Annotated in this window: 116 protein-coding genes and 6 pseudogenes (1 of these 122 cut by a window edge); 10 read left to right on the forward strand and 112 right to left on the reverse strand. The window is 28.2% G+C overall.

Annotation, left to right across the window (positions count from 1 at the left end; translation table 11 throughout):
• From HMPREF9709_RS04180 to HMPREF9709_RS04290, 27 genes and pseudogenes are all read right to left on the reverse strand, one after another.
• Window positions 1-1,901 (reverse strand): Cna B-type domain-containing protein (locus HMPREF9709_RS04180; RefSeq protein ID WP_005398195.1); only part of this gene is annotated, 1,901 nt, incomplete at its 3' end.
• Window positions 1,902-1,989: 88 nt separating this feature from the next.
• Window positions 1,990-2,193 (reverse strand): preprotein translocase subunit SecG, encoded by a 204-nt coding sequence (gene secG / locus HMPREF9709_RS04185; RefSeq protein WP_005398198.1) that lies wholly within the window; start codon window positions 2,191-2,193, stop codon window positions 1,990-1,992.
• A gap of 138 nt (window positions 2,194-2,331) precedes the next feature.
• Window positions 2,332-2,487: pseudogene (locus HMPREF9709_RS10340) on the reverse strand (CD1107 family mobile element protein); the annotation flags it as partial.
• 216 nt (window positions 2,488-2,703) lie between these two features.
• Window positions 2,704-2,853, reverse strand: a complete 150-nt coding sequence (locus HMPREF9709_RS10345) for a hypothetical protein (protein ID WP_005398202.1) — start codon at window positions 2,851-2,853, stop codon at window positions 2,704-2,706.
• Window positions 2,850-2,962, reverse strand: a pseudogene (locus HMPREF9709_RS10415) (replication initiator protein A); the annotation flags it as partial. The pseudogene HMPREF9709_RS10415 and the gene HMPREF9709_RS10345, both read right to left, overlap by 4 nt.
• A gap of 60 nt (window positions 2,963-3,022) precedes the next feature.
• The gene (locus HMPREF9709_RS10420) at window positions 3,023-3,139 is read right to left on the reverse strand and encodes a CD1845 family protein (RefSeq protein WP_425357311.1); all 117 of its coding nucleotides are present in this window, start codon (window positions 3,137-3,139) and stop codon (window positions 3,023-3,025) included.
• A gap of 226 nt (window positions 3,140-3,365) precedes the next feature.
• Window positions 3,366-3,824: pseudogene (gene metG, locus HMPREF9709_RS04195) on the reverse strand (methionine--tRNA ligase subunit beta); the annotation flags it as partial.
• Between the two features lie 144 nt (window positions 3,825-3,968).
• Complete coding sequence (locus tag HMPREF9709_RS04200; RefSeq protein ID WP_005398205.1) at window positions 3,969-5,204, reverse strand: tyrosine-type recombinase/integrase; 1,236 nt, start codon at window positions 5,202-5,204, stop codon at window positions 3,969-3,971.
• A gap of 79 nt (window positions 5,205-5,283) precedes the next feature.
• Window positions 5,284-5,493 carry an excisionase gene (locus HMPREF9709_RS04205; RefSeq protein WP_005398206.1) on the reverse strand — a complete coding sequence of 70 codons (210 nt, stop codon included), beginning with the start codon at window positions 5,491-5,493 and terminating at the stop codon, window positions 5,284-5,286.
• A gap of 674 nt (window positions 5,494-6,167) precedes the next feature.
• Complete coding sequence (locus HMPREF9709_RS04210) at window positions 6,168-6,905, reverse strand: phage replisome organizer N-terminal domain-containing protein (protein ID WP_005398207.1); 738 nt, start codon at window positions 6,903-6,905, stop codon at window positions 6,168-6,170.
• Between the two features lie 83 nt (window positions 6,906-6,988).
• Window positions 6,989-7,600: a class I SAM-dependent methyltransferase gene (locus HMPREF9709_RS04215; protein ID WP_005398208.1), complete on the reverse strand. Its 612-nt coding sequence runs from the start codon at window positions 7,598-7,600 to the stop codon at window positions 6,989-6,991.
• Window positions 7,601-7,802: 202 nt separating this feature from the next.
• Window positions 7,803-8,330, reverse strand: coding sequence for a PcfB family protein (locus tag HMPREF9709_RS04220; protein WP_005398209.1), 528 nt, complete (start codon window positions 8,328-8,330; stop codon window positions 7,803-7,805).
• A 183-nt stretch (window positions 8,331-8,513) separates the two neighbouring features.
• Complete coding sequence (locus HMPREF9709_RS10060) at window positions 8,514-8,687, reverse strand: hypothetical protein (protein ID WP_005398210.1); 174 nt, start codon at window positions 8,685-8,687, stop codon at window positions 8,514-8,516.
• Window positions 8,688-8,760: 73 nt separating this feature from the next.
• Complete coding sequence (mobQ, locus tag HMPREF9709_RS04230; protein ID WP_005398218.1) at window positions 8,761-10,401, reverse strand: MobQ family relaxase; 1,641 nt, start codon at window positions 10,399-10,401, stop codon at window positions 8,761-8,763.
• A gap of 313 nt (window positions 10,402-10,714) precedes the next feature.
• Window positions 10,715-11,035: a DUF3847 domain-containing protein gene (locus tag HMPREF9709_RS04235; RefSeq protein ID WP_021340990.1), complete on the reverse strand. Its 321-nt coding sequence runs from the start codon at window positions 11,033-11,035 to the stop codon at window positions 10,715-10,717.
• Between the two features lie 121 nt (window positions 11,036-11,156).
• Window positions 11,157-11,222 (reverse strand): annotated as a pseudogene (locus tag HMPREF9709_RS10425) (hypothetical protein); the annotation flags it as partial.
• A 307-nt stretch (window positions 11,223-11,529) separates the two neighbouring features.
• A complete protein-coding gene (locus tag HMPREF9709_RS04240; protein ID WP_002840511.1) occupies window positions 11,530-11,955 on the reverse strand; it encodes a MarR family winged helix-turn-helix transcriptional regulator in 426 nt (141 codons plus the stop codon).
• A gap of 1 nt (window position 11,956) precedes the next feature.
• A complete protein-coding gene (locus tag HMPREF9709_RS04245; RefSeq protein ID WP_019034261.1) occupies window positions 11,957-12,331 on the reverse strand; it encodes a hypothetical protein in 375 nt (124 codons plus the stop codon).
• A 467-nt stretch (window positions 12,332-12,798) separates the two neighbouring features.
• Complete coding sequence (locus HMPREF9709_RS04250; RefSeq protein WP_005398222.1) at window positions 12,799-13,089, reverse strand: DUF3847 domain-containing protein; 291 nt, start codon at window positions 13,087-13,089, stop codon at window positions 12,799-12,801.
• Window positions 13,090-13,193: 104 nt separating this feature from the next.
• Window positions 13,194-13,811: an SAP domain-containing protein gene (locus HMPREF9709_RS04255; protein WP_005398223.1), complete on the reverse strand. Its 618-nt coding sequence runs from the start codon at window positions 13,809-13,811 to the stop codon at window positions 13,194-13,196.
• Between the two features lie 67 nt (window positions 13,812-13,878).
• Complete coding sequence (locus tag HMPREF9709_RS04260; protein WP_005398224.1) at window positions 13,879-14,301, reverse strand: SRPBCC family protein; 423 nt, start codon at window positions 14,299-14,301, stop codon at window positions 13,879-13,881.
• 37 nt (window positions 14,302-14,338) lie between these two features.
• On the reverse strand, window positions 14,339-14,857 hold the full coding sequence (locus HMPREF9709_RS04265) for a ClbS/DfsB family four-helix bundle protein (protein ID WP_005398226.1): 519 nt from the start codon (window positions 14,855-14,857) through the stop codon (window positions 14,339-14,341).
• A 63-nt stretch (window positions 14,858-14,920) separates the two neighbouring features.
• Window positions 14,921-15,223: pseudogene (locus HMPREF9709_RS04270) on the reverse strand (VirD4-like conjugal transfer protein, CD1115 family); the annotation flags it as partial.
• Between the two features lie 92 nt (window positions 15,224-15,315).
• A complete protein-coding gene (lysS, locus tag HMPREF9709_RS04275) occupies window positions 15,316-17,232 on the reverse strand; it encodes a lysine--tRNA ligase (RefSeq protein ID WP_005398233.1) in 1,917 nt (638 codons plus the stop codon).
• Window positions 17,233-17,238: 6 nt separating this feature from the next.
• On the reverse strand, window positions 17,239-17,718 hold the full coding sequence (gene greA, locus HMPREF9709_RS04280) for a transcription elongation factor GreA (protein ID WP_005398234.1): 480 nt from the start codon (window positions 17,716-17,718) through the stop codon (window positions 17,239-17,241).
• Window positions 17,719-17,728: 10 nt separating this feature from the next.
• Window positions 17,729-18,421, reverse strand: coding sequence for a metallophosphoesterase (locus tag HMPREF9709_RS04285; RefSeq protein WP_005398235.1), 693 nt, complete (start codon window positions 18,419-18,421; stop codon window positions 17,729-17,731).
• A 98-nt stretch (window positions 18,422-18,519) separates the two neighbouring features.
• Complete coding sequence (locus tag HMPREF9709_RS04290; RefSeq protein WP_005398236.1) at window positions 18,520-18,747, reverse strand: YdbC family protein; 228 nt, start codon at window positions 18,745-18,747, stop codon at window positions 18,520-18,522.
• 167 nt (window positions 18,748-18,914) lie between these two features.
• Between HMPREF9709_RS04290 and HMPREF9709_RS09580 the strand changes: the two genes are divergently transcribed.
• Together HMPREF9709_RS09580 and HMPREF9709_RS04300 are read left to right on the forward strand one after the other, a co-directional pair.
• Window positions 18,915-19,517 (forward strand): regulatory protein RecX, encoded by a 603-nt coding sequence (locus HMPREF9709_RS09580; RefSeq protein WP_005398237.1) that lies wholly within the window; start codon window positions 18,915-18,917, stop codon window positions 19,515-19,517.
• Complete coding sequence (locus HMPREF9709_RS04300) at window positions 19,518-19,775, forward strand: GIY-YIG nuclease family protein (RefSeq protein WP_005398238.1); 258 nt, start codon at window positions 19,518-19,520, stop codon at window positions 19,773-19,775. It begins immediately after the preceding gene.
• 4 nt (window positions 19,776-19,779) lie between these two features.
• Here HMPREF9709_RS04300 and HMPREF9709_RS04305 read toward each other — a convergent pair whose 3' ends face one another.
• The 14 genes from HMPREF9709_RS04305 to HMPREF9709_RS04370 all read right to left on the reverse strand — a co-directional run bounded on the left by HMPREF9709_RS04305 (window position 19,780) and on the right by HMPREF9709_RS04370 (window position 33,511).
• Window positions 19,780-20,415 carry a thiamine diphosphokinase gene (locus HMPREF9709_RS04305; RefSeq protein WP_005398239.1) on the reverse strand — a complete coding sequence of 212 codons (636 nt, stop codon included), beginning with the start codon at window positions 20,413-20,415 and terminating at the stop codon, window positions 19,780-19,782.
• Window positions 20,415-21,071, reverse strand: a complete 657-nt coding sequence (rpe, locus tag HMPREF9709_RS04310) for a ribulose-phosphate 3-epimerase (protein ID WP_005398240.1) — start codon at window positions 21,069-21,071, stop codon at window positions 20,415-20,417. Before rpe ends, HMPREF9709_RS04305 begins: the two co-directional genes overlap by 1 nt.
• Complete coding sequence (gene rsgA / locus HMPREF9709_RS04315; RefSeq protein ID WP_005398241.1) at window positions 21,071-21,949, reverse strand: ribosome small subunit-dependent GTPase A; 879 nt, start codon at window positions 21,947-21,949, stop codon at window positions 21,071-21,073. Before rsgA ends, rpe begins: the two co-directional genes overlap by 1 nt.
• Window positions 21,942-23,978, reverse strand: a complete 2,037-nt coding sequence (gene pknB, locus HMPREF9709_RS04320; RefSeq protein ID WP_005398243.1) for a Stk1 family PASTA domain-containing Ser/Thr kinase — start codon at window positions 23,976-23,978, stop codon at window positions 21,942-21,944. The genes rsgA and pknB overlap by 8 nt, the downstream gene beginning before the upstream one ends.
• Window positions 23,968-24,699 (reverse strand): Stp1/IreP family PP2C-type Ser/Thr phosphatase, encoded by a 732-nt coding sequence (locus HMPREF9709_RS04325; protein ID WP_005398245.1) that lies wholly within the window; start codon window positions 24,697-24,699, stop codon window positions 23,968-23,970. The genes pknB and HMPREF9709_RS04325 overlap by 11 nt, the downstream gene beginning before the upstream one ends.
• 45 nt (window positions 24,700-24,744) lie before the next feature.
• Window positions 24,745-26,013, reverse strand: coding sequence for a 16S rRNA (cytosine(967)-C(5))-methyltransferase RsmB (rsmB, locus tag HMPREF9709_RS04330; protein WP_005398247.1), 1,269 nt, complete (start codon window positions 26,011-26,013; stop codon window positions 24,745-24,747).
• A gap of 107 nt (window positions 26,014-26,120) precedes the next feature.
• Window positions 26,121-26,816, reverse strand: coding sequence for a zinc metallopeptidase (locus HMPREF9709_RS04335; protein ID WP_005398248.1), 696 nt, complete (start codon window positions 26,814-26,816; stop codon window positions 26,121-26,123).
• A 9-nt stretch (window positions 26,817-26,825) separates the two neighbouring features.
• Window positions 26,826-27,758 carry a methionyl-tRNA formyltransferase gene (gene fmt, locus HMPREF9709_RS04340; protein ID WP_005398249.1) on the reverse strand — a complete coding sequence of 311 codons (933 nt, stop codon included), beginning with the start codon at window positions 27,756-27,758 and terminating at the stop codon, window positions 26,826-26,828.
• Window positions 27,759-27,774: 16 nt separating this feature from the next.
• Window positions 27,775-28,308 (reverse strand): peptide deformylase, encoded by a 534-nt coding sequence (gene def, locus HMPREF9709_RS04345; protein ID WP_005398250.1) that lies wholly within the window; start codon window positions 28,306-28,308, stop codon window positions 27,775-27,777.
• Complete coding sequence (gene priA / locus HMPREF9709_RS04350) at window positions 28,308-30,677, reverse strand: primosomal protein N' (protein ID WP_005398251.1); 2,370 nt, start codon at window positions 30,675-30,677, stop codon at window positions 28,308-28,310. The genes def and priA overlap by 1 nt, the downstream gene beginning before the upstream one ends.
• On the reverse strand, window positions 30,677-31,849 hold the full coding sequence (gene coaBC / locus HMPREF9709_RS04355; RefSeq protein ID WP_005398252.1) for a bifunctional phosphopantothenoylcysteine decarboxylase/phosphopantothenate--cysteine ligase CoaBC: 1,173 nt from the start codon (window positions 31,847-31,849) through the stop codon (window positions 30,677-30,679). Before coaBC ends, priA begins: the two co-directional genes overlap by 1 nt.
• Before the next feature lie 2 nt (window positions 31,850-31,851).
• The gene (locus tag HMPREF9709_RS04360) at window positions 31,852-32,040 is read right to left on the reverse strand and encodes a DNA-directed RNA polymerase subunit omega (RefSeq protein ID WP_005398254.1); all 189 of its coding nucleotides are present in this window, start codon (window positions 32,038-32,040) and stop codon (window positions 31,852-31,854) included.
• A complete protein-coding gene (gene gmk / locus HMPREF9709_RS04365; protein WP_005398256.1) occupies window positions 32,033-32,611 on the reverse strand; it encodes a guanylate kinase in 579 nt (192 codons plus the stop codon). The genes HMPREF9709_RS04360 and gmk overlap by 8 nt, the downstream gene beginning before the upstream one ends.
• A 9-nt stretch (window positions 32,612-32,620) precedes the next feature.
• The gene (locus tag HMPREF9709_RS04370) at window positions 32,621-33,511 is read right to left on the reverse strand and encodes a YicC/YloC family endoribonuclease (RefSeq protein WP_005398260.1); all 891 of its coding nucleotides are present in this window, start codon (window positions 33,509-33,511) and stop codon (window positions 32,621-32,623) included.
• A 142-nt stretch (window positions 33,512-33,653) separates the two neighbouring features.
• Between HMPREF9709_RS04370 and HMPREF9709_RS04375 the strand changes: the two genes are divergently transcribed.
• Window positions 33,654-35,387, forward strand: a complete 1,734-nt coding sequence (locus HMPREF9709_RS04375; protein WP_005398262.1) for an Rqc2 family fibronectin-binding protein — start codon at window positions 33,654-33,656, stop codon at window positions 35,385-35,387.
• A 63-nt stretch (window positions 35,388-35,450) separates the two neighbouring features.
• Here HMPREF9709_RS04375 and HMPREF9709_RS04380 read toward each other — a convergent pair whose 3' ends face one another.
• From HMPREF9709_RS04380 to HMPREF9709_RS04390, 3 genes are read right to left on the reverse strand one after another with little or no spacing between them, the layout of a single operon-like run.
• Entirely contained in the window at window positions 35,451-36,266 is an 816-nt protein-coding gene (locus HMPREF9709_RS04380) for a metal ABC transporter permease (RefSeq protein WP_005398263.1), read from the reverse strand.
• On the reverse strand, window positions 36,259-36,927 hold the full coding sequence (locus HMPREF9709_RS04385) for a metal ABC transporter ATP-binding protein (protein WP_005398265.1): 669 nt from the start codon (window positions 36,925-36,927) through the stop codon (window positions 36,259-36,261). The genes HMPREF9709_RS04380 and HMPREF9709_RS04385 overlap by 8 nt, the downstream gene beginning before the upstream one ends.
• Window positions 36,928-36,963: 36 nt before the next feature.
• Window positions 36,964-38,019 carry a metal ABC transporter substrate-binding protein gene (locus tag HMPREF9709_RS04390; protein WP_005398267.1) on the reverse strand — a complete coding sequence of 352 codons (1,056 nt, stop codon included), beginning with the start codon at window positions 38,017-38,019 and terminating at the stop codon, window positions 36,964-36,966.
• Window positions 38,020-38,134: 115 nt separating this feature from the next.
• On the opposite strand from HMPREF9709_RS04390, the gene HMPREF9709_RS04395 reads away from it, so the two are divergent.
• On the forward strand, window positions 38,135-38,536 hold the full coding sequence (locus HMPREF9709_RS04395) for a Fur family transcriptional regulator (protein ID WP_005398268.1): 402 nt from the start codon (window positions 38,135-38,137) through the stop codon (window positions 38,534-38,536).
• Window positions 38,537-38,569: 33 nt separating this feature from the next.
• Here HMPREF9709_RS04395 and HMPREF9709_RS04400 read toward each other — a convergent pair whose 3' ends face one another.
• The 23 genes and pseudogenes from HMPREF9709_RS04400 to HMPREF9709_RS04510 form a co-directional block, all read right to left on the reverse strand.
• On the reverse strand, window positions 38,570-39,208 hold the full coding sequence (locus HMPREF9709_RS04400) for a hypothetical protein (protein ID WP_005398269.1): 639 nt from the start codon (window positions 39,206-39,208) through the stop codon (window positions 38,570-38,572).
• Window positions 39,192-40,904, reverse strand: a complete 1,713-nt coding sequence (gene ptsP, locus HMPREF9709_RS04405; RefSeq protein ID WP_005398271.1) for a phosphoenolpyruvate--protein phosphotransferase — start codon at window positions 40,902-40,904, stop codon at window positions 39,192-39,194. Before ptsP ends, HMPREF9709_RS04400 begins: the two co-directional genes overlap by 17 nt.
• A 1,443-nt stretch (window positions 40,905-42,347) precedes the next feature.
• Window positions 42,348-42,608: an HPr family phosphocarrier protein gene (locus HMPREF9709_RS04410; protein WP_005398273.1), complete on the reverse strand. Its 261-nt coding sequence runs from the start codon at window positions 42,606-42,608 to the stop codon at window positions 42,348-42,350.
• Window positions 42,609-42,633: 25 nt separating this feature from the next.
• A complete protein-coding gene (locus HMPREF9709_RS04415; RefSeq protein WP_005398275.1) occupies window positions 42,634-43,647 on the reverse strand; it encodes a LacI family DNA-binding transcriptional regulator in 1,014 nt (337 codons plus the stop codon).
• A gap of 57 nt (window positions 43,648-43,704) precedes the next feature.
• Window positions 43,705-45,759 carry a type I DNA topoisomerase gene (gene topA / locus HMPREF9709_RS04420; protein ID WP_005398276.1) on the reverse strand — a complete coding sequence of 685 codons (2,055 nt, stop codon included), beginning with the start codon at window positions 45,757-45,759 and terminating at the stop codon, window positions 43,705-43,707.
• Between the two features lie 71 nt (window positions 45,760-45,830).
• Window positions 45,831-46,922: a DNA-processing protein DprA gene (dprA, locus tag HMPREF9709_RS04425; RefSeq protein ID WP_005398280.1), complete on the reverse strand. Its 1,092-nt coding sequence runs from the start codon at window positions 46,920-46,922 to the stop codon at window positions 45,831-45,833.
• A 9-nt stretch (window positions 46,923-46,931) separates the two neighbouring features.
• Window positions 46,932-47,282: a YraN family protein gene (locus HMPREF9709_RS04430; protein WP_005398282.1), complete on the reverse strand. Its 351-nt coding sequence runs from the start codon at window positions 47,280-47,282 to the stop codon at window positions 46,932-46,934.
• A complete protein-coding gene (locus tag HMPREF9709_RS04435; RefSeq protein ID WP_005398283.1) occupies window positions 47,254-47,901 on the reverse strand; it encodes a ribonuclease HII in 648 nt (215 codons plus the stop codon). Before HMPREF9709_RS04435 ends, HMPREF9709_RS04430 begins: the two co-directional genes overlap by 29 nt.
• 95 nt (window positions 47,902-47,996) lie before the next feature.
• Window positions 47,997-48,848, reverse strand: coding sequence for a ribosome biogenesis GTPase YlqF (gene ylqF, locus HMPREF9709_RS04440; RefSeq protein ID WP_005398284.1), 852 nt, complete (start codon window positions 48,846-48,848; stop codon window positions 47,997-47,999).
• A 52-nt stretch (window positions 48,849-48,900) separates the two neighbouring features.
• Window positions 48,901-49,248, reverse strand: coding sequence for a 50S ribosomal protein L19 (gene rplS / locus HMPREF9709_RS04445; RefSeq protein WP_005398285.1), 348 nt, complete (start codon window positions 49,246-49,248; stop codon window positions 48,901-48,903).
• A gap of 2 nt (window positions 49,249-49,250) precedes the next feature.
• Complete coding sequence (gene trmD / locus HMPREF9709_RS04450) at window positions 49,251-49,946, reverse strand: tRNA (guanosine(37)-N1)-methyltransferase TrmD (protein WP_005398286.1); 696 nt, start codon at window positions 49,944-49,946, stop codon at window positions 49,251-49,253.
• On the reverse strand, window positions 49,946-50,431 hold the full coding sequence (gene rimM, locus HMPREF9709_RS04455; protein ID WP_005398288.1) for a ribosome maturation factor RimM: 486 nt from the start codon (window positions 50,429-50,431) through the stop codon (window positions 49,946-49,948). Before rimM ends, trmD begins: the two co-directional genes overlap by 1 nt.
• A complete protein-coding gene (locus HMPREF9709_RS04460) occupies window positions 50,431-50,664 on the reverse strand; it encodes a KH domain-containing protein (RefSeq protein ID WP_005398292.1) in 234 nt (77 codons plus the stop codon). The genes rimM and HMPREF9709_RS04460 overlap by 1 nt, the downstream gene beginning before the upstream one ends.
• 245 nt (window positions 50,665-50,909) lie before the next feature.
• Window positions 50,910-51,140, reverse strand: a pseudogene (gene rpsP, locus HMPREF9709_RS10230) (30S ribosomal protein S16); the annotation flags it as partial.
• A gap of 15 nt (window positions 51,141-51,155) precedes the next feature.
• Window positions 51,156-52,487, reverse strand: coding sequence for a signal recognition particle protein (gene ffh, locus HMPREF9709_RS04470; protein ID WP_005398294.1), 1,332 nt, complete (start codon window positions 52,485-52,487; stop codon window positions 51,156-51,158).
• Between the two features lie 10 nt (window positions 52,488-52,497).
• Entirely contained in the window at window positions 52,498-52,836 is a 339-nt protein-coding gene (gene ylxM, locus HMPREF9709_RS04475) for a YlxM family DNA-binding protein (protein ID WP_005398295.1), read from the reverse strand.
• A gap of 156 nt (window positions 52,837-52,992) precedes the next feature.
• Complete coding sequence (ftsY, locus tag HMPREF9709_RS04480) at window positions 52,993-54,387, reverse strand: signal recognition particle-docking protein FtsY (protein WP_005398296.1); 1,395 nt, start codon at window positions 54,385-54,387, stop codon at window positions 52,993-52,995.
• 56 nt (window positions 54,388-54,443) lie between these two features.
• Window positions 54,444-57,980 carry a chromosome segregation protein SMC gene (smc, locus tag HMPREF9709_RS04485; protein WP_005398297.1) on the reverse strand — a complete coding sequence of 1,179 codons (3,537 nt, stop codon included), beginning with the start codon at window positions 57,978-57,980 and terminating at the stop codon, window positions 54,444-54,446.
• Between the two features lie 45 nt (window positions 57,981-58,025).
• Entirely contained in the window at window positions 58,026-58,742 is a 717-nt protein-coding gene (rnc, locus tag HMPREF9709_RS04490) for a ribonuclease III (RefSeq protein ID WP_005398299.1), read from the reverse strand.
• A gap of 1 nt (window position 58,743) precedes the next feature.
• Window positions 58,744-58,974 (reverse strand): acyl carrier protein, encoded by a 231-nt coding sequence (locus HMPREF9709_RS04495; RefSeq protein ID WP_005398300.1) that lies wholly within the window; start codon window positions 58,972-58,974, stop codon window positions 58,744-58,746.
• On the reverse strand, window positions 58,971-59,954 hold the full coding sequence (plsX, locus tag HMPREF9709_RS04500) for a phosphate acyltransferase PlsX (RefSeq protein WP_005398301.1): 984 nt from the start codon (window positions 59,952-59,954) through the stop codon (window positions 58,971-58,973). Before plsX ends, HMPREF9709_RS04495 begins: the two co-directional genes overlap by 4 nt.
• A 643-nt stretch (window positions 59,955-60,597) precedes the next feature.
• Window positions 60,598-60,783 carry a 50S ribosomal protein L32 gene (rpmF, locus tag HMPREF9709_RS04505; protein WP_005398302.1) on the reverse strand — a complete coding sequence of 62 codons (186 nt, stop codon included), beginning with the start codon at window positions 60,781-60,783 and terminating at the stop codon, window positions 60,598-60,600.
• 80 nt (window positions 60,784-60,863) lie between these two features.
• Window positions 60,864-62,060: an acetate/propionate family kinase gene (locus HMPREF9709_RS04510; protein WP_005398303.1), complete on the reverse strand. Its 1,197-nt coding sequence runs from the start codon at window positions 62,058-62,060 to the stop codon at window positions 60,864-60,866.
• A 100-nt stretch (window positions 62,061-62,160) separates the two neighbouring features.
• Between HMPREF9709_RS04510 and HMPREF9709_RS04515 the strand changes: the two genes are divergently transcribed.
• Window positions 62,161-63,345, forward strand: a complete 1,185-nt coding sequence (locus tag HMPREF9709_RS04515; protein ID WP_005398304.1) for a tRNA(Met) cytidine acetate ligase — start codon at window positions 62,161-62,163, stop codon at window positions 63,343-63,345.
• 342 nt (window positions 63,346-63,687) lie between these two features.
• Here the strand turns inward: HMPREF9709_RS04515 and HMPREF9709_RS04525 are convergent, their stop codons facing one another.
• The 7 genes from HMPREF9709_RS04525 to HMPREF9709_RS04555 form a co-directional block, all read right to left on the reverse strand.
• Window positions 63,688-64,275 carry a hypothetical protein gene (locus HMPREF9709_RS04525; protein ID WP_005398305.1) on the reverse strand — a complete coding sequence of 196 codons (588 nt, stop codon included), beginning with the start codon at window positions 64,273-64,275 and terminating at the stop codon, window positions 63,688-63,690.
• Window positions 64,276-65,052: 777 nt separating this feature from the next.
• Window positions 65,053-65,526, reverse strand: coding sequence for an ATP synthase subunit B family protein (locus HMPREF9709_RS04530; RefSeq protein ID WP_005398306.1), 474 nt, complete (start codon window positions 65,524-65,526; stop codon window positions 65,053-65,055).
• 8 nt (window positions 65,527-65,534) lie between these two features.
• Window positions 65,535-66,011, reverse strand: a complete 477-nt coding sequence (gene coaD, locus HMPREF9709_RS04535) for a pantetheine-phosphate adenylyltransferase (protein ID WP_005398307.1) — start codon at window positions 66,009-66,011, stop codon at window positions 65,535-65,537.
• Complete coding sequence (gene rsmD / locus HMPREF9709_RS04540) at window positions 66,008-66,556, reverse strand: 16S rRNA (guanine(966)-N(2))-methyltransferase RsmD (RefSeq protein WP_005398309.1); 549 nt, start codon at window positions 66,554-66,556, stop codon at window positions 66,008-66,010. Before rsmD ends, coaD begins: the two co-directional genes overlap by 4 nt.
• Before the next feature lie 6 nt (window positions 66,557-66,562).
• Window positions 66,563-68,548: an ATP-dependent DNA helicase RecG gene (locus tag HMPREF9709_RS04545; protein ID WP_005398311.1), complete on the reverse strand. Its 1,986-nt coding sequence runs from the start codon at window positions 68,546-68,548 to the stop codon at window positions 66,563-66,565.
• 1 nt (window position 68,549) lies between these two features.
• Complete coding sequence (locus HMPREF9709_RS04550) at window positions 68,550-70,202, reverse strand: DAK2 domain-containing protein (RefSeq protein ID WP_005398313.1); 1,653 nt, start codon at window positions 70,200-70,202, stop codon at window positions 68,550-68,552.
• 13 nt (window positions 70,203-70,215) lie between these two features.
• Window positions 70,216-70,566 (reverse strand): Asp23/Gls24 family envelope stress response protein, encoded by a 351-nt coding sequence (locus HMPREF9709_RS04555; RefSeq protein WP_005398314.1) that lies wholly within the window; start codon window positions 70,564-70,566, stop codon window positions 70,216-70,218.
• 117 nt (window positions 70,567-70,683) lie between these two features.
• Here HMPREF9709_RS04555 and rpmB point away from each other — a divergent pair, with 117 nt between their 5' ends.
• On the forward strand, window positions 70,684-70,899 hold the full coding sequence (rpmB, locus tag HMPREF9709_RS04560; protein WP_005398316.1) for a 50S ribosomal protein L28: 216 nt from the start codon (window positions 70,684-70,686) through the stop codon (window positions 70,897-70,899).
• Between the two features lie 131 nt (window positions 70,900-71,030).
• On the opposite strand, the gene HMPREF9709_RS04565 is transcribed toward rpmB, so the two are convergent.
• The 4 genes from HMPREF9709_RS04565 to HMPREF9709_RS04580 are packed head-to-tail and all read right to left on the reverse strand — an operon-like array spanning window position 71,031 to window position 75,557.
• Entirely contained in the window at window positions 71,031-72,524 is a 1,494-nt protein-coding gene (locus tag HMPREF9709_RS04565) for a hypothetical protein (RefSeq protein WP_005398318.1), read from the reverse strand.
• On the reverse strand, window positions 72,511-73,938 hold the full coding sequence (locus HMPREF9709_RS04570) for a sensor histidine kinase (RefSeq protein WP_005398320.1): 1,428 nt from the start codon (window positions 73,936-73,938) through the stop codon (window positions 72,511-72,513). Before HMPREF9709_RS04570 ends, HMPREF9709_RS04565 begins: the two co-directional genes overlap by 14 nt.
• Window positions 73,926-74,615 (reverse strand): response regulator transcription factor, encoded by a 690-nt coding sequence (locus HMPREF9709_RS04575; protein WP_005398321.1) that lies wholly within the window; start codon window positions 74,613-74,615, stop codon window positions 73,926-73,928. The genes HMPREF9709_RS04570 and HMPREF9709_RS04575 overlap by 13 nt, the downstream gene beginning before the upstream one ends.
• A 9-nt stretch (window positions 74,616-74,624) precedes the next feature.
• Window positions 74,625-75,557, reverse strand: a complete 933-nt coding sequence (locus HMPREF9709_RS04580; RefSeq protein ID WP_005398322.1) for an RluA family pseudouridine synthase — start codon at window positions 75,555-75,557, stop codon at window positions 74,625-74,627.
• Between the two features lie 59 nt (window positions 75,558-75,616).
• Here HMPREF9709_RS04580 and HMPREF9709_RS04585 point away from each other — a divergent pair, with 59 nt between their 5' ends.
• Entirely contained in the window at window positions 75,617-75,985 is a 369-nt protein-coding gene (locus HMPREF9709_RS04585; RefSeq protein ID WP_005398323.1) for a hypothetical protein, read from the forward strand.
• A 72-nt stretch (window positions 75,986-76,057) separates the two neighbouring features.
• Here HMPREF9709_RS04585 and HMPREF9709_RS04590 read toward each other — a convergent pair whose 3' ends face one another.
• The 31 genes from HMPREF9709_RS04590 to hflX all read right to left on the reverse strand — a co-directional run bounded on the left by HMPREF9709_RS04590 (window position 76,058) and on the right by hflX (window position 108,309).
• Complete coding sequence (locus HMPREF9709_RS04590) at window positions 76,058-76,594, reverse strand: DUF6648 family protein (RefSeq protein ID WP_005398324.1); 537 nt, start codon at window positions 76,592-76,594, stop codon at window positions 76,058-76,060.
• Window positions 76,594-77,010, reverse strand: a complete 417-nt coding sequence (locus tag HMPREF9709_RS04595) for a hypothetical protein (protein WP_005398325.1) — start codon at window positions 77,008-77,010, stop codon at window positions 76,594-76,596. Before HMPREF9709_RS04595 ends, HMPREF9709_RS04590 begins: the two co-directional genes overlap by 1 nt.
• 27 nt (window positions 77,011-77,037) lie before the next feature.
• Window positions 77,038-77,547 carry a DUF1292 domain-containing protein gene (locus HMPREF9709_RS09585; protein ID WP_005398326.1) on the reverse strand — a complete coding sequence of 170 codons (510 nt, stop codon included), beginning with the start codon at window positions 77,545-77,547 and terminating at the stop codon, window positions 77,038-77,040.
• A 44-nt stretch (window positions 77,548-77,591) separates the two neighbouring features.
• Complete coding sequence (locus HMPREF9709_RS04605; RefSeq protein WP_005398327.1) at window positions 77,592-79,037, reverse strand: aminoacyl-histidine dipeptidase; 1,446 nt, start codon at window positions 79,035-79,037, stop codon at window positions 77,592-77,594.
• A gap of 1 nt (window position 79,038) precedes the next feature.
• The gene (locus tag HMPREF9709_RS04610; protein WP_005398328.1) at window positions 79,039-79,779 is read right to left on the reverse strand and encodes a peptidylprolyl isomerase; all 741 of its coding nucleotides are present in this window, start codon (window positions 79,777-79,779) and stop codon (window positions 79,039-79,041) included.
• An 8-nt stretch (window positions 79,780-79,787) separates the two neighbouring features.
• Window positions 79,788-80,630, reverse strand: a complete 843-nt coding sequence (locus HMPREF9709_RS04615) for a CvfB family protein (RefSeq protein WP_005398332.1) — start codon at window positions 80,628-80,630, stop codon at window positions 79,788-79,790.
• Complete coding sequence (locus tag HMPREF9709_RS04620; RefSeq protein WP_005398334.1) at window positions 80,593-81,486, reverse strand: YitT family protein; 894 nt, start codon at window positions 81,484-81,486, stop codon at window positions 80,593-80,595. Before HMPREF9709_RS04620 ends, HMPREF9709_RS04615 begins: the two co-directional genes overlap by 38 nt.
• A 16-nt stretch (window positions 81,487-81,502) precedes the next feature.
• Entirely contained in the window at window positions 81,503-83,182 is a 1,680-nt protein-coding gene (locus tag HMPREF9709_RS04625) for a ribonuclease J (RefSeq protein ID WP_005398336.1), read from the reverse strand.
• Between the two features lie 14 nt (window positions 83,183-83,196).
• Complete coding sequence (locus HMPREF9709_RS04630; RefSeq protein WP_040463837.1) at window positions 83,197-83,445, reverse strand: DUF1292 domain-containing protein; 249 nt, start codon at window positions 83,443-83,445, stop codon at window positions 83,197-83,199.
• 1 nt (window position 83,446) lies between these two features.
• Window positions 83,447-83,857: a Holliday junction resolvase RuvX gene (gene ruvX, locus HMPREF9709_RS04635; RefSeq protein WP_005398339.1), complete on the reverse strand. Its 411-nt coding sequence runs from the start codon at window positions 83,855-83,857 to the stop codon at window positions 83,447-83,449.
• Between the two features lie 43 nt (window positions 83,858-83,900).
• A complete protein-coding gene (locus HMPREF9709_RS04640; RefSeq protein ID WP_005398340.1) occupies window positions 83,901-84,167 on the reverse strand; it encodes an IreB family regulatory phosphoprotein in 267 nt (88 codons plus the stop codon).
• Between the two features lie 8 nt (window positions 84,168-84,175).
• Window positions 84,176-86,776: an alanine--tRNA ligase gene (alaS, locus tag HMPREF9709_RS04645; RefSeq protein ID WP_005398347.1), complete on the reverse strand. Its 2,601-nt coding sequence runs from the start codon at window positions 86,774-86,776 to the stop codon at window positions 84,176-84,178.
• Between the two features lie 18 nt (window positions 86,777-86,794).
• A complete protein-coding gene (locus HMPREF9709_RS04650) occupies window positions 86,795-87,181 on the reverse strand; it encodes an RrF2 family transcriptional regulator (protein WP_005398348.1) in 387 nt (128 codons plus the stop codon).
• Between the two features lie 157 nt (window positions 87,182-87,338).
• On the reverse strand, window positions 87,339-89,756 hold the full coding sequence (leuS, locus tag HMPREF9709_RS04655; protein WP_005398349.1) for a leucine--tRNA ligase: 2,418 nt from the start codon (window positions 89,754-89,756) through the stop codon (window positions 87,339-87,341).
• A gap of 62 nt (window positions 89,757-89,818) precedes the next feature.
• Window positions 89,819-91,108, reverse strand: coding sequence for a thermonuclease family protein (locus HMPREF9709_RS09590; RefSeq protein ID WP_005398350.1), 1,290 nt, complete (start codon window positions 91,106-91,108; stop codon window positions 89,819-89,821).
• A gap of 629 nt (window positions 91,109-91,737) precedes the next feature.
• Window positions 91,738-92,622 (reverse strand): TraX family protein, encoded by an 885-nt coding sequence (locus HMPREF9709_RS04665; protein WP_005398352.1) that lies wholly within the window; start codon window positions 92,620-92,622, stop codon window positions 91,738-91,740.
• 23 nt (window positions 92,623-92,645) lie between these two features.
• Window positions 92,646-94,031 carry an asparagine--tRNA ligase gene (gene asnS / locus HMPREF9709_RS04670; protein WP_005398355.1) on the reverse strand — a complete coding sequence of 462 codons (1,386 nt, stop codon included), beginning with the start codon at window positions 94,029-94,031 and terminating at the stop codon, window positions 92,646-92,648.
• On the reverse strand, window positions 94,021-95,361 hold the full coding sequence (locus tag HMPREF9709_RS04675; protein WP_005398357.1) for a replication-associated recombination protein A: 1,341 nt from the start codon (window positions 95,359-95,361) through the stop codon (window positions 94,021-94,023). Before HMPREF9709_RS04675 ends, asnS begins: the two co-directional genes overlap by 11 nt.
• A 60-nt stretch (window positions 95,362-95,421) precedes the next feature.
• A complete protein-coding gene (nrdR, locus tag HMPREF9709_RS04680) occupies window positions 95,422-95,868 on the reverse strand; it encodes a transcriptional regulator NrdR (protein ID WP_005398358.1) in 447 nt (148 codons plus the stop codon).
• 9 nt (window positions 95,869-95,877) lie between these two features.
• Entirely contained in the window at window positions 95,878-96,921 is a 1,044-nt protein-coding gene (gene ftsZ / locus HMPREF9709_RS04685; protein WP_005398359.1) for a cell division protein FtsZ, read from the reverse strand.
• Window positions 96,922-97,008: 87 nt separating this feature from the next.
• Window positions 97,009-98,226, reverse strand: coding sequence for an FtsW/RodA/SpoVE family cell cycle protein (locus HMPREF9709_RS04690; RefSeq protein ID WP_005398360.1), 1,218 nt, complete (start codon window positions 98,224-98,226; stop codon window positions 97,009-97,011).
• A 24-nt stretch (window positions 98,227-98,250) separates the two neighbouring features.
• Window positions 98,251-99,570, reverse strand: coding sequence for a UDP-N-acetylmuramoyl-L-alanine--D-glutamate ligase (gene murD / locus HMPREF9709_RS04695; RefSeq protein ID WP_005398362.1), 1,320 nt, complete (start codon window positions 99,568-99,570; stop codon window positions 98,251-98,253).
• A 9-nt stretch (window positions 99,571-99,579) separates the two neighbouring features.
• Window positions 99,580-100,530 (reverse strand): phospho-N-acetylmuramoyl-pentapeptide-transferase, encoded by a 951-nt coding sequence (mraY, locus tag HMPREF9709_RS04700; protein ID WP_005398364.1) that lies wholly within the window; start codon window positions 100,528-100,530, stop codon window positions 99,580-99,582.
• Window positions 100,530-102,785 (reverse strand): peptidoglycan D,D-transpeptidase FtsI family protein, encoded by a 2,256-nt coding sequence (locus HMPREF9709_RS04705; protein ID WP_005398366.1) that lies wholly within the window; start codon window positions 102,783-102,785, stop codon window positions 100,530-100,532. Before HMPREF9709_RS04705 ends, mraY begins: the two co-directional genes overlap by 1 nt.
• A gap of 12 nt (window positions 102,786-102,797) precedes the next feature.
• Window positions 102,798-103,274: a hypothetical protein gene (locus tag HMPREF9709_RS04710; protein WP_005398367.1), complete on the reverse strand. Its 477-nt coding sequence runs from the start codon at window positions 103,272-103,274 to the stop codon at window positions 102,798-102,800.
• A gap of 15 nt (window positions 103,275-103,289) precedes the next feature.
• The gene (rsmH, locus tag HMPREF9709_RS04715) at window positions 103,290-104,225 is read right to left on the reverse strand and encodes a 16S rRNA (cytosine(1402)-N(4))-methyltransferase RsmH (RefSeq protein ID WP_005398368.1); all 936 of its coding nucleotides are present in this window, start codon (window positions 104,223-104,225) and stop codon (window positions 103,290-103,292) included.
• Between the two features lie 16 nt (window positions 104,226-104,241).
• A complete protein-coding gene (gene mraZ / locus HMPREF9709_RS04720; protein ID WP_005398369.1) occupies window positions 104,242-104,673 on the reverse strand; it encodes a division/cell wall cluster transcriptional repressor MraZ in 432 nt (143 codons plus the stop codon).
• A gap of 280 nt (window positions 104,674-104,953) precedes the next feature.
• Window positions 104,954-105,724: a prolipoprotein diacylglyceryl transferase gene (gene lgt / locus HMPREF9709_RS04725; RefSeq protein WP_005398370.1), complete on the reverse strand. Its 771-nt coding sequence runs from the start codon at window positions 105,722-105,724 to the stop codon at window positions 104,954-104,956.
• On the reverse strand, window positions 105,697-106,392 hold the full coding sequence (locus tag HMPREF9709_RS04730; RefSeq protein WP_005398371.1) for a TIGR01906 family membrane protein: 696 nt from the start codon (window positions 106,390-106,392) through the stop codon (window positions 105,697-105,699). Before HMPREF9709_RS04730 ends, lgt begins: the two co-directional genes overlap by 28 nt.
• Window positions 106,393-106,403: 11 nt before the next feature.
• Window positions 106,404-107,054: a YigZ family protein gene (locus HMPREF9709_RS04735; RefSeq protein ID WP_005398374.1), complete on the reverse strand. Its 651-nt coding sequence runs from the start codon at window positions 107,052-107,054 to the stop codon at window positions 106,404-106,406.
• Window positions 107,044-108,309 (reverse strand): GTPase HflX, encoded by a 1,266-nt coding sequence (gene hflX, locus HMPREF9709_RS04740; RefSeq protein WP_005398375.1) that lies wholly within the window; start codon window positions 108,307-108,309, stop codon window positions 107,044-107,046. Before hflX ends, HMPREF9709_RS04735 begins: the two co-directional genes overlap by 11 nt.
• A 117-nt stretch (window positions 108,310-108,426) precedes the next feature.
• Here hflX and HMPREF9709_RS04745 point away from each other — a divergent pair, with 117 nt between their 5' ends.
• The 3 genes from HMPREF9709_RS04745 (at window position 108,427) to HMPREF9709_RS04755 (ending at window position 113,640) form a co-directional block, all read left to right on the forward strand.
• On the forward strand, window positions 108,427-111,561 hold the full coding sequence (locus HMPREF9709_RS04745; protein WP_005398376.1) for a transglycosylase domain-containing protein: 3,135 nt from the start codon (window positions 108,427-108,429) through the stop codon (window positions 111,559-111,561).
• Between the two features lie 68 nt (window positions 111,562-111,629).
• Window positions 111,630-112,328 (forward strand): response regulator transcription factor, encoded by a 699-nt coding sequence (locus HMPREF9709_RS04750; RefSeq protein WP_005398377.1) that lies wholly within the window; start codon window positions 111,630-111,632, stop codon window positions 112,326-112,328.
• Window positions 112,318-113,640 carry a sensor histidine kinase gene (locus HMPREF9709_RS04755; RefSeq protein ID WP_005398378.1) on the forward strand — a complete coding sequence of 441 codons (1,323 nt, stop codon included), beginning with the start codon at window positions 112,318-112,320 and terminating at the stop codon, window positions 113,638-113,640. The genes HMPREF9709_RS04750 and HMPREF9709_RS04755 overlap by 11 nt, the downstream gene beginning before the upstream one ends.
• A 101-nt stretch (window positions 113,641-113,741) precedes the next feature.
• Here the strand turns inward: HMPREF9709_RS04755 and HMPREF9709_RS04760 are convergent, their stop codons facing one another.
• The 3 genes from HMPREF9709_RS04760 to HMPREF9709_RS04770 all read right to left on the reverse strand — a co-directional run.
• Window positions 113,742-114,530: a type III pantothenate kinase gene (locus HMPREF9709_RS04760; RefSeq protein ID WP_005398379.1), complete on the reverse strand. Its 789-nt coding sequence runs from the start codon at window positions 114,528-114,530 to the stop codon at window positions 113,742-113,744.
• A complete protein-coding gene (locus tag HMPREF9709_RS04765; RefSeq protein WP_005398380.1) occupies window positions 114,514-115,107 on the reverse strand; it encodes an ECF transporter S component in 594 nt (197 codons plus the stop codon). The genes HMPREF9709_RS04760 and HMPREF9709_RS04765 overlap by 17 nt, the downstream gene beginning before the upstream one ends.
• A gap of 69 nt (window positions 115,108-115,176) precedes the next feature.
• Window positions 115,177-115,343: the 3' end of a DUF5673 domain-containing protein gene (locus tag HMPREF9709_RS04770; protein WP_005398382.1), read on the reverse strand. Its footprint extends 334 nt past the window's final position; only the last 167 of its 501 coding nucleotides appear in the window; its start codon lies beyond the right edge, outside the window; the stop codon is at window positions 115,177-115,179.

A 115,343-nucleotide genomic window follows, 5' to 3' on the forward strand; every position in this document is an offset into this window, starting at 1 on the left:
AATAGTTTTACTGTTATTTGATCTGGTCTCTTACCATCTTGGTTGTCATCGTCATCCCAAATCTTTTGACCTTTGATTTCTATTTTTTCTGGTGTGTGAGTGTTTGTTACTGTAAAACCTTGGTCTTGGTTACCAGTGATTTCACTTGTATAGCCTTTTACTTCTTTTTCTTTTACTGTATAGGTTATTTTCTTACCATCATTTTCTATAGGAAGATTTTCAAATACAGTCTTCCATTCATTATCTTTATTTAAAACTTTACTTTCTACTAAGTATTCTTTTTCTTCTCCTTCAAGCTTTGCTACTAAGTCTACTTCTACTTGGTCTGGACGAGATTTATTTGTATTGTCATTATCATTCCAAACTTTGCTTACAGCTACTTTAGTAAGTTCATTTTCCTTACCAAAGGTTACAGTACCATTAGATCCGATACCACCACCCCTAGTTGCTGATTTGTTTCCAGAAATGATTACTTTAGCAAGATTTTTGGCAAAATCATTTGCTTGTTCAGAAGTGTGTAATAATAATTTTTGACCTTCAGTTTCTAATTTTCCTTTGTGTTCTTCTAATTTTAAGAAAGATCCATCTTCTTTTTGCCAATTATAGGCTTTTCCACCTAACATTCTATCTGTTATGTCGTATTCAGGTTGTCCACTATGTGGCCCCAAATTCATTGAAGAATAAATGAAAAGTTCATTTCCTTGACTAGCCTTATTATTATATAAGGCGACACCATTTGTAACATGTATTATAGTATTAGATATAGGACAAGCTGCATATCCTGCCCCTTCAAATTCTGATTCATTATTATAGATCAAGGCATTTGTTAAATTTAGCTCACCATTTTTACCATATTCTTCAGTAGCTCCATTTACATAAATTCCGCCTCCACCAAATAAACTTTCTGTTTTACCTGTATTTGTCATATAATTATTTGTAATGTAACCAGAAGATATTTTAGCTCTACCTAATCCCCCCGAAAAATATTTGGCTTGTATAAAGATACCACCACCTGAAGTACCAGCAATATTACCGTCTATGATACCTCCTGACATATTTAAGGTGTTATCCCCAGATTCTACTATACGTGAACCTATACTAATTCCACCACCATTTTCACCAGCCTTGTTGTTTAAAATCTTGGCTTTATTACTTAGATTAATTGTTGAACCTTTTGTTGCAATGATTCCTCCACCAGCAGAATAGTATTGATTATAAGGTTTATCGTAAACTCTTTTAGACTCATTGTTTTGGATTACACCACCAGAAAAATTAAGTGTTGAGTTTCCTAAATAAATTCCCCCTCCTCTGGTTGCCTGATTTTTTTCAATAATCCCAGCTGTCATATTGATCAAAGCTCCTGAAGCCTTTATAGCACCACCTTCGGTAGCATCATTTTCAATATCTTTTATAATATTATTCCTTAAAACAGCACCTTCGCCAATATTAATCGTCCCACCATTATTCACATAAACTAATGATTTTTCAATGGCCTTATTATTTTCACTATTACCATCTATAGTTATATTTTTGAGGCTGGCTGTTTTATCGCTAGAAATTTCAAATAAATAGTCATTGAAATTTTCTCCCCTAATAATATCTACATTTAATCCAACTAAGTCGATATCACCTTCAATTGCTGTTTTTCCAACAACAATTATTTTTTTAGCATCAGTGGCTAATTCTTTAGCCTTGTTAAAAGTTTTTATTGGTTTATCAAGGCTTTTACCATCATTATTGTCATCACCTTTTTGTCCATCTAGATAAATATCATATGTACCTTGCCTTGGTTGTTCATCTGCTATTTCATTAGCTTTGGCTATATTAATAGGACCAATAAAGCTGATCAGTAATATAATAGCTAAGAATATTGTCGTCAATTTTTTATATGATTTAATCATTTCTTCTCCTTTTTAATATTTTTATAAAATAAAATCCTTGTAATTGGACCAGAATTTTGAGTTATTAGCTAATTACTGCTAATACTATTTATGATATTAAGAATAAAACTCCTGGTACCACTACAATTTTATTTAATAATGCTTCTTTTGTTTTTGTAGCACCTACACCAAATATATTTGAATCTTGTCCTGATAAAGATCCTTTTCCTTCAGCTTTATGTTCTATTAAAAAAGTACGAATAATAATGCCTAAACTAGATAAAACTAGTAAAGCTAAAAATACTGTTTTCATTTAAACATCTTTTATATAAACCTCCTTCATAAAATTTCTACTATATTTTAAATATATCATATATCCTTCATATTTCCAATTAATACTTATCTTATCCCTTAGTTTTTCAAATGTTTTTTCACCTATGCCGGATATATTTTTTATTTCTTCTTTCTTTGGTTCTTCAACCTTTATAGTATTTTTATCTTCTGATTCAATCATATTAAGTAGGTCTTGCTCTCCTACTTCTGTCAATAGCCTTACATTATCTTGATTTAATGAGTGATCCACTATTAGGTGCATAGTTTTTCCACTGCCAATATCTCCATAAAATAAAAGTCCAACATTATCTTTTTTCATTTGTTCAAAGCTTTTGGCATAATTGTAGGCAACCTTATAGGCTTGACCTTTTTCATTTAAGAATTTTTCAAAAGTATATTGGTGTTGGATTGGCGATGAGAGGCAATCTCTTTTAAGCGATGATATATTCATTAGTCTTTCTCTTTCTTCATTTTCCTTATCTCTTTTTATTTAATATTCACATTTAAATCTAGGAATAAACTTTGTAAATCCAAGGTCAACTAATTCTTCATCGACTCTTTTACCACATAATTTACAATAGATATGTCCATTTCTATCAATATCATTTTCTCTTAATACAAAATCTTTTAAGTTTATCATAAACTCTCTTCTATATCGTAATTCATTTTCTTGTTGATTTTTTATTAATGTTTTTCGCATGATCATTAAGATACCAATTGATTATCGTTGCCTTGTGATCTTGATACATAAAAAAGACGACAGAATTATTATCTTCTATCGTCTACGATTATCTAATATTTATTTTTCTTTAAATTGATTTTATTGTATAGTTTAATAATTCTAATAATCCAATAACATATATACCTAATTTAGGTAATCCAAATGGACTAAATAAAAATGATAATATTAGTGCTTCAATTACAATTTGCTTGTCTCCTTGAAAATGCTAGCTAATCCAATTATAAAAATTAAAATAGAAACTACGCTTAACAACGCAGTGCTCAAACTTAATATAAAAGTGAAAAAGCTATGAGCAAACTCAGCACTAATTTTATCGGTAATAAAATTATTCTAATTATCCATCTCATACATACCCCTAAAAATTAAACTGGGATTCATTACAAACCCCAGTTTCATAATTAGTGTGTTCTTTAATATAATTTTGATCCTGCTGGAATATTATTATCCAACATTATTAAGTTAAGTTTTTCTTCTCCGTCATACTCACAAATTGCAGATATAATCATACCTTCTGAGTTGATTCCCATCATCTTACGAGGAGGAAGATTACAAATCGCAAGCAGCGTCTTTCCAATTAAGCTCTCTGCGCTGTAATATTCCTTAATACCAGATAAAATAACTCTTTCTTTTTCAGAACCATCATCTAAAGTGAATTTTAAAAGTTTCTTAGATTTTGGAACTTCTTCACAATTAATAACTTTTACTACTCTTAAATCGGATTTTGAGAATGTTTCAAAGTCTATCATATCTTCAAATAATGGTTCAACAGTTACTTTTGAAAAGTCAATTACTTCATCATTTTCATCAGTAACTTTCACTTCTTTTTCTTTTACTACTTCATTTCCTAAAGGTTTCATTGTTGGGAAAATCCCCTCTACCTTAGATAATTGTCTAAATCTCTATAAAAGTCTATTTTATGGTACTTCTCCATTTACGACAATTTGCTAACTCTCTATAAGTGCCTATAGATTTCTAGCAAATTGTCGTAAATTTGTCGTAAGCTGTCGTAAATTCTAAAATATAAATTTCATCGCTTTTTCAAATTCTCCCATCTGTTCTATCTTAAAATCTTCTGTTGCATCTACATATATATCCATTGTTGTACTAATATCAGAATGACCTAGAATAGACTGCATTGCTTTTGTATTTATATTTTGTTCATTAAGCCTTGTAGTAAAGGTGTGTCTGAAAATGTGATTGCTTAAATGTGGAACTATTAGAATATCATTAGAGTTCGATTTATTTTTATCCATTATACTTAAATTGCAATCTCTAACAATTCTTCTTAAAGCTTTATTAAGTGTTCCATTATTGTGAACCTTTCCGAATCTATTTAAAAATACAAAGTCTTTAAATCCATCGATTGAATCACAACATTCTATTCCAAAAGTTTTTTGTAACTCTCTTTCCATAAGAAAAGCATCTTTTACTTTTTGAACCATAGGAATACTTCGCTTACCTGATGCTGTCTTCGGTGTATTAATAGCATATCTATTGTTTAATCCTTTACCTTTACTATAATATACCAAAGTCCTATTTACATTTATAATACCATTGTCAAAATCTAGATCGTCCCATTGCAATCCTGTGACTTCTCCAACTCTCATTCCCGTCCAAAGCATAACAATGAATATTGGATACCATTTTTTATATTCATCACTATTAGATAAATATTCTTCAAATAGCATCTGTTCTTCTATTGTCATGGCTTTTTTCTTCGGAGATTCATTTCTATAAGCTACTTTCAATTCCTTCAAAGCATTGTCAGACGGATTAAACCTTATATATTCGTCATCCACTGCTAATTCTAACACCTGATGTAAGACAGTATGAACACAATCTATGGTAGAAACCATTAATCCCTGATCTTCCTTTAATCTGTTATAAAAACTTCTAACATCAGATCTTTTAATATCAGATAGTTTAATACGACCAAAAGTCGGTTCTACAAATTGTTTATACATATAGATGTAATTTTTAAAGGTATTATCTTTTAAACCTCTTTTTACCTTCGTCCATAGCTTAAAAGTATCATTTACAGATAAACTACTTCCTTCGTTATTAATTCCATCTATAGTATTGCGTAAAATATCTAATTCCTTTTCTCTTAATTCTTTTAGAGTTTTCGCATAGATAGATTTTCTACGACCTATTTTGTCTTGCCACTTAAATTCATAAGTGCCATTTGACCTTTGATATTCACCGTCTTTTAAAACAACCCCTTTACTATCTTTGCGTCTTTTTACCATAAAAATTCTCCTTTTTAGATAAAAGAACACGCTATAATTATTATACCACATTATGCGTGCTCTTTATTCAATTTCATCTCTAAATAGAAAATTGTCTATTTAAATACTCTTCCATTAATTTTTTCTTAATAAGACGTTTACTTCCATTAAATAATACAAAATTGCAATCATCTTCATCAGTTAATTGTCTAACTTTATCTTGACCAATATTAAAATATTCAGATGCTTCTTTTAATGTTAGAAATGCTTTTTCACAAACACGAACTCCTTTTATATTTTCATTAATCATAAATCCTCCAAATAGTATTTTAAAAATATTAATTTTAAAGTTTTTTGACATTGACAAGTGCTTTGGATTAGCAACATAGGAATCTCACCTCCGCCTCTATTCCGGATGAGCCGGCTTCAACCTTAGAAGTATCATTATCCTCATTTTCTTCATAGCGGATAGGGTATCCCTCCCTATATTCAAACTCTTACTTATCGCTCACTTTCTTTTTGCTTAGCAGTACTTGTTTTGCCGAATTATTCAGCAGAAAGATCTTGACGGATAGGTTATTACGCTCCAAAAATAATTAACGTCTTGTCTTGGTCTATTCAATTGTTAAGGTTCAAAATTTATCGAGAGTTATTAATCTTTTTAAAATTTGATCATCAGAAAAAATTTACCTTGATGAAACAAAATTCTATAAATTACCCTCTTATACTTAACAGTGAAAAGAAATCTTTCTTGGTAACCAATTTTGAAATAGAATTTGCTTATGTAAAAAGGTCTAATTCCCACTGCATGAGTAACAGTGAAAATTAGACCCTCTTGTTAACTATCATCTAAAAGTCTTCTAACATTTCTTTAATTTTCTAATCGCCTTTTAAGTGTCATATTTATCTTTTTATTATATCTGGCATACTTTGATACCTTTTTAGACTTAAAGTCTTTAATAGTGCCTTTCCACCTCTTTTTACCTATAAAGATTCTCCTACATCATAGTTCATTTTTTTATTTCCACCTTTCTGTCTTAGTTTGTCTTTATCTTTGTCATACCATTTTAGGATTGTTGCATAGTGGTTTTGATAGGTTTTGCCGCTGCTTTTCATGTATCTTGATAGTTTGTTTATCATTATTTCTGTATGTGAGTTTAATTTTTCTTTAAGGTTCTTATATTCTTCTTTGCTTAGCCTTACATTTTTGAATTCTCCATAAAAAATGGGGGTGGACTTTTTATCTATCTCTCCCTCTCTCTCTTTATCTATCTCTATATCTTTCTCTATCTCTATCTCTCCGTTGCACTTTTGTTGCTTATGTGTTGCATTGGTGTTGCATTGCAACATTTTTAATTCTCTAGACTTTCTTGAACGCCTTGTAGAAGCTGTTTCTGATCCGATTAAGTTTGGTATTTCTGTTAAATAGTATTCATCATTTTCTGTTACAACTTCTAATAAGCCTTGATTAATTAAATAATTAACTGTGACCATTATATCATCGTCTGTTTCATCTATGGTTAGTGCTAACTCTTTTATAAAATCACTTTCTACTCCGTCATAATAGAGTTTGCCCTCATCTTTTAGGCTTAATAATAAAAGTTTAAGGTAGATTATCGTGTAGGTATCTCCTCCAGATATTCTCCTTAGTCTTTTTATCCTTTTGTCTGTGAAAAATTCTTCTTTTAATTTTATCCAATAATATCTTTTGTTTGTTGCCATTCTAATCCTCCTTGCAATAAAAAAAGAAGTAGATTTTTTCTCTACTTCTCCTAAAAATTTATTTTTCATTATTCACAATTTTTTTATAATTTTCTAGCTAAAAATACTAGATGATCTTTCTCGTCCAGATGGTATTCACATTTAAATCCTATCTTATTCAATGTTTCTGTAAGATATTCGGGAGAATAAACTTCAAAATCTAGCATATCCGCCCATTTTTTTATGTTTTTATGCTCTCTATATACTCCTTCGTTGCATATTAGAAACTGACCGTCTTTTACTAGAACACGATGGATTTCCCTAAAAGATACTTCTATATTCTTCCAAAAATAAATTGTTTCAAAGGCAGTTACTATATTTATGGATTCATCTTCAAAAGGTAACTTAGCCACGTCTGCTTCAATAATTTTACACCTGCCATCTCTTATAGCTTCGCTATTTACTGAACTTGCAATATCTACACTTGTTTTTGAATAGTCAATTCCATATACTTTTTTAGCCTTTGTTAGGAAGTATTGAACATTACGTCCACCACCACATCCTAGATCTAAAACTACATCCGAGGTTTTAATATGCAGAAAAGATCTGCCCCATTTCGCCAATTTTTCGTGACCAATGTTCATTCCTTTCACCATGAAACGACCACCGAAATTATTTTTAGGATTTTTTACATTTTCAAAAAATTTTTTTAACATTTTCACCTTCCATTGATAACTATTATCACTGTTATTTTATCATAAATTTTATGTTTATTCAATTTTATATCCTTTCTACATTGATATATTCCAGATTTTCGATAATCGAAATTCTTGATTTCGATTTTCGGAATTCTGGACTTCTGCTTTTCGGAAGTCTTGTTATTGTGGGGGTCTAAGGGTGTAACTTTTCGTTACTCCCTTAGATTTCTCTGGTCATATCTTTTTTACTTGGTTTTATTTTTTCTTTTACTTTTCTTTTTACTTTTTCTTTTGTCTTATCCTTGTTCTTGGATAGGTCTTTATATTTCTTTATTTGTTTTAGGATACTTTCTTTTTCTTTTTTATTTTCTCTGGCTATGACTTGCTTAAAGGCATATTCCATTACTTTTATGTCTTTGTCTTGGAAAAATATTTCATAGTTTTGGCTTTCTTTGTTTTTCATTACTGAGAAACTTACTCCAAGTTTGTTTAGTTCTTTTTTTAATTCTTTGAGGTCGCTTTGATCTATGCTTATGTTTTCTAGTTGTCCTTTTTTGTAGAGGTCTTTTATTTTTATTTCATCGCCCATAAGACTTTTGAGGTTTCCGTTTGCTTTTTCTAAAGTATCATTCATCTTTTTTCTTATTTCTTTGTCTAAGTTGATTGATTCTTTTGTTGCCTTTATTGTGTATGTTATTATGGTTTGTGCTGCTTGACCTGCTTCTTTGTTTATTTCTTCGTTTATCATGCTTTATCTCCTTTGTTTGAATTAAAAAAAGGGAAGTATAGGCTTTAATTTTTCTATACTTCCCTTTGCTTTTTTTTATTTTATTGTTCTTGGTGGTGGAATGCTTTATTTTGATGTTTTTATATATTTCTTAGGTATTTGTACCTTTTATACTTTTAAATAGCTTACAATACCTTTCCACCTTTAGTAGTTTGTGTGTGTTCTTTTGTCTGATAGATAGTTTTTCATGTTGGAATATAAAACTTGTATTTCTTCATTGTTCATTGATTTTATTTCTTCTGTGCTTTTATATGTTTTGTATGTTCCATATTGATCTGCTTTTATGAGTTCGTCTATTAGCTCTTGCCTTTTATTCATCTCTATTACCTCCTAGATCTGCCTTTATTCTCTTGGTCATATTATAGCTTGGATAAGATATTTTTACCAGGTCTTATCTTTCTTGATCCATTTTCTTGTTTTTCATCATTTCTCTGTATTCATTGTCTTTAATAACTTGGTCTTGGAATTTTTTAATCTGTGCTATTACACTTGGTTTTTCACCTTGTTTTATTAACTTATCTATTTCTATGGATAAGTCTATGCCAAGTTCTTTGTTTACAAAATCTACTGAATATTTTATATGATTAATTTCCTGGTATTCATCTTTTATCTTGTCTTTTTCTTTATTTATTTCTTCAAGATTTGCCATTAAAAGATTTTTTTCTTCATTCCATTTTTTAGGACTTAGTTTTTCCTTATCTGATAGAAGTTTTTTTAATTTCCCACTTACTACCTTATATTGGTCTATATCTTTCTTATGTTTATTATAAAATGCGTCTTTTGTGAATATGTTTTTCTTTTGATATTCTTCATAAACTTCTTTTTTGGCTTTGTAGATTTCATAGTATAAAATTTTCTTTTCTAAATCTTCCATTTCTTTATGGATTGTCTTTGCTTTTTTATTTAACCTATAACTATTAGACTTTAAGCTTTCTATTTTTGTTTGTAACTGACCTATGGTTTCTATATTATTTTTTCTTAAATAACTATATGCACTCGTTAGCTTTTTGAAGTCATATTTTTCTTTATTAGTTTTTGCATATCCTTTTAGATATTTACTTTTTTCTTTTTGAATTTCTGAATAAGTTAATAGATAATTTGTCAGATTGAAAAGTTTAGGGTTGTCTATTACCTTATCTCTTTCTATATCCTTAAATTTTTCATAAGCAGTAGATAGGTTATCTAATAAAATTCCTATCCAACCTTTTAATGTTTTTATCTCTTCTTTTATTGTTTTTACAAGTTGATTATATTTTCTTATTTCTCTATTATAGTTTCCCTTGTCAGTTTCTATTCCCTTTCTTTCCATTGCACTTGCTGCTGATCCTAAATGGATTGTCGGTAGATAATCTGAATTTTGTCTTTTAAAACTCCTATGGTCTACTCTTTTTTCTATCTTGTTTTTTGCCAGATATTCATTGCAAAGGTCTGAAAAATTTTCTCTCCATTTTTCTACATTGCCCTTATCGTTCCAGGTTGTTAGTTCTACTTTCCTTGTCTTTGGTTTTCCATTTTTGTTTAAAATCTTTTCTCCTTTTTCATTTAGGATATATTCTTTTTTTGACTTTGCTAAGAACTCTCCTTTTTCGTTTATGGGTCGCATTATGGTCATGATATGACAATGGATATTTCCATTTTTATCTTGACTCTCATCATGAATTGCATAATCTACTATCATTCCTTGTGATGCTAGATTTTCTTTTATAAATCTTTCGACTAGGTTTTTATTTTCACTTAAAGATAATTCTTTTGGTAGTCCTATTATGAATTGTCTTGCTAGTTGTGCATTAGAATTTTTTTCTGCCATTTCTACTTTATTCCATAAGGTCGACCTATCATTAAATTCTTTTGGTATATGATCAGGCAATATTATATTTTTTACTAATACTTTTTCTTTTCTTGTGTAGTCATGGGTTACTCCGTCCCATTCATTTTTTATTTTTTCTCCACTTATATATGCTGCACTTGCTACTGCACTTTTTCCTTTTCCTCTTGATATTATGTTTACTGAAAAATGAAAACTGTCTGCCATTTTTATCACTTCCTTTCTTTTTTGTTGTTTTAGGTGGAGGCTTAATAGATTTTTTATATCCTCTTTGTGAATGAGCGTTTTGAAATGATAGAATAGAAAAAGCCGACTACTGAATTAATTTTTGTTGTTTCAGTATGTCGGCTTAATTGTTACTCTCATTTCAAATTTTAAAAGTCAAGGGCGAGCGTTAGCGAGTTTATTTACCCTTGACTTTTAAAAAGCGAATGGTTGTTGCTCCTTGCAAGGGTTTGGCTCTAAAGGCACGCAAGCACCCTTTAGGGTGTATAATTGCGCCCTTGTAACCAAGGGACAATTATGTTATTTCATCTTTAGGTGATTTTTCTACATCATCATCTACTCTTTCTTCTAAAATTTCCATTATGTTTAATCTTATTTCTTCATCATTTAACATTTTCATTAACTTATAAAATTCATCTATTGTTAAATTAATACTTTCTTCAAAAACACTTTCAAACACTGCACCTTTTTCTATAAGTCTTTTGTTTCTTGCTTTTCTTTCTTGCTCATTAAGTTTTTTCTTCAGCTGTATTTTTTGATTTTTTAATTGCTTAATGCTTTCTTCTTTCTTTTCGATCTGTTCTTCAATACTTAACTTTATTCTTTTAATTGCCATTTGTATCATTTCTTAAAATAAAAAACGAATAGATTTTTATTTCTAATCGTTTTTCAGCTTAGTGTGGATTGTCAACACCTATTTGTACAATCTAAAATCGAACGTACTAATTTTAGATTAACTAATAACTACTAGTTAATCTTGATTGCCTATATTTAACTGGTGTCAAGTAACCTAATGATCCATTAACCCTTAGGTTATTGTTCCAATAAACATACTCTGATTATTGACGGTGCTATATCGTATTCTTCTCCCAATTTTTTATATGTGTTGTTACCTTGATTAAAGATTTCTACTATTTGCCTTTTGAAGTCTTCTTCGTAGTGTCTAGCTAATTTAAAATCCTCCTATGATTACTTATTATTTATTGTATCCATACCAGGAGACCTTTTTCAGATTTCCTGCTTGGTGTGCCGCTGTTTTAGCGGTGGGTATTTAGTTGTGAAAGTTCGTGGCAAGTTGACTCGATGTGTAGAGGGGCAATAAATTAAAACTTATTTATTATCAATCTCAAATTTTTTTTGTAGCATTTCCAGACTTTGATAAACGATTTTATATTGTTCATCTGTCCATTCTGATGTTAACTTCTGATTAAATTCTTTTAATGCTCTACTTAAAGGTTCATATTTTAATCGTCCCCTTTCTGTAAGATATATTTTTTTGTTTCTCTTATCTTTAGGGTCTGTTTCTCGTGTGATATATCCCTTTTGCTCTAATGATTTAACCATTCGAGTCGTAGCAGCCTTATCTACTTTCACAAGTTTTGTTAATTCATCCTGAGTCAATCCATCCTGTTTTGTAAGTGCCATGTAATAAGGCTCTTCTCCGACACTTATATCAAATGGAACAACTACATTTTTTAATTCTTGCTGAATACATCTTGATAAATAAGTTATAAGTTTTCCAATGCTTTTGTTCACTTTATGCCTCTTTTCTTCTTAAAAATTTGTCCAATATCACATTCCAAAAAATACTAGAAAAATATCCAAATACAACATTAATAGGAAATGAGGAAAAATATATTTTCCAGAAATTCTCATCATATCCCTTCATTCTTAACAATCCGCTTATAGACATAATTGCAGTAAAATATATCGCTGGAATTATTGATGAAAAAACTAAAAAAACAATATATGATTTTCCAGTATATAGTTTCTCTGTTACTTTTGCACCTATAAGTCCAGCCGGAAAAATCAAAGATGCTATACTTGCAACTATAGATTGTAATAACATCATTGCAAGTATAGACGGAAAAACAATTTTTCCAGTATTCATCTGAGACATAATACAACTCATTGTACTCCCCATCAATATAGGGAAAATATAACGTTTATATTTCATTACTCTTACCTCACTTTTAAGAATAACTGAAGTATATCACAAATTAGTTGATGCGTCAACTAATTTGTTTTTAAGCTTAGATCTCTTAAAATAATATTTTATTGGTAAACTTCGTAGTAAATACTGTTTATAAAAATTTTTCCTTTCAAAGGGTGGCTGGCGGCAGCCAGCGCAGGGGAAGCGTAGCGTCCGTGTTTGATTTGGAGCAGACCATGACTGCGGAAGCCGACATTCTGTCGCCTGTTGGGGCATTCGGCGAGTGAATATGCAAGTATATCCGTTTGGCTCATTGATCGCACAAATCACAGCCCTCCGATTAGGAGCCTTCGGAGAACGCAATGCATCAATCTCTGATAGCTGTATAATTGCGCCCTTAGAAAATCTAAGGGAGATTTGATTATTTACAACACCCTTTATTTTTATTAATTTTCTCTCATTAGTTTTAGTGTTTCTTTAAATTCTTTTGTCTTTATTGCTTCTTCTAGTAGGATTTTTATTTCTTCATCTGTTAGTTCTTCTGCATTTTCTATAAGGCTTTCTAAGATTGCTCCTCTTGTTATGAGCCTATGTGTTCTTTCTTTTCTTCTTTTTTCTATGTCTTGTTTTAATATCTTTTTTTCTTGATTTTTTAGTTGCCTTAATCTTTCTTCTGTATCGTCAATTTTATTTTTTATTTCTTTTGATTCTTTTCTGATTTGTTCTAATTTTTTCATGCAAAACTCCTTTCTTGTAATAAAAAAAGACGATAGAGTTTTTAATTTCTATCGCCTAACATCTATCTGAATTAATTTTTTTCATTCAAAAAAATAGTTTCTGTTTACTTGTGATAGTCTTCTATTTTATCCTCATATTTTTTTATAAGTTCTCGTGAATAAACTTTTTTGTTTTTTGAATCTCTGACTTCTTTCCAAAGAATTGCAGCTACTTGTATTTTATTAGAGTAGTTACAACTATTTTCGTCTGCACAAAAATCCTTTAAAAATTGATTCCATTGACAAACCGAATTATCATACTTAGCATAATCTGATTTTCCATAATAAACTTTGAGCATATCTTGAATTGTAAAACTCAAATCATTTTCTCTTTTTACTTTTCTCCAAGCCGTTGCCATATCTGCAGTAAATTTGAAAGGCAAAACACCTGTTACAACAGAAAAATATTCTCTGAATTTTGAATTAAAGGAAAATCCACACTCAAGTAAAGGCATATCTAAAGTAATATAATCAACTTGTTTCTTTATGTTTTTTATTGATGACTTTTTAATCACATCCCCCTTAAAGTACTGCTCAATAATATAAGTGAGTTCTTGTTTTGTACCTCTATATTCTAATCCTAATAACTTGCATATCTGTGAAAGTTCTTCACGATACCAATAGTATTTATTAAACTCATCAAACGATGTGATTTTATCAAACTTAAGTCTACTTTCTATCATTGTTTTATCCTTTCGAAAAGATCTAAATATATGAATAGGCTACTCCAATTTATCTATTTCATTATTTTCATAACACTTGAACATGACTTGCTTCTTCACAATTAAGTACTTCCTTCAAATCTTTAAAATACAGTTTTTGTTGGTTTCTTAAATATAGTCCTACAAAAGGTTTAAATATAAATTTTTTAGAAATAATATTTTCTGTAAAATCTAATGTTGTTTTATCTCCATTCGAATAAAATTTTCCTATCCAAGTTCCTTTTATATTTGCGTTTTCAATTTCAAAAGACCAGCATTGATGTTTCGTACATTCTATAACTTTAAAATTTGTTTCTATCCCATCTTTTGTAATCTCTACAAAATTCTTATCATCAATAATTTTGATATCTTTGATATCACTTCTCCAACCAAAATCACGAAGGTCAGTAACTTTATCCCATACTTTTTCTATTGGGCAATTTAATGTAACTTTGATATTTGCAACTGCCATAAAATCCTCCTAAGTAAACTTATTTATACTTTTCTATCTATAGAACTAATTTCTTCCATTTCCTAATCTTAGTCCTAAATGTTCCAAATGGCGCTACTGTATTTACATGAATAAATTTATATACTTCCCAAGTAGCAGTTTTGGTTGCTTCATCTGCCCATTTTCTCATATGTGGTTTAAATAATTCTTCATCTGTTAATTCATCTATCAAAAGATAAATATCTTCTATATTTTTTGTGAGTTGTTCTTTTAGTTCCTTTAACGATTTATTAGCATAGGTATCAGTGAACCACTTATATAATTCTCCAAGTTGATTCCACTTAAATTTATCAGATGGTGTTTTAACATCTATACCTTTTTTCTCATCTTCTTCCCATTTTAAGAGTAAAGTTGTCCAACCTACTTGATAGGCAATATTTTCTGTTGGTGTCCTATCAACTTCTTCTAGTCTTTTATCTTTTAGTTCTTCTGGTATATTGTCAAACTCTGAAATATATTTTTCAAAAGTTTTCTTTATCTCATTCTTTAATTCTTCCTTACTTTCATAAGACCTCATATGCCTACCTCCATGGTTTATATATAGATATTATACCAAAAATATCTTTATCCTAAGCTTAATTCATAATCTTGTAATTAAACTGTTTCTGTTTATTTTTATTTTATCTCTGTTTTTCAAAAACTCTTCCACATCAAATAAATTCTTCTTATCATAGTCTTCCAATAACTTATAATTCTTATGTTTTGTAATATCGAATTTATCAGACAAGAAAGGTCTTACTCCTCTTAGCTGGTATATACACTTACCACCATCCATTACAGTTATTTCATCTTGGCTCATAAGTTCCTTGCTAGTTTTTTGATAATTTAGACCAAAAGATTTTTGATTTGATCTTGTTTCTGATGTGTTATATAGGTCTAAAGTAGAAATTACGTTTAATACCGTAGTATCTTGCTTAATATAAAAATTAAACTGGGATTTATAACAAACCCCAGTTTAATAATTAGCGTGTTCTTTTAATATAATTTTGATCCTGCTGGAATATTATTATCCAACATTATTAAGTTAAGTTTTTCTTCTCCGTCGTACTCACAAATTGCAGATATAATCATACCTTCTGAGTCGATTCCCATCATCTTACGAGGAGGAAGATTACAAATCGCAAGTAGTGTCTTTCCAATTAAGCTCTTTGCGCTGTAATATTCCTTAATACCAGATAAAATAACTCTTTCTTTTTCAGAACCATCATCTAATGTAAATTTCAATAGTTTTTTTGACTTAGGAACTTCTTCGCAGTTTTTAACTTTTACAACTCTAAAATCAGATTTTGAGAATGTATCAAAATCAACCATATCTTCAAATAATGGCTCTACTTTTACTTTTGAAAAGTCGATTTTTTCTGTCGTAAGTTTGTCGTAAGTTTTGTAAGTTTCTTTTGACAAATCCTCATTTTCTGCCTTTTCTAAGCCTATTGGCTTCATTGTTGGGAATAATAACACATCACGAATTGTAGTTTGATTTGTTAAGAACATTACAAGTCTATCAATTCCCATTCCCATACCACCAGTTGGAGCCATACCAACTTCAATGGCATTTATAAAGTCGTAGTCAATTAAGTTTGCTTCTTCATCACCAGCTTCTCTTAATCTCATTTGATCTTCAAATCTTTCACTTTGATCTTCAGCGTCATTTAATTCGCTGTATGCATTTGCAATTTCCTTACCATAAATAAATGCTTCAAATCTTTGAGTCATTGAAGGATTCTCAGGATTTCTCTTTGTTAATGGAGAAATTTCAACTGGATATTGAGTAACAAAAGTTGGTTGAATAAGCTTATCTTCAACATATTCTTCAAAGAATGCAACAATTATATTTCCTAATTTATCGGTTTCTTTGATTTCAAGTTTATGTTCTTGTGCTAGTTTCTTAGCTTCTTCAAAATCTGTAATGTTATTGAAATCAATACCTGTTTCTTCTTTTATAGCATCTACCATTGTGATTCTCTTCCAAGGTGTTGTAAAGTCAATTTCTATACCTTGATAATCCACAGTGTTAGATCCATTTACTTTTTGGTTAACAGAAAGTACTAGATTTTCTGTTAATTCCATCATGTCGTTATAATCAGCATAAGCTTCGTATAGTTCAATTGCAGTATATTCTGGATTATGTGTTGCGTCCATACCTTCATTTCTAAACATCCTGCCCATTTCATAAACTTTATCGAAACCACCAACTATCAATCTCTTTAAGTATAATTCATTTGCAATTCTTAAATACATATCTATATCTAAAGTATTGTGATGAGTGACAAATGGTCTAGCTGTCGCACCACCAGCAATTGTATTTAATATAGGTGTTTCTACTTCTAAAAAGTCTCTATTGTCTAAGAATTCTCTAATAGCTGATAAAATCTTTGTTCTTTTTCTAAATACATCTTTTACTTCTGGATTAACAATTAAATCAACATATCTTTGACGATATCTTAAGTCAACATCTTTTAATCCATGGAATTTTTCTGGCAGTATTTGAAGTGATTTTGTCAATAATTGGAATTCTTTAGTTAAAACAGATATTTCACCTGTTTGAGTTTTTATAACTTCTCCACTAAATGTAGCTATATCACCAGTATCTAAATTTTTTAGTTCTTGATATTTTTCTTCACCTAATGTATCATGTCTATTAAAAATTTGGATTTTTGAACTATCATCTTGTAAAACAATAAATCCAATTTTACCAAAAGATCTCTTACCTAAAATCCTACCCGCAACTTTAACTTCTTTTCCTTCAAATTCTTCAAAATTACTTACAATATCAATCGCTTTAGTATCAACATCTACTTTTTCAATTAAATGTGGATTTTTACCTTCATTTTTTAATTGTGTTAATTTATCTCTTTTTATTTGAAGCATTTCATTGATATTTAATTCTGCCATTTTAACCTACCTAATTATTTTTTCTATTTTATATTGTAATTTGTTAATTCTTGTTTTTACCTCAACTATTTGACCTTCTTTTGCATTTAATAAGGCTTTACCAAGTGGAGATTCATTTGAAATTTTATTTTCGTTAATATCAGCTTCTATAGTACCAACAATTTTTAAAGTCATATCTTTACCTTTATTTATATTATGTACTTGAACTGTATCTCCAATGGAAACAATTTTACCATTACCTTTATTATTTTCTTTAATTATTTCTACATTTTTTAATTGTAATTCTAATTCAGAAATTTTAGCTTCAACTTTAGCTTGTTCTTCTTTAGCTTCATCATATTCTGCATTTTCAGATAAGTCACCAAATCCTCTAGCAATTTTAATTTTTTCTGAAACTTCACCACGTTTAACTGTGATTAAATATTCTAATTCATCTTGTAATTTTTGGTAACCATCTTGTGTTAGTAATACTTTTCCGTTTGTCATATTTCCCCTCTTATTTTAGTGCAACAGGCTTAAAATCAATTAAATCGCCTGAAACACAATAATATTCTATATTATTTATTTTTCCTTGCGGCATATGTTGTGCCGCAACGCCATGTATATGTCCATATACTACTTTTTTTATATTGTATTTCTTGAAAATTCCTTCAAATTCATTTGGTTTTAGTTTTTTATCAAATGGAGGATAATGAAGTATTGCAATAATCTCATCATACTCTTTATAAGTCTTTAATCCTGATGAAATAGATAATTCTAATCTGTTTAATTCTCTTAGAAATATTTTTTCATCATCATCTGAAAAATTTGAACTATCTCTACTTTCCCATCCTCTTGTACCTACAATTAATGTATTGTCAAAAAGATAAGAATTATTTTGTAAAAAATTAATGGTTTTATAATTTAGTTCATTTAATTTTTTTAAGGAAGTCCACCAATAATCGTGATTTCCTTTTAAAATGATCTTTTTACCATTTAATTTATCTATCCTATCTAAATCTAATACTGCATCCTCTAACTTCATAGCCCATGATATATCTCCTGGTATCAAAACTAAGTCATCTGGAGAAACGATATCGTTCCAATTACCAAATATCTTTTCTTCATAATTATCCCAGTTTCCACCAAAAACAGACATATCTTTTTCTTTTGTGATATCTAAATGTAAATCGGCTATCGCATAAATCATCATTTCTCCTAAATTTATACGCAATAATGATATATAAGGACCTAATTTAATCCTGGAATTAAATCAGGTCCTTATATAATTTAATATTTATATATAAATTAATTATTTTCAAATTCGTCTATTAATATTTCTTTTAATACTTTTGCTTCTTCTTCAGTGAAAGTAATGCCTTTACTCATTCTTGTATGGTCTTCGTTCCATTCTCTTAAATCATATTTTGCATCTCTTTCATTCCAAGAAACAAGATTCAATTCTTTTCTCCAACCTTTAGCATTAGTTGACAATACGCCTAGGTTTTCAACTATTTCAAATTTTAATTCTGCCATAATCTCCCCCTATACTTGCAATAGGATAACATTTTTTAAAATAAATGTCAAATAATTATGTAAATTTTAAGCATTATAAGAGTTTTTAAATATTTATGTTTTGACTTTTCCCCATATTAAATATATTCTTTTAAATAAGACCATTAATTATATGTCGAGGAGTTAAAATGCAAATTACAAAAATATCATATGATGAACAAAGATCACTTTTTAATATACAATTGGATACTGATGAAAAATTTAATATATCATATGAAATATATGAGAAGTTCGCCTTAAAAACAGATCAAATTTTAGATGTTGAGTTATATAATATACTTGAGAAAGAAAATGATTATCAAAATGCAAAAAAAGTAGCGGAAAATTATCTTAATTATAAAAGTAGAACTACTCATGAATTAATTAATAAACTAAAATCCGTTACAAAAAATGAAAAATCTATTAATAAAGTTATTGAATATTATAAAAGACTGGATATATTAAATGATAAGAGATATGCTGAAGAATTTATAAAAGTATATTTAACAATGAAAAATGAAAGTATGACTAAAACAAAGTATAAGCTAATGCAAAAAGGAATAAGCGCAAAAATGATTGACTCCATTTTGGAAGGATATGATAGAGAAATTGAGTATGAGAATATAAAAATAATTTTCGAAAAGAAATATAAAAATAAGGATTTATCTGACTTTAAGGAAAAACAAAAAGCATTTAGATACTTATCTTCACGTGGATTTCAATATGATGCAATTAAAAGGATATTAGGATAAATGAAAGCTTATGTTTATATATTAAGATGTGCTGATGACACCTATTACACTGGCTATACAGTAGATCTTGAGAAGAGATTAAAAATGCATAATGAAAATAAAGCCTCTAAATATACTAGAGGTAGAACACCTGTAAAATACGTGTTTACACATGAATGTAAAGATAAAAGTCAAGCACTAAAATTAGAATGTAAAATAAAAAAATTTACTAAAACAAAAAAAGAAAAACTTATTCAAGGCAAAATTAGCCTTGATTAAGTTTTTAATCTTTTGAAAGGATAACAAAAACATTACCTTCTAATATTTCAATTTTTGCAGTTTTATCTGATACAAATTCATTAGAGATTGTTAGTGAATCTCCAAATTTTAAATAGTGATTGTGTAGTTCCCATTTTACACCTAATAAATTAATAATAGTATCGTCATTAGTTGGCAAAATTGAAACGTTGTTGTAAATCCCATTATTTACTATTTTTTCATCTCTATCTAAATAATAAATATAATTATGATCGTCAATTAAAACAATTTTTCTATCAATATTTGTATAGTTTTTTAATAAATTTATATTTGATAATGTGTGATCCATCCTTGTGCCTATTGCTCCAAATACATAAATCTCATCATAAAGATTTTCTTTAGCATATATAAAAGACAACTCAAGATCTGTGTAGTCTTTATCTCGGTTAAATGTTAAGACTTCAATGTTTTTATCTTTTATAAACCTTATTGAATCAGAGCTTGCAGAATCAAAGTCCCCTATCGCAATATCTATTTCAATATCATGTTTACGAGCAAAATCTACACCTCTATCAACACATATTATGTCATATTCAGTAATATCATTTATAATATTTAATCCGGAAATATTTCCACCACCAAATATAATTACTTTTTTCATTATTCACCTATTATTTTATAAAATTCTTCAGTATTGTTTATTATACCTTTTTCATTAAATATTGCTGATCCTGCTACTATTAGTTCTACTCCAGCATCTGCTACTTCTTTTACATTATGAGTCTTTATACCACCATCAATTTCTAAAATAATATCTCTACCAGATTGGTCTATCATCTCTCTCACTACTTTAACTTTATCCATAATTTGTGGAATAAATGCCTGACCACCAAATCCCGGTACAACTGACATAATTAAAATTAAATCTATATCTTGAATTAAATATTTTAAGATATCCACATCTGTATGAGTATTTAATACAATACCAGCTTTAATACCTTTTGATTTTATCTGAGATACAACTCTATTTGGATGTATTGTTGTTTCAGGATGAAATGAAATAATATCAGCCCCCGCATCAACAAATGAATCAATATAGTTTTCTGGTTTATTAACCATTAAATGCACATCAAAAATAAAATCTGTTTTTTTTCTTAGATTTTTTATAATACCTGGTCCAAAAGAAATATTTGGAACATAATTTCCATCCATTATATCTAAATGTAAATATTTTACCTTAGTTTGTCTTAATTCATTCATTTGTTTTTCTATATTATAAAAATCCGCTGATAACAGTGATGGTGCGATCTCTCTCATTAATATTTCCTTTCTCTTTTTAATTCATTATAGATATATATATAATTGTAGTATCTTGATTTACTAATCTCTCCCTTTTCAAGAGCATCCTTTACTGCACATTTCGGCTCATTGATATGGTCACAATTGTTGAATTTACACATTTTTTGATAAATCAAAAATTCATCAAAATATTGTTTCAATAATTTTTCATCTTTAATAAAGCTTAAGTCTAAAGAACTAAAACCTGGTGTATCAAAAATAAAAGTGTTTTTATCTATCTCAAATAATTCAGTATGTCTTGTAGTATGTTTACCTCTAGAAGTTTTTTTACTAATATTTCCAGTTTCAACATCAAAACTATCATGTAGTAGATTAAGTAATGTAGACTTACCCACACCAGATGGACCAGCAAATGAAGAAATTTTATCTTTCATTATAGCTTTAAGCTCATCTATGCCAATATTTTCTTCAGCACTTGTAAAAATATATCTATATTTAGTTTTATCATAAATATTTTTAAACTCTTGTATTTCACTTTCAGAAGCAAGTTCAATCTTATTAATTATAAGATTTACTTCTATACCAAAGTGCTCTAACATAATCAAATACTTATCAAAAGTTGTATAATTAATTTTAGGATTAACTAGACTGTGTACTAAAAGTATTTGATCTATATTGGCGATTGGAGGTCTTACTAAAGAATTTTTTCTCTCCAAAACATTTTCAATATATGCTGTGCCATCTTGTAAAATGTTAATCTCTACTTTATCTCCTACTATTGGCTTAATATTTTTCTCTCTAAATAAACCTCTTGCTTTAGCTTGATAAACTATCTCATCAGAAATAACATAATACAAATCTTTTTGTGATTTTGTGATGATACCTTTTTTATTCATAATTTACATCCGCTTTTTTTCCATCATATAGGACTTCAAATTTTGCATTTGGTAGAGCTGTTACATTAACTTGGATCTTTCCATTTGCATCAGCGTCTTTCACACTAACATTTTTATCATAAATTACTTTATTATTTTTTGTATCATTTATCTTAACATTGAAAGTGACTTTTTTAAGATTTTTAGGCACGGTCAAATTGAAAAGATATGATTTCATCTTAGGATCTGTGGCTGTTTCTTGGCCAGCATCCGGGTTTGTTTCTTGAGTAGTATCCGTTTCATTTGGCGTTTCTTTATCCGTCTCTGTTTCTTTAGGAGTTTCAGGAATGGTTTCTTTTGGTCCTAAACTTATTGTTATTTGAATTGTAGTACCTTTTGAAACCTGTTCACCTGGTTCAATTGATTGTTTAATTACATCATTTTCAAACTCTGAATTGCTATATTCTTGTTTTACTTCTCCAGGTATTAATCCTGCATCTCTTATTGTTTGTAGAGCAATACTTTGACTTAGACCAATTAAATTTGGTACATCAACAAGTACTTCACCCTGTCCTTTACTCAATACAATATCAATTTTTGAACCTTTATCTACATATTCCCCTTCTTTTGGAATTTGCTTAATAATTTGGTTTTCTGGTTCTTTTGAATCCTCATAAGAAGTTTGTCCAATTTCTAAACCATATTGCTTAATAATATTTTGAATATTATCTAGATCAAATCCTACAATATTTGGCACTTTAACCATTTCTTTACCTTTACTAATGGTTAACTCTATTAAGTCACCTTTATCAGCTATTCTATTAGGCTTAATAGATTGATCTACCACATATCCTTCAATAATATTTGGATCAAATACTCTTTCTTTTATACTAACTCTAAAACCATATTCTTTTAATAATTTTATAGCTGCTTCCTCAGTTACATCAATGACACTAGGTACATTTACCCCCATTTCATCTTGTGTTTCTTCCGGGAAAATCTTACTATATGTTTCCTTAAGAACAAAAAACAATAATAAACTCAAAACAAGAATAGCTAAAATCATGAAAAATTTCTTGTTATTCTTTTTATTTTCTTTTTCTTCAACTTTATCTTGTTTTTTTGATTTATAAACTACCGCATGTTTCGCAGTATCTTTTTCTTCTTTTTTATCAGGAATAGTATTGATTAATACCGTTTGATCCTTGTCTAATATTTTATTTCCAGTACTTATTCTATTTAGATCAATAATTAAATTGCTTGCAGTTTTATATCTATCATTTGGATTTTTTTCAAGTAATTTATTTATAACAAATGCTAAATCCTCAGAAATATTTTTATTGATAGAAGAAACTACTTCTGGAGCATCTTGAATATGCTTTACAGCTATACTAACTGGGCTGTCTCCATCAAATGGCACCTTTCCTGTTGCCATTTCATAAAGTACTACCCCTAAAGAATACAAATCAGATCTTGCATCAATAGTTTGCCCCTTTGCTTGTTCAGGAGAAATATAATGCACAGTCCCTAAAATGGATGATGTATAGGTTAAAGTCGCATCTGTTACCACTCTAGCAATTCCAAAATCAGCTACTTTCAATTTTCCATCTTTATGTAAAAGTATATTAGCTGGTTTAATATCTCTATGAACAAGTCCATTTAAATGAGCTGTTTGTAAAGCTTTAGAAATTTGTAAAGCATAATTTATTATTGTTTTTTCATCTAAAGGCGCCTTTTCATTTATAATTTCTTTAAGAGTTGGCCCCTTAATTTTTTCCATAACAATATAATCAACAGATTTTCCGTTGATTTGTGTTGTTGCTATATCAAAAATTTGCACAATATTTTCATCGGTCAGTGATGCGGAAGCTTTTGCTTCATCTTTCAATCTATCAAAAAACTTTTCATCTTCCGCAAAACTTTCTTTTAAGATTTTTATAGCTACTTCTCTGTTTAATAAAGTATCATAACCATCGTAAACAATAGCCATACCACCAGTACCGATAATATTATTTATTCTATATCTCTTATTTAATAACTTACCATTCATTTTGTTCCTCAAATTTAACTAAAGTAATTGTTATATTATCATATCCGCCTGTCGCATTAGCCATATATTGAAGTATTTCACATGTTTCTTGCAATCCGTACTCATTTTTTACAACATTAAAAATTTCATGATCTTCAATTAAATCGGTTAATCCATCAGTATTTAATAGTACATAATCATTGTTTTTTAATTCTAATTTATTTAAATCAATTTTATATCTCACCGAAGTACCTAATGCACTCGTAATCTGATTTCTTGGATAAAATATAGCATCTTCCTCACTAATAGCTCCTATATCAAGTAATTCTTGTACATAGGAGTGATCTTTTGTAATTTGTTTTAATACATTATTTGAAAATAGATAAATTCTACTATCTCCAACATTTGCATAGTATAAAATATTATCAACAATTAATGCTATGACTATTGTAGTACCCATCCCTGCATCATCCGGATTATTTTTTGATCTATTTAATATCTCTTCGTTTGCTTTTCTTGTAGCATCAATTATTAAATCAAATATTTCATCCTTGTTAAAATTGTCTTTTATATAATCCCTAACAATCTTAACAGCCATATGAGATGCAATCTCTCCTGAGTTATGACCACCAATGCCATCAGCGACGATAAAAAGGCTAAAATTATCCTCTATTAAATTGATAAAATTATCTTCATTTTTTTCACGAATTTTACCCGTATCGGTTGTTGTGTAATGTTTCATAGATACCTACTTAGTTTTGAATGTGTTTTCATTATACCATAGTGTTTATTGTTTTTGCATACTACAAATAAAAAAACCATCATTGTTTTTATCTGGTAGTATCTCTAGATATTCTTTATCATTTATTTTTTCAATTTTAACATCATTATGTCTTGAAATAAAATCATTTACAATATCAATATTTTCTTTTCTACCCAAAGTACATGTACTATAAACCAGTCTTCCACCCACTTTTAGATATTTGTATGACTGTTCAATAATCTCGTTTTGTATCCTATTTAATGACATTATATCATCTATAGACTTATTTAATTTTATTTCAGGTTTCCTCTTGATAACTCCTAATCCTGAACATGGAGCATCCACAAGTACATAATCGAATTTATCGATAAACTGTTTAATAGTTTTTTGAGCATCATAATTTGTCAATTCAAAATTTGATAATTGTAATCTTTCAAAATTATCTTTTATTTTATCTAGTTTATCTTTTGCGATATCATTTGCAACAACTTTACCATTGTTGTTCATAATTTGTAGTAGATGAGTACTCTTTGAGCCTGGTGCTGCACATAAATCCAAAACACTTGAATTTTCTTTTGGATTTAATATCTCTGATACTAAAATACTAGATTGATCTTGAATTGTAAACAAACCCTCTTTAAATTCTTCTATTTCAGTCATATTAATTGGATTTTTAATTATTAAACAATCTTTTGAAACATCTGACTTCTCAACAATATATTCTTTTTTTTCAAGTCTATTAATTAATTGTTCCTTGTCTGTTAAGAATGTGTTAACTCTAATATTAAAACTTGGTACAGTATTAAATGACTTTACAATCTCTTCATAGTTTTCGTAATATTGTTTCAGATATTTTATAATGCTTAAATCACATGAATATTGAATGGAAAGCTTTTTATCATTATCTTTTCCTTTAATTTCTGATAATTCATCCATATTTCTATCAATATTTCTTAATACTCCATTTACAAATCCTTTTGCTGAAAACTTAATCTTTTTAGCATTATTAACTGCTTCATTTATTACAGCATATTTTTTTGTGCTTAAAAACTTTAATTCATATAGAGCAATTCTTACAATGTTTAATATATCTTTATCTAATTTTTCCAATTTATTTTTTGATGATTTTTGCAAAATATAATCAAGATATATTTTATTTTCAACTACTCCATAAACTAATTGTCTTAAAAAGTTCTGATCTCTCTTTTCAACTTTATCAGCATATAGATTTAATACTTCATTTGAAAATTGACCTTTATTTAATATTTCATCTAGGGCTTTTATAGCCGCCATTCTCGCTTTAATAACATACTCCTTAATTTAACTATATAAACAACTAAAAAGCAAATTATCAAATTTTATAGATAATTTGCTTATAGATAATTTATTTTAGTAATTTTTTAATCACGTCTCATACCCATAAGTCTTAGTAATTGTACTACAGATACTAGTGCAGATGCAACATAAGTCATAGCTGCTGATCTTAAAACAGACTTAGAGCCTACTTCTTCATCACGTGTAAGTATTGAATTTTGTTCTAAATTAATAAGTGCTCTTCTACTAGCATCAAACTCAACAGGTAAAGTAACTATATGAAATAGCACAGATAAAGCGTATAAAGCTATACCTAAATTTATTAAGCCTGACATTTGAATAATAAATCCAAGTATAATTAGCATCATAACAAAATTTGATGTAAATGAAACTACCGGTGCCAACAAAGATCTAAATTTTAGAAAAGCATAGCTTTCATTATGTTGAATAGCATGTCCAACTTCGTGTGCAGCAACAGAAATTGCTGAAATTGATCTTTTTCCATATACTTCTTCTGACAATCTCAATGTCTTATTTCTAGGATCATAGTGATCTGTTAATTTACCAGCAATAGGTTGAATTGTTACGTCATTAATCCCATTTCTATTTAATATTAATTGTGCAACTTCTGCACCTGTCATACCTTTAGCAGATATTTCATCAGAATATTTATCAAAAATGCTAGTCACCTTATAAGATGCCCACATTGAAAGACCAATCATAAGAAGTAATAATATATATGTTGAAGGTGCAACACCTCTACTATAATATACTAAATACATATTTCCTCCTTAGCTTAATATAACATTCTCCTTAATCGTATTTCCATTAAGGAAAGTCTTTATATCTACTTTTTTTCTACCAGGCATCTGTATTTCTTTTATCACAATGCATTTATCTTTACAATTAACAAATATACCGTCTTTATCGACTTTAAATACTTCTCCTAGTTCATTATTAGTATACTTTTCAATTATGTTAATCTTATGGATTTTCATTTTTTTATCTTCATAATTTACATATGTTGAAGGCCATACTGAAAAAGCCATGATTTTTGCTTTAATATCTTCTGCTTTTTCATCAAAACTTATATGTCCCATTTCCTTATTAATCTTTTGAGAATAGGTAGCTTTTGTATCATCCTGTTGTATTCTATTTGCAAATCTTTCATCATAATGTAAAACTGTATCAACAATTAATTCAGAAGATAATTCTGATAATTTATCATGCAACTCACTGATGTCTGTATCAGGAGTTAAATTAATTTCCCTACAATCTAAAATATCACCTGTATCCATTTTTCTTTCTATAAGCATAGCACAGACACCAGCTTTTTCATCTTTATTAAGTATTGCCCACTGCATTGGAGCAGCACCACGATATTTTGGAAGTAGAGAAGAATGCACATTAATTATTCTATTTTCATATGTTTCTAATAATTTTTTTCCAATAATTTGTCCAAAAGCTATGACAACAATATAATCTGGATTGATATCTTCAATAATTTTTAAGGATTCCATTGAATTTAAATTATTTGTTTCATAAACATTTATTCCTAATTCTAATGCTTTTTGTTTAACTGGAGTTGGTTCAAAATTATTTCTAGATCTAATTTTATCTTCTCCCGTAATAACTAATCCAACATCGATATCTTCATTATTGAAAAGGGAAACTAACGGTCTAACTGAAAATTCTGGAGTACCAATAAATATTATTTTCTTCATATCACATCCTTTATTATTATTTTTCTTCTTCTACTTCTTGTTCTTCTTCATCTGAATATAAATCATACTTTTCTCTAATATCATCTATATTTTCTTCAGTCACCACTTCTATAGCTTTTGAAGTTATCAAAACGCCGTCTAAATGATCATATTCATGTAATAAACATCTAGCTAATAATCCGTCCGCTTCAATTATTTGTTCTTTGCCTTCTGTATCTGTGTATTTCATTTTAACTGTTTCTGATCTTTCCACAGTACAATTATAATTTGGAATGGACAAACACCCTTCAATATCTACTGAAGTAGTTTCGCTTTTTTCAATAATTTCTGGATTGATAATCTTATACACATTGCCATCACCAATATCTACAACAAAGCATCTTCTTAAAACGCCAACTTGAGGAGCAGCCAAACCAATACCATTTTCGTGATACATAGTTTCAACCATGTCATCAAGTAGGTTTAATATCCTATCATTTACTTCTTTTATTTCTCTTGATTTTTTTAATAATAATGGATCATTATCTTTTCTAATTTGTCTTAATCCCATTATTCCTCCTCTAATGTATAATTTATATATATTTTATTATCATTGTCTAATTTTCTAAGTTCATTTGATATTTTAATTAAATCATTTTTATTTGCAGATTTTAAAATGATCTCAAATCTATATCTATTATTTATCCTCTCAATAATACTTGGTGTAGGACCAGTCATTTCCAATAATTTTATATTTTCTTTTCTTATGATTTTATTAATTTCAATCATTAAATTTTGTCCACTTCTTATGGCATAAAATCTATCTAATGAAGAAATGTTTATATTTAAAATATTAATTATAGGTGGGTAATTAAACATCCTACGTTCAGATATCTCTTGATGGTAAAACTCATCATAGTTATTTTCTGCAGCATACTTTATAGCATAATTACTCGGATTATAAGTCTGAATGATAACTTTTCCTTTTGTATTTCCTCGTCCAGCCCTACCTGAAACTTGTGTAATCAAACCAAAAGTTTTTTCTCCAGCTCTATAATCAGGTATGTTTAAGCTTACATCTGCAGATACTATACCTACAACTGAAACATTTGGAAAATCTAGACCTTTCGCTAACATCTGAGTGCCAATAAGTATATCAATTTGACCATTTTTCATCATATTATAAACTTTATCATAATCAAATTTTGTACTTGTCGTATCTGCATCCATCCTATAAATTTTAGCATCTGGAAACATCTCTCTAGCTTGTTCTTCAAGCATTTCAGTACCCGCACCGTATTCTTTTATCCATTTACTTCCACAGTTTTTACAAATTCGTGATTTTTTTGCAGTTCTACCGCAATAATGACAAATCAATCTATCTTTATGTTTATGATAAGTCATTGCCACATCACAAGCTTCGCATTTATGGACATATCCACAAGATCTACAAAATACAAATGAAGTATGTCCTCTTTTATTTAGAAATAGAATACTTTGTTCATTTTTTGATAGAGCATTTTCAATTTCATTTTTTAGTAAATTTGAAAACATAGAAAAATTATTAGATTTTAACTCTTCTCTCATGTCAATAATGCTTATATCAGGAAGTTTTTTGCCACTTACTCTATTATTTAATTTTAATAATTCAAAATTACCTTTTTCAACTTCATTCATAGTCTTTACAGATGGTGTGGCTGTACCCAATATTAGTTTTGCATTATTTAGTTTTGCTCTAAGTCTTCCTATTTCTATCGCCGAATACTTTGGATTTTTTTCAGACTTATATGATGACTCATGTTCTTCATCAATAATAATTAACCCAATATTTTCAAAAGGAGCAAATATTGCCGATCTTGCTCCAATTACTATCTTAACTTTTCTATTTTTAATTAATCTCCATTGATCTGATCTCTCGCTAATACTCAATTTTGAATGTAAAACTGCTATTTTATCTCCAAAACGCCCTTGAAATCTATTAATCGTTTGTGGCGTTAAAGAAATCTCTGGTACTAAAATAATAGCTTCTTTACCCATTTCAAGATATTTTTCCACCAGCTGTAAATAAATTTCTGTTTTACCTGATCCTGTTATACCGTGAATTAAAAAGTTGTTTTTTTCACTATCTAAAATTTTATTGTAAACATCTAATTGTTCTTCATTTAATTGATGTTTTTTATATGTTTCAACTTCTTTTAGCACATCTCGATATTTAACTTTTTTTTCAATCTTAACGATGCCTTTATCAACTAGAGAATTTAAACTAGATGAACTTGATGAAGTTTTAATCAATAATTCTTTTTTTTCAACAATATTATGTTGTTTTAAATAATCTAAAATCGCCAATTGTTTTTTAGCATTTGATTTAATAAAATCATAAGGATTATCTACATTAATTTCTACAAATTCATCATATTTTATACTTGCCTGACTTTTAAAATCAAAATTTGAATCAAGTAATCCATTTAACACCAAATCATTAATATAGGACTTCTTATATTTAGAATTAAATTTTTTGTCTATATCTTCAAAAGTTTTCTCTTCTTTTAGAAATAGATACAATTCGTCATCAATTTTCTCGCTATTATCATTGATAATATAGTATTCTTTAACTTTATCAATGCTTCCTGGAGGTAGTATTGTATTTATCGCAGATGAATAATCTGAAATATTATTTTTTATCATATAAAAAGCAAGTTCCAATAACTCCTTACTTAGTATCGGTTTATTATCTAATATTTCTATAATTTTTTTTGGTCTATAATCTAATTTTTCTTCATCTTCGAGACTTTTTTCTATAACAATTGCGATAGTCTTCTCATTTGCTCTACCAAATGGCACAATAACTCTAGTACCAGGTAAAATATCCTCATCAAATTGATAAGTAAACATTCTATCTAGAAAAGAAGCTTTTGATTTTAAAATAAGATTATATAGCATTATTTCACCAACTCATCTAAAATTTTATTTGCCACCTCATTTTTAGCCATTTTATCAAGTTTAATCATATTATCTTCACTTATAATTGTCACAATATTAGTATCAACATCAAAACCCGCCCCATCTTGAGTTATATCATTAGCAACAATTATATCTGCATGTTTACTCTTTAATTTTTTTCTTGCATTTTCAATTAAATTTTGTGTTTCTGCTGCAAATGCTATTATTTTTTGATTTGTTTTTTTATTTCCAAAAAATCCAACAATATCTTCAGATTTCTTTAATGTATAATTAACGGTATCTTCAGATTTTTTTATTTTTTGTTTTGCTGTAGTTTCAAAAACATAATCAACAGGAGCTGCTGCCATAATTAGACTATCTGCACTTTCAAAGTGATTTCCAATTGCTTCTTTTAAATCTTCATTTGTTTCAAACTTAATATTTTTTACCATAGATAATCCTGGCGTTTTAACTTTTCCAGTTAAATAAATAACTTCGGCGCCTCTATTTCTAGCATTCTTTGCAATAGCATATCCGGTTTTCCCGCTAGAATAATTAGTAATATATCTAACAGGATCCATTTTAGAAACACTTGGACCAGAAGCAACGATAATCTTTTTACCCAATAAATCTTTTCTAGTAAGCTTATATTCGATATAATCTTCGATTTCTGAAGGTTCTGCCATTCTTCCTTTACCTACAGTATTACATGCTAATTGTCCTTCATTTGAATCTATAAAATCATATCCAAGTTCTTGTAAGCTTTCTATATTTCTTTGAGTGATAGGATTTAGTAGCATATTTGTATTAGTTGAAACAGCAAAAGCAACTGGTGCTTTAGAAGCAAGTATTGCTGTAGTTAAAAGATTATCCGCAATGCCAGCATTCACTTTTGCAATTGTATTTGCTGTGGCTGGTGCAACTAAAAATAGATCGACATCATTTGTAATGTCAATGTGTAATACTTTATCTGGATGAACCCACATATCTGTATATACTTTATTATTTGACATAGTCTCAAATGTAATTGGATTAATAAATTTTGTTGCAGCCTCAGTCATAATAACTTCTACTATCGCACCTTTTTTACGAAGACTACTTATTAAATTCAATACTTTATATATAGCTATTCCACTAGTTACACCAATAAGGATTTTTTTGCCCTTAAGCATTATTATTCCTCACTTTCTCCTGCTTCTGACATTAATTCTGTTAATGCAACTGTTACAGGTTTATTTGCCTTAGTTTTAATTTTTGGTTTATCGCCATCTATTAATTCTTTAGCTCTATTTGCAATTAACATCGCTATATCGTATCTTGATTTACTTACTTTTTCTAATTCTTTAAATGATGGATTAATCATATTTTTTTTCCCTTTCTTCTCTTTCTTCATCAATAATATTTTCTAATCTTTTTGTTGCTACATCCACATAATCATTTACTAAGAAATAATCATAATACTTGATTTGATCAAATTCACGTTCAGCCGTCTCTAATCTTATTTTAATCATTTCTTCTGTTTCGGTAACTCTATGTCTTAATCTATTTTCAATATCTATCTTTCTAGGAGGTATAACAAAAACAGAAACTTGATTATCAAATTTTTCTCTCACTTGTTGTGCACCTTGTACATCAATCTCAAGGATTACCACTTTACCCAATTTTATATTTTCTTCAACAAATTTTTTAGGTGTACCATAGTAATTACCATGCACAGTTGCGTATTCAAGTAATTGCCCTTCTTCAATCAATTGTTCAAATTCTTCTTTTGTCTTAAAAAAATACTCTCTTCCCTCTTCTTCATTGATTCTTTTGTATCTTGAAGTAACAGAGATAGATTGTACTACATCTTTTCTGATTTTTAATAATTCTTTTACGATAGTTCCTTTTCCTGCGGCGGTAGGACCAGAAACAACTAATAAAAATCCTTCCAAATTTTCCTCCTATTCTACGTTTTGCACTTGTTCTTTTAACTTTTCAATAATAGTCTTCATTTCAATTGTAAGATTCAAAATCTCAATCTTTGAAGACTTTGATGCTATAGTATTTGTCTCTCTTAATAGTTCTTGACAAATAAAATCTAATTTTTTACCAACTGAGGTTTTATCCATATCAAGAGTGTCCAAAAATAGTTTAAAATGTGAATCCAATCTAGTTAATTCTTCATTAATATCAAGTCTATCAGCATATAGTACAATTTCATTAGCTAATCTATCTTCACTAATTACATTGCTATCAAGTATTTCATTTATATTGTTATATAATTTTTCTCTAATTTCAGATTTAATATTATCAGAATATTTGTCAATTTCTTTTTTGAAAGATGAAAGCTTATCAATATTTGAGCTCAAATCTTTATATAAATTTTCTCCTTCATCTTTTCTCATTTTTACAACTTTTTCTAATACTTCTTCAAGTGTATTTTTTATAATTTCAAATAAATAATCCCCATCAATTTCTTCTACTTCATATCTCAAAACATCTTCATTTGAAATAATATCACTTATTGATGGGATTGCTCTTTCTCCAATAATATTAGCTTTTTGCGCAATAAACCTAAGACTTTCGCTCATTTCTTCAACGGCATCTAAATCAACAAAAATTTTACTTTTGCCAAATTTTTTATTGCTTGTCCTTATAAATATATCAACTCTACCTCTTGTAATATATTGTTTAATAATCTTATTAATCTTTTCTTCAAGAAAATTAAGTTGATTTGGCATCCTATTATTTATGTCTAAAAATCTACTATTTACCGTTTTTATTTCTATATCAAATATAAACTTTTCATCTTGATATGATGTTTTTCCATATCCTGTCATTGATTTAATCATAGCATCTCCTTTATGTCCTTATTAAGGATATATACAATTTGTAATATAGTCAAGTAAATATTAAATATTTTTAACATATCATTTTTATATTTTAAATGGTAATTTCACATCTATGTTATAATAAAAAATACAAGGAGAGATTATGGCAATAGATGGAATATTAATAAAATCAATAGTTGAAGAATTAAAAGAAAAATTAATAGATGGAAAAGTACAAAAAATATATCAATTAAATGATCATATTATTATATTAAATATATATAACAATAAAAAGAATTATAAATTACTAATATCTTCAAATCCCCAAAGTTCAAGGATACATTTAACAAATCAAGATTATAAAAATCCTACTACCGCACCTCAATTCAGCATGATATTGAGAAAGCACATTCAAAATTCTACTATTAAAGAAATTAACCAATTTCAATTAGATAGAAGTATAGAAATTGTTTTGGATGGTAAGGATGAATTGGGTGTATTAAAAACTAAAAAATTAAAAGTTGATATTATGGGCAAATATTCCAATATAGTTTTAGTTGATGAAAATAATACTGTTATTGAAGCTATAAAGCGTATTTCCCATGAAATGAGTAGTGTAAGAGCAGTTTATCCTGGTACAAAATTTAATCAATTAAGGGATAATAAAATCAATATACTAGAAAACAAAACAAATTTAGAGGAATTAGATATACCTGATAATTTTGCATTGAAAAAAATCTTCTATACTAATTTTACGGGCTTTGGTCCTCAAATAGGAAATGAGATTGTATATAGAGCTGAAATAGATTTAGGTAAGAAATATGGTCAATTAGATCAAAGTGAGAAAGAAAGATTAAATGCATCGTTTCAAAATATTTGCGAAGAAATCATTCATTCTAACTTCTCGCCAAAACTTTATTATATGAAAGATAAAGTTGATGATTTTTATTGCCTTGAGTTGACACATAAAGGAGATAATTATACTGAATTCGATTCAATAAGTGAAACCTTGGATCTATATTTCAAAGAAAATGTAAATGATAATTCCTTAAATCAAGCAAGGGAAAATTTATATAAGCAGGTTGAAAATATTTATCTTAAAAATATTAACAAATTAGAAAATTTAAGATCTGATTATGAAAAATCCTTAGATTATGATTTATATCGAATAGAAGGTGATTTATTATCATCAGTGGCTTATTCTATAAAAAAAGGTGAAAAAGAAGTTGAAGTATTCAACTATTATGATAATAACAACATCACGATAAAATTAAATCCTAAAAAAACACCATGGGATAATATTGAGCAAAAATATAAAATTTCTAAAAAATTGCATAGATCAAATAAATTATTACAAAAAGCAATACCAAATTTAGAAATTGAGATTCAGTATTTAGAAAGCGTACTAAATCAAATAAATAATATCGAAAATCATGACGAACTTTCTGAAATTAAAGAAGAAATGATTGAAGAAAAATATATAAGAAAAAGTGGTAAAAAAAGAAATAACAATAAAAAAGAAAAAAATAAAGCATCTCAACCATATAAATTTACTACAAATAAAAACAATATTATATATGTTGGTAAAAACAATAAGCAAAATGAGTATCTTACTTTAAGAGAGGCAAATGCAGAAGACTATTTCTTCCATATAAAAGATCGCCCTGGTGCACATGTTATATTAAAAAATCTATATGAAATAGATGATGAAGAAATTTATGCTGCCGCATATTTAGCTGCATATCATTCAAAAAATAATAATGATCGCTATATTGATGTTGACTATACTCAAAAGAAACATGTAAATAAAGCAAAAGGTTCAAAACCTGGTATGGTCTACTATACTAATTTCTCAACAATACGTGTAGATTTAGAAAATAAACCAGAAAATATATAATTTCAATAAAAAATCCCTCATTAATCTAGTTTAGATTATTGAGGGATTATAATTTTATTTTTTTTACTTAAAACTTGTCATCTTTTCTTTTCTAAAAATATAAATATATAACATTACTAATAACAAACCTATAACGGAAGTCATTATGATAGATCCACCTGGTTTTAATTTAAGGTAATTAGCAAATGTTAAACCTAAAAAGAAGTATACAATTCCGAAAATAACAGAAATAATTACGGTTTGCTTATAATTTTTTCCTATTAATATGGATGATGCTACAGGTAACACCATTAAGGAAGAGATTATTAAAATACCAACTATTCTTGATGAAATTGCAATCGTAATAGCTAACAATAATGTAAAAATGTAGTTTATAAATTTAATATTTACACCGGAAAGTCTTGCACTTGTTTTATCAACAGAGATAAATAAAAGCGCATGATAAGTATATATAAACGCTATTATTACGATTATTGAAATAGCAATAACCATAATAATATCCATATCAGTAATTGCAACGATTGAACCAAATAAATATGATTCAAAATTTTGCGCTGCAATGATGTAATCAGATAAAATGGATGCAAGCCCGATACCGAAACTCATAATAATTGCAGTCGCCATATCACCATTTTTAGGGAATTTTTCTCTCAAAAATTCAATTGAAAACGCTGAAAATATACTTATCGCTATTCCACCTAAAATTGGATTGATACCTAACAATACTCCTAAAAATATTCCGCTTAATGTAGTATGAGAAAGAGCATCTCCTATAGTCGATGTCTTTCTGTTTACTACTACCGTGCCAATTAGAGGAATAATAATAGATAAGAAAAAACCCACTAAAAATGCTCTTCTCATAAATTCGTATTTAAACATATTCTTTTATCTCTTTCTCCTCTAAAGCAATCTTTCTATAAGGAAAATTAAATTCCAAATCACTTTCATGTGTAACTAAAATAATTGTAATTTTATTTTCCTTGTATAATTCTTCTAATGTATCATAAAATAATTTTTTACTATTTTTATCTATACCTACTGTTGGTTCGTCAAAAATCAATAATTCTGGTCTATGCACCATTGCCTTTGCAATCATAACCCTTTGTTTTTGACCGCCACTTAGCTCGTTGAAATTTTCATTTGCTAGATCTAAAATATTAAAAGATTTCAAAATATCATCTACCATTTTGTAATGCTTTTTTTTAGGTAAATTTAACATATTAAAATCATAATATAGATTTAATAATACCATTTCTCTAACAGAAATCGGAAAATTAGTTAAATTATCTCGATCAATTTGAGGTACATATCCAATTCTATGCCATTCATCAAATTTTTTAATATCTCTACCAAAAATCTTAATTTGTCCGGAATAATTCTTAAACTCCCCTATTATCAATCTCAATAATGTTGATTTTCCACTCCCATTATTACCTGATAGTGAAACAAAATCATTATTCATAATCTCAATATTAATATCTTTTAAAACTTCCGTTTTATCATAACCGAAAGTTAGATCTTTTATTTCAACGATTTTCATTTATCATCCTTCTAATGAATTATTTAATTTAATAGATTATTTACCTTCAAATGAGTCTACAATATTTTTTAAATTCATCTTCATTAAACTAATATAGTCTGCACCAGCTGACGCATCTTTATCACTAATTACTTCAAGTGTAGTAATTTCTTTTACATTACCGCCTATTTCATTTGCAATTGATTTTGCTACCTTATCACTCTTATTATATTCATAAAAGACAGTTTTGACATTATTTTCTTTCATCTTGTCAACAATTTCCTTCATCTTGGCAGCATTTGGTTCTGCTACAGAATTTATACCTTCAATCGCAATTTGTTCAATTCCATATTCATGTAACATGTAATTAAATGCTTCATGTGGTGTAACAATTTTCTTACCAGAATATTTAGATAGATTTTCATCATATTCTTTTATTAGTTGTTCTACTTCTTTTGCAGCTTTATTATAATTTTCTGTGTAATAATCTTTATTTGCAGTATCAATTTCAATTAATTTATCTTTTGTCTTCTCTAACATTTTAGCATATAATTTAGGACTTAACCATGTATGTGGATCATATTCTCCATGATGGTGATGTCCTTCATGTCCATGGTCATGTTCTTCATCATGATCGTGTTCGTGTTCATTATGTGAATCCTTTTCATGATCATGGTCAGCTTCTTCATGGTCATGATCATGGTCATGGTCTTTTTCATCATGATCGTGGTCTTCATCTTCATGATTGTGTAAATCAGCTGTTTTTAATAATTCTAAACCATCTGATAGTTTCAATACATTAAGGTCTTTTTTTCCTTCTAGTACTTTATCTAACCATGGTTCAAATCCTGCACCATTTACTACTAAAAGTTTAGAATCATAAATTTTTTCCATATCTTGAATCTTTGGTTCAAAAGTATGTGCATCACCTGTTTGTGTTAAGTTAACAACTTCTACTTTATCTCCTCCAATTTTTTTAACCATATCATAATTTGGGAAAAATGATGTCACTACACTCAACTTATTTGTGTCCTTAACTTCATTTCCACCTTTACCACATGCAGATAAAATAAGTGCTAAACATAACAATAATACTAACTTTGCTCTCTTCATTTTCTCTCCTTAAAATTCTTTATTTGTAATGAGAATTATTCTCAATAAGAATATTATATACTAAAATTGATAAATGTCAAATATATAGTATAATTAGATTTAAGAGGTGAGAATAATGGATATATTAAAAGATAAAGGATTAAAATCAACAAAAACTAGAACAAAAATTTTGAATCTATTAAAAGAAAATTCTCCATTAACTGCGGAACAAATTTATGAGCATTTAATGGATTCAAATATTAAACTTTCATCAATATATAGAAATTTAGCTATTTTTGTTGATGAAAATATTGTAATCAAATCTGTAGGATTTGACAATATCTCCTACTATCAACTAAATACAGATCATCATAAACATCAAATAGTTTGTACAAATTGCAATAAAGTTGTGATGATTGAAAACTGTCCTTTACATGAAATTGAAAAAGATCTTGAAAAATCAACAGGATTTAAGATAATGTCACATAGTTTTGAATTCTCCGGTTTATGTGAAGACTGTCAAAATACAAATAAATAGTTAAAAATGAAAAAGGGGTTGTCGCAAAATATCTTATTTTGCTACATCCCCTTTTAATTTTAACCATTTTGGAATATAGTTTGTAAACTGATCATATGAATCAAAAATAAACTCCAACATTTCCTCTATTTTTAATATTTTATCTTTATCTTTAATTCTATTTTTTTGAATTAATAAATCAAGATAAAAATGTGCTGTATATATTGAAAATATCTTTAGAAATTTATTTTTGTTATTATTATCTATAACTTTATTTAACAAATCACTTGAAAACTTTGCATCATAAAATGCAATTATATTTAAATCTACATAATCTCTAATTTTATCTTCAAATTTATCTCCAGATTTTATATCAATACCATTATCTAAAATTTTAATTTTTAATAAGGAATTATCAAGAATAATCCTCGATAATTCCCTATTTTTTAGTATATATAAATTGTTTTTTATATAATCTGTGATGATATAATCTTCTAAACCTGGCTTTCTAATCAATCCATGTTTATATAAAGATAAATTCAATTCTGTTTGATATGTGTTTATCCAATTATTTTCATTAGATTTTTCAGAATGAATTTTTTCAATTTCAAAAAACAAATTATCAATTAATTTATTTTTTTCAATCTCATTTAATCTTAATAATTTTTCTATAAAATTATAATTTAAATTCATTAGATTTTGCCTTTAATAAGTTTCTAATTTCCTCTACATTATCTAATTCTAAAACTTCGTCAGCAAATTTCTTAGCATCTTCTAGAGTAACATTATTTATAATACTCTTAATTGTACCTACTTTAGCACCTACAGCTGAGAATTCATCTAATCCCATTCCTAGCAATAGATATGTTGCTAAACTATCTGATGACATTGAACCACACATTCCTGTCCATTTTCCAGCTTCATGTGAAGCTGCAATAACTTCTTTAATCGCTCTTAATACTGCAGGGTTAAAGTAGTCATATAAGTGAGAAATCTTTTCATTTCCTCTATCAACTGCAAGAATGTATTGTGTTAAGTCATTTGTACCAATACTGAAGAAATCACAATATTTGATTAAATCTCTTGCCATAAATACTGATGCAGGAGTTTCAATCATAATACCTACTTCAATATTTTCATCATATTCGATACCTTCAAGTTTCAATTCTTCTTTATATACTTCTAATAATTCTTGAATTTTCTTAATTTCATTTACACTAATTATCATAGGTAATAAAATTTTAACATTACCAAATGTACTTGCTCTTAATATTGCTCTTAACTGTGTACGTAAGATATCAGTCTTATCAAATTGAACTCTTAAAGCTCTCCAACCTAAAAATGGATTTTCTTCTTTAGGGAATTCAAAATAATTTAATCCTTTATCCCCACCAATATCAAGTGTTCTAATAATTAATGGTTTTCCTTCTAATTTTTCTGCAGCTTCTTTATATACAGAAAATTGCTTTTCTTCTTCAGGGAAATCATTTGATTCCATATATAAAAATTCTGTTCTAAATAAACCGACCCCTTCAGCACCTTCTTCAAGACCGCTTACTAAATCAGAGATACCACCAATATTACATACAACTTCAATATCTTTTCCGTCTTTTGTAACTGCATCTTCAAATTTGTACTTTTCAGTTAGTTCTTTAGTTCTCTTCATTATTTCAAATTTTTCTTCATAAGCTTTAACTGTTGCTTCATCAGGATTTTTAATAATTACACCTTCAATAGCATCTAAAATAATGAATTCTCCATTTTCCACATTTTCGGTAATATCTTTCATACCTACTACTGCAGGAATACCTAAAGTTTGTGCTATTATAGAAGAATGGCTTGTCTTACCGCCCAAATTCATAGCAAAACCTAATACATGATCCTTATCCATTGTAGATGTATCAGTTGGTGTTAATTCATCAGAAATAACAATATAATCATCATCTAAAGAACTCAAAGTCTTTGGAACTATGCCTTTAAGTTTATACATGATATTTTGTCCAATATCTCTATAATCTGCCGCTCTTTCTTTTAGATAAGCATCATCCATCATTTCAAACACCATCACCATTTCATCAATTGTTGATTCCAAAGCAAGTTCAACATTAATTAATTGATTTTTAATCTTATCAGATGTTGAATCAATCAATGCTGGATCTGATGCTAACTCAATATGAGCAGCTGTAACTTCTTGTGCTGCTTCTGAAGTAGTTTCTCTATTTTGTAATTCTTCAACATAAGAATTAATAGCATCACTTATTTTTGTAATTTCTGTATCCACTTGTTCTGCAGTAATTTTATCTTTATTTATTTCAACTTCAGTTTTTTCAAATAAAAATACCTTACCAATTGCCACACCATCAGATGCCGCTATTCCGTGTAACTTCATATTATTACTCCTATAAAATTTCTTCTCGACGACTAAAATAAAACAGTTTAAGCAAAATCCCTCCCAAAAAAGAAAATTAATCCCCATTTAGAAAATATTTTGCAAAAAATTAATTTTGATGGAAAATTAACTATTTTAATATATAGTAATCATAACATATTTTTATATTTTATTGTTTATTAAAATATCTCTAGATTTCCTGTTTATTATTAAATTTTAGAATTCAACAGGTATCATTTTTAATAGTTTTCCTGATTAATTGTAGTTTTGTGATTTAATCAGGAAAGATTTTTTGTGGTTTTTCCTGATTTTTTTGGGATTTGCGTTTTAATCAGGAAAGAATTTTTATGATTTTTCCTGATTTTTTTGCGGTTCTGCATTTTAATCAGGAAATTTGTTGCTTATTTTTTCCTGATTATTTACGATTTTTCGTTTTAGACAGGAAATGTAGTGTTTAGTTTTTCGTGATTTTTTGCGATTTTCCGTTTTAGACAGGAAAATTAGGCTTATTCCATACCTGTTTATTTGCAATTTTGCGTTTTAATCAGGAAATTTGGACATTTTCTTTACCTGACTAATTCCATTTTCGCGTTTTCGACAGGTAATTTTTCCATAAATTCACATTTTACATGTGTATTTTAAATTTTAAGATTTACACATGTACAAATTTCTCGAGTTTTACATGTGTAAAATGAATTTTTCGTTTTACACATGTAGAAATTTACTCTACTTTACATGTGTATTCCTCATTTTCTGTTTTACACATGTAATTTATACTTTTTCTCTACATGTGTAAATTAGCTTTCCGGCTTTACACATGTATAAATTTTTTTGCTTTACATGTGTATTTTAACATTTTAGAATTACACATGTAATTTTAACTTTTTTCTTACATGTTTAATTTAGCTTTTAGAGTTTACACATGTAATTTCACATTTTTTCTTACATGTGTATTTTCGATATTGGAATTTACACATGTAATTGTTGATTTTTCTAATAAATTCGCTTTTACGACTCAACTTTGATTCGAAGCTCCTATGGTCGCTTCTCATCAAGTTTCGCTGTATCTGACTGACTTGCATCTTCATCGATTATTCTAATCGATGAAGATGCAAGTCAGTCATTATCATTGTGTCGCAATGCGTTTTGAAGCCCTAACTTAGCGAATGTAATGAGCTTTAGTAGGCCTCATGTCAGGTTTTCCCAAATCTTTGATTTGGTGAAAGCTACGGCTTACCTACTTTAGCCGTCAGCTTTTTTTATGGTAGTTAGGTCATTTTCCGCCTGCTTACATCAATTCAATGCTCCCTATTCGGTCGCTTTTCATTGTGTCGCAATGCGTTTGACCTACTTTTGTCTTCAGACGATGCAAAGCATCGCCTGAGCGACAAAGTTAGGTCATAAAAAAAGGATACGCGAGGTATCCTACTATTTTAAATATGATTAGTCTGTTAAATTTTCAATAAATTCAACTACTTTTTCACAGTGTTCTTCTTCGTCTTCCCCTGTAACTCTTACTAGTATTTCTGTATCTTTTGATATTCCTAAAGACATTACACTAAAGATGCTTTTTGCGTTTGCAACTTTACCTTCTTTAACTAACTCTACGTCTCCTGGGATACCTTTCACAAATTGTACTAATGCTGCTGCAGGTCTTGCATGTAAGCCTGTTTCATTTTTTACTACTACTTTCTTTTCAACCATTTTTTCCTCCTAAATATTAAATTTACTATTTTTTTAACTTTCTTACAGTTTCTCTTTCCATTATTTCATGCTTCAAATTAATTGATTTTTCGAATTCTTCTGATTCTCTCAATATTTTAACAAGCATTCTAACAGCTATAGCCCCTATATCATAGTATGGCATTCTAACTGAAGAAAGTGATGGTTTGAATAATTCAGATATTTCTGTATTTCCAAATCCAGTAATTGAAAATTCTTCTGGAATGCTAATATTATTATCATAGAAATAATGAAGCATACCAATAGCTAATGCATCTGAATCTGCTACAATAGCTGTAATATTGTAATCTCTAAATTTCTTAATATTTTTTTCTAAGAAATTATAGCCAGCTTCTATACTGTTTTCTGGAGTATTAAATACCCATGATTCTAAGTTGAAATCATCTACACATTCTTGATAACCAGTTTCTTTTGATTCTGCAGAATATGAAGAAGATCTTTCTCTTACATATGCAATTTTCTTATGATTATTGTCAATTATGTATTTTGTCATATCGTACATAGCTTGTTTATAATCGATAGTAATTGTCTTAAATTCTTCTGGACTATAGAATTGGTCCAAAATGATATATGGTATTTCATGCTCTCTGATTAAATAAAGTATTTCACTGTTAATTTTTTCAGATATAACGATTATTCCCTCAACTTGCTTTGAAGATAAGAAATCTACAGCTTTCTTTTGAATTTCAAAATCTCCAAATGTAGAGTATAGAAGGATATCATACTTATACATCTTTCCTATTTCATCGATACCCCTCAAATATTGAGCCATGTACCCATATCCAATATCATCTAAGATAATTCCCAATGTATTAGATCTTTTCATAACTAGAGATCTAGCTAGTTCATTTGGCTTATATCCAAGTTTTTCAATTGCTTTGTTTACTGCTTCAGTTTTATCAGGTGATACTTTTCTTGTACCATTGATTACTCTCGATACAGTTGAAATAGATACACCGGCAAGATTTTTAACATCTTCCATAGTTGGCTTTCTAGACATATACCCCTCCAATCTCTTTTGCTTAATTGTACCATAAATAACCTTTTCATACAATAATTATTTATTTGTTGGACAATTTTCATTATTACATACAATAATGTCCTCTTTTCGGTTCTTTTTATGCACCATTAAATCGCCACATTCAGGGCAAATCTCACCAGTTGGTTTATACCAAGAAGCCCATTCACATTTTGGATAATTGTCGCAACCATAGAAAAGTTTACCACGTTTGGAAATTTTTTCAACAATTTTTCCACCGCATCTTGGACATTTTACACCAATTTCTTTAACAATATTTTCTGTATGCTTACATTCTGGGAAATTTTCACATCCAATAAACTGACCATTTCTACCATTTTTATAAAGTAAATTTCCCCCACATTCTGGACATTTTTTTCCTGTAGGTTCTGATTTTATTTCGTAATCTGTTTTTGAATTTTGCGCTTCAGTTAAATAGATTTCAAATTTATCATAAAATTCTTTTAATAATTTTTTCCATTCGATCTTATCTTCTTCTATTTTATCTAAATCTGTCTCCATTTGAGCTGTGAAGTCAGTATTGATTATTTCATCAAAATATTTATCTAATAACTCCATCACAGTAAAACCAATTTCTGTAGGTTTTAATGCTTTTTCTTCAAATTCAACATAATTTCTACTCAAAATACTTCTAATAATGGAAGAATATGTAGAAGGTCTACCAATACCATTTTTTTCTAATTCCTTTACTAAAGAGGATTCTGTAAATCTTGGTTTTGGTTTAGTAAAATGTTGATTCTTTTCAATTTTCTTAGATGGAATTTTTTCCCCAATTTCTAAATCAGGTAATTCAACGCTTTTATCACTAGTTTTCCACACTTTTGTGAAACCATCAAATGTAATTATGGAACCATTAAATCTAAATACTTGATTGTTTGATTCCGCATCGTATCTAGTTGACAAATATTCACTATCTTTCATTTGAGAAGCAATAGTTCTTTCCCAAATCAATCTATATAGCTTAAATTGATCATTTGATAGATAATCTCTTATTTTATCTGGAGTTCTAGCAATAGAAGACACTCTTACAGCTTCGTGAGCATTTTGAGCATTTGCTTTTGCCTTACTATATTGTCTTCCTTTACATGCATATTTGGCCCCATAATTATCTTTTATGAATTTTACTGCTTCATCAACAATAGCCTTGGATAATCTTGTAGAATCTGTTCTCATATATGAAATTAGACCCACAGAGCCACTTCCAACATTAATACCTTCGTATAATTGTTGTGCAACTGACATTGTCTTAGATGTAGTAAAACCTAATTTTTTTGAGGCTTCTTGTTGTAATGTTGAAGTGGTAAAAGGTGCATATGCCTTTCTCTTTCTCTTTTGAACATTCTTATCAATAATTGTAAAATCTTTTCCTAACTTAGAAATGATTTCATCAACTTCTTGTTCATTATTTAATTTTACACTCTCTAATTTATTATTGATAGTTTGGCCATAAAAATCACCTTGGAAATCTATTTTATCTTTATTTGAAAATAAAGTAATGCTCCAATATTCTTCTGGCTTAAATTTTTGAATCTCTTTTTCTCTATCAACAATAATCTTAAGCGCAGCAGATTGCACCCTACCTGCAGAAAGTCCATTTTTCACTTTCTTCCAAAGAACAGGAGATAGTTTATATCCTACTATACGGTCTAAAACACGCCTCGCTTGTTGTGCGTCAACTAAATTAAGATCTATCTCTCTTGGATTTTTTAACGCCTCTAAAACTGTTTCTTTTGTAATCTCATGAAATACTATTCTATTTTTATCTTCTTGACTTAAACCTAATAAAAATGCTAAATGCCATGCAATTGCTTCCCCTTCTCTATCCGGGTCGGAAGCAAGATAAACATTTTCTGAATTTTTAGCTTCTTTTTTTATTGCATTAATAGTTGAAGCTTTACCTCTAACATTAATATATTCAGGTTCGAAATTATTTTCAATGTCAACACCCATTCTACTTTTAGGTAAATCACGTAAATGACCAACTGATGCCATTACTTTGTAATTTCTACCTAAAAACTTGCTAATAGTCTTTGCTTTTGTAGGTGATTCAACTATAATCAAATTTTTTGCCATATTCTCCCCTTTTTTTTCAATTCCAAGTGTAATAATATCATAAATTAAAATAAATACAATAATGAATAATATTATTTTAAGGAATAAACATTTCCATTCAAATTAATTACAATATTATTTATCTCTAGATTCACTAAGATGGCGTATAATTTATTTATATTTATACCCGTAATGTTTGACATATCATCTATAGAAAGAATTTTATCTTTTAACAGTTTAATTACAGTCATTTCCTCAATAGTAAACTTATCATCTATCTTATCTGATAGATCACCAGGAATAAGAGTATTTACTTCTTCTAGAAATGAAAACTCTTCTATTATATCATTTGCATTTTGAATAATTTTTGCACCTTTTTTTATAAGTCTATTGCATCCTTCGGAATATATAGAATTTATATTACCAGGAATTGCAAAAACATCACGATTTTGTTCAATAGCATAATTAGCAGTTATCAAAGAACCGCTTTCTTCCGCCGCTTCTATAACTAATACTCCTAAAGAAATACCAGAAATTATTCTATTCCTAAAAACAAAATTTCTCTTAATGGGATTTGTCCCTAAAGGAAATTCAGATATTAACAAATTATTCTTCATTAGATTATAAATATATTTATTGGTTTTAGGATATTCTATTTCTAATGATGAAGCAAGTACACCGATAGTATGAATCTTTGATTCTATTGAGCTGGTATGCACTTGTGCATCGATCCCTAGTGCCATTCCTGAGACAGTACTTATTTTATATCTCGCTAATTCAGTAACTATTTTATTAGTACACCATTTTCCATAATTTGTTGGTTTTCTAGTGCCTACAATAGCCAAACATTGGTTTATTTCATCAAAACCTTCACCTTTGTAATACAAAATGGCAGGAGCATTATATATCTTTTTTAATCTTTCTGGATAGTTTTTATCCAAAATCGTAGAAAATTTTATTGATAGTTGATACATTTTACGCATTTCTTCATCAATATTAATTGAATCAAACTTATCATAAAGTAAATCTTTTTCATAATTTGTTAAAAAAAAGAGTCTATTTATTGAATTTTTACGTAGATGTAAAAAATAATCTAATAGCCCCTCACTTATAAAATTAATTATTCTTAAATTATTTATACCGGCAATATTTAGAAATAAAATTATTCTTCTGTGATTATACATAGATCCTCCTCAAAAAGCATTAATGATATGATTAATTTTTTTAATCTGCCAATAACACTCTATGATATCAAACCTTAAATTATAATCATAAAGTCTCCATTTATCTATGTAATATAAACCTAAATTTTTTAATTTTACTTGTTTTATATTATTTACAGATTGTGAAGCTGATGTATACTCAAAATTTTTTCTAGTTTTCACTTCTACAATAACAATTGTATCGTCATATAAAGCAATAATATCAGCTTCAGCAAAATTAGTTGTAAAATTTCTTTCTAATATTGTATATCCATGTTTCTTCAAAAACTTTGATGCGATTTCCTCGCCTAATCTACCTGTTACTTTTGTTTCGTTGCTCATAGTATTTTTTCATAAAGGTTTTTCTATGAATGTCGGTCAATCCATATTCATCTATAGCTTCATAATGCTTTTTTGTACCGTAACCTTTATGCGCTTCAAACATATATTCCGGATATTTTTTTGAATACTCAATCATAATATCATCTCTAAATATCTTAGCCAATATAGATGCGCAAGATATTTCATAAACTAAATCATCGCCTGATATTATAGCTATTTGGTCTATATCATGTTCAATAATCTCCGCATCAATTAATGCTAAATCACATTTATAAGGATTACCCTTTTTGTCAGATAGATTATCAATGGCCTGCTTCATAGCTAATAAACTCGCTTGGCGAATGTTTATCTCATCTATGATATTATGCTCTACAATACCATATCCTATTGCAATTGCACGGGAATAGATGTCTTTAGCTAATTCCCTCCTTTTTTTATCAGTTAATTTCTTGGAATCTTTCACTCCATCTATATGATCCCCACCCATTACAATAGCGCAACTTACAACTGGTCCAGCAATTGGTCCTCTTCCAACTTCATCCACACCACAAATACTGTTGTAGTCTTTTGCTTTATCTAATAAAATTTCTAATTGATCTCTATTTAACTTTATTCTCATATAACCTCATTATAAATGTTTTTCACAAAAATAAACTTTCATTATTGTTACGTAAATTTAACATTTGTAAAAATTTGTCTAAAACTAAAGATTTATTATTTTAATTCTTCTACTGTTTCTAAAGTTATTCTTCCAATTCTTACTTTTCTAAAATCATCTAAAATAATATTAGCAACCTTAAAATAATCTATCTCTTTGTTTCTTTTTATAGCACCAAATTTTAGAGCAATACTATCCATAATTTCAATAGTAGTTAAATCATTTTCAATACCATACCTATTGATCAAATCTTCATAATAAGTAGATTGCAATTTTTTAATTAACTCAAAACAAAGATCTTCAATTTCTAAGATTTCATCTTTAATTGCTCCTGTAAAAGCTAAATTTTTACCACCATCAGGTAAATCTAGTTTTGGCCATAAAACTCCTGGAGTGTCTAATAACAAGAGATTACTTGAAGTTCTTATCCATTGATTCATCCTTGTAACACCAGGTCTATTTCCAACTTTTGTACCTTTTCTTTGAGAAACATTATTGATAAATGTTGATTTCCCAACATTAGGTATACCTACTACCATCATCTTTATAGTTTCATCTTTTATCTGTTTTTCTTTCCTTTTAGCAAATAAAGGCTCCAATGTCTTTCTAGCAATTTTATATAAATCATTTGTTTTTTTATCTTTTGTTGAATTAAACTCTATTACTGAAATATTTTTTTCATTAAAATATTTAATCCATTTTCTTGTTTCCTTTGGATTAGCCATATCCACTTTATTTAAGATGATTATCCTTGGAAAATCTCCTAATATTTTATCAATTACCGGATTTCTTGAACTAATTGGTATTCTAGAATCAACAATTTCGGCAACAATATCTACAAGTTTTAATGACTCTCTTATTTTGTCAATAGATTTTTTCATATGTCCTGGATACCAGTTAATATTCATAAATCCTCCTAAATGTTATAAAAAAAGGTCAGACAATTGTCCAACCTAATTCTTAGTAATCTGTTTTTTCTCTTAATTTAGCAGCTTTACCTACTCTATTTCTTAAGTAGAATAGTTTTGCTCTTCTTGCTTTACCATGTCTAGCAATAGTTATTTTTTCTACTCTTGGTGAATGTAGTAAGAATGTTCTTTCAACACCAACACCGTATGATAATCTTCTTACAGTAAATGTTGATCTTACACTTTCTCCTTGAATTTTAATAACTGTACCTTCAAAAACTTGAATTCTTTCTCTTGAACCTTCTTTTATTCTATAATCGACTTTTACATAATCACCAACTGAGATTTCAGGTAAAGAGTCTTTCTTTTGTTCATCTTCGATTTGTCTTATGATATCCATAATTATCCCTTTCTTAAACTTTCAATATATTTTTTATATAAATCTGGTCTTTTTCTTTTTGTATTTTCTATACTGCTATTTTTTTGCCACTCTTCTATTAATTTATGATTACCAGAAAATAGCACCTCAGGTACTTTCAAACCTCTGTATTCTCTAGGTCTTGTAAAATGATCATGTTGCAATAATATATTGTAATGAGAATCTGTCTGATATGATTCCTCTTTACCTATTACATTCGCGACTAGTCTTGCTGTTGCATCAATAACTACCATTGCTGGTATTTCTCCACCAGTCAACACATAATCGCCAATAGATAATTCAAAATCAACATAGTTATTTACAACTCTTGAATCAATACCTTCATAATGTCCGCAAAGCAATATTATATGTTCTTCTTTAGAAAGTTCATTTGCTATTTCTTGATTAAACACTCGTCCCTGTGGACTTAAAAAAATAACTTTGGATTTTTCTTTTTTAACACTTTCAATGGCATCAATTACAGGCTCAACTTTCATAAGCATACCCGCAGATCCACCATAAACTTCGTCATCAACTTTCTTATGCTTATCTTTAGAAAAAGATCTAATATCAACAGTACTAATATTGATTAAATTATTTTCTACCGCTTTTCCGATCACACCATATGATCTTAAAAAGTCAAATGAATTTGGGAAAAGTGTTAAAATATCAATGTTCATTACATACCTTCTATTAGCTTTACTTTCATTTTATTATTTTCTAAATCAATATCGAGTATAAATTCAGCAACTGCTGGAATAAGCATTTCTTTGGTATCACTTTTTACAACATAAACATCATTTACATCATATTCTAATACATCAACTACTTTTCCAACTTCTTTATCGTTATTATCTATTACTTCAATACCAATTAAATCTTTTATATAAAACTCATCATCTTCCAAATCAATAAGATCATCAGATGAAATATAAATAGATTTACCTTTAAACTTCAATACATCATTTATATTATTATAACCATCAAGTAAAATAATATAATTACCCTTGTGAATCTTAGAACTTTTTATTTCAAATTCATCTTCATATCCTTCGATATAATACTTAATAACTCGATCAAATTCTTCTATACCAGTTCTTTCAACTTTTAATTCACCTTTTATACCATGGGTATTTATAATTGTACCAACTTTTATTTTTTCCATTATTTTGAATCTATTACTAAATTTACTTTTTTTTGTTCTTTAATAGCACAAGCTTTTAATATGGATCTAATTGAATTTGCAATTTTACCTTGCTTTCCAATAACTTTCCCCATATCTTCACTATTTACTAATAATTTAATATCAACAATACCATCATTTTGTTCTGTAATTACTTCAACATCTTCTGGTTTTGCTACTAAAACTTTCGCAATATATTCTACAATTTCATTCATTATTAAGCTTCCACTTCTTCTTCAGTTTCTTCAACTACTTCTTCTTCGGCAGCTGCTGCTTCTACTTCTTTAGCAGCTTCTTCAGCTTTTGCTTTTTCTTCTGCTTCTCTCTTTAATCTTCTTTCTTCAGCTTCTTTTGCTTTTTTTTCTGCTTCTCTCTTTAATCTTCTTTCTTCAGCTTCTTTTGCTTTTTTTTCTGCTTCAGCTTTTTTCTTTTCTTCAACTTGTTTAGCTAAATCTTCAAAATCAGTTTTTAATAATCTTGCTACTGTTGTAGTTGGTTTTGCACCTACTCCTATCCAGTAATCTACTCTTTCGCTATCAATCTTAAATACTTTTGGTTCTGAAATTGGATTATAATATCCGATTTCTTCGATGAATTTTCCATCTCTTGGTGATCTTTCATCTGCTACAACTATTCTGTAGAATGGTCTCTTTTTAGCACCTATTCTTTTCATTCTAATTTTTACTGCCATATTTCTCCTCCGTTATTAAAAGAATGGGAATTTTCTTCTTCCCTTTTTTTGTTTTTTATTTAAAGCACCCATTTTTTTCATCATTTTTTTGGTTTCTTCAAATTGTTTTAGTAATTTATTTACTTCTCCAATATTTGTACCTGAACCATTTGCAATTCTCTTCTTTCTTGAGTTATCAATTGTACTTGGTTTTGTTCTTTCCTTAATTGTCATAGATCTAATAATTGCTTCTATTCTATCTATAGCTTTAGGATCAAAATTCATCCCTTTAAGGGCTTTTTTATCAACACCAGGTATCATTTTGATTATATCTTCAAGAGGTCCCAAATTTCTCATTTGTGAAATTTGATCAAGAAAATCATTTAAGTCAAATGATTGGTTTTTCATTTTTTCTTCAAGTTCTTTTGCTTTTTCTAAATCTAAAGCTTGTTCAGCTTTTTCAATAAGTGATAGCACATCACCCATTCCTAATATTCTTGATACTAGTCTATCGGGATGGAATTGTTCCAAGTTTTCCATATTTTCACCAATACCAATGAACTTAATAGGTTTTTGTGTAACAGCTCTAATTGATAAAGCGGCACCACCTCTTGTGTCACCATCAAGCTTTGTCATTAAAATCCCAGTAATCTCTAATTGATTATTGAAAGTTTCAGCAACATTTACCGCATCTTGACCAGTCATCGCATCGACAACCAATAAAGTTTCTGTTACATTAACAGCTTCTTTAATGCGTATTAATTCATTCATCAATTCTTCATCAATATGAAGTCTACCAGCTGTATCTATGATAACAACATCATTGCCATTTTTCTTAGCTTCTTCAATAGCTTTTTTAGCAATTTCTACTGGGTCAATTTTCCCTAAAGAAAAAACTGGTACATCAACTTTTTTACCTACAACCTTAAGTTGGTCTATAGCAGCAGGTCTATAAATATCTCCTGCAACAAGTAATGGTTTCTTGTTTTTCTTCTTTAGATGAAGAGCTAACTTACCTGTTTGAGTCGTTTTACCTGCACCTTGTAAACCACACATCATAATAACTGTTGGTGGTTTAGGTGAAAATTTCAAAACTTGATTTTCATCGCTCATCAAGGCTATTAATTCTTCATTAACAATTTTTACAACCATTTGTCCAGGAGTTAAACTCTGCATAACCTCAGCGCCTAAGGCTCTCTCTTTAACTTTTTTTACAAAGCTTTTTACTACCTTAAAGTTTACGTCAGCCTCTAATAATGCAAGTCGAATTTCTCTCATTGCAGCATCTATATCTTTTTCAGAAAGCTTTCCTTTACCTCTAAGACCAGCCATTAAACTCTGTAATCTATCCGATAAGTTTTCAAACATTTAGCACTTCCTATTTTAATTTATTTCTAATTTGATAAATAATCTCCATATATTTTGAGAAATGTTCATCATCGAGATCATTTAGCAAATTATTTTCCAATCTATCTACTAAACTACTTAATTCATTTATCCTTTCATACATCTTTAGCGAATCTTCAAAATCATATAAAGCTTTTTCAGAACGTTTAATCGTTTCTGATATGCTTTGTTTTGATACACCTTGAATGTCAGCAATTTCTGTCAAGGATAAATCTTCTAAATAATACATTTCGATAGCTTCAGCCTGCTTATCTGTAAGTAATTTTTTATAATACTCATAAAAAATACTTATCATAATATTTTTTTCCATCTAATCTCCTGTCAAGGTTTTTCATTGACAAGTTATATATTAGCAAAATCAATGTTTAATGTCAAATTTTATTATAAAAAAATGTACAATATTGAGACTATTAAATATTTTTAAATATCATTTTCTCATCTTGTACATTTTTCTTATAATTTCATTTTATTTGCTAAATAATGCATCAACAAATTTATCAGAATCAAATTTTTCTAAATTATCTTTTTGTTCACCAATTCCAATAAACTTGACAGGAATATTATTTTCTACTTGTAATGGGAATACTACCCCACCTTTTGCTGTACCATCAAGTTTTGTCAACACCAATCCAGTGATTTTAGTTACTTTGTTAAACTCTTTAGCTTGGAATAATGCATTTTGACCAGTTGTCGCATCTAATACTAAAAGTATTTCTTTGTTTGCATCTGGATGTTCACGTGAAATAATTCTATTGATTTTTTCTAACTCATTCATAAGATTTACTTTATTGTGAAGTCTACCAGCTGTGTCAATAATTAAAACATCAGTATTATCTGCTTTTTGTGATTTAATTGCATCAAATACAACTGATGCCGGATCGGATCCTTCACTAGTCGAAATCATAGGTGCATCAACTCTTTTTGCCCATTCACCCAATTGTTCAATGGCAGCTGCTCTAAATGTATCACCTGCAGCAATCATTACAGATTTGCCATCTTTTTTAAGATTATAGGCTAATTTACCAATTGTTGTTGTCTTACCAACTCCATTTACACCTATAACTAAAATTACAGATTGTTTTCCTTCTTCTACATTTAGACTATTGTCTTGATTGTTTGCTTTTAATTTATTTCTCAATAATTTTTCAAGCTCTACTTTTATTAATTTTGGGTCTCTAATATGATTATCAGCAACAACATCCCTTAGTTCATCGATAATACTAATAGTTGTTTCCACGCCCATATCAGCAGAAATCATTATTTCTTCAAGTTCATCATACAAATCATCGTCAATTTTCGCCTTACCATTGATAAGATTATCAATAGCTGAATTCATTGCATCACGAGTTTTGAATAAACCAGATTTCAATCTTTCAAAGAATGATTTTTTTTCAGGAACTTTCTTTTCTTCTTTAACTTCCTCTTCAACTTTAGTATCTTCTTTTACCTCAGTAGGAATGTTTTCTTGATGATCCTCATCAGTTTCTTCTGATATCATTTCTTCGATATTCATTTCATCCATCTCTTCTTGAGAAATTTCATTTTCTGTTTCTTCATGATAATCAAGCTCAATAGCATTATCTATTTCAGGATTTTCAGACTCTTCTTCCGCCTCTTCAATCACTTCTGAAAAATCAATCTCATCCATTTCTTCTTGAGTTATTTCGTCTTCTACCTGTTCATGATAATTTAATTCAATATCATCTTCTTGTTTTTCCCCGTCTTTATGATTTATATCCTCATCAAAGAATTTTTCATCGACCTCTTCTTCTTTTACTTTTTCTTCTTCATTTAATGTTTCTTTTTTCTGTTTTTCGTCATTATCATCATTAATGAATTTCTTAAAAAACTTTTTAAACATAGACTCTCCTTATAAAACATTATCACATTAATTATAACATTGATTATAGATATTAACTAATTTTGTATATCATATCCATCTATTGCTAAAGTAATAACTTTTGAAATACCTTGCTCTTCCATTGTTACTCCATAAAGTCTCTCAGCCATTTCCATAGTAGGCTTTCTATGTGTAATTATGATAAATTGTGTATGCTTTGTTAATGTTTTGAGATAAGTAATGTATCTCTTGATGTTTGCCTCATCAAGAGCCGCATCAATTTCATCCAATACACAAAATGGTGCAGGATTAATTTCAAATATAGCAAATAGCAATGCAACAGCAGTTAATGCTCTTTCTCCACCTGATAACAAAGCAAGATTTTTTAATTTTTTTCCTGGTGGTCTTGCAGAAATTTCAATACCTGCAGTTAAAATATCATCTGAATCTAATTTTAACTGTGCTTCCCCACCATTAAATAATATAGTGAATATTTCATTAAAACGAGAATTTATCATATCAAAGGAACTTGAGAATTTTTCAATAATATCTTTTTCAATAGATTTAATCATATCTATAATATCATTTCTACTTACAATTAAATCTTCATATTGATTTTTCATAAATTCTAATTCTTCGGCTATTAAATTAAATTGCTCTATACTCTCATAATTAAAATATCCTATTTCAGACAATCTTTTCTTAATATCTAAAACTTCTTTTTTACTTGCTTCAGTATAATCCAATCTTGATAGCTTTTCTTCAAGCTCTGTCTCTGTAATAGAGTAAGTTTCAATATAGTCAGATTTTAATTCTACAACTTTTTGTTCTGAATTTTCAATTTTTAATTCTAATTTATACTTTTCTTTTTCATTACTATTAATTGAATCAGTTAAATTAGAAATCGTCTTATTATCTTTAATAATAGTCTCTTTCAATTCTTTTACTTCATCAAAAAGTTTTTCATAATTTTTACTATTATTATCATATTCTTCTGACAATTTTTCCTTATTAACTTTTAATTCTTCAATTTTATTTTTTGAATCAACATTATTTTGTTCAGTTAATTTTAATATCTTTTCTTCATTTGAAATACTATCTGAAACAGCTTCAATTTCAATTTTTAAATTATCTAAATCTGTCTCTGAAATGCTTAAATCTCTTACAATTACATCATATTCAGATTGATTTTTTATAATTACTCTTTCTGTATCAATAATATTTTCTTTTAATTTTTCATTTTCCTTTGTTAATAAATCATAATCTTTTTCTAAATTACTTAATTCATTAGATAAACTAGAAATGTCAGAAAAATCCTCTGAAATTAATTCACTATCAATTTTTTTAATCAAATCATCAAATTCCTTCATTCTTTTTAGATTGAAACTTTTTTCAATTTCTATTTCATGAATGGAAGATTTTATTTGATTTGTTTTTGAAATAATCTCATTGTTTTTATTATCAATATTTTGCAATTTATATATAGTATCATCAAACTCTTGCTTAAATACTTGATGTTTCTTTTCTAAAATGCCAATATTCTTTTCAATAGCATTAATATCATCATTAAGATTATCCAACTCTTTTTTTCTATTTAATAAGCTATTAGATTCTTTTTTGAAGGTATTACCCCCAACCATAGAACCCCATGAATTTATAATTTCACCATCTAAAGTAATTACTCTATAACCCTTGATGTCATTTGATACTACAATAGCATCTTCAATATTTTCTACCAATATCGTTCTGGAAAGAAAATGATCAATTATTCCATCTAATTTTGGATCATTCTTCACAAGATTATTTAGTGTATCAATCGCTTTAGGGTGATTGATATTATTTTTACTTCCATGGATTTTATTTATAGGTAAAAATGTGATTCTACCAATATTTTTATTTTTAATAAAATTAATCAAATATTTCCCATCAATTTCATTATTTATAACTATATTTTGAAGAGATGAACCTAAAGCTAAATCTAATGCTTGTTTGTATTTTTCATCTATTTCAATCAATTCAGCTAATACACCAACAATTTTTTTAGAGATATTTTCATCTTTATCTGCAATTTTAAGTAAGTTTTGTACAGATTTATAAAATCCATCATATGATTTATATTGTTTTTCAAGTATATCCCTTCTGGATTCTACTCTTAATAACTCATTTCTATATAAAACAATTTTTTGTTCTAAATCAGTAGTTTTTTCTTTATTAGTTTCTCTTTGCTCGATTAGTTCAGTAATTTTACTTGCATTATCTGCTAGTTCTTTTTCATGTTTTAATAGTTCTTCATTAAAATCATCTAATCTTTTTGTCTTATCTGATACCAAATCTTCTAAAATACTTATTTCATTAAGATAGCCTTTTTTTAGTTCAATATTGGAATTATCAATTCTTTCTTTTGTATTTTTGTTAATTTGAAGATTCGTTAATTTATCTTTTAGTTGTTTTATCTTTTGATTTAATTCGTTAGCATTTTTAAAACTAATTTCATATTCACTATTTTTTTCTTCATTTAATTTTTTTAAATCTGATAATGAATTTTTTAATTCTTTTTCTTTTACAATTAATTTTTCAATCTCTTTTTCTTTATTTTCAATATTATTTTTTAAACTTATGATTTTCTTATTATTTACTTCAATACTATTTTTCAATCTATCAATGTCTGAATTATAAAACTTTAATTTTTCATTAAGTATATTAATATCATTAGTAATGGAATTAATTTTATTTAAATTGCTTTGTTTATCACTATTTAATTGTTCAATTTTTAATTCTTTTTTTTCTATTTCTTCATTAATTGGTTTTAATTTAGAATTTAAAACTTCAAATTTTTCTCTATCTTCTTTTAATTCTCCATTTATGTATTCTAATTTTGATTTATCATTTTTAAGATCTGCACTTGATTTATTAATCGCTTTTTGCAAAATGTTTAACTCTAGCATCTCTAATCTAGAAGTTAGTTTAATACCTTCTTTTGCATTTTCAGATTGTTTCTTTAGGATATTGTATTCTTGTTGTTTTACTTTTAATTCATTATTTAGCTTTTCTAAATTTTCTTCATTTTTAACAAGTTTTTTTTCAGACTCAGTTTTTTTATATTTATTTTTAGAAACTCCTGTAGCTTCTTCAAAAATTTCTCTACGATCTTCATTTCTTCCACTTAAGATTTCATCAATACGACCTTGTCCAATCATTGAATATCCATCTTTACCAATACCTGTATCTAAAAGCAATTCCCTGATTTCTTTTAATCTAACAGGAGATTTATTAATTAAATATTCACTATCTCCCGTTCTAAATACACGTCTTGTCACGTTTACCTCATCAAATGCAATAGGTAAAGACTTGTCGCTATTATCTAAAACTATAGACACTTGTGCCATATTCATCTGTTTCTTACTGTCACTTCCAGAAAAAATAACATCTTGCATGCTTGTACCACGCAAAGATTTTGCAGATTGTTCACCAAGTACCCATTTTATTGCATCAGCAATATTAGACTTACCAGACCCATTCGGCCCTACAACTGCAGATATATCTTTATCAAATTGTAATTTAGTTTTATCAGCAAAACTCTTAAAACCATAAAGCTCTATATGTTTTAATTTCATAATATACATCCATAAAAAAAGCTATCCATCAGGATAGCATATTAGTTAAATCACATGTAATTTCTTAAGTGCATTCTTTGCAGCATTTTGTTCTGCAAATTTTTTATTGCGTCCCTTACCTGCACCTATAAATTTACTATCTAGATATGCTTCTATATAAAAAGTTTTATCATGTGACGGTCCTTCTTCTTTTACTAGTTCATATTTCAAGTTTATATTTTTATATTTGTGTAAATGCTCTTGCAACATTGATTTATAATCATTTACATTTTCAACAACTATATTTTCATCAAAAATCTTATCCTTAATAAGTCCATATATAAAATTATAAACTACTTCATAACCGGCATCTAAATAAAGTGCTCCATTAAAAGCTTCAAATAAATCAGCTTTTATAGAATCTTTATGTCTCCCACCAGTCTTTTCTTCACCCTTTCCAAGTAATAAATATTTTGAAAGATTAATCTCATCTGAAAGTTCAGAAAAAGAAGCTTCACAAACCAAATTTGATCTTAATTTTGTTAAATATCCTTCTTGTTTAGGTTTAAAATTCTTAAACAGAATTTCAGAGAACACCATTTCTAAAACAGCGTCCCCTAAAAATTCCAATCTTTCATTATGTTTACCTTTTAAAGATGAATGTTCATTTGCATATGAAGTATGAACAAATGCAAGATTTAATAATTCAAAATTATTAAACTTATAATTAATCTTATCTTCTAATTCTTTTAAGATTTCTATTCTTTCACCTTTTAATGTCATTTTAATTACCAGTTTTCTCTTCCACTAAATCAATAATATCTTGAACTGTATTTAATTCATTTAATTCTTTATCACTAAATTGAACATCAAATTCTTCTTCAATATTCATTATAAAATCAAGTAAAGCAATAGAATCTAATTCATAATCTTTTGTTAAATCTGCATTTAAATCAAAATCATCAATCATTAATTCTTCTTTCACTAATTCTATAATTCTTTCTTTACTACTCATAATCTCTCCTCTATATATTTATTAATATCGCTACCGATATATTCTTCCGCTCTATAAATAGCATGTTCTATAGCTACTCTATCAGAACTTCCATGTGCCTTAAATAATGGCTTTCTTAAACCAACCAGCACTGCAGCCCCTACTTTTTTATAGTCATATTTATCTTTAATTTTCTTCAATGAAGATTTCAATAATAGAGCACCCATCTTAGCTAAAAAGCTACTATTTACAACTTCTTTAATTTCTCCAAATAATACTGACGCTGCGCCTTCAGATGATTTAAGCATCATATTTCCTGCAAATCCGTCCGCAACAATTACATCAGCTTTACCAGTCAAGAAATCCCTAGCTTCAATATTACCACAGAAATTTATATTATCATTTTCCTTAAGTAAATCAAATGTTTCTTTTGATAAAACATCTCCTTTACCTTCTTCAACACCTACATTAGCCAAATAAACTTTTGGATTATCGATTGAAAAATACTTTTCAGCCAAAACAGAACCCATTACAGCAAACTGTGATAACATCTCTGGCTTAGAGTCCACAACAGCACCTGTATCCACCAATATAGTATTGGTACCCCTTTGATTAGGAATAAATGCAGTAAGTGTAGATCTCTCAACTTTTTCCAATCGTCTCGTTACGAATATACCACCAGCCACTAAAGCTCCAGTACTCCCTGCAGATAATAATCCATCCCCTTCTTCATTTAATCTATCCAATCCCAAAACAAGTGATGAATTCTTCTTTCTACGAATAGACCTTGCAGGATCATCTTCATTTGTAATGTATTCATTTGTATCTATAAACTCAAACCTATTAATGTCAACATCAGATTCAGAAACCATCTTTCTCGCCAATTCTTCCGGCCCAGAAAGAACAAAATCTAATTTTGAATTCTTCGCAGCATTCAAAATCCCATACATCATTTCTTCAGGTCCTAAATCCAATCCCATTAAGTCAATAATTAATTTCATATACACTCCATATTGATATATTCTCTTATATGATACCATATTTTCTTATTCATAAACAAATTTTCAAAAATGTAGTTGGGAAACTGATGATTTTTTGACATTATAAGATTAGATATATGATTTTTTTATTTTAATATAAATAGTTCAGTATAAATTATTGATATAGAATTTTATACTGTCACCAAAATTTTCCATTCAGCTTTTTTTCCATTTTCAAAAATCATACTGAGTTTTTCCAAATTTTGTTCAGCATAATTTGTAATTTTTGCTTTTTATACTGATTATTTAAGTTACTTGTCAAAATTTTTTCAGTATAGTTTTATTAATTAGTGTTTTATGCTGCCTTTTATGGAAATTTTTTCAGTATGATTTTAAATTTTAGAAATTATACTGTCTTTAAATTTTTGCCTTCAGTATTTTTTTCATTTATAGATTTTATACTGACATTTACCTTTTTAATTTAGTAGGAATGGTAATTTCACGCGCTACATCTGCTCTAAGCTCCCTACTCGGTCGCTTTTCATTGTGTCACAATGCGTTTGACCTACTTTTGTCTTCAGACGATGCAAAGCATCGCCTGAGCGACAAAGTTAGGTCATAATAAAATATGGAGTTAGTTAAAACCAACTCCATACATATATTTCTATTCTTCGTCTTCTACTTCAATAACTTTTTTTCCGTTATAGTATCCAGAAGGGCTTACTCTGTGTGGTAATCTTGCTTCTTGTGTTTCTGAATCAACAACGAAATTTACTTTATTTAATCTATAAGAAGAAGCTCTTCTTGATGCTGTTTTAGCTTTAGATGTTTTTCTCTTTGGTACTGCCATGTCAACACCTCCTTAATCTATATTACTGTTTTTAAATAACAAAAGTATTATACATACTTATGTGTGTTTTGTCAATTTTTTTATAAATTTTCTACAATATTTTGTGTTTCTCTTGCGATCATTAATTCTTCATTTGTTGGAACGATAAATATTTTAACTTTTGAATCATCTGCAGAGATTTCTTTTTCTTCTCTTGCTCCAGCATTTTTTGATTCATCTAATTTAACGCCTAATTCTTCAAGACCATCTAATATAATTTTTCTTGCAAAGTCGGAATTTTCACCAATACCACCAGCAAATGCAATAGCGTCAACTTTTCCAAGTAGTGCCATATATGCACCTATGTATTTTTTAGCTCTGTTTGCAAATACATCAATAGTTAATTTCGCTCTTTCATTTCCTTCTTTACTTGCAATTGTTACATCTCTAAAATCTGATGATACACCACTTAATCCTAATAAACCGGATTTTTTATTTAATAAAGTATCCATTTCTTCATATGACATATTATATTGTTTACCTAAAACAAATATAACGGCTGGATCGATGTCACCACTTCTTGTACCCATTACCAAACCTTCTAATGGAGTTAATCCCATTGATGTGTCATATGATTTACCATTTTTCACAGCTGTAATACTTGAACCATTTCCTAAATGGCATGTGATGATATTAACTTCTTCAGGTTTTTTACCTAATTTTTCAGCAACTTGCAATGTGATATATTTATGGCTTGTACCATGCGCACCATATCTCTTAATTTTATCTTTTTCATAATATTCATAAGGAATGGCATACACAGAATTTTCTTCTGGAATGCTTGCGTGGAATCCTGTATCTACACAAATTACATTTGGTTTTCCTGGTACAACTGCTTGTACACCTAAAATACCTTGAATTGCACCTGGATTGTGTAATGGCGCAAATCTAATAGCATCTTCTAAAGTTTCTAAAGCTTTATCATCTACCAATTGTGGTTGAATAATTGAACCACCATGTACGATTCTATGTCCTATTGCTTGAATATCATCAACATTGTCTATGATACCATAGTCTTCATGTTGCAATACTTCAAATAATAATTCAACCGCTTCTTTATGAGATGGTAAATCTCTTTCAATAATTACTTTTTCTTCATCACCTTTTTTATGTTGAATGTTTGATCCTTCAATACCGATTCTTTCTATAAGTCCTTTACCATATACCTTACCTGATACAGAATTCATATATTGATATTTCAATGATGAGCTTCCGCTATTTAATATTAAAATGTCCATTACTACTCCTATTTGTCTTTATCATTATTTTTAAGTTATAATTAAATTAAAACATTTACTAATATATTATAGCAAAAAGAATGAGAGTATTACAAATATTATGAAAAATATCGCGATTATATGTGAATATAACCCAATGCACAATGGTCATATTCACCAAATTAAAACAATAAAAAAAGAATATCCTGAATCAAATATTATTATTTTAATGAGTGGTTCTTTTGTACAACGAGGTGAACCATCAATTCTTGATAAATTTAAAAAAGCAAATATCGCCATAGAAAATGGTGTCGATTTAGTTTTAGAAATGCCCGCTATAATCAGTTTACAAAGCGCAAATTATTTTTCATATTATAGCGTAAAAATTTTAGACAAGTTAAAAAATATTGATTTTATTTCTTTCGGAATAGAAAACGAACCTTCAGAATTTGCAGAAACATTTAATTTATTAAACCAAAACAAAGAAAAAATTAATCTCATTCAAAAAAAATATATTGAACAAGGAAATTCATTTAAAAAATCATATTCGATGGCATTAAAAGAACTAAAACTTCAAACACTAGAAGACATTATCCTAAAACCAAACAACACATTGGCATTTCAATATTTAAATGCAACAAGTTCTTTGAAATCTAAAATTAAACCTTTAATGATTAAAAGAATTGATGGCGGATATCATAGTTCAACGCTTGATGAATATGAATTTCAATCAGCAACTACAATTAGACAAATGATATTTGATAACAAAGATATCAGAAAATATGTGCCACATTCTACCAATCAGTTGATAAATGATATTGTAAGATTAGATGATTTCAGTCAATTGTTTATTTACAAAGCTAAAATATTAGGAATGGATGCCCAAAATATTGCAGGATATGAAAATGGAATATTAAATTTATTAATAAATAATTTTGAAGAAAATTTAACTAAAACTGTAGAAAAATCACATAATAAAAGATATTCAAAATCCAGATTAAAAAGATTTATTATAAATTATCTTCTTAATATTACAAATGATGATATTAAGCTATTAGACGACATTACATATATTAGACCTCTTTCATTTAACGAAAATGGTAGAAATATTATAAACGAATTAAAATCTAATAAAGAAATTGATTTAGTCATGAAAATTTCTAATGATAAAGAATTAAATGAACAAAATAAACGACTATTAGAAATTGATAAAATGGCTTACCAACTTAGAAACATTAACTTTACAGAAAAATATAGTTTAGATTACACAAATAAACCATATATTAAAAATACTCTATTTGAGTAAAAAATATTTGTTATCGAAAGAATAGAAAATATTATTATTTAAAAAATTTACGAAGATAATTGCTTTTTTAGCCTTTATCCTCGTAGTTTTACGCCCTTATGGACGATGATTTTTTCATTTTTTACGTTTATCCTCGTAATTTTTTAATTATATTTACGATGATATTTTAAATTTTCGACTTTATCCTCGTAATTTTTCGCGTTTTCGGACGATGATAATTTAAGAATTTGCATATATCCTCGTAACAATACCATTTTTGTACGATGAGATTTTAAATTTCCGCGTTTATCATCGTATATATCTAATGAAGTTCTAAACAAAACCTCTATAAAGAGCTTTATTTTAGTTTTTTTCATTAAATATTGTATTTGAAACTTCTAGAATTTTTCCTTGAGGATCTCTTAATTGAACAGAAATCCATAATCCTTCAGTTTTGTTTAATATGTCATTCTTTTCTTCTGGTGTTAATAGTTCAGATTTTTCATCAATCAATATTTCTGTTGTTGCTGGAATTTTTCCATCTTTTAAAGGAATTTTATATAAAGATTTATCATTAATATCTTTTACATTTAAGATTTCCCCATTTTCAAATTCTTGACTTGAAATGTAAATATCAGCGTAAATATTTTGATTTTCTGTAGTAAATTTAATTTCATCTTTTTGTTCTATCCTGATTTTTAAATTAAATTTATCAGACCCAATATATTCCAGCTTTGCTTGAGTGTTTGAATATGAAATGTTTTTTAATTCCCCATCTGCAAACAAACTCTTAGTAACCTCTTCATTATTCGTTTCTTTTGTTAGCTCCTCTGTTTCTTTTTTTACTGTATCTTCATCTTTTGTTTTATCATTAGATGTTGTATTTTTGTTACATGAAACTACTGTAATTAAAACAATAATAAATAAAGCGAAATTTAATATTTTTTTCATAGCTATCCCCGATTCTATATTTTTAATATTATATAATAATATATACATATATTATTAAAAAAAAGAAATCGTTGTCAATTAATATTTATCATTTTTCAATTATTTTTTTAATTTTTTGGTTTATAAAGAGCCTTGGTAATTGTATTAAGGCTATACCTCTTTTAAAAGAGAAATTGTGTATTTATGTTGTAGCAATGAAGATGCTGTGTAAATAGAAATGTTAGCTGAACCACAGGCAATATAAGTGTGGACAATTTTTCGATTATTGATTTTAGCCTATAAAACAAAGTATTCAAGCAGTTTTGGAACTAAATTTTAAATTTTCAATTTTAGTACCAATTATTTTGGTAGGATTTGGTACTAAATCTTTAAATTCAATTTTTAGTACCAAAGATTTTGACAGTTTTTGGAACTAAATTTTAAATTTAGATTTTTAGTACCAAAATTTTAGTATAGTTTATGGTACTAAATCGCAGAAAATGGGTTTCAGTACCATTTTGCTCTAGTATTTTTGGAACTAAATTTTAAAAAAAGGAATTTAGTACCATTTATGATAGGATCATTAAAAATGGGGACATTAATATCAGTGATATTTTCAGCATCTTTAGACTTTGGGACTGTAACTAGCACCAAAAAGGCAAAAATTAAAATATGGTGCTAATATCTCTACAAACAATATTTATAATGTTTGTTTTCCAAGTCCAACGTCACTTCCATCCCCAACAGATATTGATGAATCAAAAAAAAAGAGCTAGATTCACTCTAGCCCTAACTTTACTAATATTTCAATTGTGATCTGTTATCTTCAATAACTTGTAATGTATTTTTGATTTCGTCTGAAGTTTTAGATAAGATTTGATCTACATATGCTAATGAATTTGTTGTGATTGTATTTGCTGTGCTTTTTGCTTCTGCAATTATTCTTTCAGCTTCTTTATTTGCTTCTTGAGTCACAGTGTGTTCATTAACCATGTCTTTGAATTTTCTATTTGCATCTTCATATGCACGTTCAATTTCTTCTTTAGCTTTTGTCTTCATTGAATTTGCTTGTGATTTTGCTTCTTCTAAAATTCTTTCTCTTTCTTGATTTACCCATTGTGCATCTTTAATTTCTTCAGGAATTGAATCCTTTAAGTCATTAATTATCGCATAAGCTTCATCTGGATTAATAGTTACTTTCTTTGAGAATGGTACTGAACCAGCCTCATCAATAACTCCTTCTAACTCTTCTAATAATGAAATGATATTCATATTGCCTCCTATTTGAATTTATCTTTGATTTTTTTCGCTACATTTTCTGGCACCAAACTAGAAACATCCCTACCGAATGAAGCAATCTCTTTTACAATACTTGAACTCAAATATGACATCTCTGGTTGTGCAACCATAAACATTGTTTCTACTTTTGTTTTAGAATAAAACTTATTCATCTGAGCATATTGTAACTCTGTTTCATAATCTGATATAGCCCTTATACCTCTAATAATGGCATCAATATTATTTTCTTCAACAAAATCAATCAATAAACCAGAATAATTTACTACTTTAACATTATCATAATCATACAATAATTCTTCCAACAATTCAATTCTTTCGTTTACATCAAAAAGATATCTCTTAGAATTGTTTCTTAAAATACATACCACAACCTCATCAAAAATCTTTGCGGCACGAAGAATGATATCCATGTGACCATTTGTCACAGGATCAAAACTTCCCGGATAAACTACTTTCATTTTAACTCCCTATAAAACCTTATATATTTTTTTCCATATTTTTTTTCATATACTAAATCTAAATTATTAAATTTTTCTGAGAAATCAATGTCAATATTTATTTCAACAATATATAAAGCTTCCTCAAAATATTTATTATTTAGCATCGCTTCAAATGCTAATTGATAAAATTCTGAATTATAAGGAGGGTCTAAATATACATAATCAACATTTTCTCTAATTTGCGCAATATTTCTTCTAAAATCTCCGGATAAAACAACAGATTCATTTTCAAACTTTGTATGCTTAATATTATCATCCAATAGCTTTAGATTATCTCTATTTAATTCAGAGAAATAAGCTTTTTTTGCTCCACGACTTAGAAATTCTAAACCTATATTTCCTGTGCAAGCAAATACATCTAAAACCACCGCATCCTCTTCAATCGGATTAATTATGTTAAAGATTGCTTCCTTTATCCTATCTTCCGTAGGTCTTGCATCAGGACTATTTGGTCCCTTCAATTTATGACCTTTTCTTGTACCTGTTATAATTCTTAAACTCATACTACCTCAATTTAATATTATTTTACTTAACTTCTCAACATTCTTGTCAATTAATTCTCTAATTTTCTTATCCTCTAAATCAATATTCTGAGAAATTCTATTAACAGTTTCAATTAGACTTTCATTAATCATAAAAGAGTTTTCTATATCTATATTACCCGATTGCTCAGTACCATACATAGAACCAGCCCCTCTTATTTCTAAGTCTTTTTTTGCAATCTCAAAACCATCCAAACTATCTGTAATAAATTTTAATTTGTCTGTTAGATATTTATTATCTCTCACAACAAAGAAACAATAGGATTGATATTTACCTCTACCTACTCTTCCCCTCATTTGATGAAGCTGTGATAAACCAAATTGTTGTGTATCATAAATAATTATTGTACTGGCATTTGGCACGTCAACCCCAACTTCAACAATACTTGTCGCAATAAGCATTTGAGTGACATTATTTACAAATAGATTCTGTTTTTCAATTTTTTCTTCTGTAGACATTTTACCATGTAAATAATCAATATTGATTTTCTTATTGAAATATTTTTTTAATTTATTATATAAAAGTTTAATGGATTCTAATTCTTCATCCTCTTCAACTCTTGAAGCAATGACATAAACCTGTCTACCTTCTTTGATTTGATGATAGGCAAAATTCATAAAATCCTGTTCTTTATAAATAGTTGTCAAATATGATTTTATAGCTAATCTATTTTTTGGTAAAGCATCCATAAAAGAAATATCTAAATTTTTATATAAAGCTAATGCTAAAGTCCTTGGAATTGGTGTCGCTGATAATAATAGTGTATCAGGATTTTCACCTTTATTAAACAATCTCTTTCTCTGATAAACACCAAATCTTTGCTGTTCATCAATTATTATTAAACCTAATTTATTAAAAGAAATTTTATCTTGAAATAAACTATGTGTACCAAAGATTATATCAATGTCTCCATTATTTAGCCCTTTATAAATTTTTTTCTTATCAGATGAAGATGTATTTCCTAAAAGTAAGTTGGAATGGATATTATTTTGCTCTAAAAAATCTCTATAATTGCTATAATGCTGACTTGCAAGTATTTCAGTTGGTGCCATAAACGCAACTTGATAACCATTTTTTATGGCTAAAATAGCAGAGAGAATGGCCACAATAGTTTTACCTGAACCAACATCACCAATAATTATCCTGTTCATATTTTTATCAGCTGTCATATCAGAAAAAATTTCTTTTATAACTTTTTCTTGAGAATCCGTTAAATCAAATTTTAATTTATTTATAATATTATCTAAACTATAATTTGAAAATTTAATATATTTATCTTCTTTCTTTCTATCTAGTAATTTATATGAAAGATGTTCAATTAACACATTTCTCAAATTTATACTATAAAATGCTTTATATAAAGATATACTATTCTCAGGTTTATGTAGCTGATAAATGGTATCCGATAAACTTAAAATATTTTCTTTTTCTAAAATTTTATTATCTAAATAATCATCAATTTTATAGTTATTATCAAATATAAAATTGATATATTTTTTTATATCTTTAGAAGAAATTGTCTTATTAACAGAATAGATGGGAGTAATCCCACCTATTTCATCATCATTTATTTTTGAAACAATAGGATTTATAATAGCTTTTTTATCCGCATTATATATCCCATATATTTTATAGACATTATTAGCTATTAAACTTTTCCCTGAAAATCTATCATTGTACCAAATAATATTTATCTCACCGGTATCATCAAAAGCTTTCAGACTTGAAACTGATTTATTTCTTGCATAGAAATAAGTTCTAAACTGAGTTTTAATGGTCAATTCAAAATACGCCTTATTTCCATCAATTGCGTCAACTACTTTTGTTTTATTAGATCTATCTTCATATCTCTTTGGAAAATAATTAACTAAATCATCCAAAGTGTAAATACCTAATTCATTTAATTTTTCTTCTTTTTTAGGTCCAATACCTTTAATGTCTCTTAATTTCATTTTACTCTACTGATGCAATATAGTAATAAAGTGGTTGTCCACCATAGTTTAGTTCTATATCAATAAGAGGAAATTCTTCTTCTAATTGACTAGCTAATTCACTTGCTTGATCTTCTGTCACATCTTCACCATAGTAAATTGAAAGTATAGAATTATCAATATCTAAAGCATTTTTAACTAATTCTCTAAAAGTATCTTCCAATTTATCACCTTTTACAACAATTGCACCATTTTTTAGTCCGATGTAATCATCTTTTTTAATCTCTAAATCTCCACTCTTTGTATCTCTGATCGCATATGTTAGTTGTAAACTTGTGATTTCTGAAAGAGAATTTGTCATATTTCTTTCATTTACATTTGGAGTTGCTGTTTCATCAAAGTTTAACAATGCTGTAAATGATTGTGGAATTGATTTTGTTTCAATTACTATTAAATTACAATCAACAATTGGTACAGCTTGTTTTGCAGCAAGTATAATATTTTTATTATTTGGGAAAATAAATACATTTTTTGCATTTACTTCATTTACCGCATCAACAATATCTTGTGTAGATGGGTTCATTGTTTGTCCACCTGTTACTATCTTGTCTACATTTAATTCCTTAAAGATTTGTTCAAAACCTTCACCAATTGAAATAGTTACAAAACCATATTCTTTTGATTCTGCTTTTGTTTCTTTTTCTTTAGCTTTATTTTGTTCATCTTTGATTCTATTTACTTCTTGATTTTGGAATCTCATATTTTCAATCTTAATATCTGAAAGCTCACCACGTTGTCTAGCAAGTGATAAAACTTTACCAGGATCATCAGTGTGAATGTGTGTCTTTATTAAATTATCCACACCAACACAAACTATTGAATCACCATATTCTTGTATTACTGATTTAAACTCTTCATATGATTCTGAACCATCGTGATTGATTAAAAATTCTGTACAGTAACCATATACAATATCTTCTGGTCTTACATCAGAATGGTGTTCAATTGTCTTTTTAAGATCTAATGACAATACATCTTCTTCCTCTAATACGTCATCAAGATTTTCACCATTTATTGCTTTATAAAAACCTTCAAGTAAAACCATTAAACCTTTACCACCAGCATCAACAACACCTGCTTCTTTTAATACAGGAAGTAATTCTGGAGTTAAGTTTAACGCTCTATTCCCTTCATCGATAACGTTTTTTAAAAACTCTAAAGCATCATCATAATTTAGAAATTCTTTTCTAGCAAATTCAGCCATCATTCTGCTTACCGTTAGTATTGTACCTTCTGTTGGTTTTAAAACCGCATTGTATGCTGTTTCTTTAGCACTTTCAAATGCTTCAACAATATTTACAATATCTAACTCGTCAACTTTTTCTACGACCTTTGAAAATCCTCTACAAAGTTGAGATAGTATAACACCAGAGTTACCTCTAGCACCCATCAATGATCCAGTTGACAAAGCTTTTGCTATTGTTTTCATCCTTCCATCATCTGTTTCGTTTAATTTTTTCATTACTGATTTAAATGTTAATGACATGTTTGTCCCGGTATCACCATCAGGAACCGGAAAAACATTAAGACCATTTACATATTCTTTGTTTGATTCAAGATTTTTATATGAACCTTTTAGTCCAATTCTTAAATCTTCATATCCTATTTTTCTCATTCATCCCCCAAGATTAAATTCTGATACCTTGAACTATAATATTCACAGAATTAACTTTTAAATGTGTATTTTTTTCTATACTATATTTTACTTTTTCAATTATATTATCTGCAACAACGGAAATCCTTACACCATACTCCATTATTACTATTAAATCAATATCTACAATATCGTTATGAACTGTTACTTTTACACCCTTCGATCTATTTTCAACGCCTAATAGCTCAAATATTCCATCTGTCGTATTTTGTATAGCTAGACCTACTATACCATATGATTCTTGAGCAGATTCAGCAGCGAGTGCAGCAATAACTTTTTTATCTATAACTATTTTACCAAATTTGTTTGTAATTGTAGCTGACATATTGACCTCCTTATATTTTGATATATAAATTATAACAGTCTTAACTATAACTTGCAAAATTTAAATACTTTGTGTATAATACTTCGAGTAAGGAAATAATTGATAGGAGGTGTTAATATGGCAAGGCAATGTGCAATTACAGGTAAGAAAAAGAAATCTGGAAATATTGTAACTTTCTCACACAGAAAAATCAAAAGATCATTTAAGCCAAACCTTAGAAGAGTTAAAGCTGTTGTAGACGGAAAAGTTCAAACAATTTGGGTATCAACAAAAGCGTTAAAATCAGGTTTAGTTGAAAGACCATCTTATGGTAAAACTGCTGATGCAGAATAGTATTTTTTATAATATTTAAAATAAATATTAAAAGAGAAATAAAAGTTTTATTTGCAAATAAATCTTAAAAAATGGCTGCAATATATTAATCTTTGGATAATATATTGCAGCCATTTTTGCTTTTAATTTTATTATTGATATAAAATATAACTATTTAATTTTGGTAGTTTCAAATACTCTTGATATAGTGAGTCGATACTTTCATCATTGACCCACTGAATCATTACAATTTCGTAATTATTTACATTTTGAATGGTAAATAATGGTTTATTTCCTATATAGTTAAAATATACTGGATATAATTCTATTGAATTACTACTTTGAATTAAAATATAATTTTTATCTGGTGAAATTGTTGCATCAATTGCTCCAGGTCTTCTCGCCAAAATTTCTCTCCAAGTAAACATACTCTTTTCTGTTTGAGCTATATTTACAGTTGGAGTAAAATCTAAATCAAAAGGACTTGTTACCAATCCTCCACTATTTTTTTGTGATTGTAAGTCAATTGATGATCTAAATTTCCATCCATTAGCAATTCTCTTTATACCAATATTTTTTGGATCAGGAGTAAATTCAACAATATCAATATCTTCTCTTGCAGAAAGTAAATTTAAGTTTTCCTTATAAGAAGTTAAATAAATTTCATTTCCTGCATTTCCTGCAATATTTGTTGCATTTAGAGCGTTATTTCCTCCTAGTTTTGATAATTGATATATATTATAACTTTCATATACAGAATCATTAGTATAATTAAAATTTGTCACTCCAATGTATTCTCTATTTACATAATCAATCCTTCTATACGTATTATCAGAAATAATATTAGTACCTTCTTTATTTTTCATAAATTCAGGATTTGCACTAATACTATAAATGTTTTTTCCATTAGCATTTTGATGTTTTGTACTCTTTATAGTCCAAAGTCCTGAATTATTTGGAATTACAATATCATTCACCTTTAAAATGGCTGATTTTTCATCTTTAGTCCCTTTTTTCATATAATAAGTATAGTAATTGTAGTCAAAACTGTTAGATATATTAATATTTCTTGCTCTGAAGGAAATAGCTAAACCATAATCATTATTAACAATATTTTTATCGCCATCCATAATTGACTCTAATTGAGCATGTTTTTCATTGATTTCTTTCTCCGTCACTTTAGATTTTTTCTCATAAACATATATTTTTCCTAAATATATAGTTATTAGTTTATCCTTATCGATTTCAACAAATTCCTGTGAGAATGATATATTATTAGAAAACTTATAAATAGTTGTTGTATCATTTTTTATAAGGTATTCATCAGGAATTTCAGTAATCTTAGGTCTCATATATGAGAAGAAATTTACATATCGTGAACTTATATTAGGTTCAATAATATAGTTACTATTAAAATCAAATACTTTATTTGAAATAAATAATTCATTTGATTTATCTACTTTTTCCTTCTTTTTGTCTGCTATATCATATATTTCTGTATTTTCCCAAATACCAGAAAGCTCAAATTTCTTATTAGGCTTTTTTAATAAATTTGAGTATTCATCTAAATCTTGTAAATTTTGTTGTCCACAAGCGGTAAGCAAAATAGAAAATACAATCAATAATATAAACTTAATTTTTCTCATGTGTATCTCCTATCGGCAATTCAAAGTGAACATTTGTACCTTCGTTTAACTTACTAAATATTTCAAGTTTACCATTATGCTGTAATATTATTTCTTCACAAATAGATAAGCCTAACCCAGTATGTGAGCCACTTGATGTACCTTTAAAGAATTTTGTTGTTACAAGCTCAATTTCTTCCTCGCTTATACCAATACCTGTATCAATAACTTCACATATTATAAGGTTTAAGTCTTCATTTTTCTTAATACTTACGATAATTGTCCCATTTTCAGGAGTAAATTTTATCGCATTGTCTATTAAATTAATGAATACTTGTTTTAATCTATTTTCATCAGCGATAATATCGACTTCTGATTCATCATAGTCATAAATTAAGTGAATATCTTTTTCTTTCACTCTTGGGTTTAATTGTTTAATTATATTTTTTACAACTGGAATAATATTAAAACTTGATTTTGACAATGAAAATCTTGGAGAAGTAAATCTTGAAAAATCAAGTAAGTCTTCTACCATATCGGATAATCTATCCGCTTCTTTTTCAATAATTCTCAATCCATCATCTATTATTTCGCCTTCAATACCATCATCTTGCAGGGTTATCGCCCATCCTTTTATAGATGTTAAAGGAGTTCTAAGCTCATGTGATACTGAGGAAATAAAATCCGTTTTAATTTCTTCTTTTTTCAATATATTTGTACTCAACTCATCCATTGTACGAGCTAATTCACCAATCTCACCTTTATAATCCATATTTGATTTTTCAGTATATCTACCATCTGAAAGTTTATTTGCTAGTGTCGTTAATTTATTAATAGGTAAAAGGAATCTTTCACTAAAATAATAAATAATGACAAATCCTGTTAATACTGAGAAAAAACCAAATATGATGAATAGATTCATTCTTTTAAAAACTTCCCAATTCATCTCATCAAGACTTGTTGTAGTCCTGATAATACCAATTTGTGCATTGTTTGATTTTATTGGATAATTTAATGATAATGTACCATCAGGATTATTATCAAACTTATATTTTCCATTGCTATCTAATAAATTATTGAAGTTTTGTACTGTTTGCCCAACTTTACTATCACCGGTATTGTCATAATATAAAACACCAGTATTATCTAAGATTTGAACCTTACCTTGAATATTATTTAAAAATTCAAACCTTTCATTCAACACAACTTCAGATAGTGTATACTCAGATATAGTTGACTCATATAGTTCTTGGCTATATCTTGTTTGTGCTATCATATTTGCTTTAATATTATTTGTATAATAGTTTTTCAATGAAAGATAAGTAAATATTTCAAATCCAGATATAAATATAATAAAAATAGACATGTAAAAGAAAATCAATCTAAATTTTAAACTGTCTTTATTTCTATATATATAATCTTTTAATTTCCCCATCTATATCCTACACCCCAAACTGTATGTAAATATTTTGGATTTGCAGGATTGTCCTCTATCTTAGCTCTGATACGTCTTATATTTACATCAATAATTTTTGTATCAGCTTTATTATCGTCTCCCCACGCAAGATCCATCAATTCTTCTCTTGTAAATGCTTTATCCTTATTAGTTAAAAATATTTTAATTAAAGATAATTCTGTTGGAGTCAAATCAACCATTACCCCATTTTTCTTAAACTTTTTAGAATATAAATCTAATTCAAATGGTCCATAAGTTAAAGAGCTTTCTTCATTATCTTTTGAATTGATATTAATCCTTCTCACAAGTGATTTTATTCTTAAAACTAATTCTTGTGGATTGAAAGGTTTTACCATGTAATCATCAGTACCTTGCTCTAATCCTAATATTCTGTCTACATCTTGTGATTTAGCTGTAAGCATTATTATCCCTAAATCTGGTAATTCATTTCTTAAAATACTGCATACTTCAAATCCATCCATTCCTGGAAGCATTATATCTAGTATAACAACATCTGGCTTAATATCTAAAGCCATTTCTACACCTTCTTCACCAGTTCCAGCTTCATAAACTTCAAAACCAGCTTTTTGAACATTTATCTTTGTAAATTTTCTAATAGCAACTTCATCTTCAACTAATAATACTTTATTTACCATTTCGCCTCCCTAGTCTAATTTATTAAATAAATTAAATATATAGTCTTTATATTTACTTTCAACCACCAACTCTTTGTGATTATTAACTTCTAAGTTTTTACTGAAAATTAATTTATACGCCACTAATTGTTGGTTTCTATATAATTTTGTATTTTCAGATTTGCCATATTTTCTATCACCTATTATTGGATGACAAATATCTTTCAAGGTCGTCCTAATTTGATGAGTTCTACCTGTTTGCAATTCAATCTCTACAATTGAATAGTTTTCCTTATTTTTAATTGGTCTAATTATCGTTTTAGACTCTTTACCCTCTTCTGAAACTCTCACTATATTTTTTTTATCTTTTAACAATTTATTCTTTATCGTCATTTCTTTATCTACATTTCCATGAACAATTGCTAAATATAGTTTTTTTATCTTATCTGTTTCAATAGCTTCATTAAGCTCTAGAACAGTTTTTCTATTTTTTGCACCAATTACTAAGCCCATTGTATTTCTATCAATCCTGTTGACTACAGCAGGTCTAAAGGTAGGTTCTAGTCTAGGTATATATTCTTTTCTTTGAATCAATAGATCGACTATATAATCCACCACATTATTACCATAGTCTTTCTTATCCGCTGCATGAACAAGAACATTTTGTGGTTTATCTATCACAATAATATTTTTATTTTCATAAGCAATTTCAAGATTTAATTTACTTGTTACAGTAATATCTTCTTTTTGCCACTTTTCTATTTCTTCATCATATATAAAAATATTAACAATATCATCTTTATATATTATTGTGCTTGGCTCGACTCTTTTTTTATTTACCTTAATCTTTTTTGTCCTTATCCATTTGTAAATTAACGAATTTGGAGCTTTTGGAAAAAATTTATTTAAAAATTTTATTAAAGTTTGATCATTGTCATTTATATCTATTTTTATATGTCTCATTTATTTTATTACCTCTTTGTGTTATTATTATAGCATAAATATATAGAAAAGAGGTAAAGATGAGATATATAAGAGATTTCTTTTACAATTTCTCAGATATAATTTTTGCGATAATTGTCACAGCTTTAATAGGCTATGTACTATTCTTTAATCTAAATCATTTAGTTAATATTGAAAATGAAAATGTATCAACTGTGCAAGCAAAAAATGAAATTGTTAATAAAAAAGATGAAGAAATTAATGTAATGATTCCTTCAAACTTAAATGTAGAGCAACTTGCTGAAATACTTAAAGAATATAAAGTAATTAATGATACCAAACCTTTTATAGAAAAGTTTAAAGATACCAAAAAGACAATAAAATCTGGAGAAATTAAAATTAAACAAGATATTTCATTAGATGAATTAGAAAAGTTAATATTTGAATAAAAAATGAGCTGTTACACAACGACAAAAAAGTCATTTTGTAACAGCCCATTTTTTTATGTAGAATTTAACAAATTAACTATTAATATAGTTTTCTATCAATGAAACTCTATCTTCAAAACAAAATATATTTTTAGAAATAAGTAAATCTTTTATTTTTTCATTTTTTGTATGTAAAATAATCTTTTCCTTATTTTTAAAATATATCTCAAAGATTTTTTTATTTAACGATTTAGAATGCATATTGATATAATACGCTTCTATATATTCGCTATTTTCTAAGTTTATCATCGCTATAATTGATATATCTTTATGATAATAACAATTTTTCTTATTATTTTGAGCAATTTTACATCTTTTTTTGTTAAGATTATTTAATCTTTTTTCTTCTTCTAAAAATAATTTGGCTTTAGAATTATAATAATTGTAATTGTATAATGCCTTATTAAAAGAATCTAAGACCGTAAACGGTCTTAGATTGATTATATAAAATATTTCATTATTTTTATGATTAAATTCTGCTTTTGTAATTAATTTATTGTCTAACATATCAATATATTTTGTACGTAATTCAATAAATTTTTCTAATTTCTTTTCCTCAGAATTATACACTATAGCACCTTTACTTCAGCTTCTAACCCTTCTGGTAATTCATTTTCTTCAATGTCTAATCCTATAAATAAATCAACATCTGTATCCTTTGAAAATTTATTTAGTTTTTCCATAAGTGTTGATAGATTTTCTTTATCAAAATCAATAATTTGATATAGTCCATCTAAATACATTTTTTCAATATCATAGTCTCTAGAAACTATACCTGCAATAAAACCATATAGTGAATCTATATTGTTTATACCAAATTTATTAGCATTTATTAATCTTATCGCATAGTCTAATGAAAAGATATGAGTATCATCTGTATCTACAAAAACAATGTTACCATTTCCTCTTGATTTTTCTTCATTTGCGTTATCGATTAGATATTTTGTCTTACCACTTCCTGATTTACCTAAAATAAGTTTAACCATAATATACCTCTTTCAATATTAGTTTAATTAATTTTGATCATCTTCGAAGTCATCATCATCTAAATAATCAACTTCAAATCCATCTTCGTAGTCCATATCATCATAATAATCTTCTTCATAATCATCAAAATCATGGTGATGGTGATGATGGTCATGGTCGTGATCGTGGTGATGATAATGTAAATCTTCTAAATCAATTTCATTTTCATCTAAATATTTATAATATGCATCAGCAGCTATCTCGAATTCTTGTTCGTCTTCAATCATTGAAACATCAAAGGTTTCATCATCGCTGTATGTTGCTTTGTATAATAGAATATCACCAGGTTCTTCATCTTCATCTATCGGCAATAACGCAATATAATCTTGATCTTCCACTTGATATTGAGCCACTACTAGACATGTTAATTCAGTGTCATCTTCAAGCGTTAAAATAATCTCCTTGAATTCTTCATCTTCATCTAAATCTTCAATGTCATATTCAATATAGTTTTCTTCTTTAAGAGTTTCGTTTTCACGTTCAAAATCTTTATTCATAGAACCTCCTTCTTTTATTTAAATATACCTAATTTTATGAAATTTTACAAGCTTTTTATTATACGTTTTATTAATTTAAAAGAGAATTCTGTAGATTCTACGGAAAGCTTTTCCTTAGGTGTATGTGCATCAAAAATATTAGGTCCCATGCTTATCATATTCATATCAGGATATTTTTGGCTTAAAATTCCAGTTTCTAAACCTGCGTGAATAACGGCAACTTCTACTTCTTCGTTTCTTATTTCTTTATATGAATTTTTTGCAACATTTAATAAATGATTATCAAAATTTGGTACCCACATTGGATATCCATCTGAAAACTTAATTGAATAATTAAAATTATCAGCTATATTTGAAACAGAATTTTTTAGAAACTCTAAATCGTCTCCAAATGAGCTTCTTATAGATGTTTGTATCTTAAATACATCTCCTTCAGTTTTAACTATAGCTAAATTGTTTGATGATCTAACAATTTCTAATTCTTTATCTGTAGTATTTACTCCATGAGGGAACATTTCTAATGAATTTAAGATTTCTTTTACTACCTCATCATCAATATAAGTATAATTTCCTTCAACTTTTTCTAATTTTAGTTCAAGATCAACTTCACGTTTTAGATATTTATCATTAATTTCTATTACGATATTGTTAAATTCTTTATCTAATAATTCTAAATCTTTATTATCTACAGCAATCACCGCTTTTGCTGAAGAAGGAATGGCATTATGTTTTGATCCACCATTAATTTCAGCTAAACTATATTTTAATACTGATTTTAATTTTAATAATATTGTATTTAATATTTTAATAGCATTTGCTCTTGATTCACCAATCATTGTACCTGAGTGTCCACCTCTTAGACCAGCTACTTTGATTTGGAAATTAGTAACTTCTGCATAAGCATCTTTTTTATCCAGTTTATGTTCTAATACAGCACCTACACCACCTGCACAACCTACTATAATCATATTGTCTTCTTCGTTATCAATATTAATTAAATTTTTACCTTTTAATAAATCCTTAGATAGTCCTAAAGCACCATCCATACCAGTTTCTTCTGTAGTTGTGAAGATTGCTTCAATTTTTGGATGCTGAATATCTTTATCTTCTAAAATCGCCATTGCTAAAGCAACGCCTATACCATCATCCGCACCCAAAGTAGTGTTGTTAGCATGTATAAATCCATCTTCAACAATTAATTCGATTGGATCACATGTAAAATCATGATTTGAATCTTCTGTTTTCTCACAAACCATATCTATATGACTTTGTAGGATTACAGCTTCATGATCTTCATAACCTGGTGTAGCTTCTTTTGTAATTAAAACATTACCAAATTCATCTTTTACTGTTTCTAGTCCTAATTCTTGTCCAAAATTATACATGAATTCTGAGATTTTTTCTTCATGATTAGAACATCTTGGTACTTGACTGATTCTTTCAAAATTATTAAACACGCTATACGCACTTGATTCATATAAACTTTTCATTTTATTTTTCCTCAACACTATATTTTTCTTTTAATTCACTAACTTTTGATAGATAAACTTCTTGTTGTTTTTGGTGAAGCATACCATGTTTAAGTTCATCTTTAAATGTTTCAAAATTGTTTTCTTTAACTAATTTTTTATCATCTAATCTAATTATATGATACCCAAATTGAGATTTTACTGGATTAGAAATTTCACCATTTTCCATTTCCATTAAAGCATTTTCAAATTCTGGAACCATTTGGCCTGATTGGAATTCACCTAAATCTCCACCTCTTTGAGATGATGGACAAGTAGAATTATCTTTTGCTAAATCTTCAAAATTTTCACCAGCATCGATTTTGGATTTTAATTCTTTAGCTTTTTCTTCGTCATCTGTTAAAATGTGATGTGCTTTGAAAGAATAAACTTCTTTAAATTGTTCTTTATTGTTTTCGTAAAAGTCTTTTACTTCTTCATCTGAAACTTTAACTTCGCTAATTAATTTTTTCATAGCAAGTTGTTTTAAGATTTGTTCTTTAACAAATTCTAACTCTTTATTGAATTCTTCAGTTTCATCTAATTTATCTTCTTTAGCAGATAGTAAAAGTAATTCTTGATTTAATAATTCTTGAGCTAATTGTTTTTTACCAACTTCTGAGTTAAATCTCATACCATCTTGACCTAACTGTTTGATAAATTCATTAACATCTTTTTCAGTTATTTCTTTTCCATTTACTACATAATATATTTTGTCTTCCATAATATCTCCTATTTCGTTAGTGTTATTCCTTCTTTTTTTATTAAAATTTTTCTTTGCTTATATAATCGTCCTATCGCACGCTTAAATTGAGATTTACTCATATTAAATACTTTTTTAATTACTTTTGGATCACTTTTATCATTTACTCTTAAAAAACCACCATTGTCTTTTAATATCTTATAAATAAGATCAGAATCTTTATTTAGTTCAATATGAGATCTATTATTAGTTGTTAAATCAATTTTACCATCAGATTTAATATTTTTGACTCTTAAATGCACCTTATCTCCAACTTTAGGCACACCATGAATTTCTGATGCAGGTAACATTGCATTGTATTTATTTTCAACTAAAATAAATGCTCCAATTTCACTTTCATATGAGTAAATAATACCATCCACCCAATCATTTTCCTCCAAATCAACATCTTTATCAAAATAATTATCAACTTTCATTGTTGCAGTCAATCTGTTTGATTTATCAATGTATAGAGCAACTAAATGGTATGAATGTTTCCTTATGGTGCCCATTTGTTCTTCAAAAGGTAAAAGTAAATCTTTATCTAATCCCCAATCAAGAAAAGCACCAATTTTAGTATTTTCTTTTACTTGTAAAAGAGCTAATTCTCCAAGTTCTATTTTTGACTTCTTAGTCGTTGCAATAGGTCTATTACTATTATCCTTATAGACAAATACTTCTATTTCATCACCTACATTTTTATCTTTTCTAAGATATTTTCTAGGCAATAAAATATCTTCTTCATCTTTATTTTCTAGTTCTTGACCTAAAAAAGCACCTACCGAAGTAAATCTTTTAATTTTTAGTTTCTGAGTTTTCCCTAACTGATACATTTAAATTCTCCCTTGAGAAACCATAACCATAGACTTCATTGATATTTGTAATATATACAAAAGCATTGTCGTCAAGTTCTTCTATAAAGTTTCTAATTTTTACATACTGTTTCTTGTCAACGATTGAGACAAGAATATTTCTATCTATTTTTGTATATCCACCCATCGCTTTATATAAAGTGGTTCCTCTATTTATTTTTGTGGCGATAAAATCGTTAATCACATCTACGTGATCAGATATAATTGTAATTTGTATTTTTGAGTTGAATCCAGCAATTGCCACGTCTAATACATATGTTGTTACATATAAAGATATAAATGAATATATCCCACTTTGAACACCAAATACTGATGTAGCAAATAGGATGACCATTGTATCAACCATTAATATCGCTTTACTAAGGTTTACATCAGTCTTATACTCAATTATCTTGGCAACAACGTCTGTACCACCGGTAGATCCACCTTGTTTCATAACAATTGACAAACCATAACCTATAAATGATGCACCTAATACTAAATTTGCTAATTTATCTTGCAAAATTGGTTCTTTTATTTCAACAAAAGCATCAAATACTCCTAAAAGTAAGGTATATGAGACTGCCCCTACCACTGTGTACAATCCGAATTCTTTACCTAATAAAGCAGTACCTAAAATAAAAATTAAAATATTTAATATCGCACTAATAATACCGATATTAATTTCGGGGAATAGCTCTTGAAGCCCTTGTGATAAACCAGTAACACCCCCCGCAGCAATATTCGAAGGAATGTTAAAGAAAATCGCCCCAATTGACATAATAAACGCACCTAATATTATTATTAGTATTCTTTTAAATTTTTTATTTATTACCATACTATTCCCCTTATTATTAAATTTCAAGTATTATTGTTAATATCATCGGATCTCTCTTTATTTCAGAATAAACAAAAGATCTTAGCTTGTCTGCAATTAAAAACTTCATTTGTGCAGTATCCACGATTTTTTTATTATTTATTTCCTTTTGAGTCATTTCTAATACTTTATAGGCTCCAGAAATAATTTGTTGAGAATCTTTAACATAAACAAATCCCCTTGAAAGTATTTCCGGTCTTCCGACTAATTTCTTTTGCTTAGTATCAAATACCATAGCTACATTAATTAATCCCTCTTCAGAAAGTCTCTTTCTATCTCTTAATACAACATTTCCAACATCACCTATACCTAAACCATCTACAAGCAATTTACCTGCTGGTACGGTTTCTGTCATTTTAGCACCATGTTGATTTATTTCAATAACATTACCAATTTCAGTGATAAATATATTTTCCTCTTTAACTCCCATTTTTATAGCTAGATCCTTATGCATAGCAAGATGTCTTAACTCACCATGTACTGGGATAAAGTATTTTGGTCGTATTAAAGCAAGCATAAGTTTTAACTCTTCTCTAGAAGCGTGACCAGAAACATGCACATCTGCAAGTTTAGAATATACAACATTTACTCCTAATTTAGTAAGATTGTTAATTACAGATCCCATTGAGTCTTCATTTCCTGGAATTGGAGTTGCAGAAATGATAACAGTATCTCCTTTTTGAAGTTTTAGTTGTCTATGTTCTTCTCTTGCCATTCTTGTAAGTGCTGCCATTGTCTCGCCTTGACTACCAGTTGTCAGCATTACAATTTCTTCATCTTTGAATTTGTTGATGTTTTTTATATCTTGGATAGTATTTTCTTTTACTCTCAAATAACCAAGTTCAATCGCGATTTTTATGTTTTTAACCATAGATCTACCAGAAATAAACATCTTTCTGTTGTTGTATTCTGTAGCATCAAAAACTTGTTGTATACGGTGTAAATTTGAAGCAAATGTAGCAACCGCAATCCTACCTTCTGCTTCAGAGAATACCTTTTTGAATGTTTCCCTTACAGATATTTCACTTACAGTAAAACCTGCTCTCTCAACATTTGTACTATCACTTAGTAAACATAATACACCTTTTCTACCTAATTCACCAAGTCTTTGTAAATCCATCATAACACCATCAATAGGTGTAAAGTCAACTTTAAAGTCACCTGTAAATACTACTGTACCTAAATCAGTATGCAATGCAATCGCACAAGCATCTGGTATTGAATGGTTTACAGCGATAAATTCAACATCGATATCACCCAATCTGATTGTTTGACCTTGTGAAACTGTCTTTAACACAGAAGTATCTAGTCCATGTTCTTCCAATTTTCCTTGAATAAGCCCTAATGTTAGTCTTGTAGCATAAACTCTTGTATTAAGTTTTTTTAACAAATATGGCACTGCACCAATATGGTCTTCATGTCCATGTGTTATTAATAATCCTGATATTTTATCTTTATTTTGCTCTAAATATGTGAAATCTGGTATAACGATATCTATCCCTGGCATTGTTTCGTCTGGGAATGTAGTACCTGCATCAATAATCAAAATTTGATTATTGTATTCAATTGCTGTCATATTTTTACCAATTTCACCAACTCCCCCAAGCGGTATAATCTTTATACTGCTCGATTTTTTTCTTCTATTGTGTCTATTCATATTTTTCCCTTCTCTTAATCTAAATTCTCTTCTTCGTCTAAAAGATCATTGTAAATTGCAAGAATTTCATTTAACTCTTTTTCACTTTCAATCGGTAAGAAAACAGCATCTTCTTCCTCAAGTTTTATTTCGAAAATATATAACTCTTCATTATCATCCAATAAAGCAGCATAATCTCTATCATCTACGCCAAATGTATCTAATAATCTCAATTTTATTTTTTTTGAACCATCGTATAGTTCGATATATTCTAAATTTTCCATTTTATCTTGCATCTAAATAAGATTGCAGTATCAAAGCTGCAGCAATCTTATCAATATGATCCTTTCTTCTATTTCTTCCTACGTTACTTTCTATCAAAACTCTTTCTGCAGAGACTGTTGTAAGCCTCTCATCTTCATAAATTATCTCATTGTCTATTTCTTTTTTTAACAAATCTACAAAACTCATTACTCTTTGAGCAGATGGTCCTTTAGAACCATCCATATTATAGGGCATACCAATAATTACTTTGGTAATCTCATTTTCTTCTATTATTTTCTTTATTTGTTCAATGTCGCTACGAACATTTTTTCTTTTAATTGTAACCAAACCATTAGCGAACATTAAAAATGGATCTGATATAGCAACTCCTATAGTTTTTGTACCTAAATCTAAACCTATATATCTTTCCATAATTCCTCATTAAAATTGGGTAGAATAAAATCCTACCCAAATTCTATTTTCTAATACCATTTTTTTCAAAGTAGAAATTTAAAATACTTTCTAATAATTCATTTCTATCTATTTGTTTAATCATTTTTCTAGCATCTTTAAAAGATGTAATATATGTTGGATCTCCTGACAAAATATATCCTATAATTTGATTTGAAGGATCATATCCTTTTTCTTCAAGAGCTTCATATACTTTTTTTAAAGTTTCTACTAAAGTATCTTCTTCTGTCCTATTTAACTTGAAATGCATTGTTTTATCGAAATTTGACATAATGCCTCCTATTGTAATTTGTCTGTGATAAAATCAGCTGCAGCTTTTAATGCTTCATCTAATTTATCAATGTCCTTTCCACCAGCTTGTGCAAAATCTGGTCTACCACCACCATTACCACCAGTGTTTTGAGCAACAAATCTTACTATTTCTCCTGCCTTAATATTTCTCTTAATTAATTGAGGAGAAACTGAAGAAACAAAAATTATTTTTCCGTTAATTACACTTGATAATAACACTATTATATTATCATTTTTATTTTGAATTTTATCGGAAATATTTTTTAGTAAATCCATTTCGATATCATCTAATCTAACAATTAATGTATTAACATCGTTAATAGTAGATATTTTAGTTTCAATGGATTCTATAATTCTATTTTCTTGTAATGATTTATATGTTTCAATTATTGATTTCATATTTTCTTCATTTTCTAAAGAAGAATTAATTTTTTCTTCAATATTTTCTTTTTTAGTTTTTAATATATTAGCAATTCTTTCTTCTTTTTCTTGATATTTATTTAGATAATTATATACGCTTAAACCTGTAATCGCTTCAATACGTCTTACACCTGCGGCTATTCCTGATTCTGATAATATCTTAAACATCATAACTTCACTTGTAGAGTTTACATGAGATCCCCCACATAATTCTGTTGAGTAACCTCCCATATCTACGACCCTTACGACATCTTTATATTTATCTTCAAATAAGCCAACTGCACCCATTTCTTGTGATTCTTTTAGAGACATTTCTTGAATGTTTACTTTATAATTATCAAAAATAGATTTATTGACCATTTGTTCAATCTTTGATAAATCTTCGTCTGAAATTGCTTCAAAGTGAGTAAAGTCAAATCTTAATCTTTCATCTGTTACCAATGAACCAGCTTGGTTTATATGAGTTCCTAATACAGTTTTTAATGCCTTATTTAATAAATGTGTAGCAGAATGATTTTTTCTAATAGAATTTCTTCTATCTGCATCAATTTTTGCAACGACTTCATCACCTACACTAAATTCGCCGTTTTCACATTCTACAAAACAGTAATATATTTCATCAGCTGTCTTTTTAGTGTCTAAAACTCGTAATAAGCCATTATTACTCTCAATATATCCAGTATCTCCTATTTGACCACCTGATTCGCCGTAAAATGGTGTTATATCAAGTACAACTATTGCTTTTTCACCTTCATTGATTGTATTGTCATCTAATCCTTCAATACCAATAATTTTTGATTCAGACTCGATATTTGTATCACCCACATAAAAAGTTTTGTCATAACCAGTGATAGTAATTTTATCTTCTTCCCAACCACCTTCAAAACTCTTATTTGATCTGGATTTTTCTTTTTGAATTTGCATAGCATTTTTAAATCCATCTTTATCTATAGAAATACCCATATCTTTGGCAATTTCTTCTGTTAAATCTAAAGGAAAACCATATGTATCATACAATTTAAATGCATCTTCTCCGGATAATTCCTTTTTGTTTTCAGATTTTAACATTTCAAGCTTATTATTTAATATTTCTAAACCTTGATCAATAGTTTCTTGGAATTTATCTTCTTCTCTTCTTATGATTTTCATAACTCTTTCTTTGTCTTCCAAGACTTCTGGATACTCAGAATTATATATTGTCATTACTTTTTCAAAAAGTTTTGTCAAGAAGTTTCCTTTTATTCCTAGATGTTTACCATGTCTATATGCTCTTCTGATTAATCTTCTTAACACATATCCTCTTCCTTCATTTGATGGAATTACACCGTCAAACACTAGAAAAGTCATAGCCTTACTATGATCCATTATAACTCTAAATGATTCATCAAATTTAGCATCTTCACCATATTTCTTACCTGATAAATTTGATATTTCATCTAAAATAGGTTTGAAAGTTTTCAATTCGAAAATATTATTTGCATTTTCAACAATTAATCCCAATCTTTCTAACCCCATACCTGTATCAATATTTGGATGTTCTAATGGTATATAGTTTCCTTTAGAATCTTTATTAAACTGTGTAAATACTAAATTCCAAATTTCTAGATATCTGTCTTCTGGATCTTCGTATTGTGGGCCACGGTCATACATGATTTCAGAACAAGGACCACATGGACCTTCTTCAATTTCCCAGAAATTATCTTCTTTTCCTAATCTTTTGATTTTATCTTCTGGTAAACCTACCACTTTATGCCATATATCATAAGCCTCGTCATCATCTTGATATACTGTAACAGACATCTTTTCTGGATCTAGTTCAATAACTTCAGTTAAAAATTCCCACGCCCATTGAATTGCTTCTTTTTTAAAATAATCCCCAAAAGAAAAATTACCCAACATTTCAAAAAATGTACCATGTCTATGTGTCTTTCCTACGTTGTCAATATCACCAGTTCTCAAGCATTTTTGTGATGAGGTAGCTCTATTTTTTGGGAATTTTTTTGTACCTACAAAATATTCTTTTAATGGTGCCATACCAGCATTTATCAGTAATAAACTTTTGTCTTTATTTGGTACCAAAGAATAACTTTTTAATCTAATATGATCTTTTTTTAATTCAAAAAAATCTAAAAATTCTTTTCTTAGTTCATTTATATTTAATTTTTTCATATTACTCCAATTTATTTATTAAATTTGATCCAAAGTAATCTTATCAATTACATTTGAAACTGCATTATCTATTTTTGAATATACATGTCTTGAAGCACAATCCTTGACTTCACAATTTTCTTCCAAGCATTTATTTGAAAGAGCTATATCGCCCTCTAATATTCTAATAACCTCTCCAATATTAATTTCAGATGCAGATTTTGATAATTGATATCCGCCATCTTTTCCTCTATAGCTTTCGACAATATTTGCTTTTTTGAGCTTTCTAAAAATCTGCTCTATGTACGTTTTGCTTAAATTTAATTCTGAAGAGATTTCACTTATATTAATCGGTCCATTTTGGCTATTATCTCTCAGATAAGATAAGGCTCGTAGACCATATTCTGTTTTCGTTGTTAAATTCATAAATCATCCTCATTTTTTATAAACCTAATATAAATAAATAATATCAAATATAAGGCTTAATTGCAAAGAAATACGTAGACATAGGCAGTATGAAAATATTCACTTTTGATTGATTTATTTAATAAATAAAGCGTGCCAAAGCACGCTTTAAACACAATTAATTTGCTACAATATTTAATATTTTTCCTGGAACATATATAACTTTTCTCACTGTTTTACCTTCAAGAGAAGCCTTAATATTTTCTTCCTCTTGTGATTTTGCAATGATTTCTTCCTTACTTGTTTCAATTGGTACAGTAATTTTACCTCTTACTTTACCATTTATTTGTACAGGAATTTCAATTGTATCATTTACTAGTTTTGATTCATCATAAACTGGCCAGATATTTTGATTTGCCATTTGTACATTGTGACCAAGTATTTGCCACATTTCTTCAGTAATATGTGGTGCACTTGGATTTAATAGAATTAAATATGTTTCTAATTCTTTTTTATTAATTGAACCCTTTTTCACAAATGAATTTAATAAAATCATTAATTGTGAAATTGCAGTGTTAAATTTCAATGCTTCATAATCTTCTGTAACCTTTTTAATAGTTTGATTAATCAAAACTTCCATATCTTCAGAATATTGATTACCTTCAACTAAAATATCTTGAAGTCTCCATACTCTATCTAAATATTTTCTAACACCATTTACAGCTTCGTCTGACCATGGTACTGATTTATCAAATTCAGAAATGAACATTTCATAAGTTCTTAATGTATCAGCTCCATAATTTTCAATTATGTCATCAGGATTTACTACATTTCCTCTTGATTTAGACATCTTTTCATTGTTTTCACCCAATATCATACCATGAGAAGTTCTCTTTCTATATGGCTCTTTTGTAGATACAACACCGATATCATATAAGAATTTATGCCAAAATCTTGAATACAATAAATGTAATGTTGTGTGTTCATTTCCCCCATTATACCAATCAACAGGTGAGAAATATTCTACAGCATCTTTTCCAACTAATTCTTGACTATTATTTGGATCCATATATCTTAAATAATACCAAGAAGATCCTGCCCATTGTGGCATAGTGTCAGTTTCTCTCTGTGCATGTCCTCCACATTGTGGACATGTAGTATTTACAAAATCTTCAATTTTAGAAAGTGGACTTGAACCGTCATCACTTGGTTCATAATTTTCAACATCTGGAAGTTTAACTGGTAAATCTTTTTCATCTACAGGTTGCCAACCACATTTTTCACAATAAACCATTGGAATTGGTTCTCCCCAGTATCTTTGTCTTGAAAATACCCAATCTCTTAACTTAAAGTTTTTCTTAGCATTACCAAGTTTATTTTCTTCAACATATTTTATAATTTTCTTTTTAGCATCTTCAACACTTAAACCATTAATCAATTCTGAATTAATAATTTTTCCATTTTCAGTATCAGTTAAAGCACCATCATCTATATTTCCACCATCTACTACTTGTCTAATTTCCAAATTAAACTTCTTAGCAAATTCATAATCTCTACTATCATGTGCTGGTACTGCCATGATTGCTCCTGTACCATAAGTTATCATTACATAATCTGATACCCACACTGGTATTTCTTCTTTTGATATAGGATTAAATGCTTTTAGACCTTTGATTTCAACACCAGTCTTGTCCTTATTCATTTCAGATCTTTCAAAATCAGATTTCTTATTTGCTTCATTTTTATAAGCAATAATTTCATCATAATTTTTAATCTTATTTTTAAATTTTTCGATAACAGGATGTTCTGGAGCTATTACCATATATGTTGCTCCATAAATGGTGTCTGGTCTAGTTGTGAAAACTCTTAATTTTTCATCACTGTCTATAATTGAAAAATCAATTTCTGCACCTTCAGACCTACCAATCCAATTAATTTGTTGTTGTTTAATATGTGGTAAATAATCAACATCATCTAAATCATCAATAAGTCTATCAGCATATTCTGTGATTTTTAACATCCATTGATTTCTAATTTTATGTTCAACTTCAGTTCCACATCTTTCACATCTTCCTTGGATTACTTCTTCATTTGCTAAACCCACCTTACAAGATGGACACCAATTAATTGGAAATTCTTTTTTATAGGCTAATCCCTTCTTAAACATTTGGATAAAAATCCATTGTGTCCATTTATAATAATCTGGTTCAGTAGTATCTATAACTCTATCCCAGTCAAAAGAAAAACCTATAGATTTTAATTGCTTAGTAAAGTTAGCAATGTTTTGTTCTGTAACAACTCTTGGATGTATTTTATTTTTTATAGCAAAATTTTCTGTTGGCAATCCAAAAGCATCAAAACCCATTGGATAAAGTACCACTTGATCTTGCATTCTTCTTTTTCTTGAAACCACATCTAAAGCAGTATAAGATCTTGGATGCCCCACATGTAATCCTGCTCCTGAAGGATAAGGGAATTCAACTAATGCATAAAACTTATCTTTTGATTTATCAATTTCTGTCTTAAATGTTTTTTCCTCATCCCAAATCTTTTGCCATTTTTTCTCAATAGCATTTGGGTTATATCTTTCAACCATAATATCCCCTTTTCTCTATATAAATATAGTATATATTAACACATTTATCGAAAATTATCACATTATCTTTTCGCTCTTCTCCATCCAGCATTAATAGCTTCTTGCTCAGTCCTAAACCATCTTTCACCCTTAGAGGTATTTATTTTAGTCTTATCATAATCTCTCATTCCAGGGAGATGATATATTTTTTCACCTTTTCTATTAATATTTCCTTTTATTAATGCTTTTTGTGATGATGTATCTACTGTTTGTTTTTTATGTTCAATATTTTCAGTTTTTTGTTTTGTTTCAACCTTTTTATTTTGTACAACCTTTTTCTTCTGTTCTTTAATTTTTACTTCTTTTGGTTTTCCAGGAAATGCCGCTTCTATATTTGCCCATATACCATTTCCCTTTGGTCTTACTTGTCTCTCTATAGCTTTGTATTCGTTATAATACTTGTCATTTGGCTCATATAAAACAACTTTTGCTAAAGATGCTTGTAATAAAGCTTTATTTAATGACTTTCCATCATCTCTATACACATAAGCAAGAGTTCTGCCATATCTATCTATTTTCTCTTCGTCATATTCCAAACTTACTTTATGCCCTTGTAAAAAATCCCTAGTAAAAATATATGCAGAAGTACCTAATTTTACATTTTTATATTGTTGTGAATGGACACTTTCAGGAGTATCAACTAATAATAGTCTTATCTTTTCTACCTTGCCATCTTTATAAATTCTAATAGTGTCACCATCAACTATCTTCTCAATTTCATAATATTTTATATTATTTTCTTTTTTCTTATTTTCGTCTAGTGTTTGTATTACACTTTTAATTTGTGAAGATTCTTTTTTGCTACTTTCTGCAAGCTTTGTGTTGTTATCTTGTATTGGCTGTTCTTTTAGTGTTTCTTTAAAAGTTTCTTCTATTGATTCTTGAGTAGTTTCTTTTATTGTTTCTTTTACTGTTAAACTTTCTTCTTCAGGTTTTTCAATTTTTGAATCACTACTTATTCGAGCAAAAGATACATTATCATAATCTTTGTCATCAACACCTACGTTTTTTATTAAATTATTTTTTGATATTTCTTCATTAGAACTTTGAAAAAATACGATTGAAAAAATAAATACAGCTGCTGAGGCATACAATGTTTTCAATATCTTTACTTTTTTATTTTTCAATGCTAATGCTAAAATTAATGGTACAGAGAAAACTGACCCCAAAAACAATCTAGCTCTAAAGTTTGATAAAGAAATCAGCGACACTAAACAAGATAGTATGTATAATCCAAACAGAATACTTGTTATATTAAGATGCTTCTTTTTTATCTTTCTTATTAATTCTTTTATAAACTCTCTTATATTCATGTAAACTCTCCCCATTAAATTATTTTATCAATTTGCTATATAATATCATATACTATCTTGTAACTAATTCAACTCTTTATAAAATAATGTATAGTTATTTTCGTTGGTAAATTTTACTTTTTAGTATAATAACTTTTTCTAGCAGTTTTTCCTGATTATTTTGTTAACCTCGTTTTAGTCAGGAAGAATCTTTGGCTGTCTTTCCTGATTATTCTGGGATTCTCAGTTTAATCAGGAAATTTTTTTAGCTGTTTTTCCTGACTAATGTGATTTTTTTTAATTTAATCAGGAAAATAGTTCAATAGTTTTTCCTGACTATTCTGGATTTTTCCATTTAAACAGGAAATTTCTTCATTAGTTTTTCCTGATTATTTCGGAATTCTCAATTTAATCAGGAAAAGCTCTCATTAATTGTACCTGTTGATTTTAAGATTTTCGATTTAATCAGGAAATTTGCTTAAAAATTTTTCCTGATTATTATAGAACTTACGTTTTAATCAGGAAATTTACTGTTTATTTAATTTTTACATGTGTATTTTGAAATATTATATTCACACATGTAATTTTCCATATTTTTCTACATGTGTAATTGCTATTTTACGATTTAGACATGTAAATAAATCATTTATTCATCCTCTCCCCATTATCGCCATCAAACCAAATAACAATAAATGGAGTGGATAAAATGTATAAAATAAATATTTTACGGATTTTCCTCTCTCTCCATTGTAATAGTAGATAAGTACTGCTGCTAGGATGACAAATAATACATTAAGAATTGAGGCATGATACATTATCGCGCCCCATATAATTATTGTTAGTATTTGTGCGTATTTATCGTTTTTTAGTATTCTAAGTAATAGAATTAGTAGAATAGAAAAGTATTCATAATCAGCTAATGAACCAATATAGTAATAATTTGAAATAATAAATATCAAATTAAGGATTAGTAGTGGTATTGAATGTGATTTTAGAAATGGGATTTGCTCCATTAATGAAATTAAGATTAGAGAAATTCCAAATTCGTAAAATATATTCAAATGTCCTGCTGATAATAGAACTATTCCATTTTGGCTTAAAAACATTGGAGTAATTAAATAGGCCAATGTGACAAAAATTAATGATTTATCCCATTTTTTGTTACATGTAAATATATAATATGACGCGATTATCACTATGATAAAAACAAGGACATTTATATTATATAAAAAAGCTTTTTGCTTAAACAATGTATTTTCATAATAATTTCTTACATCAGTAGCAAGGATGAATGGTATCTGCGATAAGATTGCAAATAAATGTATCCTGCCAATATAGTTTTTTAAATTGCTTGTTTTTGAATATCCTACCACAATAAAATACGCAAAGATTGGAAGGGACATCCTACCGATTGATCTCATAAGATAAAAGGTATCTACACTTATTAATGTGGAATTTTTCAAAAATAAGTATGATGCTAGATGATCGATAAACATTGTAATCATAGCAATAATCTTTAATACAAAAGCTGTCATATATACTCTCTTTTAAGTTGTTTTTATGAATGTTTCATACTATTTACTGTTCTTGGATAAGGTATAACGTCTCTAATGTTTTTCATACCTGTCACATACATTACCATTCTTTCGAAACCAAGTCCAAATCCACCGTGAGGTACTCCACCAAATCTTCTTAAGTTTGTATACCATTCGTAATCTTCTTTTTTGATACCTTTTTCTTCCATCATTTGTAGTAATTTATCGGCATTGTCCTCTCTTTGTGATCCACCAATTAATTCTCCAACCCCTGGCACTAACATATCCATGGCTTGTACAGTTTTTCCATCATCATTTAATTTCATATAGAATGATTTGAAATCTTTTGGATAATCTGTAACAAATACTGGTCCGTTAAATACTTCTTCTGAAAGATATCTTTCGTGTTCTGTTTGTAAGTCAGATCCCCATTCAACTGGATATTCAAATTTCTTTCCTGATTTTTCTAATAAATCAATAGCTTCAGTATATGTTACATGCTTAAATTCTGAATTTACTAATTTTGTAAGTCTATCAATTAAACCTTTTTCAACAAATGAATCAAATAATTTCATTTCTTCAGGAAGTTTATCTAATACGTGTTTTACAATATACTTAACCATGTCTTCTGCTAAATTCATGACATCTTTTAATTCACAGTATGCAATTTCTGGTTCCATCATCCAAAACTCTGCAGCATGACGTGGAGTATTTGAATTTTCTGCTCTAAATGTTGGTCCAAATGTATAAACTTTAGAATAAGCCATCACAAATCCTTCAGCTTCCAATTGACCACTAACTGTTAGGTTTGATTCTGCACCAAAGAAATCTTTAGAATTATCAACCTTACCTTGATCATCTTTTGGTAAATTATTTAAGTCTAAAGTTGTAACTCTAAACATTTCACCAGCACCTTCAGCATCGGATGCAGTTATAATTGGTGTGTGTACATATAAAAAGCCTCTTTCATTAAAGAACTTATGAATCGCATATGCTAATTCACTTCTAACTCTAAATACAGCATTAAAAGCATTTGTACGCATTCTTAAATGAGGTAATGTTCTTAAGTATTCAAAAGTATGTCTTTTATTTTGTAATGGATAATCCTTTGTAGAATTATTTATGATAGATATTTTATTTGCTTGAATTTCAAAATCTTGCTTTGCATTTTCTGGTTCAACTAAAACACCTGTAACTTCTACTGCGGCATATAATCCAAGTGAGAAAATTTCCTTAAAATTTTCAAGATTGGAATTTACGATAATTTGAACATTTTCAAAAAATGTACCATCATTTATTTCTAAGAAACCAACATTTTTGGATTCTCTTGATTTCTTTATCCAACCTTTTACACTTATTTCTTTATTTACATAATCTTTATAACTACTAAATAGTTCTTTATTTTCCATTCTTACCTCTCTCTTTAATTTTATTTAATCTTTCATTGATTGCTTTTTCATAACCAACACTTTTATAATTATATATTTTAGTATTAATTAGCTCATCTGGCAAATAACTTTGATCTACCCACGATAAATCATAGTTATGAGGATATAAATAACCTATACCATTTTCTAAATCTTTCGCACCTGAATAATGATTATCTCTTAGATGCTTAGGTACATTGTAATGTCTCTCATTTACAAGTTTAATAGCATCATCAATTGCCATATATGCACTATTTGATTTTGGTGCTAACGCCATATAAATGACTGCGTTGGATAATATAATTCTTGCTTCAGGTAAACCAACAACATTAACAGATTGAAATGCTGAATTTGCAATATTTATAGCATTTGGATCAGCCAAACCAATATCTTCACTTGCAAATATCATTATCCTTCTTGCGATAAATTTAATATCTTCACCTGCAACAATCATTTTCGCCAAATAATAAACTGCAGCATTTGGATCTGAACCTCTCATAGACTTGATAAACGCTGAAATCGTATCATAATGTTCGTCACCATTTTTATCATAAACCGCAGCTTTATTAATTATAGAATTTTTAATTACCTCTAAATCAATAAAGATTTTATTATTTTCTTCCTCAGTTGATAAAACTGCTATTTCTAAACTGTTCAATAGTTTTCTAGCATCTCCAGAGCTTGTTCGCACTAGATAATCTAACGCTTCATCTGTTAATTCGATATTTTTATTTCCATATCCATTTTCTTTATCGGTCAATGCTTTATTTGTAACTTTTATTAATTCTTCATCTGTAAATTTTTCCAAAGTTAAAACATGTGATCTAGAAATGAGTGCCTTATTAACCTCAAAGTATGGATTTTCCGTTGTTGCGCCAATTAATACAATTAAACCACTTTCAACATGTGGCAACAATGTATCCTGTTGAGATTTATTAAATCTATGAATTTCATCTATAAATAATAAAGTTCTCAAAGAATAAAGGGATAAATTCTCTTTTGCTCTATCTATCACAGCCTTTATATCCTTTATACCAGCTGAAGTAGCAGATAACTCAACAAAATCCATTTTTGTTGTCTTTGCAATGATGTAGGCCAAAGTAGTTTTACCTGTCCCCGGAGGTCCATAAAATATCATTGAAGATAAACGATCTGCCTTAATCATACGATACAATGGCTTATCTTTACCTATTAAATGACTTTGACCAATATAATCATCAATATTTGTAGGTCTTAATCTCGCCGCTAACGGCTTATTCATATTAAGTTGTTCTTCCCTATTAAAAGTAAAAAAATCTAGATTATCTGGCATAGCATACTCTTTCATATATAAACAAATGCCTTATTAATTAAAACAAGGCATTTTAAGTTACTATTTTAAATTTTCTATTTCATCCGCAAATGATTGAACGTCTTCAAACTCTCTATAAACAGAAGCAAATCTCACATATGCAACTTTATCGATTTCCTTTAATTTATCCATAACTAAATCCCCAATATATGCCGATGTAATTTCTTTTTGATTTAAATGATTGATTTCTCTCTCAATTTCATCAACAGCATCTTCAAGCACGGACACTTCAATTGGTCTTTTTTCACATGATTTAATTAAACTATTTAAAAGCTTAGATCTTTGAAATGATTCTCTCCTATTGTCTTTCTTCACAACAACAATAGTTTGATCCTCAACTCTTTCATAAGTTGTAAATCTTTTTTCGCAACTTAAGCAAGCTCTTCTTCTTCTAATACTTTCATTACCGTCGGTTGGTCTTGAATCAATTACTTTTGAATCAATAAAACCACAATATGGACACTTCATTTATACTTCCTATCTTAAAAAGTCTGGGATTACAAATCCTCTATCATCATCGTCTTTCTTAGTTTGTGTTTTTGTATTGTTTGATGAAACAATTCTCTTATTATCAAATCCTGTACCGATAACTGTAATTTTAATATCATCTTTTAGATCTTGATCGATACCAGCACCAAAGATTATATTAGCATCTTTATCAATGTGATCTCTGATTAATTCTGATGCTTCACTAATTTCCATGATACCTAATTCTGAAGAAGTAATATTAATTAATACAGCTTTTGCCCCATCAATAGAAGTTTCTAATAATGGAGATTTAATAGCAGCTTTAGCAGCTTCAACAGCTCTATTTTCACCTGAAGCATAACCGATACCCATATGTGCTACACCTTGTTCTTTCATAACTGATTGAACGTCAGCAAAGTCTAAGTTAATCATATTTGGTACAGCTATTAAATCAGAAATACCTTTAATACCATCTAATAATACTTTATCAGCCATTCTAAATGCTTCTAACATTGTTGTTCTTTTCTCTGCTATTTGAAGCAATCTATCATTTGGTACAACAATTAATGTATCAACACTTTTCTTTAATTTTTCAATACCACCTTCTGCTTGAAGTTGTCTATTTCTTCCTTCAAATAAGAATGGTTTTGTAACAACAGATACAGTCAATATACCCATATCTTTAGCAATTTGTGCTACTACAGGTGCTGCACCAGTACCTGTACCACCACCCATACCAGCAGTAACAAATACCATATCTGCACCTTCTAATATTTGTTGAATGTCTTGTTTACTCTCTTCTGCAGCTTTTTCTCCAATTTCTGGATTACCACCTGAACCAAGACCTTTTGTAATTTTTGTACCTATTTGTAAAGTTTCGTCTGTATTGATTGCATCTAAAATTTGTTTATCTGTATTTACAGCTATAAATTCTACTCCGCTTAATCCGGACTCTTTCATTCTACTAATGGCGTTATTTCCACCACCACCAACACCTATTACTTTTATTTTCGCAAATCCAGTGTTGTTCATTTCCATATCAAAGTTACTCATCCACATCCTCCATACTCAGTATATTTAATAATTTTAATTCTATACATTTCATTATATCAATAGTTACGATATTTTAAAACTATTTTTTCAATATTTTCTATTTTTCAATTTTAGTAATTTTTTTTCTTGCTTTTCGTCATAATTGTTTTTTCTTGAAACATTTAAAACAATACCAAACATTGCACAAAAAGATAGCACTGAAGTCAATCCACTTGAGATAAACGGAAGTGTAATACCTGTATTTGGTATTATACTTAATGATACACCTACGTTTATCATAGATTGTATGAAATAAAGCATACCTATACCATATACTAATAATTTTGGGAATTTCTCCCTAGCTTTTTTTGCTTCATTTATTATTAGATATGTAATAGTAAAAATTAATAAAATGAATAATACCGAACCGATAAAACCAAATTCTTCACCGATTACTGCAAATATCATATCATTACTTACTTCATTTGCTAAATATCCATGCTTAAATATTGACTTTCCATAGCCAACCCCACTTATCTCACCTCTACTAACAGCATAAAGTCCATGTAGCACTTGCCATGCCTCATCATTGGAATGTGCCTCAGGATTTAAAAAAGCCGTTAATCTATCCAATTGATAGGGCTTCATAAGTTTATAAGCTAAAAATCCCCCAACAATTATCAATACTAATAAAGCAAGAGCATATCTTTTGTTCATATTTTCAACGCTAAACATCGCAATAAGTGTTAAAAATAGCACAATTGATGTTGATAAATCCGGTTGTAAAAAAACTAATCCAACTGGTATCCCAATTATTATCATAGGAATGATAAATCCTTCTTTCCAGTTATATTTTAATTTTTTCTTAGCGGCTACTACTAAAATTTTTGCTAACATCATCATAGCAACAGGTTTCACAATATCTGATGGCATAAAACTTATAATCTTAAAGTCAACAGTTCTTCTCGCTCCATTTAGTTTTAGTGATATACCAGGAATGAAAACACAAATAAGTAAAAATAGAGCCCCTAAATAGAGTAATCCTGCCTTTTTATAATATAATCTATAATCTATCTTAGAAAAGATATACATTATGATAAAACCAATAAGGAATGCTAATCCTTGTTTGAGTACATAATAATATCTTCCATGATTAAATCTTATTGTCAAATATGAACTTGCACTCAATAAGATGAATAATCCTAAAATAGAAAGAAAAACAAAACTAAATAGTAAATAATAATTTTGATTTGACTTTACGTATTCTGCATTAAAGATTTTTGATATTAAATTATTTTTTAATTTATTGTGTTTTTTGTTTTTCATATCATTCCTAAACTAATATATTTTTTAATTTCTCACTAAACTTTTGAAATGATTTCCTCTTTGTTCATAGTTATCATACATATCCCAACTTGCGCATGCTGGAGAAAATAATACGGTATCACCTTTAGAAGAATTCTCTTTAGAAATATGAACAGCTTTTTCTAAATTATCCACTATGTTTATATTATTAACTCCCATTTTTACTGCAGCATCATGTATTTTATATTTTGTATCACCAAATAATATTAATAGCTTAATATTATCTACTTGTTCAAATAGTTCATCAAAATCTACTTTTTTATCATAACCTCCAGCGATTAAAATGACATTATTTTCAAATCCTGATAATGCTACTTTTGTAGAATCAATATTTGTACCTTTTGAGTCATTATAGTATTTTACTCCATTTATTTCCTCTACAAATTCTATACGATGTTCAATTGATTGAAAGTCTTTAATCGCTTCAATTACTTTATTAAATTCTAAATCAAATTGTTGAATTGCCAATAATGCAGCTAAAGTATTAGCTATATTGTGTTTTCCAACTAAGTTTAATATATTTTTATTAAATGTATCATTGCCAATAACAATTTCATCACCATCTAAATAAGCATCTGCCTTTTCAATTAATGAAAAGTATTTTGTGTTTGCATTTATCTTTAATTTAGATAACAATTTATCATCTTTATTTAACACTAATGTATCTTCATCTTTAAAATTTTTATAGATGTTTTTTTTGGCATCAAAATAATTTTCAAAGCTCCCATGCCAATCTGTATGATCAGGTGTTATATTTGTAAATACCGCAATTTTAGGTTTAAATTGCTCAACATTTGAAAGTTGAAAACTTGACATTTCTAAGGCGTATATTGTATCTAATCCATTTTTTAATATTTCATATAATATGCCTATACCAATATTTCCAACTACTTTGGACTTGATACCACAATAGTTTAATATGTGACTAATTAATGAAGTGGTTGTAGTTTTACCATTTGTACCGGTAACTGCAACAAAATTATCTCCACCCCATATTCTATATGCAAGTTCTATATCAGAAATTACTTCTACACCTTTTTTATTTGCTTCTACAACAAATTTATTGTCCAATCTTATACCAGGGCTTTTAAGTACACAATAATATTCTGACCAATTTAATTGACTATAATCCTCTATAATTTCAGATATATAATCTTCTAACTCAGTGATAGAATTCTTATATTCTTCATATTTTCTATCATCATAAATTGAAATTTTAGCCCCTAATTCATAAAGTGCTTTTATACTTGATTTACCTGTTACTCCAAGTCCAAACACAATTATTTTTTTATCCTTAACTTCCATTATTTCCTCTTAAATTATATACATTGTAAATAGTGTTAAAATTATACTTAGCACCATAAAAGATGCGACTATTTTTGTTTCTTTGTGACCTTCTAATTCAAAATGATGATGAATTGGACTCATTTTGAAAATTCTTTTTCCACCAGTTGATTTGAAATATATCCTTTGAATTATAACAGACAATGTTTCCATCATATAAACACCACCAATAAAAATTAGATAAAGTGGCTTATTGATTATTATCATCATAGCTACAATTGCTCCACCAATTGCCATTGAACCAGTATCACCCATAAAGATTGACGCTGGATTTGAATTGAATATTAAAAATCCTAATAGCACACCTGCAAACACTAGAGCAGATAAAGCTACGGAAATATTAAATGGAAGTGCAATTATAAATATTCCAATGAACACTGGAATGGAAACAGAGGATAATAGCCCATCAAGACCATCAGTAATATTTACAGCATTTGTAGTACCGACCATGATAAAGACTATTAAAGGAATTGCTAAAATTCCAATATTAAATGCCCTTGATATAAAAGGTATATCTATTTCATAAATTCTTACATTTAATGTGAAATACATCAATACAGTTAAAATTAATGATACACTTATTTGTAAAACTAATTTTTGTTTCTCATTTAATCCTTCATTCTCTTTCTTAGCAATTTTTTCATAGTCATCAATAAAACCAATTGCACCAAATGCAAATGTAGTGATTAGTATATAAAATAGACTTAAATCAAATTTAATTGAAATTATTGAAACTAAAAAGAATGCTAATAAAAAAGCTATGCCTCCCATTGTAGGAGTCCCTTGTTTTTTATAGTGATCTTTATTGCCTTCCTCTCTTATTGGTTGTCCAAATTTCATCCTTGTTAAAATAGGAATTAATGCCCAAACTAATCCTGCGGATAATAGTATTGACAAAATTAACATTAATATCGTGTTCATCATCTCTCCTCTGTGTAAAATATTATTTCTTGATTTTGATTAATTATCTCACCTTCTTTTATTGATTGTGAAATAATTTTATCACCTTCGCCACTAATTTTATAATTAACATTATTTAATTCTAAAATTTTCTTGGCCGTTTCCGTATTCATATCTATCATACTTGGAACTTTAATATTATCGGAAAATCTTAAACTAATTGAGCTATTGGCTCTAATTAAATTATTTTCTTTAGGATTTTGATCACTAATAATATTATATCTTCCTATTTTCTGATTTGTCTTTGCTAATATATTTGATTCGTCTAATATTTTGCTTGCTTCTTCAAAAGTTTTACCAATAAGATTAGGTATTTTTACCAAATCTTTATTGTTATCATTTTTTAATGGCCTACCTAAATCATATTCAGCTACATCATACATTATATCCTTTGCAACAGGTTTTGCAGTATCTGCGGCTAATGTATGTGATAAAGGTTCATCAAAAACTACTAGTAAAGTATATTTTGGATTATCAGAAGGATAAGTTACAAAAATTGATGTAAATACTGATTCAATTGTATCACTTTCATTTTTAAAAATGCTATGAGTGTTATATTTTTCAGTTGTACCAGTTTTTGCACCAAATTTTAATTCTTCCGTGTTTAATCCATATGATTCTGCCGTATACTCTAAATACTCTTTAACTTCTTTTGAAGTAGTCTCTGATATTGTATTACCTAAATATTCTTCTGAAATATCAAACACTTTTTCATTTGACTTATCCATTATTTCTTTAACTACTCTTGGTTTATAATATCTACCACCGTTAACTATTGAATTAAGTGTAGATAATATCTGTATTGGACTCACATTAACATAATGTCCATAACTCATCGTACCAAAATCTACATCAGAAATATTTGCATCTTTTGGGAAAAATCCATTAATTTCATTAGGTAAATCTATACCCGTCTTTTTTCCCAATCTTAATGTATGACCATATTCAACATATTTTTCTTTTCCAATATCTTTTGCAACTTGTACAAACACTGGGTTTGATGAATTCTTTAATGCTTCTCTTAGATTTTGTGGTCCATGAGGATCCCAAAATCTCCAACTCTTGATTACTACACCTGGAGCTAGTTCATAAAAACCATCATCTTGATATATTTTTTTCTTTATATCACTATTAGTTTCTAAAGCTATTGCGGTTGTCACGACTTTATACACAGATCCTGGATCATATTCCATTGATACTGCATTATTTTCCCATTTTCTAAATAGATAATCCACTTGTTTTTTATCATCTAAATTAGATAAAAATAGTTTATCAATTTCTGATGATAAGTCTCTAGGTTTATTTGAATCAAACGTTGGGAATGATTGCATTGCCAATACTTCCCCATTATTTGGATTCATCAATACTGCTGTAGCAGACATTGATCTCGTTGTTATCATCGCATCTTTTAAATGCTTATATAATATATTTTGCAATTCTATATCAATTGTACTCTTAATATTTTTAGCATCTTCTGAATTTTTGTTTTCTGTTTTAGTATAAGGAATTTCTGTACCATTAACCGATTTATAAAACTCTCTATATCCACTTTCGCCAGATAAAAATTTATCATAATATTTTTCTAATCCATACTTGGCAACATCATCTTCAATAAACCCTATGGCGTTAGAAGCTAATTCATTATTTGGATAAAATCTTTCGTCAACAGGCATGAATAAAAGATATGGCAGATTTAATAATTCAATTTGAGATTTTTGTGATTTGTTTAATGAATTATAAATAAATCCTTCTTTTCCCTTATCGATTAATTTATAAATCTCCTCTGCTTTAATATCTAATATCTTCGCTATTTTTTGAATTTCCTCATTTTTATAAATAGCCTTTGAAGCTTGTTTTCTTAATTCTTCCTGTTTTTCTTTATCAAGTTTTTCAAACTCCACATCATTTCTTAAAACTTCTTTCGCTTTTTTACTTTCTTCTTCAGAGATAACAGGAAGTAAATACAAACTATCTATTTTTCTAGAAATCGCCAGTGGATTTCCATTTCTATCTAAAATATTTCCTCTTTCTGGCTTTATAACTTTGCCTACTTTTGCGGCTACATTTCCTTTTGTCTTATATTGGTACTTATCGACTATTTGTAAGTTAACCAATCTATATATAAATCCTAAAAGTAAAAATGCTAATAACAATGTTGAAAATGAAATTTTAACATTTGTTCTTAGCATTTTTCTTTTATTTCGTTTTTTACTCATTAGTATCCTCAATTATCTAAAAAAGTTAGTTAAAACAGTAAATATTGAATTACTATTATTTTCTTGTGAATCTACAGTAAAATCATTTATTGAAATTAATTTTTCTTCGTTATTTTCTTCTACTTTTGCAATATCTTCACTACTTGGATACACCATATCTAGTCTTGATTTCGCAATAGATTCAATTCTTTTATCAGAATTAAATGGAGCAACTATTTCTTTTAAAGAGCTCACTTCAACTGAAAGTTCATTGTTTTTACTTTCTAAAATTGAATTATTACTACTTATACTCAATAAATCAGTATATCCTACACTTAATAATACAATTAATAAAACAATTAAACAAGTATTAACTATGGCAAAATTTCTAAACATTTTTCCATAATTTATACTTTTTGATCTTACTTTAGATTTTCTTTTTTCTTCTGGTAAGGAAATAGCTCTCGTTCTATTTAAACTATTTGTCTGTATTCTTTTCAATCCTTCCATTTTTAGCTCCTAATATTATAATTTTTCACAAACTCTTAATTTCGCTGATCTTGAACGATTATTTTTTTCTAACTCTTCTTCTGAAGGTACTATTGGTTTTCTATTTATAACTTTTACTTTTTCAACTTTATTACATACACAAACTGGAAACTCAGGAGGACAAGTACATCCTTTTGCTAATTCCTTAAAAATATTTTTTACAATTCTATCTTCTAGGGAATGGAAAGTAATCACCGCTAATCTTCCGCCTTCTTTTAATCTATCTACAGCAGAATTAATCCCAGTTTCTAAAACATCTAATTCTTTGTTTACTTCAATTCTTAATGCTTGAAATACTTTTTTAGCCGGATGTTTTCCTTCCATCCTTACTTTCTTAGGAATGGCTTTTTTAATAATTTCCACAAGGTCAAAAGTAGTAACAATTTCTTTTTCTTCTCTTTCTTTTAAGATAAATTCAGCAATTCTCATGCCCCATTTTTCTTCACCATAGTTCCAAAAAATTGATTCCAACTCTTCTTGTGTATAATTGTTTACAATATATCTTGCTGTTAAATCTTGTTCTTTATCCATTCTCATATCTAGTTCAGAATCTTTATGATAAGAAAATCCTCTTTCACCCTCATCAAGTTGATAAGAAGACACTCCTATGTCCATTAAAACTCCATCAACTTTATCAATTGATAATGAGTCAAGAATCTTACCTAAATAAGCATAATTGCATTTAATAAAATACACTTGATCTTTATACTCTTTTAATCTATCTGTTGCTGCAATTAGTGCGTCTTCATCTTGATCAATTGCTACCAATCGACCATTTGGACCCATTCTCTTTAAAATCTCGATAGAATGGCCTGCTCCACCAACTGTACAATCAACATATATTCCATTTTCTTTTATATTTAACGCTTCAATTGTTTCGTTTAATAAAACAGACTCATGCTTAAAATCCATTGCTCCCTCGATTCCATTAGATATCTAGTTCTTCAAAACCATCAAATATTTCATCATAATCCATTGATGAATCATTGATATAATCTTCGTATTTATCTTTATCCCAGATTTCTATCCTTGTTGAAACACCAATAATTGTTGCTTCATTTTTTATACCTGCAAATTCTCTAAGATTTTGTGGTATTACAAATCTTCCTTGTTTATCAAATTCAACTTCCCTTGCTGGTGCATAGAAAGCTCTTTCAAATTGTCTTGCTTTTTTTGAGGTAAGTTTTAATTCTTTAGTCTTTGAAAGTAGTCTTGACCATTCTTCTTCGTCGTACACAAAAACACAGCCTTCCATTCCTCGGGTTACATAAAATTGTTCACCCAACTCATTTCTGAATTTCGAAGGCATAATAACTCTTCCTTTATTGTCGATTGAATGTGTATATTCTCCTATATACATAAAATCCACCACTTTCTACCACTAATTTACCACTTACTCTCCACTTGGTTTTATTTTATATTAATTATAGCTAAAATACAAGGTTATAATGATGTAAATTATAAGAATTATTAGCGAAATAATTATTTTTTCTTTGTAAATGGATTTTAAAATAAAAAAAATCGGTTTTCTTAATAAAAAAACCGATAAGTAGTGTCTATTAAATTTCTTATACTATATATAGTTGAATTTATTTTTTATCAAACTATAAAATATTGTTAATTAAAATTAATAAATTGAATTATTTATTTTCGTAAAAGTTTTCACTATAAAATTTATCTTTATTTGCAAAATATAAAATTATTAATCCAATTATTATTGATAAAACGGATACTAATTGAGCTACTCTAATTGGTCCCAACCATAAACTATCTGTCCTTAAACCTTCTATAAAGAATCTTATAATTCCATATAAAATTAAATACAAAGCAGTAGTAGTACCTGTTTTTGGTGATTTTTTTCTATACAGATAATATAAAAATAAAAATATTAAAAAATTACCCACTGACTCATAAAAGAATGTTGGATGATATTTATGACCATCAATTACTACTGATAATGGAGAATCTGTAGGCCCACCATGTGCTTCACCATTAATAAAATTGCCCCATCTTCCTATTGATTGTGCTAAAGGAAGAAAAATCATAACTATATCTGCCAATTTCATAAATTTTATTTTTTTAACTTTAGTGTAAATATAACCCACCAAAACTCCAGCAATCACACCACCATGTATGGCTAATCCACCATCTCTCATATTAATCATTTCAAAGATAGAATTATAGCGATCAAATTCGAATATTACATAATACAATCTTGCTCCAATTATTGCAGCTGGCAATATCCAAATTGCAATATCATAAATTAAATCGGGATCTCCTCCCGCTCTTTTTATTTCACGTCCACTAAAAATTACCGCTAATATCATACCCGTTACGATAAGTATGCCATACCAATAAACATCAACACCAAATAGTGAAAATGCTACTCTACTTCCTGTGTATTCAAACATTTATCTCTCCTTAAAAATTTAATTATAAAGCTCAACAAAACAATAGATAAAATTACACCTGAAATAAAACTTAAAAATATCCTTATTGAAATATTTAAAAAATATTTTTCTGGTAGCATTCTTATCATTAAATCAGTTTTTGGGTCAAGCAGCCATAAATCATTATCAAAAAATATTTTATGAAACTTTACAAATGCTGAGCTAAAATCAATCGAAATGAATATGGCTAATATAAATATTAAAAATATAAATATCAAAATAGAATTTCTTACAATAATTATATTATCCACTTTACTAATTTTATTACGTGAAAAAATAAAATACAATAAAAAAAGTATAATAAATGATAAAGATAGGTATTTTACAGTATTTGCAAAACTATATAAATTGTGTACATCCTCCATATGAGCAATTTCTTTTTCATTGAAAAATGGTTTTAAATAATCATTATTTCCTGTTTTAATTTGATCTTGCATTGATTTATACATCAAAATAACTTGCTTATGTTCCACCCCGACTTCTTCAGATATTTTATTTTTTTGCGCATAATTACGATAAAATTCTAAATCATATGTTGCATTATTTATTGATTGCACAAGTAAAAATAAAACAATTGAAAGTCCTACAATAAATAAAAATATTTTTTTTACAATATTATTCTTCCCCATTTTTCACCTTATTATTCAATAATTTCATTATTTTTTGTCTTTAGTAACACTGTTTCTAAAATCTCAAGATTAATATTAGCACTTGTAATTTCCATAAGTTGCGTCTTAAAAAATTCAAATTCATTAATTGAAATATACATAATATTTTCAATTATATCTAAATACTTCCTATCTTTGATAAAGAAATTATTATTAGAAATGAAATTATCTATTTTCCCTAAATAAGGATATTCAAAACTTATTTTTACTTTATGATAATTCTTAAACCAAATTATTTCACTTTTCTTAATACATTCCGAAACAGATTGACCATATGCTCTAATCAATCCTGAAGCTCCAAGCTTTTTCCCGCCAAAATATCTTGTGACAACAGCGCAAATATTTGTAAGCTCTTCTTTCTTTAAAACTTCCAACATCGGTATACCTGCCGTACCACTTGGTTCTCCATCATCATTGTATCTTTGAATAAGCTGGTTTTCCCCATTTATATATGCAGTACAATTATGTGTTGCATCTCTATATTGTGAAGATATCTCTTCAATAAATTTAACGGATTCTTCTTCATCATTACATCTTTTAATATTTGTAATAAAAATAGACTTATTAATCTCAATTTGATTATTATATTGTCCTAAAATTGTCTTAAATTCTTTATTCACCATCGATAATATACTTTCTATATTTTTCTAATTCTGAATTATTAAGATACAGATAGGTTTCAACTCCTGTTTCAGTAAACTTTTCTCTATCCTTATATTGTATATATACTTTATCTCTTATAATATCTAAATCAGTATATGGAACAAAAGATCTGTATATCTTAAAATCCTTAAATAATATTTCTTGAATTTTGTTTAATAATTTATCTAAATCTTCTTCTTTTCTTGCGGAAATATAGATTTCTTTATCTATTCCACCATAATACACAAAATCAGGATTCAAATCCATTTTATTAAAGACATAAAGTATATCTTTTCCAATTATACCCATATCCTTAAGTACTGACTTAGTAGCATCAATTTGCATTTCATAATCTTCATTTGAAGCGTCTACTACAATTAATAATAAATCAGAATAGTTTATTTCTTCCAAAGTAGATTTAAATGATTCTACTAATTTTGTTGGTAAATCTGTTACAAATCCAACAGTATCTGTAATTATTATATCTCTATCATTTGGAAGTTTTACTTTTCTTGCTGAAGTATCAAGTGTTGCAAATAGCATATTGTCCGCAAAAACATTTTTTGTATTATTTGAAGACATATCACCTATAGAATTAAGTATTGTAGACTTACCCACATTTGAATATCCTATTAATGATACAATTGGTATTTCAGAATTAATCCTTTTACTTCTTTCAACATTTCTTATTCGTTCAATATCAGTTAACTTAGATTTTATCGAACTTATTTCTCTTTGAATCGCTCTTCTGTCTGTTTCTAACTTTTGTTCCCCTGGACCACGAGTACCAACACCCGCACCCTCTCTAGATAGATAATTTCTGTATCCAACAAGACGAGGTAGCATATACTCTAGTTGCGCCAATTTAACTTGTAATTTAGCTTCTTTAGTTTTTGCTCGTGTAGCAAATATATCTAAAATAAGCCCAGTTCTATCTAAAATCTTTTTGCCAATGATATCTTCTAAATTTTTTATTTGAGAACCCGTCAATTCATTATCAAAAATAATTGTATCAACTTCCAAATTCTCTGCCATTTCCTTTATTTCTTCTGCTTTACCAGAACCAATATAATATTTAGAATTAATTTCCTTAACATTTTGCACAACACTTGCAACAAATTCTGAATCTGAAGATCTGACTAATTCTTTCATTTCTTCTATTTTAGCGTTTATCTGATTTTCTGTATATTTCCCTTTATTATTTAAATGTACTGTTATAATTTTTTCTTTATCCATAATACCACCTTAACTAATTATAGCAAATATCTAATATTAGTGTATGTTTTATTTGCTTCATTTCTATGGTATAATAAAGCAATAAAATATATGCTTTATTTAAAGTAAGGAGATATTATGAACGACAAAAAATCTAATATAGTTTTGTCTGGAATTAAGAGAGTTTTTCAGATAATTGCCCTATTTGTTTTAGTAACACTTATCATAGTAACTACTATAGGAGCAATGCTAGGTGTATCTATCATTAAAGTTGCAGAAAAAACTCCAAAAATTAATCCAGAAAATATATTATTAAATCTTAGCGAAAACTCAAAGATTTTTGATAAAAATAATAATTTAATCGAATCTATAGCATATGATGAATATAGGGAAATAATTCCTATAGATGAGATGCCAAAATATCTTTTAGATGCTTTTGTAAGTCTAGAAGATGAAAGATTCGACGAACATAAAGGTGTTGACCCTAAGAGTGTTATAAGATCATTTGTACAAAACTTAAGATCAGGAAGTATCGCTCAAGGTGGTTCAACAATTACTCAACAACTAGTAAAAAATATTTATTTAACCGATGATGTTAATTGGGAAAGAAAGATCCAAGAAATGTATCTAGCACTAAATATCGAAACTCAAATTAGTAAAAAAGATATTTTAGAAGGATACTTAAATAGAATATTCCTTGGACAACACTCATTTGGTGTTGAAGCTGCATCACAAACATATTTTTCAAAATCAGCAAAAGATCTAAATCTTGCACAATCCGCTGCATTAGCTTCAATTGTACAAGCACCATCTAAGTATTCCCTATTCTTCTCATATTCTCCGACTTCAGTACCTAAAGGCGCAAAAGTTGCAGGAGAATATAACGTAGGTGGAAATAAATATGTTGCAGTATTAAATGATAATGTTGTGGATAGAAAAAACTATACATTAAAGAGAATGTTAGATCTTGGTAAGATTACACAAAGTCAATATAAAGAAGCAGTTAATTTTGATTTGCTTGGTAGTGTAAAACCAGCATCAACATTAAAAAAAGAATATCCATCACATATAGCAAATTTAATTAAAAATGAAGCTATTGACATTATCATGAAAACCCAAAACATGAACAAAGAAGAAGCAAATAATCTACTTTATACTGGTGGACTTAATATAACAACAACTATTGATTGGGATATACAAGCAAAACTAGAAAAAAGTTATGAAGATTTTGCAAATTTCTTCTCAGATAAAACCAAAAATGGTGGTCCATTACTTGCCGATATGCGTTTTGATGATTTTGGTGATGTAATTAATGATAACGGAAATAAACTATTTTATAAAAAAGCAAACTTATTAACTGAAAATAACAAGATTTATGTTCCAGAAGGATGGTACACAGTAGAACAAAATGGTGATGTTACTATAAAGTCTTCACGTATGACTTTAGTACCAAGCGGAATATACGTATTACCATTTTATAAAATAAATGATAGCAATGAATTTGTTACTTTTAGAATAAGTGTAATAGATGTACCAACAGACAGTACAATAAAACACAAAGATGGAAGTTTTACAATTAAAAAATCTTATTTAGATAATTTAGGAGATTTTTACACAATTAAAGATGGCGACTTAATAATAAATGAAAAATATTATTCAGTTGAAACAGAAGGTACAGTTCAACCTCAATCCGCTACAGTTATATTAGATAGTAAAAATGCTGAAATCGTAGCAATGGTATCAAAAAGAGGTAAAAGTAGAGATGACACAATCGATAGAGCTACAAACTTCTATAGACAACCATCTTCAACATTCAAACCTTTAGCAGTTTACGCACCTGCAATTGAAGAAGGTCGTACACTTGCAGATCCAATAGATGATACGCCATATGAAATGCATGGTGGAGACACTCCATGGCCATTAAATGCAAATAAAACATATCAAGGTATAGTAACAACAAGAGAAGCTTTAAGAGCATCCTTAAACCCTCCTGCTGTAAAAATACTTAATAGTGACTTAGGTATTAAAAAGAGCATGGAATATCTACAAAAATTTGGATTGATAAATAAAGAAGATCCAAAATCTGATAGTTTTATTGAAGCAAGTGAAGATGCTCAAGTAAATGATCAAAACTTATCTATGGGTATTGGTTCATTATCAAAAGGTATGACTGTGAAAGATATTGCATCAGCTTATCAAACATTTGCCAATAATGGTGAAAGAGTTGAATCACATATCATTTCAAAAATTGAAAAACAAAATGTAGGTAAGATATTTGTAAATGACCATAAACCTACTAAAGTAATTTCAAAGGAATCAAATTTCTTAATTACAAATGTTATGTCAAGTATATTAAATCAAAGCTATCTTGCTGGTTCTACTAATCCAGATGGTATAGCAACTGCTGGTAAAACTGGTACATCAAATAATCAAAGAGACTTTTGGTTTGCTGGTTTCAATCCATACTATACTTCAGCAACATGGATAGGATTTGATAATGTACAAATCGGAATGGTCGGAAATTCATCTGTGGCATCAAGATTCTTTGGTCACTATATGAATGACATTGTTAAAGGTAAGAAAGCTGTTGAATTTGAACAACCTGATAATATTGTTGAAAGACAAGTAAGTAAGATTGATGGATTATTGCCATCTTCTTTAACAAGTAGAGATCCTAGAGGTAGTATGATTTATACTGAGTATTTCAAGAAAGGTACAGAACCAACTACTCAATCAAACGGACATATCGAAGTATCAATTGATACACGTAACAATTTATTAGCTTCAAATAAAACTCCATATTACTTAAGATCTAAGAGAGTATTTGTTAACAGACCTATTGCTTATAATCCAGATGAATTCAATGGTATAAAACCTTTAGACTGGGCATTTACAGCACCAACAAGATATTCAAATCTTCCTGTAGCAAATCAAAAATCTACAGTTAGAAGATCTGATGGTACTGTAGTGGTTACTGAGACTAGGATGAATGGTGATGTGATTGTTACAACAACTAGACCTGATGGTCTACAAACAATTCAAATCACAACTACAAGTGGTAAGGTGACAACTTCTACAAGAAGGATTAACCAACCTGCCCCACAACCTGCTCCAAAACCACAAGAAACACAAACTACACAAGAGACGCAAACAACTCAAGAAACTCAGGCACCTGAAACACAAACAACTCAAGAGACACAAAAACCAAAACCTCAAGAGACCAAAAAACCTACTACGCCTGAAACACAAAAACCAAAACCAAATAATCCATAATAAAGTTATGGTAAATAATATTATTTATAGAAGTCCTTTGGACTTCTATATTTGTAAGGAGGTAAATTTTGAATAAACATATACTTATAGTGGAAGACGAACCTGGCATTGCAAATATGGAAAAGAATTATCTTAACAAATCTGATTTTACTACAGATATTGCTAAAGACGGCTCTGAAGCATTAAATCTTTTTTATAAAAACCATTATGATTTAATCGTACTGGACTTAATGCTACCTAAATTAAGTGGAGAAAATTTATTAGAAGTTATCAGGGAAACTTCTAATATACCAGTGATTCTGGTTACAGCAAAAGTAAGTGAAAAAGATATAATTTCCGGTTTTAGAAATGGTGCAGATGATTATATAAAAAAACCATTTTCTGGAAATGAATTTGTTGAAAGAGTAAAAGCAGTACTTAGAAGAACAGAGTCCATTAATACAAATAGTAATCTTATCGAATCACTAGATAAAAGAGTTATTGTAGATCTAGAAAATAATAGAGTGTTAAAAGACGATAAAGAAGTTCCTCTAACAAAAAATGAATTATTAATTGTAAAAACTCTATTTACTAATCCAAATAAAACATTCACAAGAAATGAAATTATTGAAATATCATTTGGATATGATTACGATGCATTTGATAGAGCTGTTGATACACATATAAAAAATATCAGATCAAAAATTGAGGATAATCCAAAAAATCCATATTATATTAAAACAATATATGGATTAGGCTATAAAGCTGGAGAAATATATGAAGCTTAGTCAAAAACTAAACAGAACATTTATCTTTATTTTGATACTTTTGATATTCGCTTCTGCTTTTACTGCGATATTTACTTTTAACAATTCCCTATTTAATTTCATTCAAACACAAAGACAAAAAGAGTTTGATACTATTTCAAAAGACATTGTTAAAATAGTTGAATTAGAAAGTGGTATTTCAAATGTACTCCTAGAAAATTATGTAGCTGAGAATAATATTTCCATTAAGTATTACAATAACGATGATAAACTTATTTCACAATTTAACGGGATAAAAAACTATAAAGACTATTCTGAAAATAGCTTTGCAACACAAAAATTTATATTAAAAGATAGTCTAGGAAATAAAGTTGGATATCTAGTAATTTCATATATCGATAATATTTATGAATACGATAATAGTATTAAGGAATTTAGGAAAGAAATTATTCAAAAATACGCGATTATATTTATCGTTACGATGATTATAACCACAGTGCTAATAGTGATCTTTAGTAGAAGTGTAACTAATCCTATTACGGAAATTCAAGCACAGACAAAAAAAATTAGACAAGGTGATTTTGAGAAATCAGGACATAGATATAATATCTATGAACTAGACCAACTATCTGCGGATATTGATTATCTTTCAACTACATTGGAAATGCAAGATAATTTTAGATCCGATTATGCAAGAGATATCGCCCATGAACTTAGGACGCCAATGACAAATCTCTTACTTCATTTAGAAGGTATCCGCGATGAAATCATTGAGGCGGATGAAGATACTATCAATCTTTTAATTTCTGAAATACAAAGATTAAATCGAATGATTGATGATTTAGAAGTATCTTTCAATAATACAAAAGAAAATTCTAAACTTAATTTAGAAAAAGCAAGCTTAAATGAGATTTTGACAAATGTAACATCAAGTTTTGCTCCACTAATCGATGAGAAAAATATTAAATTAATTAAATCATTTGATAAGGACAATATAATCGAAACTGACAAGATGAAACTTACACAAATATTTTCCAATATCTTATCAAATGCTATCAAAGCTGTAGATGAAAATGGTGAAATTTCAATAATTCACAAATCTTACAAAAATAGAGATGTCATAAGAATATCTGATAATGGCGTTGGTATGAATAAAGAAAATATGAAACATATTTTCGAACGTTTTTATCGAATTGATGATGCTAGAAATACTAAACAAAGCGGAAGCGGATTAGGGCTAGCAATCACAAAAAACTATGCTGATTTACTAAATTATAGAATAAGTGTATCTTCAAACGAAGGTGAAGGTACAGAATTTGTTATAACAATTTAAATAAGGCTGCTACAAAACGACAATTCTGTCATTTTGCAACAGCCTTTTTTCATATAAAATTATAATCATTATGGCGAAAATAGAATTCTAATTTTATTAAATTATTTTTTATTTATTTCTTTTGTTTTTTCATAAATCAATCTCATTCCTTCAAGCGTGATGTTTTTATCTACAGTTTGAATGTATCTAGATCTTTCAGCAATAAATTCTGAATATCCACCTGCCGCTATTATGCTTACTGCACTTGTGGTTGTCTTTAGAGCTTTTGCTATCTCTTCAATAATATTATCAACCAAGCCGACATATCCATAGGTTAAACCAGATTTAATCGCTTCAACCGTAGTCTTCCCTATAACGGATCGGGGTGATTCAAATTCTACTTTTGGAAGCTTTGATGTCCTCTCAAAAAGTGCATTTGATGCTATACCCATACCTGGCGCTATAGCTCCGCCTAAAAATTCTCCATCTTTACTTACAACATCAAAAGAAATTGCTGTTCCCATATCAATAAGAATCGCAGGTAATTTATAATGCTCCATCATTGCGACAGAGTTTGCAATTCGGTCTGCACCAACTTCTTTTGGATTTTCATAATTTATCTTCATACCAGTTTTGGTATTTTCTCCAATAACGATTGGAGTTTTATTTAAATATTTTTTACATAGATGCTTAAATGTTAGTTGTAAAGTTGGTACAACAGAACCAAGTACAACATCATCAATTTCATCTAGTTTTATCCCCTCATGAAGAAGTATAGATTCTATTTGTGAACCGTATTCATCCATGGTTTTAGTTTGTCTTGTTTCTAATCTCCAGCTATTTATATTTTTACTACCTTCGAAAATACCTAAAACCACATTCGTATTCCCAATATCAATTAATAGTATCATTTTTTCCTCTTTTATAAGTTCTTAACAAAGCATATGCTATTGGTATACTTATCACAACAGAAACAATCATTTCAACAACACCTTGTGTACCTGCTATTGTAAATAAAGCTCCTACAATGGTTTGTGATGATCTACCAGTTTTTTCTAGAAAATCTCTACCATATAAAATAAATACTAGAGATAAAACTCCTATTGTATTTATCATTGAACCAATAGCTGCAGAAATACCAATACTTACACCTTTATTTTTTATCATTTTATCTAAAGCTATAAAAATATATCCAGTACCTAGACCTATTAAAACTCTTGGTAAAACTGCTACTAATGGATTCATAAATATATATGAAGTTATTACCGGTCTTAATATAGCATTTAATATAGATGTTATACCAAATACCAACCCTAATAACGCTCCTAATTTAGGTCCTTTTACGATAGCCAATATAATAACTGGGATATGCACTATAGTTGCATTCATTATTCCTATTGGTATATAACCTAAGCCTGGCACAGCTACCATTACTATAATAATAGCAGTCATAATTCCTAAAATAGTTAAATCTTTTATATTTTTCATTTTTTCCTCCTGATCTAGTTCTTAAAAAAGATACCAGTCAATTATTTTATTTTTTATTAAATTGTTATTTTATTTTTTTAATTTGTACTTTCTTATAATTTCATCTATTGCAGGGATATCTTTTTTCTCCACTTTCATGTAAGATTGTCTTTCATCAAATCCCTTTTTATAGATAGTTACTAATTCACCTTTTTCTGCATCAAATGCCCATTTTTGAAGTTCTTTCCATGACACAA

The sequence above is a fragment of the Helcococcus kunzii ATCC 51366 genome, assembly GCF_000245755.1.
Lineage (GTDB): Bacteria > Bacillota > Clostridia > Tissierellales > Peptoniphilaceae > Helcococcus > Helcococcus kunzii.

What these genes read in the sequence shown, in the direction of transcription:
- secG (WP_005398198.1), bottom strand. Translation starts at nt 2,193, where the DNA reads ATGAAAACAGTATTTTTAGCTTTACTAGTTTTATCTAGTTTAGGCATT.
- HMPREF9709_RS10345 (WP_005398202.1), bottom strand. Translation starts at nt 2,853, where the DNA reads ATGATAAACTTAAAAGATTTTGTATTAAGAGAAAATGATATTGATAGA.
- HMPREF9709_RS04200 (WP_005398205.1), bottom strand. Translation starts at nt 5,204, where the DNA reads ATGGTAAAAAGACGCAAAGATAGTAAAGGGGTTGTTTTAAAAGACGGT.
- HMPREF9709_RS04205 (WP_005398206.1), bottom strand. Translation starts at nt 5,493, where the DNA reads ATGATTAATGAAAATATAAAAGGAGTTCGTGTTTGTGAAAAAGCATTT.
- HMPREF9709_RS04210 (WP_005398207.1), bottom strand. Translation starts at nt 6,905, where the DNA reads ATGGCAACAAACAAAAGATATTATTGGATAAAATTAAAAGAAGAATTT.
- HMPREF9709_RS04215 (WP_005398208.1), bottom strand. Translation starts at nt 7,600, where the DNA reads ATGTTAAAAAAATTTTTTGAAAATGTAAAAAATCCTAAAAATAATTTC.
- HMPREF9709_RS04220 (WP_005398209.1), bottom strand. Translation starts at nt 8,330, where the DNA reads ATGATAAACGAAGAAATAAACAAAGAAGCAGGTCAAGCAGCACAAACC.
- HMPREF9709_RS10060 (WP_005398210.1), bottom strand. Translation starts at nt 8,687, where the DNA reads ATGAATAAAAGGCAAGAGCTAATAGACGAACTCATAAAAGCAGATCAA.
- mobQ (WP_005398218.1), bottom strand. Translation starts at nt 10,401, where the DNA reads ATGGCAGACAGTTTTCATTTTTCAGTAAACATAATATCAAGAGGAAAA.
- HMPREF9709_RS04235 (WP_021340990.1), bottom strand. Translation starts at nt 11,035, where the DNA reads ATGGCAATTAAAAGAATAAAGTTAAGTATTGAAGAACAGATCGAAAAG.
- HMPREF9709_RS04245 (WP_019034261.1), bottom strand. Translation starts at nt 12,331, where the DNA reads ATGAGTTGTATTATGTCTCAGATGAATACTGGAAAAATTGTTTTTCCG.
- HMPREF9709_RS04250 (WP_005398222.1), bottom strand. Translation starts at nt 13,089, where the DNA reads ATGAAAAAATTAGAACAAATCAGAAAAGAATCAAAAGAAATAAAAAAT.
- HMPREF9709_RS04255 (WP_005398223.1), bottom strand. Translation starts at nt 13,811, where the DNA reads ATGATAGAAAGTAGACTTAAGTTTGATAAAATCACATCGTTTGATGAG.
- HMPREF9709_RS04260 (WP_005398224.1), bottom strand. Translation starts at nt 14,301, where the DNA reads ATGGCAGTTGCAAATATCAAAGTTACATTAAATTGCCCAATAGAAAAA.
- HMPREF9709_RS04265 (WP_005398226.1), bottom strand. Translation starts at nt 14,857, where the DNA reads ATGAGGTCTTATGAAAGTAAGGAAGAATTAAAGAATGAGATAAAGAAA.
- lysS (WP_005398233.1), bottom strand. Translation starts at nt 17,232, where the DNA reads ATGGCAGAATTAAATATCAATGAAATGCTTCAAATAAAAAGAGATAAA.
- greA (WP_005398234.1), bottom strand. Translation starts at nt 17,718, where the DNA reads ATGACAAACGGAAAAGTATTACTAACACAAGATGGTTACCAAAAATTA.
- HMPREF9709_RS04285 (WP_005398235.1), bottom strand. Translation starts at nt 18,421, where the DNA reads ATGATTTATGCGATAGCCGATTTACATTTAGATATCACAAAAGAAAAA.
- HMPREF9709_RS04290 (WP_005398236.1), bottom strand. Translation starts at nt 18,747, where the DNA reads ATGGCAGAATTAAAATTTGAAATAGTTGAAAACCTAGGCGTATTGTCA.
- HMPREF9709_RS09580 (WP_005398237.1), top strand. Translation starts at nt 18,915, where the DNA reads ATGCAAATTACAAAAATATCATATGATGAACAAAGATCACTTTTTAAT.
- HMPREF9709_RS04300 (WP_005398238.1), top strand. Translation starts at nt 19,518, where the DNA reads ATGAAAGCTTATGTTTATATATTAAGATGTGCTGATGACACCTATTAC.
- HMPREF9709_RS04305 (WP_005398239.1), bottom strand. Translation starts at nt 20,415, where the DNA reads ATGAAAAAAGTAATTATATTTGGTGGTGGAAATATTTCCGGATTAAAT.
- rpe (WP_005398240.1), bottom strand. Translation starts at nt 21,071, where the DNA reads ATGAGAGAGATCGCACCATCACTGTTATCAGCGGATTTTTATAATATA.
- rsgA (WP_005398241.1), bottom strand. Translation starts at nt 21,949, where the DNA reads ATGAATAAAAAAGGTATCATCACAAAATCACAAAAAGATTTGTATTAT.
- pknB (WP_005398243.1), bottom strand. Translation starts at nt 23,978, where the DNA reads ATGAATGGTAAGTTATTAAATAAGAGATATAGAATAAATAATATTATC.
- HMPREF9709_RS04325 (WP_005398245.1), bottom strand. Translation starts at nt 24,699, where the DNA reads ATGAAACATTACACAACAACCGATACGGGTAAAATTCGTGAAAAAAAT.
- rsmB (WP_005398247.1), bottom strand. Translation starts at nt 26,013, where the DNA reads ATGGCGGCTATAAAAGCCCTAGATGAAATATTAAATAAAGGTCAATTT.
- HMPREF9709_RS04335 (WP_005398248.1), bottom strand. Translation starts at nt 26,816, where the DNA reads ATGTATTTAGTATATTATAGTAGAGGTGTTGCACCTTCAACATATATA.
- fmt (WP_005398249.1), bottom strand. Translation starts at nt 27,758, where the DNA reads ATGAAGAAAATAATATTTATTGGTACTCCAGAATTTTCAGTTAGACCG.
- def (WP_005398250.1), bottom strand. Translation starts at nt 28,308, where the DNA reads ATGGGATTAAGACAAATTAGAAAAGATAATGATCCATTATTATTAAAA.
- priA (WP_005398251.1), bottom strand. Translation starts at nt 30,677, where the DNA reads ATGCTATATAATCTTATTTTAAAATCAAAAGCTTCTTTTCTAGATAGA.
- coaBC (WP_005398252.1), bottom strand. Translation starts at nt 31,849, where the DNA reads ATGCTTAAGGGCAAAAAAATCCTTATTGGTGTAACTAGTGGAATAGCT.
- HMPREF9709_RS04360 (WP_005398254.1), bottom strand. Translation starts at nt 32,040, where the DNA reads ATGATTAATCCATCATTTAAAGAATTAGAAAAAGTAAGTAAATCAAGA.
- HMPREF9709_RS04370 (WP_005398260.1), bottom strand. Translation starts at nt 33,511, where the DNA reads ATGATTAAATCAATGACAGGATATGGAAAAACATCATATCAAGATGAA.
- HMPREF9709_RS04375 (WP_005398262.1), top strand. Translation starts at nt 33,654, where the DNA reads ATGGCAATAGATGGAATATTAATAAAATCAATAGTTGAAGAATTAAAA.
- HMPREF9709_RS04380 (WP_005398263.1), bottom strand. Translation starts at nt 36,266, where the DNA reads ATGTTTAAATACGAATTTATGAGAAGAGCATTTTTAGTGGGTTTTTTC.
- HMPREF9709_RS04385 (WP_005398265.1), bottom strand. Translation starts at nt 36,927, where the DNA reads ATGAAAATCGTTGAAATAAAAGATCTAACTTTCGGTTATGATAAAACG.
- HMPREF9709_RS04390 (WP_005398267.1), bottom strand. Translation starts at nt 38,019, where the DNA reads ATGAAGAGAGCAAAGTTAGTATTATTGTTATGTTTAGCACTTATTTTA.
- HMPREF9709_RS04395 (WP_005398268.1), top strand. Translation starts at nt 38,135, where the DNA reads ATGGATATATTAAAAGATAAAGGATTAAAATCAACAAAAACTAGAACA.
- HMPREF9709_RS04400 (WP_005398269.1), bottom strand. Translation starts at nt 39,208, where the DNA reads ATGAATTTAAATTATAATTTTATAGAAAAATTATTAAGATTAAATGAG.
- ptsP (WP_005398271.1), bottom strand. Translation starts at nt 40,904, where the DNA reads ATGAAGTTACACGGAATAGCGGCATCTGATGGTGTGGCAATTGGTAAG.
- HMPREF9709_RS04410 (WP_005398273.1), bottom strand. Translation starts at nt 42,608, where the DNA reads ATGGTTGAAAAGAAAGTAGTAGTAAAAAATGAAACAGGCTTACATGCA.
- HMPREF9709_RS04415 (WP_005398275.1), bottom strand. Translation starts at nt 43,647, where the DNA reads ATGTCTAGAAAGCCAACTATGGAAGATGTTAAAAATCTTGCCGGTGTA.
- topA (WP_005398276.1), bottom strand. Translation starts at nt 45,759, where the DNA reads ATGGCAAAAAATTTGATTATAGTTGAATCACCTACAAAAGCAAAGACT.
- dprA (WP_005398280.1), bottom strand. Translation starts at nt 46,922, where the DNA reads ATGTATAATCACAGAAGAATAATTTTATTTCTAAATATTGCCGGTATA.
- HMPREF9709_RS04430 (WP_005398282.1), bottom strand. Translation starts at nt 47,282, where the DNA reads ATGAGCAACGAAACAAAAGTAACAGGTAGATTAGGCGAGGAAATCGCA.
- HMPREF9709_RS04435 (WP_005398283.1), bottom strand. Translation starts at nt 47,901, where the DNA reads ATGAGAATAAAGTTAAATAGAGATCAATTAGAAATTTTATTAGATAAA.
- ylqF (WP_005398284.1), bottom strand. Translation starts at nt 48,848, where the DNA reads ATGAATATTAACTGGTATCCAGGACATATGAAAAAATCTATTGACAAA.
- rplS (WP_005398285.1), bottom strand. Translation starts at nt 49,248, where the DNA reads ATGGATATCATAAGACAAATCGAAGATGAACAAAAGAAAGACTCTTTA.
- trmD (WP_005398286.1), bottom strand. Translation starts at nt 49,946, where the DNA reads ATGAACATTGATATTTTAACACTTTTCCCAAATTCATTTGACTTTTTA.
- rimM (WP_005398288.1), bottom strand. Translation starts at nt 50,431, where the DNA reads ATGGAAAAAATAAAAGTTGGTACAATTATAAATACCCATGGTATAAAA.
- HMPREF9709_RS04460 (WP_005398292.1), bottom strand. Translation starts at nt 50,664, where the DNA reads ATGAATGAAATTGTAGAATATATTGCGAAAGTTTTAGTAGCAAAACCA.
- ffh (WP_005398294.1), bottom strand. Translation starts at nt 52,487, where the DNA reads ATGTTTGAAAACTTATCGGATAGATTACAGAGTTTAATGGCTGGTCTT.
- ylxM (WP_005398295.1), bottom strand. Translation starts at nt 52,836, where the DNA reads ATGGAAAAAAATATTATGATAAGTATTTTTTATGAGTATTATAAAAAA.
- ftsY (WP_005398296.1), bottom strand. Translation starts at nt 54,387, where the DNA reads ATGTTTAAAAAGTTTTTTAAGAAATTCATTAATGATGATAATGACGAA.
- smc (WP_005398297.1), bottom strand. Translation starts at nt 57,980, where the DNA reads ATGAAATTAAAACATATAGAGCTTTATGGTTTTAAGAGTTTTGCTGAT.
- rnc (WP_005398299.1), bottom strand. Translation starts at nt 58,742, where the DNA reads ATGACATTAAAAGGTGAAAGAATAGAAATCTTAAAAGAATTAGAAGAT.
- HMPREF9709_RS04495 (WP_005398300.1), bottom strand. Translation starts at nt 58,974, where the DNA reads ATGAGTAGTAAAGAAAGAATTATAGAATTAGTGAAAGAAGAATTAATG.
- plsX (WP_005398301.1), bottom strand. Translation starts at nt 59,954, where the DNA reads ATGAAATTAATTATTGACTTAATGGGATTGGATTTAGGACCTGAAGAA.
- rpmF (WP_005398302.1), bottom strand. Translation starts at nt 60,783, where the DNA reads ATGGCAGTACCAAAGAGAAAAACATCTAAAGCTAAAACAGCATCAAGA.
- HMPREF9709_RS04510 (WP_005398303.1), bottom strand. Translation starts at nt 62,060, where the DNA reads ATGGACATTTTAATATTAAATAGCGGAAGCTCATCATTGAAATATCAA.
- HMPREF9709_RS04515 (WP_005398304.1), top strand. Translation starts at nt 62,161, where the DNA reads ATGAAAAATATCGCGATTATATGTGAATATAACCCAATGCACAATGGT.
- HMPREF9709_RS04525 (WP_005398305.1), bottom strand. Translation starts at nt 64,275, where the DNA reads ATGAAAAAAATATTAAATTTCGCTTTATTTATTATTGTTTTAATTACA.
- HMPREF9709_RS04530 (WP_005398306.1), bottom strand. Translation starts at nt 65,526, where the DNA reads ATGAATATCATTTCATTATTAGAAGAGTTAGAAGGAGTTATTGATGAG.
- coaD (WP_005398307.1), bottom strand. Translation starts at nt 66,011, where the DNA reads ATGAAAGTAGTTTATCCGGGAAGTTTTGATCCTGTGACAAATGGTCAC.
- rsmD (WP_005398309.1), bottom strand. Translation starts at nt 66,556, where the DNA reads ATGAGTTTAAGAATTATAACAGGTACAAGAAAAGGTCATAAATTGAAG.
- HMPREF9709_RS04545 (WP_005398311.1), bottom strand. Translation starts at nt 68,548, where the DNA reads ATGAAATTAAGAGACATTAAAGGTATTGGACCTAAAAAAGAAGAAAAA.
- HMPREF9709_RS04550 (WP_005398313.1), bottom strand. Translation starts at nt 70,202, where the DNA reads ATGAGAAAAATAGGATATGAAGATTTAAGAATTGGACTAAAAGGTTCA.
- HMPREF9709_RS04555 (WP_005398314.1), bottom strand. Translation starts at nt 70,566, where the DNA reads ATGTCAGCTACAATTACAAACAAATTTGGTAAAATAGTTATAGATAAA.
- rpmB (WP_005398316.1), top strand. Translation starts at nt 70,684, where the DNA reads ATGGCAAGGCAATGTGCAATTACAGGTAAGAAAAAGAAATCTGGAAAT.
- HMPREF9709_RS04565 (WP_005398318.1), bottom strand. Translation starts at nt 72,524, where the DNA reads ATGAGAAAAATTAAGTTTATATTATTGATTGTATTTTCTATTTTGCTT.
- HMPREF9709_RS04570 (WP_005398320.1), bottom strand. Translation starts at nt 73,938, where the DNA reads ATGGGGAAATTAAAAGATTATATATATAGAAATAAAGACAGTTTAAAA.
- HMPREF9709_RS04575 (WP_005398321.1), bottom strand. Translation starts at nt 74,615, where the DNA reads ATGGTAAATAAAGTATTATTAGTTGAAGATGAAGTTGCTATTAGAAAA.
- HMPREF9709_RS04580 (WP_005398322.1), bottom strand. Translation starts at nt 75,557, where the DNA reads ATGAGACATATAAAAATAGATATAAATGACAATGATCAAACTTTAATA.
- HMPREF9709_RS04585 (WP_005398323.1), top strand. Translation starts at nt 75,617, where the DNA reads ATGAGATATATAAGAGATTTCTTTTACAATTTCTCAGATATAATTTTT.
- HMPREF9709_RS04595 (WP_005398325.1), bottom strand. Translation starts at nt 77,010, where the DNA reads ATGGTTAAACTTATTTTAGGTAAATCAGGAAGTGGTAAGACAAAATAT.
- HMPREF9709_RS09585 (WP_005398326.1), bottom strand. Translation starts at nt 77,547, where the DNA reads ATGAATAAAGATTTTGAACGTGAAAACGAAACTCTTAAAGAAGAAAAC.
- HMPREF9709_RS04605 (WP_005398327.1), bottom strand. Translation starts at nt 79,037, where the DNA reads ATGAAAAGTTTATATGAATCAAGTGCGTATAGCGTGTTTAATAATTTT.
- HMPREF9709_RS04610 (WP_005398328.1), bottom strand. Translation starts at nt 79,779, where the DNA reads ATGGAAGACAAAATATATTATGTAGTAAATGGAAAAGAAATAACTGAA.
- HMPREF9709_RS04615 (WP_005398332.1), bottom strand. Translation starts at nt 80,630, where the DNA reads ATGTATCAGTTAGGGAAAACTCAGAAACTAAAAATTAAAAGATTTACT.
- HMPREF9709_RS04620 (WP_005398334.1), bottom strand. Translation starts at nt 81,486, where the DNA reads ATGGTAATAAATAAAAAATTTAAAAGAATACTAATAATAATATTAGGT.
- HMPREF9709_RS04625 (WP_005398336.1), bottom strand. Translation starts at nt 83,182, where the DNA reads ATGAATAGACACAATAGAAGAAAAAAATCGAGCAGTATAAAGATTATA.
- HMPREF9709_RS04630 (WP_040463837.1), bottom strand. Translation starts at nt 83,445, where the DNA reads ATGGAAAATTTAGAATATATCGAACTATACGATGGTTCAAAAAAAATA.
- ruvX (WP_005398339.1), bottom strand. Translation starts at nt 83,857, where the DNA reads ATGGAAAGATATATAGGTTTAGATTTAGGTACAAAAACTATAGGAGTT.
- HMPREF9709_RS04640 (WP_005398340.1), bottom strand. Translation starts at nt 84,167, where the DNA reads ATGTCAAATTTCGATAAAACAATGCATTTCAAGTTAAATAGGACAGAA.
- alaS (WP_005398347.1), bottom strand. Translation starts at nt 86,776, where the DNA reads ATGAAAAAATTAAATATAAATGAACTAAGAAAAGAATTTTTAGATTTT.
- HMPREF9709_RS04650 (WP_005398348.1), bottom strand. Translation starts at nt 87,181, where the DNA reads ATGAATTTAACAACGAAAACAGAATATGGTCTACGAGCCTTATCTTAT.
- leuS (WP_005398349.1), bottom strand. Translation starts at nt 89,756, where the DNA reads ATGGTTGAAAGATATAACCCAAATGCTATTGAGAAAAAATGGCAAAAG.
- HMPREF9709_RS09590 (WP_005398350.1), bottom strand. Translation starts at nt 91,108, where the DNA reads ATGAATATAAGAGAGTTTATAAAAGAATTAATAAGAAAGATAAAAAAG.
- HMPREF9709_RS04665 (WP_005398352.1), bottom strand. Translation starts at nt 92,622, where the DNA reads ATGACAGCTTTTGTATTAAAGATTATTGCTATGATTACAATGTTTATC.
- asnS (WP_005398355.1), bottom strand. Translation starts at nt 94,031, where the DNA reads ATGGAAAATAAAGAACTATTTAGTAGTTATAAAGATTATGTAAATAAA.
- HMPREF9709_RS04675 (WP_005398357.1), bottom strand. Translation starts at nt 95,361, where the DNA reads ATGCCAGATAATCTAGATTTTTTTACTTTTAATAGGGAAGAACAACTT.
- nrdR (WP_005398358.1), bottom strand. Translation starts at nt 95,868, where the DNA reads ATGAAGTGTCCATATTGTGGTTTTATTGATTCAAAAGTAATTGATTCA.
- ftsZ (WP_005398359.1), bottom strand. Translation starts at nt 96,921, where the DNA reads ATGAGTAACTTTGATATGGAAATGAACAACACTGGATTTGCGAAAATA.
- HMPREF9709_RS04690 (WP_005398360.1), bottom strand. Translation starts at nt 98,226, where the DNA reads ATGAAAAACAAAAAACACAATAAATTAAAAAATAATTTAATATCAAAA.
- murD (WP_005398362.1), bottom strand. Translation starts at nt 99,570, where the DNA reads ATGGAAGTTAAGGATAAAAAAATAATTGTGTTTGGACTTGGAGTAACA.
- mraY (WP_005398364.1), bottom strand. Translation starts at nt 100,530, where the DNA reads ATGAACACGATATTAATGTTAATTTTGTCAATACTATTATCCGCAGGA.
- HMPREF9709_RS04705 (WP_005398366.1), bottom strand. Translation starts at nt 102,785, where the DNA reads ATGAGTAAAAAACGAAATAAAAGAAAAATGCTAAGAACAAATGTTAAA.
- HMPREF9709_RS04710 (WP_005398367.1), bottom strand. Translation starts at nt 103,274, where the DNA reads ATGGAAGGATTGAAAAGAATACAGACAAATAGTTTAAATAGAACGAGA.
- rsmH (WP_005398368.1), bottom strand. Translation starts at nt 104,225, where the DNA reads ATGGATTTTAAGCATGAGTCTGTTTTATTAAACGAAACAATTGAAGCG.
- mraZ (WP_005398369.1), bottom strand. Translation starts at nt 104,673, where the DNA reads ATGTATATAGGAGAATATACACATTCAATCGACAATAAAGGAAGAGTT.
- lgt (WP_005398370.1), bottom strand. Translation starts at nt 105,724, where the DNA reads ATGTTTGAATACACAGGAAGTAGAGTAGCATTTTCACTATTTGGTGTT.
- HMPREF9709_RS04730 (WP_005398371.1), bottom strand. Translation starts at nt 106,392, where the DNA reads ATGGGGAAGAATAATATTGTAAAAAAAATATTTTTATTTATTGTAGGA.
- HMPREF9709_RS04735 (WP_005398374.1), bottom strand. Translation starts at nt 107,054, where the DNA reads ATGGTGAATAAAGAATTTAAGACAATTTTAGGACAATATAATAATCAA.
- hflX (WP_005398375.1), bottom strand. Translation starts at nt 108,309, where the DNA reads ATGGATAAAGAAAAAATTATAACAGTACATTTAAATAATAAAGGGAAA.
- HMPREF9709_RS04745 (WP_005398376.1), top strand. Translation starts at nt 108,427, where the DNA reads ATGAACGACAAAAAATCTAATATAGTTTTGTCTGGAATTAAGAGAGTT.
- HMPREF9709_RS04755 (WP_005398378.1), top strand. Translation starts at nt 112,318, where the DNA reads ATGAAGCTTAGTCAAAAACTAAACAGAACATTTATCTTTATTTTGATA.
- HMPREF9709_RS04760 (WP_005398379.1), bottom strand. Translation starts at nt 114,530, where the DNA reads ATGATACTATTAATTGATATTGGGAATACGAATGTGGTTTTAGGTATT.
- HMPREF9709_RS04765 (WP_005398380.1), bottom strand. Translation starts at nt 115,107, where the DNA reads ATGAAAAATATAAAAGATTTAACTATTTTAGGAATTATGACTGCTATT.